The 105,818-nt window shown below is 62.5% G+C and carries 101 protein-coding genes, 1 tRNA gene and 1 pseudogene; 42 read left to right on the top strand and 61 right to left on the bottom strand.

Going from position 1 to position 105,818, the window contains the following annotated elements:
* The first annotated feature begins 393 nt into the window (after window positions 1-393).
* Window positions 394-2,865, top strand: coding sequence for an EAL domain-containing protein (locus QZ497_RS21540; protein WP_295479442.1), 2,472 nt, complete (start codon window positions 394-396; stop codon window positions 2,863-2,865).
* A 54-nt stretch (window positions 2,866-2,919) separates the two neighbouring features.
* Here the strand turns inward: QZ497_RS21540 and QZ497_RS21535 are convergent, their stop codons facing one another.
* Complete coding sequence (locus tag QZ497_RS21535; protein ID WP_295479439.1) at window positions 2,920-3,483, bottom strand: TetR/AcrR family transcriptional regulator; 564 nt, start codon at window positions 3,481-3,483, stop codon at window positions 2,920-2,922.
* Window positions 3,484-3,672: 189 nt separating this feature from the next.
* On the opposite strand from QZ497_RS21535, the gene QZ497_RS21530 reads away from it, so the two are divergent.
* A complete protein-coding gene (locus tag QZ497_RS21530; protein WP_295479437.1) occupies window positions 3,673-4,332 on the top strand; it encodes a glutathione S-transferase in 660 nt (219 codons plus the stop codon).
* Window positions 4,333-4,410: 78 nt separating this feature from the next.
* On the opposite strand, the gene QZ497_RS21525 is transcribed toward QZ497_RS21530, so the two are convergent.
* The 8 genes from QZ497_RS21525 to QZ497_RS21490 form a co-directional block, all read right to left on the bottom strand.
* A complete protein-coding gene (locus tag QZ497_RS21525; protein WP_295479434.1) occupies window positions 4,411-5,688 on the bottom strand; it encodes an OprD family porin in 1,278 nt (425 codons plus the stop codon).
* A gap of 56 nt (window positions 5,689-5,744) precedes the next feature.
* Window positions 5,745-6,947 carry a benzoate/H(+) symporter BenE family transporter gene (locus QZ497_RS21520; RefSeq protein ID WP_295479431.1) on the bottom strand — a complete coding sequence of 401 codons (1,203 nt, stop codon included), beginning with the start codon at window positions 6,945-6,947 and terminating at the stop codon, window positions 5,745-5,747.
* 105 nt (window positions 6,948-7,052) lie between these two features.
* Window positions 7,053-8,384 carry an MFS transporter gene (locus QZ497_RS21515; protein ID WP_295479428.1) on the bottom strand — a complete coding sequence of 444 codons (1,332 nt, stop codon included), beginning with the start codon at window positions 8,382-8,384 and terminating at the stop codon, window positions 7,053-7,055.
* A gap of 76 nt (window positions 8,385-8,460) precedes the next feature.
* Window positions 8,461-9,231: a 1,6-dihydroxycyclohexa-2,4-diene-1-carboxylate dehydrogenase gene (locus QZ497_RS21510; RefSeq protein ID WP_295479425.1), complete on the bottom strand. Its 771-nt coding sequence runs from the start codon at window positions 9,229-9,231 to the stop codon at window positions 8,461-8,463.
* Between the two features lie 15 nt (window positions 9,232-9,246).
* Window positions 9,247-10,257: a benzoate 1,2-dioxygenase electron transfer component BenC gene (gene benC / locus QZ497_RS21505; protein ID WP_295479422.1), complete on the bottom strand. Its 1,011-nt coding sequence runs from the start codon at window positions 10,255-10,257 to the stop codon at window positions 9,247-9,249.
* A gap of 50 nt (window positions 10,258-10,307) precedes the next feature.
* On the bottom strand, window positions 10,308-10,796 hold the full coding sequence (benB, locus tag QZ497_RS21500; RefSeq protein WP_295479419.1) for a benzoate 1,2-dioxygenase small subunit: 489 nt from the start codon (window positions 10,794-10,796) through the stop codon (window positions 10,308-10,310).
* Window positions 10,796-12,151 carry a benzoate 1,2-dioxygenase large subunit gene (benA, locus tag QZ497_RS21495; RefSeq protein ID WP_295479416.1) on the bottom strand — a complete coding sequence of 452 codons (1,356 nt, stop codon included), beginning with the start codon at window positions 12,149-12,151 and terminating at the stop codon, window positions 10,796-10,798. Before benA ends, benB begins: the two co-directional genes overlap by 1 nt.
* A 243-nt stretch (window positions 12,152-12,394) precedes the next feature.
* On the bottom strand, window positions 12,395-13,354 hold the full coding sequence (locus tag QZ497_RS21490) for an AraC family transcriptional regulator (RefSeq protein ID WP_295479411.1): 960 nt from the start codon (window positions 13,352-13,354) through the stop codon (window positions 12,395-12,397).
* A 301-nt stretch (window positions 13,355-13,655) separates the two neighbouring features.
* On the opposite strand from QZ497_RS21490, the gene QZ497_RS21485 reads away from it, so the two are divergent.
* Window positions 13,656-14,051: a hypothetical protein gene (locus tag QZ497_RS21485; RefSeq protein WP_295479407.1), complete on the top strand. Its 396-nt coding sequence runs from the start codon at window positions 13,656-13,658 to the stop codon at window positions 14,049-14,051.
* A gap of 77 nt (window positions 14,052-14,128) precedes the next feature.
* Here QZ497_RS21485 and QZ497_RS21480 read toward each other — a convergent pair whose 3' ends face one another.
* Complete coding sequence (locus tag QZ497_RS21480) at window positions 14,129-14,455, bottom strand: hypothetical protein (RefSeq protein WP_295479404.1); 327 nt, start codon at window positions 14,453-14,455, stop codon at window positions 14,129-14,131.
* A gap of 212 nt (window positions 14,456-14,667) precedes the next feature.
* Here QZ497_RS21480 and QZ497_RS21475 point away from each other — a divergent pair, with 212 nt between their 5' ends.
* Complete coding sequence (locus QZ497_RS21475; RefSeq protein WP_295479401.1) at window positions 14,668-14,910, top strand: hypothetical protein; 243 nt, start codon at window positions 14,668-14,670, stop codon at window positions 14,908-14,910.
* Between the two features lie 372 nt (window positions 14,911-15,282).
* Here the strand turns inward: QZ497_RS21475 and QZ497_RS21470 are convergent, their stop codons facing one another.
* From QZ497_RS21470 to QZ497_RS21460, 3 genes are all read right to left on the bottom strand, one after another.
* Window positions 15,283-17,205 carry a methyl-accepting chemotaxis protein gene (locus QZ497_RS21470; protein ID WP_295479398.1) on the bottom strand — a complete coding sequence of 641 codons (1,923 nt, stop codon included), beginning with the start codon at window positions 17,203-17,205 and terminating at the stop codon, window positions 15,283-15,285.
* 547 nt (window positions 17,206-17,752) lie between these two features.
* Window positions 17,753-18,010, bottom strand: coding sequence for a DUF1652 domain-containing protein (locus QZ497_RS21465; RefSeq protein WP_295479395.1), 258 nt, complete (start codon window positions 18,008-18,010; stop codon window positions 17,753-17,755).
* Between the two features lie 152 nt (window positions 18,011-18,162).
* Window positions 18,163-19,068 (bottom strand): LysR substrate-binding domain-containing protein, encoded by a 906-nt coding sequence (locus tag QZ497_RS21460; RefSeq protein WP_295479392.1) that lies wholly within the window; start codon window positions 19,066-19,068, stop codon window positions 18,163-18,165.
* A 261-nt stretch (window positions 19,069-19,329) separates the two neighbouring features.
* Between QZ497_RS21460 and QZ497_RS21455 the strand changes: the two genes are divergently transcribed.
* The 8 genes from QZ497_RS21455 to QZ497_RS21420 all read left to right on the top strand — a co-directional run bounded on the left by QZ497_RS21455 (window position 19,330) and on the right by QZ497_RS21420 (window position 27,028).
* Entirely contained in the window at window positions 19,330-20,292 is a 963-nt protein-coding gene (locus tag QZ497_RS21455; RefSeq protein ID WP_295479389.1) for a 2-oxoglutarate and iron-dependent oxygenase domain-containing protein, read from the top strand.
* 11 nt (window positions 20,293-20,303) lie between these two features.
* Window positions 20,304-20,825: a hypothetical protein gene (locus tag QZ497_RS21450; protein ID WP_295479386.1), complete on the top strand. Its 522-nt coding sequence runs from the start codon at window positions 20,304-20,306 to the stop codon at window positions 20,823-20,825.
* 468 nt (window positions 20,826-21,293) lie between these two features.
* On the top strand, window positions 21,294-22,376 hold the full coding sequence (locus QZ497_RS21445) for a fatty acid desaturase (protein WP_295479384.1): 1,083 nt from the start codon (window positions 21,294-21,296) through the stop codon (window positions 22,374-22,376).
* A 60-nt stretch (window positions 22,377-22,436) separates the two neighbouring features.
* Window positions 22,437-23,486 carry a TauD/TfdA family dioxygenase gene (locus QZ497_RS21440; protein WP_295479381.1) on the top strand — a complete coding sequence of 350 codons (1,050 nt, stop codon included), beginning with the start codon at window positions 22,437-22,439 and terminating at the stop codon, window positions 23,484-23,486.
* Window positions 23,487-24,665 (top strand): amidohydrolase family protein, encoded by a 1,179-nt coding sequence (locus tag QZ497_RS21435; RefSeq protein ID WP_295479378.1) that lies wholly within the window; start codon window positions 23,487-23,489, stop codon window positions 24,663-24,665.
* 41 nt (window positions 24,666-24,706) lie between these two features.
* Window positions 24,707-25,633 carry a hypothetical protein gene (locus tag QZ497_RS21430; protein ID WP_295479374.1) on the top strand — a complete coding sequence of 309 codons (927 nt, stop codon included), beginning with the start codon at window positions 24,707-24,709 and terminating at the stop codon, window positions 25,631-25,633.
* A gap of 901 nt (window positions 25,634-26,534) precedes the next feature.
* The gene (locus QZ497_RS21425) at window positions 26,535-26,747 is read left to right on the top strand and encodes a hypothetical protein (protein WP_295479372.1); all 213 of its coding nucleotides are present in this window, start codon (window positions 26,535-26,537) and stop codon (window positions 26,745-26,747) included.
* A complete protein-coding gene (locus QZ497_RS21420) occupies window positions 26,747-27,028 on the top strand; it encodes a hypothetical protein (RefSeq protein ID WP_295479369.1) in 282 nt (93 codons plus the stop codon). The genes QZ497_RS21425 and QZ497_RS21420 overlap by 1 nt, the downstream gene beginning before the upstream one ends.
* Before the next feature lie 81 nt (window positions 27,029-27,109).
* Here the strand turns inward: QZ497_RS21420 and QZ497_RS21415 are convergent.
* The 9 genes from QZ497_RS21415 to thrS form a co-directional block, all read right to left on the bottom strand.
* Window positions 27,110-27,186 (bottom strand) — tRNA-Pro (locus QZ497_RS21415).
* A gap of 92 nt (window positions 27,187-27,278) precedes the next feature.
* Complete coding sequence (locus QZ497_RS21410; protein ID WP_295479365.1) at window positions 27,279-27,635, bottom strand: MerR family transcriptional regulator; 357 nt, start codon at window positions 27,633-27,635, stop codon at window positions 27,279-27,281.
* Window positions 27,616-27,918, bottom strand: coding sequence for an integration host factor subunit alpha (gene ihfA, locus QZ497_RS21405; RefSeq protein ID WP_009394049.1), 303 nt, complete (start codon window positions 27,916-27,918; stop codon window positions 27,616-27,618). Before ihfA ends, QZ497_RS21410 begins: the two co-directional genes overlap by 20 nt.
* A gap of 3 nt (window positions 27,919-27,921) precedes the next feature.
* Window positions 27,922-30,300, bottom strand: a complete 2,379-nt coding sequence (gene pheT, locus QZ497_RS21400; protein WP_295479357.1) for a phenylalanine--tRNA ligase subunit beta — start codon at window positions 30,298-30,300, stop codon at window positions 27,922-27,924.
* 27 nt (window positions 30,301-30,327) lie between these two features.
* Window positions 30,328-31,344 carry a phenylalanine--tRNA ligase subunit alpha gene (gene pheS, locus QZ497_RS21395; RefSeq protein ID WP_295479354.1) on the bottom strand — a complete coding sequence of 339 codons (1,017 nt, stop codon included), beginning with the start codon at window positions 31,342-31,344 and terminating at the stop codon, window positions 30,328-30,330.
* 102 nt (window positions 31,345-31,446) lie between these two features.
* Window positions 31,447-31,803 (bottom strand): 50S ribosomal protein L20, encoded by a 357-nt coding sequence (gene rplT / locus QZ497_RS21390; protein WP_295479351.1) that lies wholly within the window; start codon window positions 31,801-31,803, stop codon window positions 31,447-31,449.
* A 29-nt stretch (window positions 31,804-31,832) separates the two neighbouring features.
* Window positions 31,833-32,027 (bottom strand): 50S ribosomal protein L35, encoded by a 195-nt coding sequence (gene rpmI / locus QZ497_RS21385; protein ID WP_045490380.1) that lies wholly within the window; start codon window positions 32,025-32,027, stop codon window positions 31,833-31,835.
* A 60-nt stretch (window positions 32,028-32,087) separates the two neighbouring features.
* Window positions 32,088-32,639, bottom strand: coding sequence for a translation initiation factor IF-3 (gene infC, locus QZ497_RS21380; protein ID WP_295479458.1), 552 nt, complete (start codon window positions 32,637-32,639; stop codon window positions 32,088-32,090).
* The gene (thrS, locus tag QZ497_RS21375; protein WP_295479346.1) at window positions 32,639-34,561 is read right to left on the bottom strand and encodes a threonine--tRNA ligase; all 1,923 of its coding nucleotides are present in this window, start codon (window positions 34,559-34,561) and stop codon (window positions 32,639-32,641) included. Before thrS ends, infC begins: the two co-directional genes overlap by 1 nt.
* A 333-nt stretch (window positions 34,562-34,894) precedes the next feature.
* On the opposite strand from thrS, the gene QZ497_RS21370 reads away from it, so the two are divergent.
* A complete protein-coding gene (locus tag QZ497_RS21370; RefSeq protein ID WP_295479343.1) occupies window positions 34,895-35,203 on the top strand; it encodes a hypothetical protein in 309 nt (102 codons plus the stop codon).
* Between the two features lie 155 nt (window positions 35,204-35,358).
* Window positions 35,359-35,571: a cold-shock protein gene (locus tag QZ497_RS21365; RefSeq protein ID WP_295479339.1), complete on the top strand. Its 213-nt coding sequence runs from the start codon at window positions 35,359-35,361 to the stop codon at window positions 35,569-35,571.
* 72 nt (window positions 35,572-35,643) lie between these two features.
* Here QZ497_RS21365 and QZ497_RS21360 read toward each other — a convergent pair whose 3' ends face one another.
* Together QZ497_RS21360 and QZ497_RS21355 are read right to left on the bottom strand one after the other, a co-directional pair.
* Entirely contained in the window at window positions 35,644-35,976 is a 333-nt protein-coding gene (locus QZ497_RS21360) for an I78 family peptidase inhibitor (protein ID WP_295479336.1), read from the bottom strand.
* A complete protein-coding gene (locus tag QZ497_RS21355; RefSeq protein ID WP_295479462.1) occupies window positions 35,891-36,127 on the bottom strand; it encodes a hypothetical protein in 237 nt (78 codons plus the stop codon). Before QZ497_RS21355 ends, QZ497_RS21360 begins: the two co-directional genes overlap by 86 nt.
* Window positions 36,128-36,296: 169 nt before the next feature.
* Here QZ497_RS21355 and QZ497_RS21350 point away from each other — a divergent pair, with 169 nt between their 5' ends.
* Window positions 36,297-36,491 (top strand): hypothetical protein, encoded by a 195-nt coding sequence (locus QZ497_RS21350; protein ID WP_295479333.1) that lies wholly within the window; start codon window positions 36,297-36,299, stop codon window positions 36,489-36,491.
* A gap of 9 nt (window positions 36,492-36,500) precedes the next feature.
* Here QZ497_RS21350 and QZ497_RS21345 read toward each other — a convergent pair whose 3' ends face one another.
* The 9 genes from QZ497_RS21345 to QZ497_RS21305 all read right to left on the bottom strand — a co-directional run bounded on the left by QZ497_RS21345 (window position 36,501) and on the right by QZ497_RS21305 (window position 44,308).
* Entirely contained in the window at window positions 36,501-37,526 is a 1,026-nt protein-coding gene (locus QZ497_RS21345) for a nucleoside hydrolase (protein ID WP_295479330.1), read from the bottom strand.
* Window positions 37,527-37,613: 87 nt separating this feature from the next.
* Complete coding sequence (rbsD, locus tag QZ497_RS21340; protein WP_295479327.1) at window positions 37,614-38,018, bottom strand: D-ribose pyranase; 405 nt, start codon at window positions 38,016-38,018, stop codon at window positions 37,614-37,616.
* Complete coding sequence (gene rbsK / locus QZ497_RS21335) at window positions 38,015-38,935, bottom strand: ribokinase (protein ID WP_295479322.1); 921 nt, start codon at window positions 38,933-38,935, stop codon at window positions 38,015-38,017. The genes rbsD and rbsK overlap by 4 nt, the downstream gene beginning before the upstream one ends.
* A 47-nt stretch (window positions 38,936-38,982) precedes the next feature.
* Entirely contained in the window at window positions 38,983-39,987 is a 1,005-nt protein-coding gene (locus tag QZ497_RS21330) for a LacI family DNA-binding transcriptional regulator (RefSeq protein ID WP_295479319.1), read from the bottom strand.
* A 1-nt stretch (window position 39,988) separates the two neighbouring features.
* A complete protein-coding gene (locus QZ497_RS21325) occupies window positions 39,989-40,984 on the bottom strand; it encodes an ABC transporter permease (protein WP_295479315.1) in 996 nt (331 codons plus the stop codon).
* Window positions 40,981-42,531 carry a sugar ABC transporter ATP-binding protein gene (locus tag QZ497_RS21320; RefSeq protein WP_295479311.1) on the bottom strand — a complete coding sequence of 517 codons (1,551 nt, stop codon included), beginning with the start codon at window positions 42,529-42,531 and terminating at the stop codon, window positions 40,981-40,983. The genes QZ497_RS21325 and QZ497_RS21320 overlap by 4 nt, the downstream gene beginning before the upstream one ends.
* Before the next feature lie 14 nt (window positions 42,532-42,545).
* Window positions 42,546-43,505 (bottom strand): sugar ABC transporter substrate-binding protein, encoded by a 960-nt coding sequence (locus QZ497_RS21315; RefSeq protein ID WP_295479307.1) that lies wholly within the window; start codon window positions 43,503-43,505, stop codon window positions 42,546-42,548.
* Between the two features lie 91 nt (window positions 43,506-43,596).
* The gene (locus QZ497_RS21310; protein WP_295479304.1) at window positions 43,597-43,998 is read right to left on the bottom strand and encodes a hypothetical protein; all 402 of its coding nucleotides are present in this window, start codon (window positions 43,996-43,998) and stop codon (window positions 43,597-43,599) included.
* Between the two features lie 85 nt (window positions 43,999-44,083).
* Entirely contained in the window at window positions 44,084-44,308 is a 225-nt protein-coding gene (locus tag QZ497_RS21305) for a YgdI/YgdR family lipoprotein (RefSeq protein ID WP_295479302.1), read from the bottom strand.
* A gap of 154 nt (window positions 44,309-44,462) precedes the next feature.
* Here QZ497_RS21305 and QZ497_RS21300 point away from each other — a divergent pair, with 154 nt between their 5' ends.
* Entirely contained in the window at window positions 44,463-44,714 is a 252-nt protein-coding gene (locus tag QZ497_RS21300; protein ID WP_295479299.1) for a DUF1654 domain-containing protein, read from the top strand.
* Window positions 44,715-44,787: 73 nt separating this feature from the next.
* Here QZ497_RS21300 and map read toward each other — a convergent pair whose 3' ends face one another.
* The 3 genes from map to QZ497_RS21285 form a co-directional block, all read right to left on the bottom strand.
* Window positions 44,788-45,579: a type I methionyl aminopeptidase gene (gene map / locus QZ497_RS21295; RefSeq protein ID WP_295479295.1), complete on the bottom strand. Its 792-nt coding sequence runs from the start codon at window positions 45,577-45,579 to the stop codon at window positions 44,788-44,790.
* Window positions 45,576-45,818 (bottom strand): ParD-like family protein, encoded by a 243-nt coding sequence (locus QZ497_RS21290; protein ID WP_295479292.1) that lies wholly within the window; start codon window positions 45,816-45,818, stop codon window positions 45,576-45,578. The genes map and QZ497_RS21290 overlap by 4 nt, the downstream gene beginning before the upstream one ends.
* A 114-nt stretch (window positions 45,819-45,932) precedes the next feature.
* A complete protein-coding gene (locus tag QZ497_RS21285) occupies window positions 45,933-46,145 on the bottom strand; it encodes a hypothetical protein (RefSeq protein WP_295479289.1) in 213 nt (70 codons plus the stop codon).
* Window positions 46,146-46,448: 303 nt separating this feature from the next.
* Here QZ497_RS21285 and QZ497_RS21280 point away from each other — a divergent pair, with 303 nt between their 5' ends.
* Entirely contained in the window at window positions 46,449-46,841 is a 393-nt protein-coding gene (locus tag QZ497_RS21280; protein WP_295479286.1) for a Fe2+/Zn2+ uptake regulation protein, read from the top strand.
* Window positions 46,842-46,859: 18 nt separating this feature from the next.
* Here the strand turns inward: QZ497_RS21280 and QZ497_RS21275 are convergent, their stop codons facing one another.
* On the bottom strand, window positions 46,860-47,048 hold the full coding sequence (locus tag QZ497_RS21275; protein WP_295479283.1) for a hypothetical protein: 189 nt from the start codon (window positions 47,046-47,048) through the stop codon (window positions 46,860-46,862).
* Between the two features lie 198 nt (window positions 47,049-47,246).
* On the opposite strand from QZ497_RS21275, the gene QZ497_RS21270 reads away from it, so the two are divergent.
* Complete coding sequence (locus QZ497_RS21270; RefSeq protein ID WP_295479280.1) at window positions 47,247-49,058, top strand: monovalent cation:proton antiporter-2 (CPA2) family protein; 1,812 nt, start codon at window positions 47,247-47,249, stop codon at window positions 49,056-49,058.
* A gap of 6 nt (window positions 49,059-49,064) precedes the next feature.
* On the opposite strand, the gene QZ497_RS21265 is transcribed toward QZ497_RS21270, so the two are convergent.
* The 6 genes from QZ497_RS21265 to moaB form a co-directional block, all read right to left on the bottom strand.
* Window positions 49,065-50,486, bottom strand: coding sequence for an efflux transporter outer membrane subunit (locus QZ497_RS21265; RefSeq protein WP_295479277.1), 1,422 nt, complete (start codon window positions 50,484-50,486; stop codon window positions 49,065-49,067).
* Window positions 50,483-51,538 (bottom strand): HlyD family secretion protein, encoded by a 1,056-nt coding sequence (locus tag QZ497_RS21260; protein WP_295479274.1) that lies wholly within the window; start codon window positions 51,536-51,538, stop codon window positions 50,483-50,485. The genes QZ497_RS21265 and QZ497_RS21260 overlap by 4 nt, the downstream gene beginning before the upstream one ends.
* 19 nt (window positions 51,539-51,557) lie before the next feature.
* A complete protein-coding gene (locus tag QZ497_RS21255; protein ID WP_295479271.1) occupies window positions 51,558-53,099 on the bottom strand; it encodes an MFS transporter in 1,542 nt (513 codons plus the stop codon).
* 147 nt (window positions 53,100-53,246) lie between these two features.
* Window positions 53,247-54,173 (bottom strand): glycosyltransferase family 2 protein, encoded by a 927-nt coding sequence (locus QZ497_RS21250; protein ID WP_295479268.1) that lies wholly within the window; start codon window positions 54,171-54,173, stop codon window positions 53,247-53,249.
* 85 nt (window positions 54,174-54,258) lie between these two features.
* A complete protein-coding gene (gene glp, locus QZ497_RS21245; RefSeq protein ID WP_295479265.1) occupies window positions 54,259-55,452 on the bottom strand; it encodes a gephyrin-like molybdotransferase Glp in 1,194 nt (397 codons plus the stop codon).
* 3 nt (window positions 55,453-55,455) lie between these two features.
* Window positions 55,456-55,995 carry a molybdenum cofactor biosynthesis protein B gene (moaB, locus tag QZ497_RS21240; protein ID WP_295479262.1) on the bottom strand — a complete coding sequence of 180 codons (540 nt, stop codon included), beginning with the start codon at window positions 55,993-55,995 and terminating at the stop codon, window positions 55,456-55,458.
* Window positions 55,996-56,074: 79 nt separating this feature from the next.
* Between moaB and mobA the strand changes: the two genes are divergently transcribed.
* Together mobA and QZ497_RS21230 are read left to right on the top strand one after the other, a co-directional pair.
* Window positions 56,075-56,692, top strand: a complete 618-nt coding sequence (gene mobA / locus QZ497_RS21235; RefSeq protein ID WP_295479259.1) for a molybdenum cofactor guanylyltransferase MobA — start codon at window positions 56,075-56,077, stop codon at window positions 56,690-56,692.
* Between the two features lie 73 nt (window positions 56,693-56,765).
* On the top strand, window positions 56,766-56,990 hold the full coding sequence (locus QZ497_RS21230; RefSeq protein ID WP_295479256.1) for a YgdI/YgdR family lipoprotein: 225 nt from the start codon (window positions 56,766-56,768) through the stop codon (window positions 56,988-56,990).
* A gap of 62 nt (window positions 56,991-57,052) precedes the next feature.
* Here the strand turns inward: QZ497_RS21230 and QZ497_RS21225 are convergent, their stop codons facing one another.
* Window positions 57,053-57,946, bottom strand: a complete 894-nt coding sequence (locus tag QZ497_RS21225) for a pseudouridine synthase (RefSeq protein WP_295479253.1) — start codon at window positions 57,944-57,946, stop codon at window positions 57,053-57,055.
* 236 nt (window positions 57,947-58,182) lie between these two features.
* Here QZ497_RS21225 and QZ497_RS21220 point away from each other — a divergent pair, with 236 nt between their 5' ends.
* Entirely contained in the window at window positions 58,183-59,034 is an 852-nt protein-coding gene (locus QZ497_RS21220) for a shikimate dehydrogenase (RefSeq protein ID WP_295479454.1), read from the top strand.
* A 46-nt stretch (window positions 59,035-59,080) separates the two neighbouring features.
* Here the strand turns inward: QZ497_RS21220 and QZ497_RS21215 are convergent, their stop codons facing one another.
* Window positions 59,081-59,749, bottom strand: coding sequence for a TetR/AcrR family transcriptional regulator (locus tag QZ497_RS21215; RefSeq protein WP_295479250.1), 669 nt, complete (start codon window positions 59,747-59,749; stop codon window positions 59,081-59,083).
* Between the two features lie 110 nt (window positions 59,750-59,859).
* Window positions 59,860-61,767 (bottom strand): 3-dehydroshikimate dehydratase QuiC, encoded by a 1,908-nt coding sequence (gene quiC / locus QZ497_RS21210; RefSeq protein ID WP_295479247.1) that lies wholly within the window; start codon window positions 61,765-61,767, stop codon window positions 59,860-59,862.
* Window positions 61,768-62,360: 593 nt separating this feature from the next.
* Here quiC and QZ497_RS21205 point away from each other — a divergent pair.
* Window positions 62,361-63,689, top strand: coding sequence for an MFS transporter (locus QZ497_RS21205; protein WP_295479244.1), 1,329 nt, complete (start codon window positions 62,361-62,363; stop codon window positions 63,687-63,689).
* 114 nt (window positions 63,690-63,803) lie between these two features.
* Here QZ497_RS21205 and QZ497_RS21200 read toward each other — a convergent pair whose 3' ends face one another.
* A complete protein-coding gene (locus QZ497_RS21200) occupies window positions 63,804-64,685 on the bottom strand; it encodes a DMT family transporter (protein WP_295479241.1) in 882 nt (293 codons plus the stop codon).
* 263 nt (window positions 64,686-64,948) lie between these two features.
* Here QZ497_RS21200 and QZ497_RS21195 point away from each other — a divergent pair, with 263 nt between their 5' ends.
* A complete protein-coding gene (locus QZ497_RS21195) occupies window positions 64,949-66,208 on the top strand; it encodes an OprD family porin (protein ID WP_295479238.1) in 1,260 nt (419 codons plus the stop codon).
* Window positions 66,209-66,311: 103 nt separating this feature from the next.
* Here QZ497_RS21195 and pcaC read toward each other — a convergent pair whose 3' ends face one another.
* The 9 genes from pcaC to QZ497_RS21150 form a co-directional block, all read right to left on the bottom strand.
* Window positions 66,312-66,701: a 4-carboxymuconolactone decarboxylase gene (pcaC, locus tag QZ497_RS21190; protein ID WP_295479235.1), complete on the bottom strand. Its 390-nt coding sequence runs from the start codon at window positions 66,699-66,701 to the stop codon at window positions 66,312-66,314.
* The gene (locus QZ497_RS21185) at window positions 66,698-68,074 is read right to left on the bottom strand and encodes a 3-carboxy-cis,cis-muconate cycloisomerase (RefSeq protein WP_295479232.1); all 1,377 of its coding nucleotides are present in this window, start codon (window positions 68,072-68,074) and stop codon (window positions 66,698-66,700) included. Before QZ497_RS21185 ends, pcaC begins: the two co-directional genes overlap by 4 nt.
* Window positions 68,075-68,118: 44 nt before the next feature.
* Window positions 68,119-69,468, bottom strand: coding sequence for an MFS transporter (locus QZ497_RS21180; RefSeq protein WP_295479230.1), 1,350 nt, complete (start codon window positions 69,466-69,468; stop codon window positions 68,119-68,121).
* Window positions 69,469-69,546: 78 nt separating this feature from the next.
* Window positions 69,547-70,149, bottom strand: a complete 603-nt coding sequence (pcaG, locus tag QZ497_RS21175; RefSeq protein ID WP_295479227.1) for a protocatechuate 3,4-dioxygenase subunit alpha — start codon at window positions 70,147-70,149, stop codon at window positions 69,547-69,549.
* A gap of 10 nt (window positions 70,150-70,159) precedes the next feature.
* Complete coding sequence (pcaH, locus tag QZ497_RS21170) at window positions 70,160-70,879, bottom strand: protocatechuate 3,4-dioxygenase subunit beta (protein ID WP_295479224.1); 720 nt, start codon at window positions 70,877-70,879, stop codon at window positions 70,160-70,162.
* Window positions 70,880-71,031: 152 nt separating this feature from the next.
* Window positions 71,032-71,961, bottom strand: coding sequence for a pca operon transcription factor PcaQ (gene pcaQ, locus QZ497_RS21165; protein ID WP_295479221.1), 930 nt, complete (start codon window positions 71,959-71,961; stop codon window positions 71,032-71,034).
* 16 nt (window positions 71,962-71,977) lie between these two features.
* Window positions 71,978-72,217: a glutaredoxin family protein gene (locus QZ497_RS21160; protein WP_295479451.1), complete on the bottom strand. Its 240-nt coding sequence runs from the start codon at window positions 72,215-72,217 to the stop codon at window positions 71,978-71,980.
* A gap of 84 nt (window positions 72,218-72,301) precedes the next feature.
* Window positions 72,302-73,387, bottom strand: coding sequence for an acyltransferase (locus tag QZ497_RS21155; protein WP_295479218.1), 1,086 nt, complete (start codon window positions 73,385-73,387; stop codon window positions 72,302-72,304).
* Between the two features lie 183 nt (window positions 73,388-73,570).
* Entirely contained in the window at window positions 73,571-74,779 is a 1,209-nt protein-coding gene (locus QZ497_RS21150) for an ammonium transporter (protein WP_295479215.1), read from the bottom strand.
* 339 nt (window positions 74,780-75,118) lie between these two features.
* Between QZ497_RS21150 and QZ497_RS21145 the strand changes: the two genes are divergently transcribed.
* The 10 genes from QZ497_RS21145 to dacB all read left to right on the top strand — a co-directional run bounded on the left by QZ497_RS21145 (window position 75,119) and on the right by dacB (window position 86,332).
* Complete coding sequence (locus QZ497_RS21145) at window positions 75,119-75,433, top strand: DUF883 family protein (RefSeq protein ID WP_295479212.1); 315 nt, start codon at window positions 75,119-75,121, stop codon at window positions 75,431-75,433.
* A gap of 4 nt (window positions 75,434-75,437) precedes the next feature.
* On the top strand, window positions 75,438-75,830 hold the full coding sequence (locus QZ497_RS21140) for a phage holin family protein (protein WP_295479209.1): 393 nt from the start codon (window positions 75,438-75,440) through the stop codon (window positions 75,828-75,830).
* On the top strand, window positions 75,827-76,183 hold the full coding sequence (locus QZ497_RS21135) for a hypothetical protein (RefSeq protein ID WP_295479206.1): 357 nt from the start codon (window positions 75,827-75,829) through the stop codon (window positions 76,181-76,183). Before QZ497_RS21140 ends, QZ497_RS21135 begins: the two co-directional genes overlap by 4 nt.
* A 92-nt stretch (window positions 76,184-76,275) precedes the next feature.
* Window positions 76,276-77,439: an EAL domain-containing protein gene (locus tag QZ497_RS21130; RefSeq protein WP_295479204.1), complete on the top strand. Its 1,164-nt coding sequence runs from the start codon at window positions 76,276-76,278 to the stop codon at window positions 77,437-77,439.
* A gap of 256 nt (window positions 77,440-77,695) precedes the next feature.
* Window positions 77,696-79,030 carry a deoxyguanosinetriphosphate triphosphohydrolase gene (locus QZ497_RS21125; RefSeq protein ID WP_295479201.1) on the top strand — a complete coding sequence of 445 codons (1,335 nt, stop codon included), beginning with the start codon at window positions 77,696-77,698 and terminating at the stop codon, window positions 79,028-79,030.
* 232 nt (window positions 79,031-79,262) lie between these two features.
* Window positions 79,263-79,664 carry a response regulator gene (locus QZ497_RS21120; RefSeq protein ID WP_295479198.1) on the top strand — a complete coding sequence of 134 codons (402 nt, stop codon included), beginning with the start codon at window positions 79,263-79,265 and terminating at the stop codon, window positions 79,662-79,664.
* A gap of 291 nt (window positions 79,665-79,955) precedes the next feature.
* Window positions 79,956-80,582 carry a response regulator transcription factor gene (locus tag QZ497_RS21115; RefSeq protein WP_295479195.1) on the top strand — a complete coding sequence of 209 codons (627 nt, stop codon included), beginning with the start codon at window positions 79,956-79,958 and terminating at the stop codon, window positions 80,580-80,582.
* Between the two features lie 134 nt (window positions 80,583-80,716).
* On the top strand, window positions 80,717-84,202 hold the full coding sequence (locus tag QZ497_RS21110; protein ID WP_295479448.1) for a transporter substrate-binding domain-containing protein: 3,486 nt from the start codon (window positions 80,717-80,719) through the stop codon (window positions 84,200-84,202).
* Between the two features lie 78 nt (window positions 84,203-84,280).
* Window positions 84,281-84,625 (top strand): YggL family protein, encoded by a 345-nt coding sequence (locus tag QZ497_RS21105; RefSeq protein WP_295479192.1) that lies wholly within the window; start codon window positions 84,281-84,283, stop codon window positions 84,623-84,625.
* Window positions 84,626-84,862: 237 nt separating this feature from the next.
* Window positions 84,863-86,332: a D-alanyl-D-alanine carboxypeptidase/D-alanyl-D-alanine-endopeptidase gene (dacB, locus tag QZ497_RS21100; protein WP_295479189.1), complete on the top strand. Its 1,470-nt coding sequence runs from the start codon at window positions 84,863-84,865 to the stop codon at window positions 86,330-86,332.
* 245 nt (window positions 86,333-86,577) lie between these two features.
* On the opposite strand, the gene QZ497_RS21095 is transcribed toward dacB, so the two are convergent.
* The 3 genes from QZ497_RS21095 to QZ497_RS21085 all read right to left on the bottom strand — a co-directional run bounded on the left by QZ497_RS21095 (window position 86,578) and on the right by QZ497_RS21085 (window position 91,643).
* Complete coding sequence (locus tag QZ497_RS21095) at window positions 86,578-88,992, bottom strand: diguanylate cyclase (RefSeq protein WP_295479186.1); 2,415 nt, start codon at window positions 88,990-88,992, stop codon at window positions 86,578-86,580.
* Between the two features lie 227 nt (window positions 88,993-89,219).
* Window positions 89,220-91,439, bottom strand: coding sequence for a bifunctional 23S rRNA (guanine(2069)-N(7))-methyltransferase RlmK/23S rRNA (guanine(2445)-N(2))-methyltransferase RlmL (gene rlmKL / locus QZ497_RS21090; RefSeq protein ID WP_295479183.1), 2,220 nt, complete (start codon window positions 91,437-91,439; stop codon window positions 89,220-89,222).
* A 54-nt stretch (window positions 91,440-91,493) separates the two neighbouring features.
* Complete coding sequence (locus QZ497_RS21085; protein ID WP_295479180.1) at window positions 91,494-91,643, bottom strand: hypothetical protein; 150 nt, start codon at window positions 91,641-91,643, stop codon at window positions 91,494-91,496.
* Window positions 91,644-92,000: 357 nt separating this feature from the next.
* Here QZ497_RS21085 and rmf point away from each other — a divergent pair, with 357 nt between their 5' ends.
* Window positions 92,001-92,216 carry a ribosome modulation factor gene (rmf, locus tag QZ497_RS21080; RefSeq protein ID WP_295479445.1) on the top strand — a complete coding sequence of 72 codons (216 nt, stop codon included), beginning with the start codon at window positions 92,001-92,003 and terminating at the stop codon, window positions 92,214-92,216.
* A 120-nt stretch (window positions 92,217-92,336) separates the two neighbouring features.
* Here the strand turns inward: rmf and QZ497_RS21075 are convergent, their stop codons facing one another.
* Window positions 92,337-93,362 carry a quinone-dependent dihydroorotate dehydrogenase gene (locus QZ497_RS21075; RefSeq protein WP_295479177.1) on the bottom strand — a complete coding sequence of 342 codons (1,026 nt, stop codon included), beginning with the start codon at window positions 93,360-93,362 and terminating at the stop codon, window positions 92,337-92,339.
* A 229-nt stretch (window positions 93,363-93,591) separates the two neighbouring features.
* Here QZ497_RS21075 and QZ497_RS21070 point away from each other — a divergent pair, with 229 nt between their 5' ends.
* Window positions 93,592-94,803, top strand: coding sequence for a CmpA/NrtA family ABC transporter substrate-binding protein (locus QZ497_RS21070; protein ID WP_295479174.1), 1,212 nt, complete (start codon window positions 93,592-93,594; stop codon window positions 94,801-94,803).
* 13 nt (window positions 94,804-94,816) lie between these two features.
* Window positions 94,817-95,392: an ANTAR domain-containing response regulator gene (locus QZ497_RS21065; protein WP_295479171.1), complete on the top strand. Its 576-nt coding sequence runs from the start codon at window positions 94,817-94,819 to the stop codon at window positions 95,390-95,392.
* A gap of 167 nt (window positions 95,393-95,559) precedes the next feature.
* Here QZ497_RS21065 and QZ497_RS21060 read toward each other — a convergent pair whose 3' ends face one another.
* On the bottom strand, window positions 95,560-96,168 hold the full coding sequence (locus QZ497_RS21060; protein WP_295479168.1) for a cysteine hydrolase family protein: 609 nt from the start codon (window positions 96,166-96,168) through the stop codon (window positions 95,560-95,562).
* A 120-nt stretch (window positions 96,169-96,288) separates the two neighbouring features.
* Between QZ497_RS21060 and QZ497_RS21055 the strand changes: the two genes are divergently transcribed.
* The 6 genes and pseudogenes from QZ497_RS21055 (at window position 96,289) to cobA (ending at window position 105,627) form a co-directional block, all read left to right on the top strand.
* Window positions 96,289-97,263: a helix-turn-helix domain-containing protein gene (locus tag QZ497_RS21055; protein WP_295479165.1), complete on the top strand. Its 975-nt coding sequence runs from the start codon at window positions 96,289-96,291 to the stop codon at window positions 97,261-97,263.
* 360 nt (window positions 97,264-97,623) lie between these two features.
* Window positions 97,624-98,835, top strand: coding sequence for a nitrate/nitrite transporter (locus QZ497_RS21050; RefSeq protein ID WP_295479162.1), 1,212 nt, complete (start codon window positions 97,624-97,626; stop codon window positions 98,833-98,835).
* A gap of 9 nt (window positions 98,836-98,844) precedes the next feature.
* The gene (locus tag QZ497_RS21045) at window positions 98,845-100,503 is read left to right on the top strand and encodes a bifunctional protein-serine/threonine kinase/phosphatase (protein WP_295479159.1); all 1,659 of its coding nucleotides are present in this window, start codon (window positions 98,845-98,847) and stop codon (window positions 100,501-100,503) included.
* Between the two features lie 432 nt (window positions 100,504-100,935).
* Window positions 100,936-102,144 (top strand): annotated as a pseudogene (locus tag QZ497_RS21040) (FAD-dependent oxidoreductase); the annotation flags it as partial.
* Window positions 102,145-102,149: 5 nt separating this feature from the next.
* Complete coding sequence (locus QZ497_RS21035) at window positions 102,150-104,870, top strand: nitrate reductase (RefSeq protein WP_295479156.1); 2,721 nt, start codon at window positions 102,150-102,152, stop codon at window positions 104,868-104,870.
* 10 nt (window positions 104,871-104,880) lie between these two features.
* Window positions 104,881-105,627 (top strand): uroporphyrinogen-III C-methyltransferase, encoded by a 747-nt coding sequence (gene cobA / locus QZ497_RS21030; RefSeq protein WP_295479153.1) that lies wholly within the window; start codon window positions 104,881-104,883, stop codon window positions 105,625-105,627.
* Window positions 105,628-105,818 lie beyond the last annotated feature (191 nt).

Here is a 105,818-nt window from a genome sequence, read left to right as displayed (position 1 = left end):
ATCAGCCAGATCCACGGCGATGCCCAGTTGGTGGTGGAGCTGGCGCAGTCGGCGCGGGGCGACTCGCAGAGCCTGGCGGCGCTGTCCAGCGAACTGGACGGTCTGGTGCGCAAGTTCCGCACCTGATATTGCCCCAAGGTGCCGTACTGCAATGGACGGCACCGCGACTTCGCTTCCTGCCTTCCGGCATCCGCCCCGCTCGGCGGGTGCTGCATTCCCCGCCCCTTGCACACGCGCGCACGCCATCGCCCGCGCGATAAAAGACCGACCTAGACGTGTCCAGCCGCGCCCACGCATGAAATAATGCCAAACGGCCATGGCCGGACCGAGGCTCGATTGCCTCCGGACCTGCGCCGAGAATCCGTGAGCCACCCACCAGGACGGTAGTGCCCGATGACATTGGTAGTCGAAAACCCGGATGTGATGTATCGCCTGCTGGTGCAGGGTGTAGTGGACTACGCCATCTACATGCTGACCCCGGAAGGCATTGTCGCCAACTGGAACAGCGGGGCCGAACGGGCCAAGCAATACCGGGCGCAGGAGATCGTCGGCAAGCACTTCTCGCTGTTCTACAGCGCCGAAGAACGCGCTCGCAACGTCCCCATGGCCGGCCTGGAAACGGCCCGGCGTACCGGCCGCTTCGAGGCCGAGGGCTGGCGGGTTCGCAAGGATGGCAGCACCTTCTGGGCCCACGTGGTCATCGATGCGATCCGTGGCGACCATGGCGAGCTGATCGGCTTCGCCAAGATCACCCGCGATTGCACCTTACAGCGCCAGGCGCTGCTGGCGCAGCGCGAGCAGGAACAGCGCTTCCGCCTGCTGGTGCAAGGGGCGACCGACTATGCCATCTACATGCTCGACCTCGACGGTCATGTGGTGAACTGGAACAGCGGTGCCGAACGCGCCAAGGGCTATCGGGCCGAAGAGATCGTCGGCCGGCATTTTTCCGTGTTCTATACCCCGGATGACCGTGCCCGCGGCTTGCCGCAGCATGGCCTGGACACCGCGCGCCGCGACGGACGCTTCGAGGCCGAAGGCGTGCGCCTGCGCAAGGATGGCACGCATTTCTGGACCCATGTGGTCATCACGCCGATGCATGACGACGACGGTCAGCCGATCGGCTTTTCTAAGATCACCCGCGATATCACCGAACGCCGCGAGGCTGAACTGCAGGTACTGGCGGCCAAGGACATGGCCGAGCGCTACAGCGAACAGATGGCCGCGCTGTCGCGTTTCCTGGACTCGGTGATCGGCAGCATCCCCGCCAGCGTGCTGGTTCAGGACGCACGTAGCCGCGAGATCCTGCTGGTCAACGAGCAGGCGCAACGCCTGTTCGGCGCCACCCGCCAGGGCATGCTCGGCAAGCAGGCACGAGATTGCCTGTCGGCGACCATGGCCGATTACGTTGAGGAACAGACCGAACACTGCCTGCACAGCGCCCACGTGCGTCAGTCCGAGCAGCGCCTGCGTACCGCCATCGGCCTGCGCGTGCTGCGCACCAAGACCCTGCTGCGCAGCGATGTCGAAGCCCAGTCGAACTACGTGCTGCTGATCGCCGAGGACGTCACCGACGAGATCGCCGCCCGCGAACAGATCCACCACATGGCGCACCACGATGCGCTGACCGGTCTGGCCAACCGCACCCTGTTGCACGAACAACTGCAGCAGGCCCTGGACACCTGTGCGCTGCAGCCGCGCCTGATCGCCACGCTGTGCCTGGACCTGGACAAGTTCAAGAATGTCAACGATGCATTTGGCCATGCCTTCGGCGATACGCTGTTGCGCGCCGTGGCCGAGCGCCTGCGCGGGGTGCTGGATGAGCACGATACCCTGGCGCGCCTGGGCGGTGACGAGTTCGCCATCGTGCTGTCACGCGTCGAGCGCCCGGAAGATGCCTACCGCATCGCGCAACGCATCACCGCGTGCATGGCCGCGCCGTTTCTGATGGAAGGCCATAACCTGCTGATCGGCGTCAGCATCGGTATCGCGTTCAACCAGACACCGGGCGAGTCGGGCGAATTGCTGCTCGGCCACGCCGACATGGCGCTCTATGAGGCCAAGCGCAACGGGCGCAATCGCTACGAGGTGTTCCACCCGGCCATGGCCGAAGCGGCCCAGCATCGCCGGCTGATGGAGATCGAACTGCGCAAGGCCTTGCACCAGGGGCACCTGCAGCTCTACTACCAGCCCATCATCGGCCTCGACGAGCCGCGCATCACCGGCTATGAGGCACTGATGCGCTGGCACCACCCGACCCGCGGGCTGATCATGCCCCTGGATTTCATCCCCATCGCCGAGGAAACCGGGCTGATCCACGAGGTCGGCGCCCGTGCGCTCAATCTTGCCTGCCAGGAAGCCTGCAACTGGAGTGGCGAACAGAGCGTGGCGGTGAACCTGTCACCGGTGCAGTTCAAGAACTGCGAGCTGGTCGACATCGTCAGGCTGGCCTTGACCGACTCGGGCCTGGCGCCCCATCGCCTGGAGCTGGAAATCACCGAATCGGTGCTACTGGAAAACGACGAGGAAAACCTTGCAACCCTGCGTGAGCTGAAGGCCCTGGGCGTCGCTATTGCCTTGGATGACTTCGGCACCGGCTACTCGTCACTGGGCTACCTGCGCTCATTCCCCTTCGACCGGATCAAGATCGACCGGTCGTTCGTCAACGAGATGGCCGAGAGTCGCGAAGCCATGGCCGTGATCCGCGCCATCACCGGCATCAGCACCAGCCTGCTGATCAAGACCACCGCCGAAGGCGTCGAGACCCAGGAACAGTACGAACTGCTCAAGGCCGAGGGCTGCTCGCACCTGCAGGGCTACCTGTTCGGCCGGCCGTCGCCGACTCATGAGCGCAAGGAGCGGATCTGAGGCGATACGCCCCTGAAGCGTCAGGTCCGGACTCAGCCACTCGGCAAGAGGAGGTCAGGCAGGAATCAGACCTGCTTGCTGATAGCTCAGCACCAGGTCGTCGAACAAGGCGATGTCCCCGCGAGTTCGCGCTATCAGTTGCGCCCCAGCGACGGCTGCATAGATAGCTCGCGCGCGTCGCTTGTAATCTTGCGTAGCGCCCCCGTCATCATCTGCCAGCACTTGGGCGAGCCAATCCACATTGACATCAGCGAATGCCCTGACCTCTTTGGCCACTTGATCGGGCAGATCTTCGCATTCGGCTGCCATAAAGCTGGACAGGCAGAGTCTGTTGTTGTCTTTCAACGATTTGCGAAAGATCGACGGGTATGACTGCAGGCACTGACGCGGATCAGCGTGGGTACCCCGTATGCCTTCGAGCGCAGCCAGCGTCTCCTGCCAGTAGCGCTGAGCAACGGCAGCGCCGAGATCCGCCTTGCTCGGGAAGTGGTAGTAGATGCTCGCGTTCTTGATCCCGACTTCCTCGGCAATACTGCGGAAATTGATGCCGCTGTAACCATGCAGTTGGGCAGCGGAGCGCGCTGCTGCCAGAATTTTCTCTCGAGCATTTTCGCTCACTTGATGACCCTCGAACGTTATTCAGCGGTGTATGAAAACAACTCTACTCCTCGCAAACTTACCTGCCAACTGACAGGTAGGGGTTGACGTAACAAAAAATCAGGACCACTCTTTACCTACCAACTGACAGGCAGGTAACTCCCCATGATCTCTATACATCCAACCCCTGAAGCCTCTACCTCATTGTCCATGACAATCTACGACTGGTTCGACGGCCCTTACCCCGCCCGCGTACGCATAGCCCTCGCCGAGAAAGGCTGGCTGCAGAACGTCAAGTTCGTTCCGGTGAACCTCTGGACGGGCGAGCATAAAGAGCCTGAATTTCTGGCTATCAACTACTCCGGCACCTTACCTGTGCTGGAACTCGAGGACGGCACTCGAATCGCGGAATGCACGGCGATCACGCAGTATCTGGACAGCCTGGAGGGTCACCCCACGCTGACCGGCGAAACGCCTCTGCAGAAGGGACTCATTCACATGATGACCAAACGCGCCGAGATCGAATTCCTCGACGCGGTCAGCGTTTACTTCCATCACGCCACCCCCGGCCTGGGGCCGAAGGTCGAGCTGTATCAGAATGCCGAGTGGGGGCGCAAAATGGGCGAGAAGGCAGTCCGAGGCATGCGCTACTTCGACAACCTTCTGCAAGGCCAGCCATTCGTTGCCGGTGACACATTTTCCATGGCCGATATCGCCGTCATAGGCGGCATGATCTTCGCCTCACTGGTGAAGCTGCCGGTCCCGGAAGAATGTGTCGCGCTACGTGCATGGCATGCCAGGATGCAGGAGCGTCCCAGCTACCGGACCTGGCGCGCCATGGTTGCACAAGGCGCCCCCGGGAGCCGCTGACCGCAGAGCCGGTATCGGCCATCGGCTTGCCGATGACCGATACCGATGAACATCCCAAGACAGCAGCGTCTGGCGGGCTCAGAGCAGTTTCCAGGTGTAGCTGAAGATCAGGCGGTTCTCATCGATGTCGCTGCGGTAGTTGGAGCGCGCGGCGACGTTGCGCACGCGCACGCCCAGCCCCTTCAGCGTTCCCTCCTGTACCACATAGCCGATGTCCAGATCGCGCTCGCGGTCCTTGCCCTCGAAGCCGGCGCCGGTGTCGACGTTGTCGCCGGTGATGTAGCGCAGCGTGGTGGTCAGGCCGGGCAGGCCCAGGGCGGCGAAGTCATAGTCGTAGCGCGCCTGCCAGGAGCGTTCATCGGTGTAGGCGAACTCATAGGTCGGCACTTCGTTGCCCAGTGGTGAGACGTTGGCGAAGACCCTGGGAAACGGGCTGTCGCCGTACATGGCCTGGTAACCCACGTAGAAGGTGTGCCCGCCGTGCTTGGCCGAGAGCAGGGAGAAGAATGCCTGGTTGTCGATGCGACCCAGCAGTTTGTCGCCGTCCTCACGGGCACTGTAGTAACCGAGGTTGGCGCCCAGCACCCAGTTCCCGAGCGGCTGGCTGTGCTTGAAGCCGACGAAGCCCTGCTGATAGATATCCTCCAGTTGCCCGTACCAGAGGCTCAACGAGGTGCGCTTGGCGTTGAAGGCGTAGTCGCCGCCCAGATAGTTGAAGGCATCGCTGCTGGCCTGGCGCTGCGGCACATGGCCGAGCATAGCCATCATCTTCTCGTCGCCGGCCTCGTTACGCAGGTGGGTGGAACTCAAATGCCCGGCCTGCAGGGTCAGGCCGGCGATCTCGCTGGAACTGACCGCCACGCCCTGGTAACTGGGCGGCAGCAGGCGAATGTCACTGAAGGTCAGCACCGGCAGGTTGGGCTGCAGCTCGCCGAGACGCAGCTCGGTGTTCGACAGGCGCGCCTTGAAGGTCGCGCCCAGGCGGCTGTATTCGTCCGCCGCACGGCCATCGCCGTGGGTCGGCAGCAGGCCAGTATTGACCCGGTCCGGGCTGCTGTCGAGCTTGATGCCCAGGATACCGCTGAGGTCCAGACCGAAGCCGACCACACCCGGGGTATAGCCAGACTTGAAGTTGAGGATGAAGCCCTGGGCCCACTCCTCCTGCTTCGACTGGCGGTTGCTGCCGACGATGTCGGAAAAGTCGCGGCTGAAGTAATAGTTGCGGGTCTGCAAGGTGGCACTGGCGCCTTCGATGAAGCCTTCCGGCGCCGGGCTGCCGGCCGCCAGGGCGGACAACGGCAGGCCGAGGCCGACCAGGCTGATGACGTGACGCTTGGCGATCTGATGCTGGCTCATGGTTGTTCTCTTGTTGTTATGAATGAAAGGCCCTCAGCACAGCGAGGGATGCAACTTCAGCTCTTGTCGCCCAAGGCACGCAGCGCAGGTGCCGGGCGCCTGGCGTTCATCGCCAGGTGCACGACCAGCCCCGCCAACAGCCCCCAGAACGCTGCCGACAAGCCCAGGAAAGACACACCTGAGGCAGTGACCAGAAAGGTGAACAGGCCGGCGTCGCGTTCCTCGACCTGCACGGTACTGCGGCCCAACGCCTCGCTGATGGCACCGAACAGCGCCAGCCCGGCCAGCGCGGCCACCAGTTCCCTGGGAAAGGCCGCAAACAGCGACACCAGGGTGGCGCCCGCGATGCCGAACACCAGGTACAGCAGGCTGCCCGACAGCGCAGCGATGTAGCGGCGCCGGGGATTGTCGTGCGCCTCGCGACCGGTGCAGAGGCTGGCGGTAACCGCCGCCAGGTTCAGGCCATGGCAACCGAACGGCGCCAGTACCGCGCTGCCCAGGGCGGTGGCGCCGATCAACGGGCTGGCAGGCGTCTGATAGCCGGCATTGCGCAATACGGCCATGCCCGGCATGAACTGCCCGGTCAGCGCCACCAGCACCAGTGGCAGGGCCAGGTTGAAGAAGCCCTGCAGGCTGAACTGCGGCTCGATCAGCGTCGGCGTGGCCAGACCCAGCACCAGCGCGTCGGCACGAAACTCGCCGCCCAGCCAGGTCACCAGCACGCCCACCAGCAGCACCGCCATCACCGCATAGCGCGGCAGCAGACGACGCATCAGCACATAGGTGGCGAACATCGCCAGCACCAGCCAGGGCCGGGCCGGCAGCGACTCGAACAGCGCCACACCAAAACTGAACAGAATGCCGGCCTGCATGCCGGCGGCGATGGACCCCGGCAGCCTGGCGATGAGGCGGTCGAAGGCGCCGCTGACGCCGACCAGCCAGAGCAGCAGGCTGGCCATCAGATAGGCCCCCACGGCCTGATCGAGGCCGATCTGTGGCAGCTGCGAGACCAGCAGCGCAGAACCGGGGATCGACCAGGCCACCACCACCGGCACCCGAAAACGCAGGCTCAACCAGGCCCCCAGCAGCGCGCTGCCGATGGAGATGGCCCAGATCCACGACGACAGCTGCGCATGCGACAACTGCGCCGAGTCGGCGGCCTGGAAGATGATCACCAGCGGACCGGCGTAAGAGATGAGCGTGGCAATACACCCGGCCACCACGGCGGACAGGGAGACATCCTTGAACAGGTCGTTCATGGGACCTCGCATGATTGTCTGGTTTACACGGCCGGCGTCGCCTGCAGTGGGGCTTTTCGCGAGTAAACTCGCCTGTGCCCCACGCGTGTGGCGCCCGAGCCCGGCTCAGGATTGCAGCAGGGGCGCACCGGCCACCCGGCGCTGGGCGCTGATGGCGAACACCGTCATGGCGATGGCGGCAATGGCACCAGGAATGGCAAAGGCCATGAAGTTCAGTTGCAGCGGCAGGTTGGCAGCCATCAGTGCGCCACCGAGCAGCGGGCCGACGATGGCGCCATTGCGACCGATGCCCGAAGCCCAGCCCAGGCCGGTGGAACGCATCGACAGGCCGTACAACTGGGCGGCACCGGCATACAGCAAAATCTGCGTGCCGATGGTGGTGGCTCCGGCGATGAAGATCAGCAGGTAGAGCAACGGCATCGGGCTGTTGAAGCCCAGCAGGCTGATGGCCACGGCACCGAGGATGAAGAAGCCCACGGTGACCTTGGTCAGGTTCAGGCGGTCGCCCAGCCAGCCACCGAAGATCGCGCCGAACATGCCGCCGAAGTTCAGCGCCAGCAGGAACGACAGGCTAGACCCCAGGCTGTAGCCGGCACCGGCCATGAGTTTCGGCAGCCAGGAGCTGAGCGCATAGACCATCAGCAGGCAGCAGAAGAACGCCACCCACAAGGCCAGGGTGCGAACCATACGGCCTTCGCGGAACAGCTCCAGCACCGCCACGCCCTGGCCCTTGGCATCACTGACCTGCAGGATTTCGTCACCGTCGAGCGCCTGGCTGGCGTCCAGGCGCTGCAACAGGCGCCGGGCCTCTTCGCTGCGCCCCTGGCGGACCAGGAAGCCGATGGACTCGGGCAAGTAGTAGAGAATCGCCGGCAACAGCAGCAACGGCAGCGCGGCGGCGAAGAACATCGACTCCCAGCCGAAGCGCGGCAGCATCACGATGCCCACCCCCGCCGAGAGCATGCCGCCCAGCGAGTAGCCGCTGAACATCACCGCCACCAGGGTGCTGCGCATGCGCTTGGGCGCGTATTCGTTCATCAACGCCACGGCATTGGGCATCAGGCCGCCGCAGCCCAGGCCGGCGATGAAGCGGCAGACGCCGAACTCGGTGGGGCTGCTGGCAAAGCCATTGACGATGGTCGCGCCGCTGAACAGCGCGAAGCAGATGGCGATGCCCTTCTTGCGCCCGATGCGGTCGGCCAGGCTGCCGAATACCAGGGCGCCGAACATCATGCCGAACAGCGCGTAGCTGCCCAGCGCACCGGCCTGCAAGGGAGTGAGCGACCACTCTTTCATGATCACCGGCAATACCACGCCGTAGATGAACAGGTCATAGCCGTCGAAGATCAGCAGCAGGGCGCACCAGCTCATGACCATCCAGTGGAAGCGCCCGAAGCGCGCGTTATCGACAATCGCGTGTACGTCTATGGTTCGCATGGCATGCATCTCTTGTTTTTGTTGTAGAAAGCACTGCTGTTGTATTGCCGCTCTTGTGCATCGTCGAACTGTGGGGTCAGCCCAGGTCGCCGCCGCCCACCGGCAGGGTCACGCCGGTGATGTAAGAGGCTTCGTCCGAAGCCAGGAACAGGATCGCCCCCACCTGCTCGTCGAGGGTGCCGTAGCGCTTCATCAGGCTGCTGTCGATGGTCTGGTCGACGATCTGCTGATACCAGCCCTGCTCCTGCTCGCTCTGTTCGGCGGCGTTGCGCGGGATGCGCCGCGGTGGCGCCTCGGTGCCGCCCGGTGCCGTGGCGTTGACGCGAATGCCGCGCCCGGCGTTCTCGAATGCCAGGCAGGCGGTCAACGCATTCACCCCGCCCTTGGCAGCGCCATAGGGCACGCGGTTCACGCTGCGGGTGGCGATGGACGAGACGTTGACGATGGCACCACTGCCCTGCTCCAGCATGTACGGCAGCGCCGCATGGCAGCACCACAGCGTGGGGAACAACGAACGGCGAATCTCCGCTTCGATCTCGTGCGGCTGGTAATGCTCGAACGGCTTGGCCCAGATGGTGCCGCCGACGTTGTTGATCAGCACGTCCAGACGCCCGAAGCGCTCCACGGCCGCCGCCATCGCACGGTGCGCTTCGTCGAAACCTTCCAGGTCGGCAGTCAGCGCCAGGCACTGTTCGCCAAGGCTTTGATGCAGTTCGAAAACCAGCTCCGAGCGGTCCACCGCCACCAGTTGCCCGCCCTCCTCGACCAGCCGTTCGGCGACCCTCCGCCCGATGCCCTGGGCAGCCCCGGTGACCAGCACCACTTTGTCTGCAAATCGCATGTGCATGACGACCTCCCTGGTTCAGGCCGCGCTGGCGGCGAATTTTTCGTAGTAGAAGTTCGCCGGGGTGATGCCCTGCTCGCGGATGTACTGGCTCACCGCCTCGACCATCGGCGGCGGGCCGCACAGGTAGACATCGACATCGCCGTCGTTGAGGTGCCCCGGTTCGATGTGATGGGTGACGAAACCTTTGTGCGGGTAGCTGCTGTCCGGGCTGGACACGCAGGCGCTGTAGGTGAAATGGGCGATGCGCTCGGCGAAGCCGGCCAGAACGTCCATTTCCACCAGGTCGCTGTCATGGGTGACGCCGTAGATCAGGTGCAACGGATGATCGCTGCCCTGCTCGGCGATTTTTTCCAGCATCGCGGTGAAGGGCGCCAACCCAGTACCACCGGCGAGCAGCAGCAAAGGCCGCTTGATCTCGCGCAGGTAGAAGCTGCCCAACGGGCCGGCCAGGGTCATGCTGTCGCCGGCCTTGGCCATGCCGGTGAGGAAGCTGCTCATCAGGCCGCCGGGCACGTGGCGGATCAGGAAGCTGACCTCGCCGTTCTTCTGCAGAGAACTGAACGAGTAGGCACGGCTCTGCTCACTGCCAGGCACCCGCAGGTTGACGTACTGGCCAGGCAGGAAGGCCAGCTGGCTGAGGGACTCGCCCTTGATCTTCAGGGCGATGGTGCTGTCCGAAAGTTTCTCGACCTGGCTGATGGTCGCTTCAAAGCTGGCCTGGCGGGTCTTGCAGACGTCCGACGAAGCCGGCACGCGGATCACGCAGTCGCTGGCGGCGCGCATCTGGCAGGTCAGCACGTAGCCTTGCGCGGCCTCCTCGTCAGTGAGGGCGTCGTCGATGTATTCCTGGCCCAAGTCATAGCGCCCCGCCTCGGCCAGGCACTTGCAGGTGCCGCAGGCGCCGTCGCGGCAGTCCAGCGGAATGTTGATACCTTGGCGGTAGGCCGCGTCGGCGACGGTCTCGGTGGCAGCGGCGTCGATGAAACGGGTCACGCCGTCTTCGAAATTCAGGGCGATCTTGTGCATGGCGCACCTCACGGCAGCAATCGGTACAGGCCCGCAGGCGGGCCGGGAAATCAGATGTGGTAGATGTCGATGACCTGGCGCACGTAATCGTTTTTCAGCACCACTTTCTTGGCCTTGATCAGCGGCTGCTCGCCGCGCAGGTCGAGGGTGTAGAAGCTGGTCCCGAAGTAGCTGTCGACGGTCTTGTAACGAAAGCTCAGGGTATGCCAGTTGAAACGCACCTGGCATTGCTCGTCGCTGTGCGCCAGCACTTCGAGGTTGCTGATGTTGTGCGAGGTACGGGTGTCGGGCACGGTGGCGCTGGAGCGCTCGGTCTTGATACGGAACACCCGGTCTTCCAGGCCACCGCGGTTGCCGTACCAGATCAGCGAAATTTCTTTCTGCGGGTCTTCGGTGAGTGCGTCGTTGTCATCCCAGGCCGGCATCCAGAAGGTCGCATCGCTGGCGTACAGCTCCAGCCAGTTGTCCCATTCGGCATCGTCGAGGTAGCGCGCTTCGCGGTACAGGAAGTCACGCACGGTTTCGTAAAGGGTGCTCATCACACGGCCTCCACGGGAATCAGTGGCTGTTCGGCGGCGGCCGCCTTGAGCATGGTTTCCTGCCAGTACTTGTGCTGCAGCACGAACAGACCCTCGTCTTCGGTGCGCACACCCGACAGCAGCGGCCGGAGTTCGATTTCCTGTGCGGCGGCATCGGCGCCCTCGATCCAGTGCGCGGCACCGCGCGACATGTCGTTCCAGCCGCGTGCCCCCTGATAGCCCATCTGGCAGGAGCGGAACTCTTCGAGGTCGTCTGGGGTGGCCATGCCACTGACGTTGAAGAAGTCTTCGTACTGGCGGATGCGCCGGGCGCGCGCCTCGGCACTCTCGCCCTTCGGCGCGATGCAGTAGATGGTGATCTCGGTCTTGTCCACGGCGATCGGCCGGGCGATGCGGATCTGTGAACTGAACTGGTCCATCAGGTACACGTTGGGGTACAGGCACAGGTTGCGCGAATGCTGGATCATCCAGTCGGCGCGGGCCTGGCCGAAGTCCCTGGCCAGTTCGTCGCGGCGCTCGAACAGGGGACGGTCTTCGGGGTTGGCCCAGCGTGTCCAGAGCAGCAGGTGGCCCTTGTCGAAGGAGTAGAAGCCACCACCGGTCTTGCCCCAGCTGCCGGCGCTCATGGTCTTGATCTCTTCGCCAGCCTCGCGCAGCTTGCGCTGGTTCTGGGTGGCGGCGTAGTTCCAGTGCACGGCACTGACGTGGTAGCCGTCGGCACCGTTCTCGGCAGTGAGTTTCCAGTTGCCTTCGTAGATGTAGCTGCTGGAGCCACGCAGCACTTCCAGGCCTTCGGGGGACTGGTCGACGATCATGTCGATGATCTTCGCCGACTCGCCCAGGTGCTCGACCAGCGGCAGCACGTCGGGGTTGAGGCTGCCGAATAGAAAGCCCCGGTACGACTCGAAACGCGCCACGCGGGTCAGATCGTGCGAGCCTTCGCAGTTGAAGCCCTCGGGGTAGCCGGCATCCACCGGGTCCTTGACCTTGAGCAGCTTGCCGTTGTTGTTGAAGGTCCAGCCATGGAAGGGGCAGGTGTACGAGGATTTGTTGCCCCGCTTGTGTCGGCACAGCATCGCACCGCGATGGCTGCAGGCGTTGAGGAAGGCGTTGAGCTGCCCATCCTTGTTACGCGCGATGAAAATCGGCTGGCGACCCATGCTGGTGGTGAGGAAGTCGTTCTTCTCGGGGATCTGGCTCTCATGGGCCAGATAGATCCAGTTGCCCTCGAAGATGTGCTTCATCTCCAGCTCGAACAGTCGCGGATCGGTGAACATCTCCCGCTTGCAGCGATAGATGCCCTGCTCCTTGTCTTCCTGGAGCAGTGAATTCAGGTAGTCGATACCCAGGGACATGACCGGGGCCTCCGTTGTTATTGTTCAGGCCGGGTCAGGTTAGGGTCGAGGGCGCGCGGGCAATAGCCGCTTTGTGCAGAGTGCTATCCGTTTCTTGCAAAGCGGCTGGCAGAGGAACGGGCGCTGTCTGGCTTGGCCGCGAGCGGCTGGATGGAAACGGCATGGGCCGTCAGCCGCGAAGAAACTGCGAAGAGGCAGTATTGACGAACAGGCGGCGACGTCGAGCGCGCGTGGCGCCGGCGATCAGCCATGACGGCGCTTGAGGGTCTCGGACGGCAGCTCGCCGAAGCGTTGCCGGTAATGCTCGGCGAAGCGTCCCAGGTGCAGGAAGCCATGGTCCATGGCCAGTTCGGTGAGGTTGCGCACCGTGCAGCCGGGATCCTTGAGGCAGGCATGGATGCGCTCGAGCTTGCGCTGACGCACATAGAGCTTGGGCGTCACGCCCAGGTGGCGCTCGAACAGCCCGTACAGGCTGCGCAGGCTGACCCCGGCCTGCACCGCCAGCGCCTCGATGTCGATATCGTGCTTGAGGTTGCGTTCGATGTAGTCCAGCACCCGCTCGAACATCGCCGGGTGGCCCCCCAGCTGTTCGCGGCTGACGTTGGTCTTCATCAGGGTCAGCATCTTGCTGGCGACGATCTGCGCGTAGTGCTCCTGCACTTTCAGCAGGCGTTCTTCCGCTTCGGCCTCCTGGCAGACCATCGCCAGCAGGTTGACGAAGCCATCGAGCCCACTCAGCTGGTAGCGGTTGGCGGTGAAGCGCACGCCTTCGCGAGGGGGCTGCCAGCGCTGCTCGGCGCACACCGACTCGATCAGGCTGACCGGCATCTTGAGGATGAATTTCTCGCAATCGTCCGAGTAGGTCAGGTCAACCGGGTCATCGGGGTTGATCAGCAGCAGCTCGCCGGGGGCGAAATAGTGTTCCTCACGATGCCCACGCCACAGGCAATGGCCGCTGAGCAGGATCTGCAGATGAAAGATGCTTTCCAGCGCCGGTGAGATGACCCGCACACTGCCGCCGTAGCTGATGCGGCACAGGTCAAGGTTGGCGAACTGTCGGTGGTTGAGGCTGGCCTGCGGGCGCCCCGCCGATGGCATGCGGATATTGTGCGTACCGACATGCTGATTGACGTACCCCGATACCAGATGGGGGTCGGCACGGTCGAACACCCGACTGCGCTCACTGAGCAGACGACTATCCATAGGGCAAGGCACTCTTGTAATTATTCTTGTGGTTCTGCCGACCTCATCGGCCGTGCAGCTCATCAGGCGGCGGCATCTCGGGCACTGCCGGAGCCACTCGTGAACCCGGCGCACGACCGGCTTCTGGCGGCCAGGGTAAGTTCGCCGCGCGAGAGGCGTCAATTGCCCCAAAGCGCGAAGTGGGCGGTGATCGAACACCTTGAATGAAAGGACATTGACAGCAAGGCTCTGGCCTGCGGCTAAGCCTTCAGTCGGCGCCAGCGGCTATTCACATCTGGAAACGAATGGTTATGCTGAGGCCATGAGTACGATCCCGATACGCCATCCCTGCCCGCCCGGCGCCTGCAACTGCGAGCGTGAACGCCTGCAGGTACCGGGCGCCGACCAGCGCATCCTGCTGCTGACCCGCGAGCAGGAACAGCGGCTGATCGAACGCCTGGAAAACGTCGAGAGTCTGGAGCAATTGCAGCACCTGCAGCGACGTATTTTCGAACAACTGGGCGTTGAGGTGCGCATCGCACCTGGACCCAATGAAGTACGCACCATGCGCGGCATCGGCATTCAACTCGAAGAAGTCCCCGGCCTGTGCCGCAAGACACGACAGGCAATTCCCGCGGCCATCCGCCGGGGATTGGAGCGGCGCCCGGAAATCGCCTGGGAACTGCTCAACGCTCACGACCTGTTGCGTGACGCCTGAGCCCTTCTTCAAACCTGCAACACCGGCTTCTGCCGCGAAAAGACTTTCTGGCTGATGCCGGCCCTGCAGGCAAACGCCTAGTCGCGGTTGAGCAGCCGCTTGAGCACCAGCCCGACGCCGACGGCAATCAGCACCGACTTTCCCGGGTGCGCCCGGACGAAAGCCTTGGCCTGTTCGACCTTGGAGGGCTCCACGCCTGGCACCAGGGGTTCGCGGGGTTTGAGCAAGGCATCGGCACGATCCAGCAGTTGCCCCAGCAGGTGGCGCGATTGCGGCCCGCGCTGGGCACCGATGGCGTTGCCACGCTCGATCAGCGCATTGGCCTGGTCGAGGAAGGTGTCGAGTTCGGAACGGGTCTTGACCTTGAGGTCGTCGGCGAGTTTGTCAGCGATGTCACGGGCCATGGGCTGTACCTGTTGCGGAGGATGGATACAGCGTTGACTGCATGCCGCAAAGCTTCGTTCCATCGCTGAACAGGCAGCCTCGATCACCGGCTTGTGGGGGCTATGGGCTGGCTGCGTGATAGCCTTGCGCCATGCTAGAGTGCGTTTTTTTCAGGGAGAAAAAGCATGCTTTTCAACGGGTTGTCATGGGGACAGGCGACAGGAGCCGGGACATGAACAAGGCTGCCAAGATCGGTATTGCCCTGGGCGTGGCTGCGGCAGCCATCGTTACGGCTGTGTTGCTGGTCGACGACTCGCCCCAGGCCAGGGTCAAGCAGCAGGCGCGCAGCGCCATCCAGCAGTGCCGCGACGAACTCAACCGTTTTACCGGCGCGGCAGGCCCGCGCAACGTCATCTCCGCCGCTTGCGTGAAGATGGAAAACGACTTCGTGGTCAAGTACGGCCACGCGCCGTGAAGACCAAGGTCAGCCACAATACCGACCGGTTAACCGGGTAAGGGGCTTCAGCTGCGAAGCGACCACATGTTCACAACAGATGCAGTGAATTTTCTGGCACTTTCGCGGCTAAAGCCGCTACCGAGCATATAACGACTACCTGAACTGTATTGCGGCTAAAGCCAATACAGGTCAGTTAGACCGTGGGAGCGAGCTTGCTCGCGAATTTGGCTTCACGTTCACAGCAAAATCAGAGACTTTGCCAGCTTTTCGCGAGCAAGCTCGCTCCCACAGAGCCGCAAAGCGCTTAATCGAACAGTATTGCGGCTAAAGCCAATACGGTTCAGTCAGACCACGTACTGCCGACCTTGGGCAGTACGCTGGCCGCCCCGGTTACACGTGAAAGCGCTGCACATGCCCCTGCAATGTATGCCCCAGCCTGGCCAGCTCCTGGCTTGCCTGGCTGGTCTGCTCACTGGCCGTGTAGGTCTGCTCGGTGATATTGCGCACATTCACCACGCTGCGGTTGATTTCCTCGGCCACCGCGCCCTGCTGCTCGGCAGCGGCGGCGATCTGCTGAGTCATGCCCTGGATAGCCACGATACTCGAGTTGATGCTCGACAGCGCCTGACCGGCCTCGCGGGCCAGCTCCACGCTGTCGGTGGTCAGGCTCAGGCTCGACTCCATGCGCTGTACCGCGTTGCTGGTGCCCTGCTGCAACGCAGCGATGAGCCCTTCGATTTCCTGAGTGGACTGCTGGGTGCGCTGGGCCAGACCGCGGACCTCGTCGGCCACCACGGCGAAACCGCGTCCCGCCTCGCCGGCGCGCGCCGCTTCGATGGCGGCGTTCAAGGCCAGCAGGTTGGTCTGCTCGGCGACTGACTTGATGACGTCGAGCATGCTGCCGATCCGGCCACTTTCTGCCGCCAGGGTGCCAATGGCCTGGCTGGTGCGCTGCACTTCCCCGGTGAGGCTCTCGATCTGGCCGATGGCCTTCATGACGATCTGCGCTCCGCCCCTGGCATCCTGCGCCGCATGATCCACGGCACTGGCCGTTTCGACCGCATTGCGTGCCACGTCTTGCACCGAAGTGGTCATCTCATGCATCGCCGTGGCCACCTGTTCGGTTTCGAGCTTCTGGTCGCTGGCACCGTTGCGGGTCTGCAGGGTGATGGCCGACAGCTCCTCGGTGGCGCTGGCGATCAAGGTCGCGCCGTCGCCAATATGGCTGACCAGTTGTCGCAAGTTGACGGTCATCTCCGCCAGACCTTGCTCCAGCTGGCCAATTTCGTCCTGGCGCGATGAGGTGGCCTGGACGGCGAGGTCGCCGCTGGCCACCCGGCGAACGCTATCGAGCGCTGCGCGCAGGGGCGGTACGATCTGCCGGGTAATCAGCAACGCGCCGAATAGGCCAAGAATCAAGGCCAGTGCCAGGCAACTGGTCATGGTCCAGGCCGCTGTGGCGGTGTCCTTGGCGCGCATCTGCATCTGGTTGTCGTAGAGCGCCTGGCTGGTCTGCAGCATGGTGTCGCCGTTCTTCTCGATTTCGGCGAGCTGGGTCTTGATCTGCAACAACGCCGCCTGATGCGTCTGCAGCGTCTCGCGATAGCCGGCAATCAACGTTTGCAGCTCAGAGAAGGCGGCCTGATCGCCGCCGGTCAGAGTCTGGCGCAGCACCTTCAGGCTGGCCAGGGTCTTGTCGACGGCGGCAGCAGCGGCATCGAAGTTTTTCGGGTTGTTGCTGTAGGTATAGGCTCGGGTTTCGAAACGGGCGAAGAGAAACTGCATCTGCAGGTCCTTGACCACTCGATAGACCCGGTATTGCTCGGCGACATCGGCATTGCTGTCGCTGACATACTTGTCCAGAGCATTGATCATCGTCAGCGACTTGTCACCTGTGGTGCGCCGCACTAGACGCGAGGCGTCGATCTGTTGGTAGCTACTCTTGAGCTTTTCGATACCGGCCTGGTAGGCGCCCAGCTCCTGGATCATCTCCGCCACTTTGGCCTGGTTCGCCGAGGTCTGAAAGAAGCCATTCAGCTCGTTCAAGGTCTGCCCGGTGGCCTCCATTTTCACCGCCAGCGCCTTGGCTTTTTCCTGATCGCCCTCGCTTTGCAGGTAGTCCGCTCGCGCCAGGCGCATGGTGGCCAGTTCGTTCATCAGTTCGTTCACGGCACTCATGCGGTCCATTCGGTAGGACAACCCGGAAATGGAACTCCATCCCGCCCAGAAAATCAGCAGGCTCATCAACAGCAACAGGCCGAAGCCCATTGCCAGCTTCCTGGCGACACTCAGGTTGGCAAGCCAGCGATACATAGCGGGTACTCCTTGAGGAACTGGCCGACGCGATAGCGCAGCAGTGAAAGCAGATTAGTTGTCGTCATAAGGCGGCGCAAAGCCGCCAGGCAGCAGTGTTTTCAGCCTACGGGACAAGGTCTGAAGAACAGCGTAGAGGGGATCAGGCAGATGAGTGCGGGCATGGAGAACATCTCGTTTTTCTTATTTATATATACAGCGATACCGGTCCGGCCCTGAATGCCTGCAACACCATGGTGGCAGCCATCGAATGAGTCATGCGGACACGCACAAACCGCGCCCCAGACACTGCGGGCATGTTCAGCCAGACTGACAGGGGCTTATAGATCGTTCAAATGCAAAGATTTACGATTTTATTGCTTTTCATGCATCAATCGTGACAAACAGCCACGCCCAGTGCCGATGTAGACACAGGCATCAACACGTGAATAGATGAGAAAAAGAGGAGCAGATGACATCGCCAGGAGAGCGGTGCCAAGAGAACAGGCATACGGAAAGCAGGCCAGATCAGACCTGGCGCGGGTACAGATGGATAGGCTTTGTACTGCTAACCAAGCCGACGCATGGAAAGATCCATTTGCGCCATGAGGTCCCTTTGCTCTCTGAGTGACAGAACCAGGCGCGCAATGGAGCGACTGTTGGCGAGTTCGGACAATGGCAGGCCCGTAACATACAGCTCCATGTCGCCTGACACGGCATGGAACAGCTTGATCGAGAAGCTGTCGTTGCTGCCCATGACACATTCGCACCGACTGGGGCGGAATGCCGTTTCGAGCACGCGTTGAAGATCCGCTTTTGACTGCATGGCTTGGCCTCTGCTGGTGAGGAATTGTCTTACATAGTAGACAAACTTCTGGCTGATCGGTTGCAGACGCGAGGATTTCGTTTACCGGTCATCGACAAAGGCTGCTGCCAGAAAGCCTTGGCGTTTTCCTTGGCATAGGCAAACCTTTGTTCTTACAGGGTTCGGAACTCTTCGGACTGTTCCTCAAGCCATTCTAAAAACTCCTTCAAGGGCGATGTTCGCTCCCGCCCCGGCACTGCAACGGCCGAGTATTTCAAGCCTTCGATCTTGATATCTGGCTTGATATCTACCAATAACCCCTTGGCTACGCTATCGGCGACCAACACGGTACTGGCAAGCACCAGGCCCTGCCCTGAAATGGCCGCCTGATGCGCAAAATGCTCATCGTCATACTCCCGATAAATGGCGTTATCGATCCATTGTTCCAGACCCGCCACCCGGCACCAGTTTTCCCAACTTATGGAGAACGGAAAGGGCGTGCCCCACCGCACGTTTATAAGACTCAGGTTTTGATTGCTCCCATTCACATTGGCCGCTTTCCAGCGCGGGCATGAAAATGCGCCAAACTCTTCCTGCATGAGAAACTTCTTGTATAACCCCGGGTAATCACCCGAACCACAACGAATCGCCACGTCAATGGATGAATCTCTCAGCAGGTCGACGATATCGTTACTGGTTTCGATACTGACTTGAACGTCGGGATACTTGGCGTAGAAATCAGACACTCGGGGAATCAACCACAGGGCCGCAAATGCCGGCGTGGTGGTGACACGAACTTTCCTTGGGCTGGAATCTCCGCTAAAGCCTTTAAAACTTCGGCAGATATCGGATAACGCGAGATGAATACTGGGATAGAGCAACTGGCCGCTCTCTGTCAACTTGACCCCTTGAGCCGTGCGCTCAAATAAAAGAGTACCCAGCTGACTTTCCAAGGACTTTATTTGATGAGAGATGGCCGCCGGCGTGACATATAATTCCTTCGCGGCAGACTTGAACCCGCCTAATCTGGCTGCAGACTCGAATGCTCTTAATGCGGTTAACGGCAATTTAGCAAACACATCCAGCTCCTTCCAGATCAAAAAATTTAGCCTGGCTAACTTTATCTGGTTTGCTCAAATTTTCATAGGCCGCGACCATCGTCAAGCACCCGCCGTCCGCCCCCGCCCTGCGCATGCCTTACATGCCCATCCCGGCTCTAGAATACGCAATTTCTCTGTACGAAACACAGTGATTGGCGGGGTAAAACCTGATCCATCGGACAGCTCAATACGCGTAAAACCTCAGACTGAAGAGGTGCGTTAGTCATCTTGCGAGGCCCTATGAAAGAAGAAGCTATCCCGCTCATCGACGCTGCAGCATTACGACCAGGCAGACCGATTCCACTTGAGTTGGTCGATGCGGTAGACAGCGCCTGCCGAGGAATGGGCTTCTTCACCGTTGTCAATCACGCTGTCGACACCGCTTTGATTTCTAATGTTTTTGCGCAACTGAAATCGTTATTTGATCTTCCATCTGCAGAAAAGCAGAAAATAGAAATCCATAAGTCACCGTTCATGCGGGGATATTTCAGCGAAGGCGCCGATAAATCGGACGGGGTTCTGGGCGATATCAAGGAAGGCTTTGACATGGCCACCGACCTCCCGGTAACCGATCCCTATGTAAGAGCAAAACTTCCGTTCTATGGCCCCAATGCCTGGCCCGCCGCCCTGCCAGACTTTCGACACGTAATGACCGACTATCACAAGCAGACCCTGGCATTCGGAAAGGACCTGCTGCGCGTTTTTGCATTGGCACTGGATGTACCAGCGTCCTATTTTGATGAGAAGTTCACCAAGCCTATGGCGCAGCTCAGGCTACTGAGGTACCCGTCAATTAAATACCGGCCAGGCATGCCCATCGGGGCAGGTGAGCATACCGATTTTGGCTGGATCACCATGATACTTCAGGATAACGCGGGAGGACTTGAAGTGCAAAGTACATCAGGCGCCTGGATCAAAGCGGCACCGATAGATAATGCATTCGTCGTGAACGTCGGCGACCTGATGCAGCGCTGGACCAATGACCGCTATAAAGCCACCTTGCATAGGGTTATAAATACCAGCGGCAGAGTTCGTCATTCGGCCGCCTTTTTCATGGATCCTGACTACACTGCAAAAGTAGAATGCCTGCACAGCTGTCAATCCGTCCGAGCCCCATCAAAATACCCGCCGATATTGGCCGGGGAATACATGGATAAAAGGTTCCTGGAGACCACTACATTCCGTGAAACCGAAGCCGTTTAGGAGACATTAAAATGCAAGAAAAAGAATATTTTATTTTCTACGCTTCAGCCCTTACAGCCATTCTCGGAACGGTCGGCTATCACCTGCTGATGAAGAAGATTCCGGAAAATGTGAACCCGCTGGTATCCATCTTAGGCATCTACGTCGCGATCGTTATCCTCTCGTCTCTGATGCTGCCATTTTTCATCGGCAATGGCACCCTACTGGCCAGCCTCAAGCAAATGAGCTGGATTCAGGTCGGTATCGCGGGGTGCATCCTGATGATGGAGATCGGCTTCCTGCTCATGTATCGAAGCGGCTGGGACCTCAGCACAGGTAATATCGTGACCGGTGTTGCCATCAATATCGCTCTGGGCTTCATCGGCGTGGTCTTTCTGAAAGAAGGCTTGTCGGTTTTGAACGTATGCGGCGTTCTCCTGTGCATCACAGGTGTCGCACTGATCGGCTACAAGGGCGAGGCTGGTAGCATTCAGCCCGTGGCGAGCAGCAGTTCGGAAATCGTGGAATCGACCCCGCTGGCCATGAAGAAGTAGAACCAACAGATGCGTTCGCTATGGCTACGCCTTCGCCTGGAAGCGTCCATAGCTGAACGCTACTTGTCACGCCCAGGTAGAAATGTATTCCCTCCTCTCTTGGCATTTCCCCGAAGCGCCTGTCTGCAAGCTCTGAAAATCATGCGTACAAATCCGGCGATAACATCTTAGAGCAGCCCTATAAAGCCAAATAAAAATCAAAATTATCTAACGCTAGATTAGATAAAGTAATTTGACAAATGCAGAAAGCATTTGCAACACTCGCCCTGCATAAAATTGCACATTGACATCAATCCTTGATTGTTGCTGCCTTTTATAAAAAGTGCAATGTCATCCGACCTATGCGAAACGTAAAAGCCCTTGCACACTATCGCAGCCATCAGCCGCCACGCGAAGAAGCAGGGTTCTGGCACCCGTAAAAACTCATTGAAAGAATATAAATTATAGAACCTTAAAGTAGGTAGTTCTATGTCGTCCGCCTATGCAGACCTGTATCTGAATGCTTTGAAAAACCCCGCACTCAGAAAAGACCTTATTGCCATTGCCAAGAAAAGAAACAAAACACTCTCGGTTTTAATGCCTTTACTCACTGCGCTACTGATCGTGGCAGGTATCTATTGCTCATCGGCATCCCTTGTATGGCTGCTAATAGGTATCCCACTGATCACGATGGGTAAGATCTGGGCTTGGTATTTAGGACACGAGTACGCTCATAACTGCGCTTTCAAGTCAAAGAAAACCAACGCCTTGCTGGGCGAGTTTGTCTCGTTCATCAACGGACTGAGCTTTTCATCCTTTGAGGAATACCAGCATCTCCACAACCGCCACCACGCCGACAAGGTCGACCTGGTAGGCTTCGACATCAGGCAGTTCAAAAGCGACCACCCTCGCGCCTACCAGGTCATGGAATACCTTGAGCGCATCTACGTTCCTGGCTTCTACTACCTCATCAAGTTGTATGGCATAGGCGCCACCCTAAAAAGCGGAACGCGACAGGAGAAAGGCCGTGCGGTAATCGCTACCCTCCTCTACGTCTCAGGCTACGCACTGGGCATTGTTTACTGCCTCCCGGCCCTCATTGCCTGGCAGATCGCCTCGCTCATCAGAATTCATGTAGTGCGTTTCGTCGACTGCTTTCAACACTCCTTCGAGCAAATACAACTGGATGAGCCGAGCGCCAACAAAAGCGACAAGCACTTTGAAATCCTCAATACCTTTTCCATCCCCGTCGCTCGAAAACACACCTATCTGAATCTATTGATCCTGAATTTTGGCTATCACAACGCTCATCATTCATTTCCCACATGCCCTTGGTACTTTCTGCCCGAGCTAGAGCGTCGCATTTTGCAAGAAATGAGTTCTCAAGTCAGTCAGTGCCATACCGCTTATCTACGCGAAAGCGCTTTGAACTTTCTCGATCTACTCAGACTTTACCGAAAACATCACCTGAAGCGTATCGCAAGCGATAAGGAGGGCAACCCGTATGACGTAGATGGAAACTTTAAATTAGAGGATTTCACTGGAGCCTATACAGACAAACTTCTTGGCTAATCCTCACTTTAACCACGCTGCACACAACGACAAAAGACAAAATAGAAAATGAACAGTATTATGGAAAATACTTATTCCTTTCGCTTGACTGCCGAAGAAGCAAAAATAGTAAAAACTCGATTTTCAAGAATCCCATACGACCCGAATGGCAGCAGTGAATATCTGTTAGAAATTCGCAGCGCAGCTTATCAAGCATTCCCCCAGAGGTTACTTTCCCGCCTAGAAAAGCTAAAGCATGACGACGCCTCATTTGCGTTATTTGAAAACCTGCCTATCGATGTAGTACATGGAAGCCCTTTGAACGATGCTGACAGCCTCCAATACAAAGATGGATATTTATCTGAAAATATAATAATGGGATTCGGCGCCGTCATAGCTGAGCCTTATTCAATTCATTTTGAAGGGCAAAAAATTGTAAACAATCTGGTACCCCACCCGGATACCAAGGCTGAATATACTGGCATAGGCTCAGAAGTAGAGCTGGACTTCCACATCGAGAACGCTGCCCTCGCGTATCATGAAAACGGCGACACGTCCCCATTAGGACTGCTGCTCCTAGGTGTTAGATCAGATCCGCAAATTGCAGGACCCAAGACATATGTTGCTGATGCTCGCGAAGCATTGAAGCTTCTCTCCGATGACGAAATAGCTACACTCTATTCCAATAGCTTTATCATTAGACAGCCTTACCGCTGGCGAAAAGATGAAGATCACAGAAGCAATATCAAATTACACCCCATTTTGACTGGCTCGCTGGACTACCCGAGAGTAACAGTGGCATTTTATCCGGACATGGTAATTCCGGTTGACCATGCTGCAAAACGAGCATACCGAGCGCTATATGAAAGTATCAGACAGGTATCAGTAGCGATCGATATTCAACCGGGCATGCTGATTTACATAAATAACCGCTTCACCCTGCATTCGCGACAGAGGTTTTCACCCTCTCATGATGAGAATGGGTCTCCCTACCGCTGGGTTCAACGAGTTTTTCTGACCAACAATCTATGGAATTTTAGAGATTTCTATAGACACGGCGACAGAATATACGACCCCAGTTCCACCCGCGAAAAAATAAACTCAAAATCTCATCGGGGACAGGGCTTCTAAATGACTACTCGCTACAAGTCTGTCATCACCAATATTCAAACGATTCTTTCTGGAAACCTGCAAGACCCTATTCTCGACGCAGACACTATAATCTGTCTCGACGGTTTAATAACACAGATAGGATACTCAAGGGACTTAGACATATCAGGTGCAGACTTACTCATTGATGCTAATCAATCCACAGTAATGCCCGGCCTGATAGACAACCATACTCACCCCACATTGGGCGAATACAGCCCCCGATCAGGAAACCACAACTGGATCTGGCACAGCCTCCAAGGTGGTGTCACCACAATGATATCTGCCGGCGAGGTTCATGTACCTGGACTTCCAACGGATCGACTTGGAGCGAAAGCTATGGCCTTGGTAGCCAAGCAATCCTTCACAGCTGTACGGCCGTCGGGCGTAAAAATGATCGCCGGCGCTCCATTGCTAAATGAAGAATTTACAGATAGCGATTTTCGTGAACTGGCTGAACAAGGCATCACACAACTAGGCGAAGTTGGAATCGGGCCAGTAAAGTCTGCAAGCAAAGCCGCAGAACTGGTAAAAATCGCTAAGAAGCATGGGCTTACCTCGATTACACACACTGGAGGCCCTTCTATTGCAGCTTCAAAAAGGATGGGTGCCGAGGAAGTTCTAGAGATCAATCCAGATATTATCGGCCATGTAAATGGCGGCTATACAGCACTGCCGCGCGATCAGATCCAATGCCTTTGCGAAGGGTGTTTAAGCGCTCTTGAAATTGTTCACAATGGAAATGAATTTGCAGCGATTTTGACTTTGAATTATGCAAGAGAGCTCAATCAACTAGACAGGATCGTCATTGGTACGGACGCTCCCGCCGGATGTGGTGTGCCCGCGATGGGAATGTTGCGAACGGTTGCTCTGCTCAGCAGCTTCGGAGACGTCTCACCAGAAAAAGCTATATGCTTTGCAACTGGAAATACTGCTAAAGTCCGTAATTTAAATTGTGGAATAATCGACATCGGCAAAGAAGCAGACTTAGTTGTCTGCTCTGCCCCACTCGGAGGCAGTGAGAGTACGGTTCTTAAGAGCTTAGCAATCGGGGACCTGCCAAGCATTACGGCAGTTCTTATAGACGGTCAGCTGGTGGTGCATCAATCAAGAAATTCCCCCCCACCCCTCACCACGCCGGAACTGACTTTTTCCCGATAAATACTATGCCTCCCTCCGGGAGGCATTTCAGGACTTATTAAATGTTAACCCTTTTGTATTGGATCACTAAGAAAGGCCCTACTGTTCTTGCGCTTGGCTGCTGTATGGGGATTTTTCTTCCTGGATTAGCCGTCTATTTGCGGCCGATGATGCCTATCATGGTTTTTATTTTTGTGCTAGGAACCCTGCTGCGGGTTGACAATAAAAAGATGATAGAAGCATCAAAAAATATTCATATATCCGTCGTGTTTCCTATCATTTTCGTTGTTGCATGCCCCTACATTCTGGGCTGGATCATCAAGTTATTGAGCGGTAACGAAGAGCTGGCGTTGGCCGTTGCTTTAGCCGTTGCAGCTCCTCCCGCAAGTGGTAACTCCGCAGTTGCGCGCATGTTAAAGCTTGATCCATCCGTCGCCTTAGTTTCGACACTGTGTTCGATGATGATAATCCCCATCACTGCCCCATTGATATTATATATATTCAAGGGTGACTCAGATATCATCATTGATCCCACCGAACTGGCACTTCGTTTGGCCATTCTAATAGGCACCGCAGAAGGCGCCGCTTTATTAATCAGGAAACTGGCATTGAACTTCGTCAGCCAACATGGATTGGCCATCGACGGAATTGTTATAACTGCGCTGTTCATTTTTGCAATTGGCACCATGGCGGGAATGCAGGCATTAATTATCGACAACCCAGAACACGTAATTTTTATCATCTTGCTAGTTTATGCTATAAATTTTTCCATGCAACTGGGCTGCGGCCTAATTTTCCCAGGCCCATTAAACATCAAAGCAACTATCGGACTGACAGCAGGCAATCGGAACGTGGGTCTTCTATGGTCAGTTTTAGGCATGTCGATTTCACCGACGCTATTGTTGGTTTTTGCTTGTTCTCAGTTACCCATACACACCATGCCTAAAATCTTGCAATATGCATTACCCAAGTTGAAAATCAATCAATAACAGTTTAAGATCCCAAGAACACTACACGCAGGGCAAACATCAAATTAAAATACGCAGCAATAGGTAAATAATCCGTAAACGGATTAATAACACAAACCGAACTCCAACTACCGAACAACAACTCTGCACCCACGGGCAGTTTAAGAGCTTAACATCGGAGAGACCATGTCTAAGTCAATGACCGCAGCCACAGTAAACTCGCCATCTTTAGCAGACGAAACTTTAACCCCAAGTGGTTTTTTAGACTTTCAGTGCCTTCGTAAGCTGGCTGCTCTTGCAAGTCTCATCACGCAAGACTGCTATTGCTCCCAAAAAAATCTTCAAGGTTGGTCAGCATGGCCATTAGGTTATCACGAGGAAGATTTTGAGCGACTAGGAACTTTAGCTCGTTATGCCTGTGAAGAGTCGACTCTAGAAGAGCACCACCCCGAAGATACCAATTACTGGTCAAGCTCAGCACCCATTGCTCCTCGCTTCTACCCTTATAATCAGAGTACTGTCTGGCGGTGCCGAACGTGCAAGCGTATCTACCTTCGTCACAACGACGACGGCGCCTATCATGTCTCTCCTAGAATCCGCCAACTGCATATAGACCTTATCGTAGACGCGGCGCACTCCGCCGATGGAAGATGCTCCACATTCTGAACGCTCCCGAAGCCTACTCCTAGGCCTAGTCAGAAACGGCGTAGGGCCGGACCTCCGGCCTTGATCAACAACACATACTCCCTCGCGCCCCTGAAGCGAAACTCTGCAGCTTGGGCGATCCGCTGGCACCGCCAACAAACCTGTCGACTTCCGTCTTATGACCGAGTAAATCGACCGCTGGGTGCCACGCCCAAGTCGCGCAAAGGGGGTGTAGGCCTACATACCTGACAGCGCTCATGTAACGCACCTGCTGGTCTTGCAGCAACTGTTCAACCGCTCCGACGAGCACATGGTCCACCTACTTGAGCGCCTGGGCGGCCAGCACTTTGCCGAGCTGAAAAGCAGGAAGTCGCGAACCATCGACCAGCGCTTGTCGAGTGAAAACCCGCCAAGGAGCGGCAAAGGATGTCGAGGCACGCTAGACGAAGAAGCCCAAAAGTCGTACTTCGGCTACAAGCTGTCGGGCTGATGATCTTGAACAGCGTTGTCCGGCGGCTCCAGGACCAGCTGCGCGGGATCAGCGAAGAATGGGTTTTCCCATACAACGCTCGGCGATCCACAGATCATCGGCTCAGGGTGGCAGGTACAAACGAAGAGGATCGAAAGGCGTTCTTGGGCCACAAGAACGGCATCGTGACCAGTCACTACTCGGGCGCCGAGATCGGCCAGCTGATCGAAGCGGCAAGCAAAGTCTCGGCCACGGATTCACGCGGGCCGGTGCTGACAATTTTGAAGAGGAGAATTGGGTGATGAAAAGGCGAAGTCACTCGAAAAGTCACTATGCCCGAAAATGAAAAAGCCACCCGAAGGTGGCTAAGTCATTGAAAATAATGGTCGGGACGGAGTGATTCGAACACTCGACCCCTTGCACCCCATGCAAGTGCGCTACCGGGCTGCGCTACGCCCCGACTCCGGTGGTGAAGCTCTTCCACTACTGCGGAAGTGGTGAGGAATATACCCTAAGCTTTTGAATTATGGAAGCATTTTATGATTTTCCTGCTCAGGACTTGAGCAAGACCAGCACGTCTTCCAGCTCGGCAATCATCTGCCGGATCATCTGCTTGTATTCCTGGGTATCGTCCTTGGGTTCGCCGCTGGTGAGGCGCAGGCGCGCCCCGCCAATGGTGAAGCCCTGATCGTATAGCAGACCACGAATCTGCCGGATCATCAGCACGTCCTGGCGCTGATAATACCGGCGATTGCCGCGCCGCTTGACGGGGTTGAGCTGAGGAAACTCCTGTTCCCAATAGCGCAGAACGTGCGGTTTTACCGCACAAAGCTCGCTGACTTCACCAATGGTGAAGTAGCGTTTGCCCGGAATGGGCGGCAGCTCATCGTTATGGCTTGGTTCCAGCATAAGCTTCAACTCGGGCTTTCAGTTTCTGCCCTGGACGAAAGGTGACTACACGGCGAGCCGTAATCGGGATTTCTTCCCCGGTTTTCGGGTTGCGGCCCGGTCTCTGGCGCTTGTCGCGCAAGTCGAAATTGCCGAAACCGGACAGTTTGACTTGCTCGTTGTCTTCCAGAGCGTGCCTGATTTCCTCGAAAAACAGCTCCACCAATTCCTTGGCTTCGCGTTTGTTCAGGCCTAGCTCTTCATAGAGACGTTCGGCCATCTCAGCTTTCGTCAGAGCCCCCATACGTCACTTCCTTAACGTGGTGTTTAACCTCTCCTCGAGCGAGGTGAGGATTGCAAGCGTCGTTGCGTTGACCTCATCGTCATTAAGAGTGCGCGATGGATGCTGCCAGGTCAAGCCGACGGCAAGGCTTTTTCTATGTGGATCAATGCCTTTACCTTGGTAGACATCGAACAGCCGAAGATCAGTGAGCCACTCGCCGGCATTTTCACGAATCACGTTCAGCACGTCGCTGGCAGGAACATCACGATCGGCCAGCAGGGCCAGGTCGCGGCGCACTTCAGGGAAGCGCGAGAGTTCGCTGAACTTCGGCAGACGGCCTTCGGCCACTTCAGCCAGGAGCAGCTCGAAGACGAACACCGGGCGGTCGAGGCCGAGGGTCTTGGCCAGTTCGGGATGCAGGGCGCCGAGGTAACCCACTTCGCGACCATCACGCTCGATCAGCGCGGTCTGGCCAGGATGCAGGGCCGGATGCCTGCCCGCCTTGAAGGTGAAGACCTCCAATGCGCCAGCGAAGCCCAGTACCGCTTCCACATCAGCCTTGACGTCGAAAAAGTCCACCGCGTCGCGACCTTGTGCCCAGCCTTCCGGCAGGCGGCTGCCGCACACCACGCCAGCGAGCATCGGCTCCTGCTTGAGGCCATCGAGCTGACCAAGGAAACGCAGGCCACTCTCGAACAGCCGTACGCGGTCCTGCTGACGGTTCAGGTTGTGCTGCAGTGCCTTGACCAGACCTGGCCACAGCGACGAGCGCATGGCCGCCATGTCGTTGGAGATCGGGTTGGCCAGCAGCAGCGGCTTGACGCCCGGACTGAACAGCTCGAACCATTTTGGATCGATGAAGCTGTAGGTGATCGCTTCCTGGAAGCCACGTGCGACCAGCAGGCGGCGCAGCTCAGGCAGGTCCCCGCGCGCTTCGGCCTTGGCCTGTGGCGCCAGGCGCGCTTGCGGGTAGCGGACCGGCAAGCGGTTGTAGCCATACAGGCGAGCCAGTTCTTCGATCAGGTCGATTTCCAGGCTGATATCGAAGCGATGGCTTGGCACTTCGACGCGCCATTGGCCTTCAGCTTCACGGCTTGGCGTCAGCCCCAGGCCGCCGAGCAGGCGCTCGACCTCGGAGGGCTCGATCGCCAGGCCCAGCATCTGCTCGATACGTGCAGCGCGCAAGGTAATGGGCGCGACCGCAGGCAAGTGCTGCTCGCTGGCCACTTCAACGATAGGCCCCGCCTCACCGCCGGTGATTTCCAGCAGCAGGCCGGTGGCGCGCTCCATGGCTTCACGAGCCAGTTGCGAGTCGACACCGCGCTCGTAACGGTGCGAGGCATCGGTATGCAGACCGTAGGATCGGGCCTTGCCAGCCACAGCGATGGTGTCGAAGAAAGCGCTTTCCAGGAAGATGTCCTGGGTCTTGGCGGTCACGCCACTGTGCTCACCGCCCATTACGCCAGCGATGGCCAGGGCGCGCTGGTGATCGGCGATGACCAGGGTATCGGCCCGCAGGGTGACTTCCTGGCCATCGAGCAGGACCAGCTTCTCGCCCTCCTCGGCCATGCGCACACGGATGCCGCCATTGATTACGGCCAGATCGAAGGCATGCAGCGGCTGACCCAGCTCGAGCATCACGTAGTTGGTGATGTCTACAGCCGCATCGATACTGCGAATATCCGAACGACGCAGACGCTCGACCATCCACAACGGGGTCGGACGCGACAGGTCGACGTTGCGGATCACTCGGCCCAGGTAGCGGGGGCAGGCATTGGGAGCCAGCACTTCGACCGGACGGACCTCATCGTGGCTGACGACAACCGCGGGCACCTGCACACGAGTGACCGGTACGTTGTACAGCGCACCGACTTCACGGGCCAGGCCGGCCACCGAGAGGCAGTCGCCGCGGTTGGGGGTCAGGTCGACTTCGATGCTGGCATCGTCCAGCTGCAGGTAGACGCGCAGGTCTTCACCTACCGGAGCGTCGGCAGCCAGTTCCAGCAGGCCGTCGTTACCCTCGCCCAGCTCCAGCTCGGCCGCCGAGCACAGCATGCCGTTGGACTCTACGCCGCGCAGCTTGGCCTTCTTGATCTTGAAATCGCCCGGCAGTTGAGCGCCGATCATGGCGAAAGGGATCTTCAGGCCGGGGCGCACGTTGGGCGCGCCACACACTACCTGAAAAGTCTCGCTGCCGCTGCTCACCTGGCAGACGCGCAGCTTGTCGGCATCGGGGTGCTGTTCGGTGCTCAACACCTCACCGACCATGACACCCGAGAAAACACCCGCGACCAGCGCCACGCTGTCGACTTCCAGACCGGCCATCGACAGACGGGCCACCAGCTCGTCACGGGAGACCTGCGGGCTTACCCAGCCACGCAGCCATTGTTCACTGAATTTCATCCTGCTCTCCTAATGATTCGTTGACGACTAGCGAAATTGCGCGAGGAAGCGCAGATCGTTGTCGAAGAACAGGCGCAGATCGTTGACGCCGTAACGCAGCATGGCCAGGCGCTCGACCCCCATGCCGAAGGCAAAGCCCTGGAACTCTTCGGGGTCGATACCGGACATGCGCAGCACGTTCGGGTGCACCATGCCGCAGCCCATCACTTCCAGCCAGCCGGTCTGCTTGCACACGCGGCAGCCCTTGCCGCTGCACATCACGCATTCCATGTCGACTTCAGCGGACGGCTCGGTGAACGGGAAGTAGGACGGACGGAAACGCACCGCCAGCTCTTTCTCGAAAAACACCCGCAGGAATTCCTCGATGGTGCCTTTCAGGTCGGCGAAATTGATGTCGCGGTCAACCAGCAGGCCTTCGATCTGGTGGAACATCGGCGAGTGGGTGATATCCGAGTCGCTGCGGTACACACGGCCCGGGCAGACAATACGGATGGGTGGACGCTGCGACTCCATGGTCCGCACCTGCACCGGCGAGGTGTGGGTGCGCAGCAACATGCTGGCGTCGAAATAGAAGGTGTCATGCATCGACCGGGCCGGGTGATGACCAGGGATGTTGAGCGCCTCGAAATTGTGGTAGTCGTCTTCGACTTCCGGGCCTTCGGCGATGCCGTAGCCAATGTGGGTAAAGAACTGCTCGATACGTTCCAGAGTGCGGGTGATCGGATGCAGACCACCAGTGGTCTGGCCGCGGCCCGGCAGGGTCACGTCAATGCATTCGGCGGCGAGCTTGGCAGACAGTTCCGCTTCCTCGAACGACGCCTTGCGGGCATTGAGAACCTCTGTGACACGTTCCTTGGCATCGTTGATCAGGGCGCCGACCTTGGGGCGCTCTTCTGCAGGCAGGTTGCCCAGGGTCTTCATCACCTGAGTCAGCTCGCCTTTCTTGCCGAGGTAGTGAACCCGGATTTGCTCCAGGGCATTGATGTCTTCGGCGCTTTGCACAGCTTCAAGAGCTTGGGAGACCAGCGCGTCCAGGTTTTCCATGTACAGACTCCAGATACGAAATAGGGGAAGAGCTCAGGCTCTTCCCCTATTTATGACGTTCAATACCGGCCCTGGAATCCAGGGCTGGTGACTGTCGGGGACTTAGGCCAAGGAGGCTTTAGCTTTCTCGACAATCGCAGCAAACGCCGCTTTTTCGTTCACTGCCAGATCAGCCAGCACCTTGCGGTCGATCTCGATGGAGGCCTTTTTCAGACCGGCGATCAGACGGCTGTAGGACAGACCGTTGTTACGAGCACCAGCGTTGATACGGGCGATCCACAGAGCGCGGAACTGACGCTTCTTCTGACGGCGGTCGCGGTAGGCGTATTGGCCTGCCTTGATAACCGCTTGCTTGGCGACGCGGAATACGCGCGAACGCGCACCGTAGTAGCCTTTAGCAAGTTTCAGAATCTTTTTGTGACGCTTACGGGCAATGACGCCACGCTTTACACGAGCCATGAGTTACTTCCTCTTAATCTTGATCAAAATTAACGCAGGCGCAGCATGCGCTCGACTTTCTGGACGTCAGACGGGTGCAGCAGGCTGGCACCGCGCAGTTGACGCTTACGCTTGGTCGACATTTTGGTCAGGATGTGGCTCTTGAAAGCGTGTTTGTGCTTGATGCCGTTGGCGGTTTTCAGAAACCGCTTGGCTGCACCGCTTTTGGTTTTCATCTTTGGCATGTTCGGATACTCCGCATTCAATTGATAAACATAACCGCAAGGCCTGCCGTGCCCTGGTGGTTACTTCTTCTTTTTCGGGGCGATGACCATGATAAGCTGGCGTCCTTCCATCTTCGGATGCTGTTCGACGGCACCGTATTCGGCAAGGTCGGCTTCGACCCGCTTCAACAGTTCCATACCCAGCTCCTGGTGAGCCATCTCACGGCCGCGGAATCGCAAGGAAACCTTGGCCCTGTCCCCGTCACTAAGGAAACGTACCAGGTTGCGTAGTTTTACCTGGTAATCCCCTTCCTCCGTCCCTGGACGAAACTTGATTTCTTTAACCTGGATCTGCTTCTGGTTCTTCTTCGCCGCAGCAATCTGCTTCTTCTTTTCGAAGAGCGATTTGCCGTAATCCATGATCCGGCAAACCGGTGGCACAGCGTCAGCAGAAATTTCTACCAGGTCCAGTTTCGCCTCATCGGCGATACGAAGCGCTTCATCAATAGAGACGATGCCAATCTGCTCGCCATCAGCGCCAATTAACCGAACCTCGCGCGCCGAGATATTCTCATTGATCGGGGCCTTTGGTGCAGTTCGTTTATCCTGTCTCATATCACGCTTAATAATAATTACTCCGAATCTTGGCGACCACGCCGGGAAACCGCTTGCGCAAGGAATTCAGCGAATTGGGCGACCGGCATCGAACCTAGGTCGGCGCCTTCGCGGGTGCGCACAGCGACAGTTTGCGTTTCGACTTCCCGATCTCCGATGACGAGGAGATAGGGAACCTTGAGCAAAGTATGCTCGCGGATTTTAAAGCCGATTTTCTCATTTCTCAAGTCGGACTTGGCACGGAATCCGCTTTCGAGCAGGGTTTTTTCCACCTGCTGGGCAAAATCGGCCTGCTTGTCGGTGATGTTCATGATCACCGCCTGGGTCGGCGCCAGCCAGGCCGGGAACGACCCTTCGTAGTGCTCGATCAGGATGCCGATGAAGCGCTCGAACGAGCCGAGGATCGCGCGGTGCAGCATCACCGGATGCTTGCGGCCGTTGTCTTCGGACACGTACTCGGCGCCCAGACGCACGGGCAGGTTGAAGTCCAGCTGCAGGGTCCCGCACTGCCAGACACGGCCCAGGCAGTCCTTCAGCGAGAACTCGATCTTCGGACCGTAGAAAGCGCCCTCGCCCGGCTGCAGTTGGTACGGCAGGCCGGCGCTGTCCAGCGCTGCGGCCAGCGCACCTTCGGCGCGATCCCACAGTTCGTCGGAACCTACGCGTTTTTCCGGACGAGTGGACAGCTTGAGTTCGATGTCCTTGAAGCCGAAGTCGGCATATACGTCGAGGGTCAGCTTGATGAAGTCGGCCGACTCGGACTGCATCTGCTCTTCGGTGCAGAAGATGTGCGCATCGTCCTGAGTGAAACCACGCACGCGCATGATGCCGTGCAGGGCGCCGGACGGCTCGTTACGGTGGCAGGCACCGAACTCGGCCAGGCGCATCGGCAGCTCGCGGTAGCTCTTCAGGCCCTGATTGAACACCTGCACGTGGCATGGGCAGTTCATCGGCTTGATGGCGTAGTCGCGGCTTTCCGACTCGGTGGTGAACATGTTGTCGGCGTAGTTGGCCCAGTGCCCGGATTTCTCCCAGAGCGAGCGATCGACGACCTGCGGAGTCTTGATCTCCAGGTAGCCGTGGTCACGCTGCACCTTGCGCATGTACTGCTCGAGGGCCTGATACAGGGTCCAGCCCTGCGGATGCCAGAACACCATGCCCGGAGCTTCTTCCTGGGTGTGGAACAGGCCCAGGCGCTTGCCGATCTTGCGATGGTCGCGCTTCTCGGCTTCCTCGATACGCTGGATGTAGGCGGCCAGTTGCTTCTTGTCAGCCCAGGCGGTGCCGTAGACACGCTGCAGCTGCTCGTTCTTGGCATCGCCGCGCCAGTAGGCGCCGGACAGCTTGGTCAGCTTGAATGCCTTGAGGAAACGAGTGTTCGGCACGTGCGGGCCACGGCACATGTCGACGTATTCTTCGTGGTAGTACAGACCCATGGCCTGCTCGTCCGGCATGTCTTCGACCAGACGCAGCTTGTAGTCTTCCTGGCGAGCCGAGAACACTTCGATGACTTCGGCGCGCGGCGTCACCTTCTTGATGACGTCATAGTCCTTGTCGATCAGCTGCTGCATGCGCTGCTCGATCGCGGCCAGGTCATCCGGGGTGAAAGGACGCTCGTAGGCGATGTCGTAGTAGAAACCTTCGTCGATGACCGGACCGATCACCATCTTGGCAGTCGGGTACAGTTGCTTGACCGCATGACCGACCAGGTGCGCGCAGGAATGGCGGATGATCTCCAGGCCTTCCTGATCCTTGGGGGTGATGATCTGCAGGCTGGCGTCGTGGCTGATCAGGTCGCAGGCGTCGACCAGCTTGCCGTCGACCTTGCCGGCCACGGTGGCCTTGGCCAGACCGGCGCCGATAGAAGCCGCGACGTCGGCAACCGACACCGGATTATCGAAAGAGCGTTGACTGCCGTCGGGAAGAGTGATGATGGGCATGGCGCCTCCTCTCCTAGTGGTGACCCCTACCAAAGGTCACGTGGGTTGGGATGAGCCAGTAGCGATTCGGTGGTGAGCCTGCCTCACAGTGGCAGGAGCCTTCTGGCCAACCTGGACCGAACCCGATAACTGGATGGTGAACAGCATCCGTCTGCGCCGTGCCTTTCAGGGCACCGGCCGCAACAGGACGTGCATCCTAGCACAGCCAACGCTGCACACACGCGAGGCAATTGAAAATAGAGCGTTTTTTGCCCGCCAGGCTGAACCGTCACGCAAGCAGACCGTCTGAAACTACTCCCAACCGTTAGAAATGCCTCGTTCAAGGAGAACACCATGAAGTTTCCAAGCCGGTCCGCCTTCCTTGCCTGTATCGCCTTGACCGCCCCGTTCGGTGCTCAGGCTGCCATGGACAACGCAACCCGCACCACCTTCACCCAGCAGTGCGTGGCTGCTGCCAAAGAGCAGAAGCTGGATGAAAAAGCGGCCAAGGCCCACTGCGATTGCGGCGCCCAGCAAGTGGACGGCAACTTCACCGACAAGGAGATTGCTGCCCTGAACAACGCGTCAGTGGCCCCAGACCCGGCATTGACCGAAAAGCTGCGCCAGCTCGTGGCACAGAACTGCGTCGCCAAGAAGCGCTGACTCGCCTCCCCCCCTCCTCTATCCCCGGTCATTCGGGGGTAGCGGAGGTGACGAACGAAATCACTTCCTTTTCACGCGTTTGGACTATCATGGGTTCGTGTGCCCAGTTGGCCTGAGCAGCACGTTATCGAAATTCATGTTCCTGGAGATTCACCATGTCCAATCGCCAAACCGGCACTGTCAAGTGGTTCAACGATGAGAAGGGCTACGGCTTCATCACCCCTCAAGGTGGCGGTGACGATCTGTTCGTACACTTCAAAGCGATCAAGGCAGAAGGCTTCAAGAGCCTGAAGGAAGGACAGACCGTATCGTTCGTTGCCGCACGCGGCCAGAAGGGCATGCAGGCAGAAGAAGTCACCCCTGTCTGACTCTGCTCAGGCATGAAAAACCCCGTGGCTCAACCACGGGGTTTTTTATTGGTGCGCCTGACGCAGCAACCATCAACCGCAGTTGACGCGAATCACCTTGCCGGTGGCGTCGGTATTGACGTTCACGCGGTCGGACCGGTACTCGAGGGTCACCATGTCATTGGGCCCGAGAATCCGCGCGTCCTGGGCGCCTGACTGGCTACGTACCTGGTTGAGCAGGTCCATGGATGCCTGCCTGCCGACTGCGGCCTGTGCACCACTGGCATCGCAACGGCCATCGCCTGCCGCAGAAGTGGCAGCCGAGGCGGAGCGCGAAGTATCAGCCGATGAGTCCGAGGTCGTGCTGCAGCCTGCCAGCAGGAATGTCACTGCGATGAAACCAAGTGTTGCGATTTTCCAGGGCATTACAGCCTCCTTTACCGATGAACAGGATCAGACCTTCTGCGACCGCGCGCACGCGCATTGGTTGCAGATTGACGCCTGCGGAGCGGGAGTCTGCCTCAGCGAACAGGCCGGGAGGGCCGCTAAATGGTGACAAAAGGTTTATCGCCAGCATTGACCGATGCCTAAGTCGAAGTGCCAAACAGCCCCGGCAGTGGTTTACTGCCCACTATGAAAAAGCACCGGACGCCAGGCGTACCGGGCAAACCGCCCACATGGGCAGGCTGAATCGCACGCCAACCGCGATTCACGCCCGATGACGCACAGCACAGGACACCACAGATATGGCAATCGTCTCCATCGAATCGGACATCAAGGCGCGCTGGTCCGAGGGGCACTCCGCCCACAGCCCCGGCACCGCAGAAGAGCTGGCGATCATCGCCATCGACCTGCTGATCAAGGAGCTGGGCACCGAGAATGCCCAGGCGTTCATCAGCCAGGTCCTGAGCCGCTACGCAGTGCCAGCCGTAGAGGCCTGACGCCGACTTTCACTTCAGGCGTGCCAGACGTTCGGTCAGCAGGTCAAAAAAACCTTGGGCGTCACCGTTCTCGACCCAGAAAACGTTTTCCGGCTGCTTGAGGGTGCCATACCAATCGGCGACGGTCTGCCCGAAACCCAGACCTTCACGACTGTCGATCGCCAGGTTGATGCTGCGGCCGGAAAACAGCTCAGGCTTGAGCAGCCAGGCCATCACACTGGCGTCATGCACCGGCCCGCCCGGCAGCCCGTAGTGTTCCATGTCGAGCTTGACGTACTCATCGAGAATATCCTTCACCAGCTTGCCGGCCCGATTGCCCAGGGCCGCCAGACGAGCGATGCGTTGCTCGCTGGTGAGAATCTTGTGCGTGACGTCCAGCGGGATATAGGTCAGCTTGACACCACTGGCCAACACCACCTGCGCAGCATGCGGGTCGGCGAACAGGTTGAATTCGGCCACCGGGGTGATGTTGCCGCCATTGAAGTGCGCACCACCCATGACCACCACTTCCTTGATGCCACGGGTGATTTCCGGGGCCTGGGTCAATGCCAGGGCCAGGTTGGTCTGCGGCCCGAGCATGGCGATGGTGATGCTGTGCGGCTCAGCCTTGCTCAGCGTACGAATCAGGTAGTCGACCGCGTTACCCTCGGCCAGGCCCTTGGCCGGCTCGTGCACCGGCACACCCGGCAAACCTTCCTGGCCGTGCACGTTCTCGGCATAGATTGGCGGGCGCACCAGCGGCCGCGGTGCACCGGCATACACCGGCACCTCCTCACGCCCGGCCCATTCGCGAGCCAGGCGAGCATTGCGTGAAGTCTTGTCGAGACGCACATTGCCAGCAACGGTGGTGATGGCCAGCACGTTGAGTTCTTCGGGTGACGCCAGCGCCAGCAGCAGCGCCACCACGTCGTCGGCGCCCGGGTCGGTATCGATGATCAGGTCGCGCCGTTCAGCGGCCTGCACGCTACCCGCGCCCAATAGACTCATCACCAGCACTCCCCCGATCAGCTTGCCGAACCACGATTTCCCTGCCATGTGAAACTCCCTCATCAGAACCAGACTTCATCCGAAGCGTGCCGATGCCAGGCACGATGCCCCACGCCAGCCCGCTTCATGCAACCGCTAGAAAACCACACCTGCCACCAGCGCCACATTGCTGTAGGGCTGGCATTCTCCGGTGCGCACGATGGCCTTGGCCCGCGCACTCAGTGTTTTCAATTCCTCGTGACTGACCCAGGACTGGCTGCCCAGATGACCGTCACCCTGCAAGGTTTCCAGCGCATGCAAGGCCGGGGGCTTGAAATCGATCATCTCGCGAGCCAGCACGTGGCTTTCAACCTGCATTTCGCTCAGCACCACATCCAGCACAGCGACGAAGTCCGGCACCCCACGCGTCAGCGCCAGGTCGATCAGCTCGACACCCGGCGGTATCGGCATGCCGGCATCTACGATCATCAATACATCGCCATGCCCCAGAGAGGCGATCACTCGCGACAGAGCGATGTTGAGCAAAGGGGTCTTCTTCATGGCGTCATCAACCTCTCGACGTCGGCAAGCATGGGAATCGAAGGCTGCGCGCCCTGACGGGTCACCGACAGCGCCGCAGCCGCCTGAGCCAGACGCAGCGCTTCACCAGGCGCCTGGCCACGCGCCAGCGCCGCAGCGAAGCCGCCCACCAGGGTGTCGCCGGCGGCCGTGGTATCCACGGCCTGCACCGCATAGGCCGGCCGATGCTCGACACCGTCCGGCCCCATCCACAGCACGCCCTGACTGCCCAGGGTCACGATGACGTTCTGCACGCCTGCCTCGCACAGTGCGCGGGCCGCAATCTGTGCCGTGCCGGGCGAGTCCACCGCCACCCCGGTCAGCGCCCGGGCTTCACTCTCGTTGGGAATCAGGTAGTCGACCAGCGCATACCAGTGCGCTGGCAAGGGCGCCTCGGCCGGGGCCGGATTGAGGATCACCGTGCAGCCCAGCTCGCGCGCACGTCGCAGGCTGTACTCGACGGTCGGCAACGGCACTTCAAGCTGGCAGACGACCACCTGCGCGTCCAGCAGCAGCGCATCCAGCGCTTGCACCGAAGCCGGCGAAAGCTGGCCGTTGGCGCCCGCCACGATGACGATGGCGTTCTGACTATGGTCGTCGACCAGAATCGATGCGATGCCGCTATTGATGCCCTTGACTGTCTGCACACCACTGCAGTCGATGGCCTCGTCCAACAGGCCGGCGCGCAACTGCTCGCCATAGGCATCGTCGCCAACACAACCGATCATCGCTACCGGACTGCCCAGGCGTGCCACCGCCACTGCCTGGTTGGCGCCCTTGCCACCAGGCACGGTCACCAAGGATTCACCCACCAGGGTTTCCCCAGGGCGCGGCAGACGCGGCGCGCGAATCACCAGGTCCATGTTCAGGCTGCCTATTACCACTACCTTTGCTTGCATGATCTACGGCCTGAGCCTCTTGTCTAATGTTGGAAAACCCGGCTGCCTCAGCCCTGCGGCGGCGGGGCCGTGGACTCACGGACTACAACGCTGGGACCAACCAGCAGTTTCTCGACCGGTGTCGCGGGGTTGGCAATGCGGCGCAGCAAGCGTTCGGCCGCCGCTTCGCCAAGTTGCGTGATCGACTGGCCCACGGTGGTGAGCGCCGGGTAGACGAAGCGGCTGAGCTGGATGTCGTCGAAACCGATCACCGACAGCTCACGCGGCACCTGAATACCCCGCTCGGCGGCAGCACGCAGGACACCGATGCCGATCATGTCGTTACCGCTGAACACCGCCGTCGGCCGCTCGCCTTCCAGCAAGGCCGTGGCCACCTGATAACCAGCCGGGCTGGTGAACTCGCAATGCAGCATCCATTCGGCCCGCGGGGCGATACCCGCTTCTTGCAAGGCCCGCTGGAAGCCGGCCAGACGCAGTTTCGAGACCAGTGTCCCTGAAGGCCCGGCGATGCAGGCGATGCGCTGGTGACCCAAGGCAAGCAAATGGCGGGTCGCCAGCCAGGCGCCCTGCTCGTGGTCGATACGTACCAGGTCGGCTTCGACGCCATCCAGCTCGCGGTCGACGATCACCGTGGGCGTGCGCACTCCGGCCAGCCCACCCGCGATTCCGGCATCGCCGTCCACGGACGAGACGATCATCCCGTCGACGCGCTTTTCCAGCAGCACCCGCAGGTAACCGCGCTGCTTCTGCGGGTCGTCATCGGAGTTGCAGAGGATCACGCAGAAGCCGTTGCGCTCGCAATGATCCTCGATACCCCGCGCCAGCTCGGCGAAATAAGGGTTCATGCCATTGGGAATCAGCAGGCCGATGGTCGATGTGGCCTTGGCCTTGAGCGAGCGGGCCACGGCGCTGGGCACATAGTCGAGCTGGGCGATCGCCGCCTCGACCTTGCGCCGCACCGCGTCACTGACCGGCCGCGTGTTGTTCAGTACATGGGAAACCGTGGTGTACGAAATACCCGCAAGCGCGGCCACGTCCTTGATGGTCGCCATATCAGCCCTGCTTACGCGCGCGATGGCTGCGATAAGTGTCCAGCACTACGGCGATGACGATAACCGCACCCGTGATGATGCGCTTGGTCGGCTCGCTGGCGCCGATCTGCGCCAGGCCGGCCGCCAGGACCGAAATGATCAGCACGCCGAAGAAGGTACTGATGATCGAACCACGCCCGCCCATCAGGCTGGTGCCGCCAATCACCACGGCGGCGATCACCTGCAGCTCCAGGCCGGCACCGGCGTTCGGATCGGCCGCTTCCAGGCGGGAAATCTGGAACAGCGCGGCGACCCCGGCAAGCAGGCCCATCAGTGCAAAGACCGCTACCTTGTACGGCTTGGGGTTGATCCCGGCCAGGCGCACGGCCTCTTCGTTGGTACCAATGCCGATCAGGTAGCGACCGAACACCGTGCGAGTCAGCACCGCCTGGGCGAAGAAGATCACCAACAGGGCGATCAGGAACGACGGCGCGATGCCAAAGGCGATAGGGTCGGACAGCCAGGCGAACGAGTCGCCAATGTAGGCGGTGCGCGAATTGGTCATCTGGTAGGCCAGGCCACGAGCCATTTCCAGCACGCCCAGCGAGACGATGAACGAAGGAATGCGCCAGGCCACGGTGATGGTCCCGGTCACCGCGCCGGCCAGGGTGGCGCAGGCCATGCCCAGCAAGGCGGCCGGCACCACGCTCCAGCCCCAGCCGAGAATCGCCACGCTGACCGCCGAGGCGGCAAGCGCAAGCACCGAGCCGACCGACAGGTCGATCCCGCCGATGATCAGCACCAGGGTCATGCCCACGGCCAGGACCATCAGGTCGGGAATCTGGTTGGCCAGGGTGCTGAAGGTCTGGTAGGAGAGAAAGTGATCGCTGAGCAGGGAGAACAGCACGATCATCGCCAGCAAGGCGCCGGCGAGCCCGAGGTAGGTACCCAGGCCGAAATACTGGCCACCGCGCCGGACGGGCTGCGGCAGGGCCTTGGAGTCAGTGGAAACGTTCATTGGGCATTCCCGGATGCGGCCTGGTCGGGCCGAACAGCCTGTTGTTGATAGCCGGCGAACGCAGCCGCCAGCAGTTGATCCTGGGTCCAGCTGTCACGCTCGAAGGTGTCGATCAGGCGACCGTCAGACAGCACTGCGATTCGGTCACAAAGCAGCATCAGCTCGCGCAGGTCGCTGGACACCACCACCAGCGCCCTGCCCTGACGGGCCAGTTCGCCGAACAGCGTATAGATGTCGAACTTGGCACCGATGTCGATGCCACGGGTCGGCTCATCGAAGAGCATCACCGGGCAGTTGCGCTCCAGCCAGCGGCCGATCACCACCTTCTGCTGGTTGCCACCGGACAGTTGACCGACTTCCTGGTCTGCATCGCTGCAGCGAATGCGCATCGCGTCTACCTGACGCTGCGCCAGCGCTCGTTCACGTTGCGGACTGATGACCTGCAAGCGAGCGATCTCGGGCATGTTGCCCAGGGCCACGTTGGCACTGATGCTCTGCGACAGCAGCAGGCCCTCGCCCTTGCGATCTTCGCTGATCAAGGCGATGCCATGCTGCACCGCGTCGCTGGGAGAGCGGATGTTCGCCCGCCGCAACGGCTGGCCGACCTCCACATGGCCGCTGTCGGCACGATCGGCGCCGTAGATCAGGCGCAGCAGCTCGGTGCGTCCAGAACCTACCAGGCCGGAGATGCCCAGAATTTCGCCACTGCGCACCTGCAGCGAGACATCCTCGACCTTGCCACGCCGACCAAGGCCCTTCACCGCCAGGGCCACTTCACCAATCGGCCGCACCCCCAGATCGAGATGCTCGCCCAGCTCACGACCGACCATCAGGGCCACCAGCTGCTGGCTGTTGTAGCGGCTCATCGGCTCGACGCAGACCAGACGCCCATCGCGCAGCACGGCAATACGCTGGGCCACGCGAGCCAATTCCTCCAGACGGTGAGAGATGTAGATGATCGACACGCCCCGCGCCCGCAACCGGGAGATCTGCTCGAACAGCAGCTCTACCTCACGGGCGGTGAGCATGGCGGTGGGCTCATCGAGAATCAGCACCCGGCAATCCCCGATCAGGTTGCGGGCGATCTCCACCATCTGCTGGTGACCGATGCCCAACTCACCGACCAGGGCATCCGGATCGATATTGTCGAGGCCGACCCGCGCCATGGCTTCGACCGCCTGGGCGCGCAGCCGCTTGCGGTCGATCCAGCCGGCCCGCCGTGGCAGGTTGTCGAGAAACAGGTTCTCGGCCACGGTCAGGGTCGGCAGCAGGTTCAACTCCTGCATGACCATCCGCACGCCGAGTTTCTCGGCGTCGGTGCGACTGGTCGGCGCATAGGCCTGCCCCATGTAGGTCATCTGCCCGGCGGAAGGCACCACCAGGCCACCGATGATCTTCGACAGCGTGCTCTTGCCCGCGCCATTCTCACCGGTCAGGGCCAGGACCTCGCCACGCAGCAGGCTCAGCTCGACATCCGCCAGCACCGGCTGGGCGTAGGTCTTGCCGACACCATGCACGGACAGCACGGTTTCAGGGGATGCCGACATGCGATGCTCCGGATTCACTTGGGCTGGGTAACCAGTTCGACCGGGGTCTGGATGACACCGTCGACAGCACCCAGCGGCTCACCCTTGAGCGACTTGAGGGCCGCTTCGATGCCGAACACCGCCTGCTTGGCGGCAAACTGGTCAGCAGTGGCCAGGACACGACCGTCCTTGAGCATCGGCTTGATCGCGTTGATGTTGTCGTAGCCGACGATCTTCACCTTGCCGGCCTTGCCAGCGGCGCGTACGGCGGACACCGCACCCAGGGCCATGCTGTCGTTGCCGGCCAGCAATGCCTTGAGGTTGGGGTACTCGTTCAGCATGGCCGAAGCCACCGCGTTGCCCTTGTCGATTTCCCAGTTGCCAGACTGCACGGAAACGATCTTCATTCCCGCGGCCTGCATGGCATCCTGGAAGCCAGCGGTGCGCTGCTGAGCATTGGTAGTCGTGGAAACGCCTTCGATGATGCCGACCTCGTCACCCTTCTGCAGTTGCGCGGCCAGGTATTCGCCGACCAGACGCGCACCCTTGCGGTTGTCAGGCCCTACGAAGGGCACGTCGAGGTTCTTGCTCTTGAGGACCGCAGGGTCGAGCTGGTTGTCGATGTTGATGACCTTGATACCAGCATCGGTGGCTTTCTTGATCACCGGCACCAGGGCCTTGGAGTCGGCGGGCGCGATGACCAGCGCATCGACGCGAGAAACGATCATCTGCTCGACGATACGGATCTGGCTGGCGGTGTCGGACTCGTCCTTGATGCCGTTGGAAATCAGGTCGAAATCGGCGGCGTGTTCTTTCTGGTAGGCTTTGGCGCCGTCTTCCATGGTCAGGAAGAACTCATTGGCCAGGGATTTCATGACCAGGGCGACCTTGGGTTTGTCGGCAGCCTGGGCAGGCAGGGAGGACAGCGAAGCGAGGGTGGTGGCAGAGGCGAACAGCGCGACAGCCAGCAGGCGTCCAGCGAAGGGCAGCTTCATGAACACATCTCCGATGTTGTGATTATTCTACGGGCGCAAACGTTTGCGATCGGCTCACTATCGGAAAGGTTTCAAATTTTGTCAACTACTCTCAGGCGGTGGCGCGCACGCCCGGCAGGGTCATCCTGCTCAACGTGCTGACCAACAGACCGGAAACCAGCTGGATATCACTGTTGGTCACCATGATCTGGCGTTGCAGGCTGAGGATCCGCGGGAGACGTACGATATCCGGCTGCGGCGAGCTGAGTGCAGCTTTCAGCTCCTGACGCAGACGCCGCAGTTGCTCATGCAGATCGGCGAGGCGGTCGACCATCGTGTCGACGGCCTTGCCCAGGCCGGAACCCTTCTTGCCACCCGAAGCCGATGTCTGCTGCACGGGCGTCAGCAAGGGTGATTCACGCTCCTGCTCGCCGGAAACAGCGGAGGCCCCGCCGCTCGATGCAACGGTCCCGACATTGACTACAGGCGCTGGCAGTCCGATTGACAGCGACATGTTCACTCTCCTGTACGACTCGAATCTCTGGAGAGGTCATCGGCCACCCAGCGCCTTTCTTCAGTACCGCCTGGCGCTCAGGCAATCAATCGGCAGGCCTGACGGTCGCCACGTCGGCAGCAGGCAGCCGCACACGCTTGCCTGAAATGTCCGTGAACTCATAGAAACCGTCCGCCGTACGGGTTTTCGGCGCGTCTTTACTGATGTACTGGGTGCCATCCTGCAACGTCACCACCGACGGCGTAGAACAGCCAGCCAGCATGAGGGCGGGAAGGACGAGCGTCAGCAAGGTGCGGGTACGGATATTCATGAGCACTCCTGGAACATTGACGGATCACAGGAACCTTTGAAGCCAAAAGCCTGATGAGGTTCAACAGGCTCCCGCCACCGAGCCATGATCAGGATTGCCAAAGCCAGACCATTCAAATACTGTATGTGCATACAGCAAAACAGGAAGCACTCACGTGGCACAACAGAACGCAGCGACCGCCGCCCTGCCCGGCTCGTATGAACGTCTCGGCATGCGCATCCAGAAGATCATCAACTCTCCGACTGCGCAGAAAGCACGCACCGCCCTGCTGCTGCGCCAGGCGGGCGATCTGGACGAAGACTGGGGGCGCTTGCTGGAAGAAATCGCCGAAAATGACAACGTGACCCTGGCCTGGCGAGATGATGGTGGCGTACAGCTGTTCTGGACGCTGCCAGCGGAAGACTGATCTGCCCCGCAGGCTTGCTGGGCCATAACGTCGCAAGACGCAAGACCCAGGCTATTGGGCTGAATCCCGACGGTCAGACGGCGGGATAGTCGCCAGTGCCATCCGGCCAGGGCGTCAGCAGCTCGTAGCCGGTCTCGGTCACCGCCACCATGTGCTCCCACTGCGCCGAGAGCGACAGGTCACGGGTCAGCACGGTCCAGCCATCATCGAGAGTGCGGGTACCGGGTTTGCCAGCATTGATCATTGGCTCGATGGTGAACACCATGCCCGGCTTGAGCCGCAATCCCTTGCCTGGCGAGCCGTAGTGCAGCACTTGGGGCTCTTCATGATAGACCCGACCAATACCATGACCACAGTACTCACGCACCACGCTGAAGCATTCCCGGTGCGCCACCGTCTGGATTGCATGACCGATATCCCCCAGGGTCGCGCCCGGGCGCACGGCACGAATACCGGCACAGGTCGCCTCGTAGGTGGTGTCTACCAAACGCTTGGCCAGAGGACTGACCTCCCCCACCAGGTACATGCGGCTGGTATCGCCGTACCAGCCATCCTTGATGACCGCTACGTCGATATTGACGATATCGCCATCCTTGAGTATGTCGGTCGCCGAGGGAATGCCATGACACACCACGGCGTTGGGCGAAATGCAGGTGGTCTTGGTGAAGCCGTGATAACCGACGTTGGCTGGGATCACTTTCAGTTCATTGACGATGTAGCGATTGCAGATGTCGTCCAGCGCCTGCGTGCTGACGCCTGCCTTGACGTGTGGCGCGATCATCGCCAGCACATCGGCCGCCAGACGACCGGAGATGCGCAGCGCAGCCAGATCCTGCTCGGTCTTGATGGAAATACCACGGCTCATGAGGCCGCCTTGACAGCAATAGCCGCATCCAGGACCTGCACGCCCGCCGCCATACCGCCGTTACCTTCGGCATTGAGCAGCAACTGACAGATATCGCTATAGGAAAGGGACGGATTGAGTTCAGCCAGCATGCCGACCCGCATCCAGTGCTCAGCCTGAGCATTGATCGAACGGCTGAATGCTGCGCTGGCACAACGCACATTGGCGTGCATGTGCTCGGAAATCTTGACGAGACCCATGGGGTGCTCCTGCCGGGAAATAAATGAATCATATACGTTTCATATATTTTCGAACAAGCAGGATTACAAAGCACGCAGGGTGCCAGCTCGGCACCCCGGCCCTACCTGGCCCCGTCAGGCGATGCGACGGACCTCTTCCAACTCTGGCAAAGGACGGGACTCACCCGGATGACCCAGCGCATCGGCCATGGCCAGCTGCGACTCGAAGAGATTGAAGCGCCGCATGGCCGCTGCAAGCGCCAGGAAGTCTTCACGCTGCATCTCTTCGAAAAGGCTGCTATACCGTGACTCGCTGGAAACAGACTGGGGAAGGAACTTGGCAGACATCATCGAAACCCTCGAATACTGTATACACATACAGTATTCGAGTTTTCCCTGATCGGCAAGCCAGCGAGCGACGAATGGTGCGTTCTCGGCTCGCACCCACTCTGGGGCAGGGTCGAATCATCGCTCGTACACATTCTGAATAATCTTTCATGAACGGCCACAGCCCCCCGCCACAAGGGAGGAGCGGGGGTTATTGGGGTTCAGGCGAATATTTTTTGCCTGGCGCCGATGTGGTTTTCGCGCACTCATTCGTCTTATTGAATGTGAACCGAAAAAGATACGCGCCTGAAAGGGAGTTTGTGCATGCTCAACCGCCAAGGAAACACCACCCGCGCCATGCTGAGGCAGACGACGAACGCCGCACGGCACACCGCTGCGGCGCCTGACCAGGAGCGCGGCAGCAATGACCAGATCAGGGCGCTGCTCAAGGCCTTCGGGCTGCGCACCAGCCTGGTCCGGCTCAAGGTGCTGGATACACTGCTGGCCGCCAGCACCCAAGGCCAGGCCCTCGGTGTGCGCGGCATTCACAGCCAGTTGGTACGCCTGGACGTGCCCCTGTCCTTCCTGAGCGTGCGTGAAGTGCTCAAGCGCCTGTGCGACGAGGGCGTGATCGTGCTGGGCGACGACAAGACCTACTCGCTGCACTCCCGCGCCCTGGACTGGCTGGACGTCGACCCTGGGTCGACAGTGCCTTGAGCACGGTTTGCGGCTGACTCAGCGCCGGACCTTGCGGCGCATGATGCCGTTGAGGACCACCACCAGCACGGCCACGCCGATGGCGATGTACTGGAAGGTTTTCTCGCTAATGACCCCAGCCGTCTGCAGATGGGTCAGGCCCAGCATAATGGCCAGTACGCCCAGGGCGATGAGGATCGAGTAGATCAGACGTTGTTTATTGCTCATGAGGATTTCCATCGGTTCGATACAGGCAGCGCAAGGCTACACCAAAGCCTGCCTATGTTACGCCGATAGGTCGCCGTCGGCACGACTCGCCGGCTCGGTGCGACGCCAACGGCGTTGCCCTGCTCCCGCCGCCTGTGTTTAATGCGCGCTCCATTCAGGCGCAAGGCCTGAGCCCGATGCCCAGCAAGGAGTTTCACCATGGCCCATGAAGGCAGCCTGCTCCAGGCCGCTGTCGTCTTTCTTCTAGCCGCCGTCCTGACCGTGCCCCTGGCCAAGCGCCTGCAACTGGGTTCCGTGCTCGGTTACCTGTTCGCCGGGGTCATCATCGGCCCCTCGGTGCTGGGGCTGATCGGAAATCCGGAAAGTGTCAGTCATATTTCCGAGCTTGGGGTGGTATTGCTGCTGTTCATCATCGGCCTGGAGCTGTCGCCTAAACGTCTTTGGGTGATGCGCAAGGCGGTGTTCGGCGTCGGCATGCTGCAGGTGCTGCTGTGTGGCGTGGTGATCGGCGGCGTCGCCCTGCTGGCCTTCGACCAGCCATTGAATACGGCCATCGTGCTGGGCCTGGGTCTGGCCCTTTCATCGACCGCCTTCGGGCTGCAGAGCCTGGCCGAACGCAAGGAGCTGGCCAGCCCGCACGGGCGGACCGCGTTCGCCATCCTGCTGTTCCAGGACATTGCCGCCATTCCACTGATTGCCCTGGTACCGGTGCTGGCCGGTGCCAGCCAGAACCTGGCCCCTGGGGAGAACCTCAACCATGCCGTGGAAGTGGTCGGCAGCATCGCCATCGTGGTGATCGGCGGCCGCTACCTGCTGCGCCCGGTTTTCCGCATCGTGGCACGCACCAAGATCCAGGAGGTGTCTACCGCCACGGCCCTGCTGGTGGTAATCGGCACCGCCTGGCTGATGGAGCTGGCAGGCGTGTCGATGGCCCTGGGCGCCTTTCTGGCCGGCCTGCTGCTGGCCGACTCCGAATACCGCCATGAACTGGAAGCACAGATCGAGCCCTTCAAGGGCCTGCTGCTGGGCCTGTTCTTCATCAGCGTGGGCATGGGCGCCAACCTCAGCCTGTTGCTGCGCGAACCGGTGATCGTACTGGGCCTGACCCTGCTGCTGGTCGCCATCAAGCTGCCGCTGCTGTTCTTCATCGGTCGTATGGCGGCCGGCCTGCAACGCCCCAGCGCCCTGCAACTGGGCCTGGTGCTGGCAGCCGGCGGAGAGTTCGCCTTCGTAGTGTTCAAGCTCGGCAGTGCCCAGGGCCTGTTCGAAAGCCGGGTGTACGACATTCTGGTACTGACCATCACCCTGTCGATGGCCATCACGCCCCTGCTGTTCATGGTCCTGGCCCGCTGGCTCAAGCCGCGCGCCAAGGCCACCCCGGTGCCGGAGGAATACCGCGACATCCATACCGACAGCCCGCGTGTGGTGATCGCCGGCATGGGCCGCATGGGGCAGATCGTGGCGCGGATCCTGCGCGCCCAGCACATCCCCTTCGTAGCGCTCGACACGGCGGTGGAAACCATCGAGTTCACCCGCAGCTTCGGCAATGTACCGGTGTTCTACGGCGACCCGCTGCGTCCGGAAATCCTCCGTGCGGCCAAGGCTCATGAAGCGGAGTTCTTCGTCATCGCCACCGATGACCCGGACACCAACATCAAGACCGCCGAACTGGTGCGCAAGCTCTACCCCCACATCAAGATCATCGCCCGGGCGCGCAACCGCCAGCACGTGCACAAGCTGATCGACGTCGGCGCCCACGCCGTGCGCGAGACCTTCCACTCCAGCCTGGAGATGGGTCGCCAGACCCTGCTCGGCCTGGGGCTGTCGCAGGCCCAGGCCGATGCCCGCATCGAGCGCTTCAAGCGCCACGACGAGGAGGTGCTGGCCGCGCAGCACGAGGTCTACGACGATGCGGCCAAGGTGCTGCAGACCGCCCTCGAGGCGCGCAAGGAACTGGAACAGCTGTTCGAGGCCGACCGCCTTGACGAACAGGCTGCCATCAAGCCCTGAGCCAGGCTACCAGCCACCGCCCAGCGCCGTGTACAGCGCCACCAGCGCCTGAGCCTGGGTGGTCGAGCTTTCGACCCACTGCTGCTGGGTACTGAGCAGCGCACGCTGCACCGACAGCACATTGAGAAAGTCCGCCGCGCCTGCGACATACTGCCGTCTGGCCGTCTGCAAGGCCGCCTGGTTGTGATTGACGGCCTCCTGCAGCTTGCGCTGCTGCAACTGGCTGGCGTTGTACAGGCTCATGCCGTCGTCGATCTCCTGCCAGGCGCGCAACACCGTCTGCTGGTAGGCCAGTGCCGCCTCCTGCTCCTGGGCTTCACGCATTTGCAACTGGCCGCGCAGACGCCCACCCTCAAAGATCGGCAGGCTGAGTTGCGGGCCGAAAGCGAACTGCCGGGCACCCCAACTGCCGAGGTCCGACAGCTGCAAGGCCTGCAAGCCGACATTGCCGGACAAGGTGATGCGCGGATAGAAATCCGCCTTGGCCACGCCGACGCTGGCCGTGGCGGCATGCAGGCGAGCCTCGGCGCGGCGAATGTCCGGGCGTCGCTCGGCCAACTCTGACGGCAGGCCCACGGGAATCTGCACCGGCACCGCCGCCATCTGTACCGGTTTCTGCAATTCGCTCTGCAAGGCGCGAGGCGCCTGGGCCAACAGCAACCCCAGCGCATTGATCAGTTGTGCCTGGCGCTGCTCCAGCACCGGCAGGCGCGACTCCATGCCGGAAACTTCCGCAGCCGCTTCGGCGACGTCCAGGTCGGTGGCCACGCCGTCCTGCAGGCGCACCTGAGACAACTTCAGGCTGTTGCGTGCCAGCTCCAGGTTCTCGCGAGTCACTGCCAGGCTGTTCTGCACGCCGCGCAGGGCCAGGTACTGGCGTGCCACCTCGGCCTGCAGCGCCAGTTGCGCGGCGCGGCGGTCGTGCTCGGCCATTTCTACCTGGGCGCCAGCGGCCTCGTTCTGGCGCCGCACACGCCCCCACATATCCAGCTCCCAACTGGCGGTCACGCCGGTATCCCACTGTTCGAACGGCGCCCGCCCCTGCTCGCCGGAGGGGTCATTCAAGCCCTTGGCGCTGTTGCGCTTACGCTGGTAGCCCAATTGGCCGTCGACCTTCGGCAGCCGCTCACCGGCGGTCACCCGGTACGCCGCGCGGCTCTGCTCCAAGCGCATGGCGGCCATGCGCAGGTCGAGGTTGGACGCCGTGGCGCGATCGATCAGCGAAGACAGCAGCGGGTCGTGGAAGACCTCCCACCAACGCGCATCGATCGGCGCGCTCACCGGACGGCTCACCGCCTGTTCACCCTGCTGCGGCAACCACTCCACGTACGATGCGGACGATGGGCGCTGGAAGTCCTCGCCCACCTGGCAGCCCGTGATCGTGGCGCAGACAAGCAGGGCCAGGCCGATACTCACCAGCGGCCTCATCGCGCCACCACCGGCTGGCCAGTGGGTGCGGCGGAGGTTTCGATGCTTGCCTCGACCGACATGCCGACGCGCAGCTTGCGCGCCAGGGGCTGGTCCGGCTCCAGAACGATCTTCACCGGAATACGCTGCACCACCTTGGTGAAATTACCCGTGGCGTTGTCTGGCCGAACGGCAGCGAAGGTCACGCCGGTGGCCGGGGCGATGCTGTCGACATGCGCCTTGAGCACTGCGCCGGGGTAGGTGTCGATGCGCAAGTCCACCGGCTGCCCGACGCTGACATCGGTCAATTGGGTTTCCTGGAAGTTGGCTAGCACATAGGCCTGCTGCAGCGGCACCACGGATAACAGCCGGGTGCCGGGCATCACGTAGTTGCCGACACGCAGCGCACGCTCGCCAACCATGCCGTCGACAGGCGCGACGATCTGCGTATAAGACAGCTGCAGGCGCGCCTGGTCGAGCGCTGCGCCGGCACGCTGCAAGGCAGCCTCGGCGCTGTGCAATTGTGCGGTGAGAATATCCACCTGCTTGCGCTCTGCCTCCAGGCTGGCCTGCGCACTGGTGCGCTGGGCATTGGCGGTCTCGATACGAGTGCGCGCCTGCTGGGCGTTCTGCAGCGTACCGGCCCCGGCACCGGCCAGGTGCTCGTAGCGCGTGCGCTCCTGTGCGGCGAAGGTCACGGCCGCCTGGCTGGCCTTGAGCGCCGCCTGGGCACGGGCGATCACCGAATCCTGGCGTTCCAGCAAGGCACGGATTTCATCACGCCGGGCCACGGCGGCCTGTTGCTCGGCCTCGGCAGCGGCCAGCGCCGCCTGCAGGTCACGGTCATCGATGCGTGCCAGCACTTGTCCGGCCTTGACCGCCTGGTTGTCCTCCACCAGCACCTGGCTGATGAAACCGGACACCTTGGGGGCCACCACCGAGTAGTCGGCGGCGATGAATGCATCGTTGGTGCTTTGTCGGTCACCCTGGCCGGCCAGGGCATACAGGCCAAGGCCAGTGACCAGGATGGCGCCTGCGCAGACCGTCAGGGTCTGCCGGGACGTCAGTTTCATGGGGTCTCTCCGAAAAAAGTCAGTTCGATGCCCGCGGCGGATATACGCGCCGGGTCATGACCGGAATCAGCAGGATCAGGGCGACAGCCAGCCAGCCCATGCAGTAATAGAGGTCGGCACTGGTCAGCACCACAGCCTGTTCGTGCAGGCGCCGCGCCAGGGCCTGGGTGTTTTCACCGGCGGCGAGCCAGGGGGCATTGCCGAGCCGGTCGACCAGGTGGGTCGAGTGGAAATGCTCGCGTCGCGTGGTCAGCACCTCCAGCAAGCCGGTGGCCAGCGCCGTGGACAGCCCGCGCACGGTATTGAACCAGGCCGACGCAAACGGCCCGTCGGGCGGCGCGATACCGCTGGTGGACTGGATCAGCAACGGCAGCACGGCCATCGGCTGGCCGAACACCTGCAGCACTTGCAGCAGGTAGAAGTTGTCGCGGATCCACGCCGAGGTCATCTGCATCGCCAGCGCGCAATGCAGCCCCAGCAGCAACAGACCCAGGCACAGCACCCAGCGGCAGTCCACCCGGCGGATGTTGCACAACGCGGCCACCAGCGGCAGCACCAGCAACTGCGGCAAGGCCACCAGCAGGGTCAGCGGCGCCGTCTGCAAGGGCCGGTAACCATGCACCTGGGCCAGGTAGGCTGACGGTATCGAGGCCACGGCACTGAGCACCACCAGCACCCCGGCGAGGGTCAGCAAGGCGTGCGAGAGGTTTCCCCCCGCCAGCAGGCGCAAGTTGAAGAACGGCACCTCGACGAAACATTCGCTGATCAGAAACAGCCCCATCAACACTAGGCCGCCGCCGAGCAGCCAGCTGATCAGCGACGACTCGAACCAGTCCAGACGGTTGCCCTGCAACAGCCCCAGCACGGTCATGACGATCGCCGGCAGGCCGAGCAGCAGGCCGCGCCAGTTGAAACGGCGCAAGCGTTCGAGACGCGGCGGATCCTGGACGATGCCATGGGAGATCGCGAGCATCGCCACCAGGCAGGGCGGGATGACCTGCCAGAACGTCCATTGCCAGTTGAAATACTCGACCCACAAGGCAGCCAGTGGCGTCCCCAGGCCCGGGCCGAAGGTGGCGGTCAGTGCGTAGCCGGCCAGGCCGAAGATCTTGATCGGTGGCGGCAGAAAGCGCAGTGCCACGGTCATCAGCATCGGCGGCAGGCAGCCGGCCGCCAGGCCCTGCAGCACGCGCAGCACCAGCAGGCTTTCCTGGTTCGGTGCCAACGGACACAGCAGCGCCAATGCCACGAAGACGCTGATCGCGCCCAAGGTGAAGCGCCGCAGCGAAAGCGTCACCGCGAACCAGGGCGCAAAGGCCATGGCCGCCACCGAACTGGCCGAATACCAGGCGATCAGCCAGCTGGCCTCGTCGGCGCCGATGAACATCGCGCCGCGGATATCGGCCATGGCGATCCGCGTGACACCCTCGTTGATGCCCGCCACCAGCACCGCGAGCAACACACCCAGCAGGCCGATCAGCCGCTCAAGACCGAACGCCGGGGCGGCGGGGGCAACGGGCCGTGTCGCTTCGGCGAGGGCAGGCGTGGCAAGGGAGGTCATGTACGGACAATCCGGGTCATTGGATACCCGGGCAGTCTAAAGAGCGCTGGCGTTCAGGAAAATTGACATTCTGGCAGTTTATAAGTGCACCAGACGCAAATGTGTCGAGGCCTGGATTGCTCTTCGAGCGTGCACTGCGGACGGCGGTCAGGCGTAGGGGCTGTCCCAGAAACGCTTGTACATGCCCAGGCGCTTCTTCCAGCGGCTGGGCAGGCGCCGTTCCTGGCGGCTCAGCTTGTAGGCGACCAGCTTCAGCGCGTTGCGCAGGATCGATGCCGGCCACCACCACCAGCGCCGCACGCCGATATACGCCAGCTCCGACTTCACATAGCGCATGCCCTCGCCGGCGATGCCACCGAAGTGCTCATAGATCCAGGCCTCTCGGCACTGGAACACGCCAATGTCGAAGTAGCGCCGGAACTCTTCGGCCAGGCTGTAGTTGTGCGAATGCCGGCACACCGCCGAGCCTTCATAGGCGACCTTCCAGCCGCCGAGCAGCATCTTCGCCGCCACGTACATGTCTTCCGAAAGAATCACGTGACGCGGAAATCCACCCACGGCCATCAGCGCATCACGGCGGTAGGCGGCGAAGGAATTGGACATGAAGGGGGTCTTGATCCCCAGTTGCGGGGCATCGTCGAGGGTCTTGATACGTGACACCGGCGGGTAGTTGAACAGCCGCGCATGCTGGGCCAGCAGGTTGGCATCCTTGTGCGGCAGCTGCCGGCCACAGACCGCGCCGACCCTGGGGTCGGCGAACGGCAGCAGGATGTTGGCGATGGCGTCCTGCTGCTCCAGGTAGGCGTCCTGGGTCATGTATACATACACGTCGTAATGCTCGAAGCGCTCGACCATCATCTGCCGCGTGCCGCCGTGATTGAACTCGCGGCTGTCGATGACCACCACGTTGGCGCAGCGTGACTGTGCCAGCTCGCGGCTGCCATCGCTGGAGCTGGAGTCGACGATCAGGGTGTCGAACGTCGCGCTCTGGCGCTGCAGCGAGTCCAGCAAGCGTTCGAGATCGCGACGTCCGTTATAGGTGGGAATGACACAGGCCACACGCAAAGACTGCATAACAATACTCCAGGGCATGCTCCAGGGCCCAACTTGTCAGCCAGTGTGAGGTTAGCTCATGCGTTCACGGCTCACCATGGCGCACTCAACCCAGCAGTTCGCTGAAGGGAATGAACGCCACCGGGTCGCCCTCCAGCAGCACCGCCCCCTCGCGCACCTCGATCAATCCATCGGCCCAGGCAGCGCTGCGCAGCACCCCGGAACTCTGGTTGCCGTAAGGCACCGCACGCCCCTGCTCAAGACGGCCGCGCAGGTATTCGCGCCGAGTGCCCGGCTTGTTCCAGGCAAATCCCGCTGGCACTTGGAACTGCAGCGGCGCAACCGCCTCGACGCCCTGGCGCCGCAGCAGGTAAGGCCGGGCCAGCAAACCGAAGGTCACCAGGGTCGAAGCCGGGTTACCAGGCAGGCCCAGCACCGGCACGCCCTTGTAATGGCCGAAGGTCAGCGGTTTGCCCGGCTTGATCGCCAGCTTCCACAGCGCCAGCTCGCCTTCCTCGCGCAAGACCTGGCCGAGAAAGTCCGCCTCGCCCACCGATACGCCGCCGGAAGACAGGATCAGGTCGACGTCGCCAAGACCGGCCAGCGCCTGGCGGGTCAGGTCCAGATCGTCCGGCAGGATCCCGGCATCCACTACCTCGCAGGCCAGCGCCCGCAGCCAACTGCACAGCACAGTGCGGTTACTGTTGTAGATCTGCCCCGGCCCCAGCGGCTGTCCCGGCTCGACCAACTCGTCGCCGGTCGACAGCACCGCCACCCGCGGGCGACGGATCACCGCCAGCTCGGCGATACCCAGCGAGGCCAGCAGGCCCAGCTCCACCGGCCCCAGGCGGGTACCGGCTGCCAGCACCCGGTCACCGACACGGGATTCCTGGCCCTGAGGGCGGATGTTCTGCCCGGGCTTGAGCGCCTGCAACAGGCGCACCCGACCGTCGTCGAGCAGCTCGGCGTTTTCCTGCATCTCGACGCAATCGGCGCCTTCAGGCAGCGGCGCACCGGTGAAGATGCGCGCGCAGGTGCCTGGCTGCAGCGGCTCAGGCGCCTGGCCGGCGAAGATGCGCTGGCTGACCACCAGCGGCGCACCGCCCGCGTCGGCAACCCGCAAGGCATAGCCATCCATGGCACTGTTCGGCCAGGGCGGCAGGTCCAGGCCGGCGATGACCTCATGCGCCAGCACGCGCCCCTGGGCTTGCGCCAAGGGCAGGGTTTCACAGCTTTCAATGGGCTTGGCGGCAGCGCTGGCCAGCAGGCTGGCGAGGGCCTGTTCGACAGGAATCAGCATCGCTCAGCCCCGCGTGCCGCAGGGCTCGGCTTTCTTCAGGTGGGCCACGAAGTTGCACGGGCGAAAGCGCGAATCCAGTTGCTGGGCGAGGATGCCGTCCCAACCGGTACGCACCGCGTTGGTCGAGCCCGGCAGGCAGCACACCAGGGTGCCATTGGCCAGGCCGGCCAGTGCGCGGGACTGAATGGTCGAGGTGCCGATATCCGGCACCGAGATCTGCCGGAACAGTTCGCCGAAACCATCGACCTGTTTGTCGAGCAGGCAGGCCACCGCTTCAGGGGTGCTGTCGCGACCGGTGAAGCCGGTCCCCCCCGTGATCAGTACCACCTGTACGTCATCGTCGGCGATCCAGGTGGCGACCTGGGCGCGGATCTTGTACAGATCGTCCTTGAGCAGCACGCGGGCGATCAGCCCGTGGCCGGCGGCGCTCAGGCGGTCGACGAACATCTGCCCGGAGCTGTCGGTTTCCAGGGTGCGGGTATCGCTGACGGTGAGCACGGCGATGTTGAGAGGGACAAAAGGCGTATCGGGCTTGACGCTCATGAACACGAGATCCGGTTGTGGAGTGGGCAGGCCGGTGTTATACCACAGCGCTGCTCACCACCGCCGAACCGGACGCTCCATGCCGCCCAGCACGACACCTGCCCGCCCCCTGCCACCCTGCTCGATCCTTCTGCTGGCCGGCGGCCAGGGCCAACGCATGGGCGGCCAGGACAAGGGCCTGCTGAGCTGGCGCGGCAAGCCGCTGGTGGAGACCTTGCACGCCCTGGTGCGCCCGTTGACCGACGACCTGATCATCTCCTGCAACCGCAACCAGGCGCGCTACCAGCCTTACGCCGACCGCCTGGTGGGCGATGCCGAGCCGGGCTTCCATGGCCCGCTGGCAGGCATTCGTGCCGCCCTGCCGATGGCCCGTCACGACTTCCTGCTGGTGCTGCCCTGCGACGTACCACAGCTCGACCGCCAACTGTGCGACGAGCTGCGCCGCCAGGCGGCAGAACATCCCGGACAACCGGTGATGGTCCGTGAGGGCGAGCACTGGCAGCCCCTGCTGTGCATCATTCCCACCTGCCATGCGGCGCTGCTGGAGGCTGCCTGGCAACGTGGCGAGCGCAGTCCGCGTCGCGCGCTGCAACCCCTGCGGCCAGTGGCGCTGCAATGTGCCGAAGGCGACCCACGGCTGGCCAATCTCAATACGCCCGAGCTGCTGCGCCAGGCCGACCCTGCGCCGGACCATTGACCAACCCCGGGAACTTGCGACTAAGCTGCACGTCTTAGTCGTCTGTAACCAGCATCCATCCGGAGATACAGCCATGAAACACAAGACCCTTCCTGCCGCCTTCCTGCTTGCTCTGGGGCTTGCCTCGCTGGCCGGCTGTGCCTCGCCAACCGTGATCACCCTCAATGACGGGCGCGAGATCCAGACTGTCGACACGCCCAAGTTCGACGAAGATTCCGGTTTCTACGAGTTTCAGCAACTCGATGGCAAGAAGACCCGCGTGAACAAGGATCAGGTGCGTACCGTCAAGGACCTGTAAGCCTTACCTGCCGGGCGAAGTGTGCTTCGAACGCTTCGCCCTCCCCGCCTCGCCCGCCTCGCCTACTGAAATTCCAGCCGCAAACGGCTCTCGAACACCCTGTCCTCGCCACTGAGCGGATCCTTGAAGCGCAGCCCGCGTGCCAGCAACTGCAAGGGCCGCTGGAAGTCTTCTGCGAGCACCTTGTCGACCTGCGGATAGAACGCGTCATGCCGGATCGGCGCCCCCAGTTCCGCCATGTGCACACGCAACTGATGCTTCTTGCCGGTGACCGGGAACAGCCCGTAGCGCCACCAGGCATCCTGACGTTCCAGGACCTCCAGGCGAGTCAGGGTATTGGGCGCGCCGTCAGCCTCCTGCATGCGAAAGAACGGCTCGCCATCCACCAGGCGACTGGCGTGCTCGCGAGGAAAGTCCAGGTGCGGCAAGGCAGGTGCAATGGCTTCGTAGTACTTGTCGATGTTCCGGGTACGAAACAGCGCCTGGTAGGCCGAGCGACTGCCCGGGTGGGCGGAGAACAGCACGATGCCCGCCGTGTGTCGATCGATGCGATGCAGCGGCACCAGGTGCGGATTGTCCAGGCGCTTGATCAGGCGCCGCAGAAGGGTCTGCTCGACGTACTCGCCCGACGGAATGACTGGCAGAAAATGCGGTTTGTCGGCGACCACCAGATGCTCATCGACATGCACGACGGTCTCCTGCACCGGAATCGGCATCTCGTTGGCCACTTCGCGAAAGTAATGCACCTTCATCCCCTCGCGATAGCCCAGCGCGACGCTGATCGGCTGACCGTCGGCATCCAGCACCCGCCCCCTGGCAAAGCGATCCAGCCACTGCGCCCGGTCGATCGCCGGAAAGCGTGCGCACAGGCAGTCGAGCACGGTGTGCCATGGGCCAGGAGGCAGGCACAGGGTGCTGGCCTGATGCCGGGCGGGGTTGAACGGCGAATCGGTCATGCGTGGGCTCGGTATGCTCGAAAAGCGCCGATTATCCCTGAAGCCTGCGCGCCAGGCGACTGCCGTCGGCCAAACGCAGACTGGGCGATCAGCGAACAGATTCCGCGGCAGGCTCTGGAACGCCCCATGCGCGCCTATTAACCATCTGGTACATTCCTCGACACGCATCCTGCACCCACGCGGGCGCTCAGCCCGAACGGTGCTGTACAACAACAAGAGAGTTTCCCATGAGCCAGATTCAACGACCTTCCGTGCTCGTCGGCCTGATCGGTGCCGGCATCCAGGCTTCGCGCACCCCGGCGCTGCATGAGCATGAGGGCGACGCACAAGGCCTGCGCTACCTGTACCGGCTGATCGACATCGATGCGCTGGGCCTGGACAGCCACGCCCTGCCCAACCTGCTCGAAGGCGCACGCACCAGCGGCTTCACTGGTCTGAACATCACCTTCCCCTGCAAGCAGGCGGTAATTCCGCTGCTCGATGAGCTATCGGCCGAGGCCCGTGGCATCGGCGCAGTCAACACCGTGGTGTTCAAGGATGGCAAGCGCATCGGCCACAACACCGATTGCCTGGGCTTCGGCGAGGGCTTCAAGCGCGGACTGGACGGCGCTGCGCGTCGCCTGGTGGTGCAGATGGGTGCCGGAGGTGCCGGCGCGGCTGTGGCCCACGCACTGCTGAGCGAAGGCGTCGAACGCCTGAGTATCTTCGAAGTGGACAGCGAGCGCGCCCGCGCCCTGGTCGACAACCTCAACGCGCATTTCGGCAGCGGCCGTGCCCAGGTGGGTCATGACCTGGCCAGCACCCTGGCTGCCGCCGACGGCCTGGTCAACACCACGCCAGTGGGCATGGCCAAGCTGCCCGGCATGCCCCTGCCCGGCGAACTGCTGCACGGCGGACTCTGGGTCGCGGACATCATCTACTTCCCGCTGGAAACCGAGTTGCTGCGCCAGGCCCGTCAGTTGGGCTGCCGCACCCTCGATGGCACCACCATGGCGGTGTTCCAGGCGGTGAAGGCATTCGAACTGTTCACCGGCCAGGCCGCTGACGCCGAACGGATGATGGCGCACTTCCATTCCATGCCGGCCTGAACCGCCCCGGTCGCGCCCCGGCAAGCTGCGGGGCACGGCCTTGTACTCAACGCTGCAGGTAACGCAGCACCGAGTCGCAGATCATGGTCTTGTGGCGCTGCTTGACCTGTTCGTCAGCCAGTTCGATCTTGAAGATCGCCCCCAGGGTGTGACGATTGGACACGCGATGAAAGCAGAACGAAGTCATCAGCATGTGCAGGTCCACCGCATCCACGCCTTCGCGGAATACCCCACTGGCTTCGCCGCGCCGCAGGATGGCGTCCAGGGTGCGGATGATGTTCAGGCTCTGCGCATGGATGGCCTCGGACTGCTTGACGTTCTCGCCATTGAGGATGTTCTCGTTGCACACGATGCGCACGAAATCGACGTTGCGGTCATGGTGATCGAAAGTGAACTCCACCAGGCGACGGATCGCCGCGTGGGGCTCCAGGTCGTCGAGGTGCAGGTGCCCTTCGGTGGTACGGATGTCGCCGTAGAGCTTCTCCAGCACCTGGACGTAGAGTTCTTCCTTGCTGCCGAAGTAGTAGTAGATCATCCGCTTGGATGTGCGGGTGCGCTCGGCGATGGCATCGACCCGCGCCCCGGACAGGCCACGGGCGACGAATTCGGCGACGGCCGCCTGAAGGATGTCTTCGCGGGTCTTTTCCGGGTTGTTCTTGCGGCTCTTGCGCAGCGTGTCGGCAGGCGGCGCGGCGGAGTCGGTCATTGTATTCATTATTGGCTCACGAGCACGGTTTAGCCGGCGATTATGAAGCCCTGCGCCGGTGCGTGGAAGCCCACCGCCAACGCCCGGTACGTGCCGGGCGGCGGGGGCAGACAAGCGCCCTAAAGGCGGGCCTTGGGCGCGGCGCCGCTGCGGGCCTTGGCCATGGCGGCCAGGCGCACCGGTACGTTGGCCGCGCCATAGCCAGCGTAGCCGTTCTTGCGCTGGATGATTTCGAAGAAGAAGCGCCCATCGAACGCCTCGGTGTACACGTGAAACAGCTCGCCACCCTGGCTGTCGCGGTCATAAAGGACGTTGTAGTAGGCCAGTTCGCTGAGGAACTCATCGTCGAAATCCAGGCGCGCCGCCAGGTCGTCATAGTAGTTCAGCGGAATCTCCAGCAGCGGCACACCGGCCTCCTTGGCACGCCGCACCTCGGCGAAAATGTCCTCGCACGAGAAGGCGATGTGATGCACGCCAGAGCCGCGATAGGTGGACAGCGCGTGGGAGATGGCCGTGTTGCGGTTCTCCGAGATGTTCAGCGGCAGACGCACGCTGCTGCAGCGGCTGCGCAGTGCGCGGCTCTTCACCAACCCATAGGGGTCGGGGAGCACCACTTCATCGTCGGCCTCGAAGTCCAGTAGCCCTTTGTAGAACAGCACCCAGCTGTCCAGGCTGTCGGCCGGCAGGGCCATGGCCATGTGGTCGATACGCTGCAGGCTGCCCTGGGGCACGGCGGCGCTGTCGATGACGAAGTCGCTGTCGTAGATCGACTGCCCCGGCTCGGCGCGGTCCACCAGGTAGATGAGGCTGCCGTCCGGCGCTCGCACCGCTGGCACCTCGCGCTCGTTGGGACCGACCAGGCCGCGATACGGCTGGCCCTTGAAGGCCCGCGCCCGCTCCAGGGCCTGCGGTGCATCCGCGACGCGCAAGGCCGTGGCGCACAGCGACGGGCCATGGGCTTCGAAGAAACCGTGGGCAAAGGAATAGGGTTCGGCGTTGAGCACGATACGGATATCGCCCTGCCCCATGAGCTTCACCGCCTTCGAGCGGTGCTTACCCAACCGGGCGAAACCCAGGCGTTCCAGCCAGCCCTGCAGGCGTGCGCTGTGGTCTTCGTCGACCGCGAATTCGAGAAACTCGATACCGTCCAGCGGGCTGGCCGGCGGCGGATTGAACAGCAGTTGCGGCTCGACCGCCGCATCCTGCTCGGCCAGCAGTTGACGGGTCTTCTCTTCCAGATAAAGCAGCGAGCGAAAGCCATCGGCGGCATTGGCGCGGGTCGGTGCGGCGCGGAAACCGTCGTTGAATACCTCCAGCGACAGCGGGCCGGTGTAGCCACTGCGCAGGATCGGTGCGAGGAAGCCCGCCAGGTCGAACTCGCCCTGCCCGGGGAAGCAACGGAAGTGCCGGCTCCACTCCAGCACATCCATGGCCAGCAGCGGTGCATCGGCCATCTGCACGAAGAAGATCTTGTCACCGGGAATCTGCGCGATGGCGCTGGGGTCGCCCTTCAGCGACAGGGTGTGGAAGCTGTCGAGCAAGACGCCCAGTGCCGGATGGTCAACGGCCTGCACCAGGTCCCAGACCTGCTGCCAGGTATTCACGTGCCGTCCCCAGGCCAGTGCCTCATAGCCGATGCGCAGGCGCCGGGCATCGGCGCGTTCGGCCAGCAGGTGCAAGTCATCGAGCAGCACGCTGCGCTCGCCCAGGGAGTCAGCGGCGACGTTGCTGCACACCAGCACCAGGTCGGTACCCAGCTCCTGCATCAGGTCGAACTTGCGCTCGGCACGGTCGAGGTTGCGCTGCAGGCGGTCGCGGCGGCAGCCCTCGAAATCGCGGAACGGCTGGAACAGGGTAATGGCCAGGCCCAGGTCGGCGCACATCTGCCGCACGTTACGCGGGCTGCCGTCGTAGTACAGAAGGTCGTTTTCGAAAATCTCGACACCGTCGAAACCGGCCGCGGCGATGGCTTCGAGCTTTTCAGGCAAGGTACCGCTCAGGCAAACGGTGGCAATGGAACGCTGCATATTATTGTACTCCTGGACGAGCGCGGCTCAGGGGCCGCCACTGGATCGCGCCGCCTGCCAGGCCAAGGGCCTGGACGCAGAACGGGCAAGTTTTCAGTATTCGCATGCCGCCTGTCACAGGCAACCTGTTATGTACGAACCGGTTAGTTTTTCGTTCGTTTATCGAACAAAACCCAAAATGCTTGATTGACGGCGATTTGCGCAACGCACAACATCTGTTTCGCAGTGTGACGAATCAGCCTGACCCTTTCGTCTCGTTCTGCCTTGTTTGTCGCTGTGCCCGATGAACCTCCATAACAATTTCAAGAACAGGATACTGCTCATGCGCGCCCTCCCCGACTCTCCCGCACGCACGCTTCCACCCACTGAGACTTCCAACAGACGAACCTGTTCGACCATTTAACTGGTCAACGCGGATCGCCTGCAGCATTCTTGCGCGCTCGCTCCTCGCGTCAGCCCCTGCGCCACGCCCCTGGGTCCAAGGCCCCGATGGCGACGACACAGAACCGGCCTGACGGTCTGCAGTACAGCGAGTTGTTTCTCAGTCCGGCTGGCGCCCATGGCGCAGTCCTGGAACGGATGATCGAACCATCATGCTCAACACACAGACCAACCCCCTGGCCAGCGCTGCACGCGCCGGCATCGGCGACAAGATCCGCGGCGCCATGGCCGTGGGCAAGACCCGCTGGGGCATGCTCGCCCTGGTGTTTCTCGCCACCACCCTGAACTACATCGACCGCGCCGCCCTGGGTGTCATGCAGCCTATCCTGGCCAAGGAAATGAGCTGGACGACCATGGACTACGCCAACATCAACTTCTGGTTCCAGGTCGGCTATGCCGTCGGCTTCCTGCTGCAGGGTCGCTTTATCGACAAGGTCGGCGTCAAGCGCGCCTTCTTCCTCGCCGTGCTGCTATGGAGCGTCGCCACCGGCGCCCACGGCCTGGCCACCTCGGCAGTCGGTTTCATGGTCTGCCGCTTCATCCTCGGCCTGACCGAAGCGGCCAACTACCCGGCCTGCGTGAAGACCACCCGGCTGTGGTTCCCGGCCGGCGAGCGTGCGGTCGCCACCGGCATCTTCAACGCCGGCACCAACGTCGGTGCGATGATCACCCCCGCCCTGCTGCCCATCATCCTCAGCGTCTGGGGCTGGCAAGCGGCATTCCTGGCCATGGGTTTCCTGGGCCTGTTCTGGGTCGTGGCCTGGCGCCTGAAGTACTACAACCCTGAAGAGCACCCGACCGTCAGCAAGGCCGAACTGGACTACATCAACCAGGCGAAAGAGCCCGAGCCGGTCAAGGTGCCGTTCTCGCACATTCTCAAGATGCGCGGCACCTGGGCCTTCGCCCTGGCCTACTCGATCACCGCGCCGGTGTTCTGGTTCTACCTGTACTGGCTGCCGCCGTTTCTCAACCAGCAATACAGCCTGGGCATCAGCGTGACGCAAATGGGCATCCCGCTGATTCTCATCTGGCTGACCGCCGACTTCGGCAGCATCGGCGGCGGCGTGCTGTCGTCCTGGCTGATCGGTCGCGGCATGAAGCCCAGCAAGGCGCGCCTGGTGTCGATGCTGACCTTCGCCCTGACCATCTGCAGCGTGGTGTTCGCCGCCAACGCCAGCGGCCTGTGGGTCGCGGTACTGGCCATCGCCCTGGCGGTCGGCGCGCACCAGGCCTGGACCGCGAACATCTGGAGCCTGGTGATGGACTACACGCCCAAGCACCTGATGAGCACGGTGTTCGGCTTCGGCGGAATGTGCGCGGCGATCGGTGGCATGTTCATGACCCAGATCGTGGGGGCGGTCCTCACCGCCACCAACAACAACTACAGCATTCTGTTCATGCTGATTCCGTCGATGTACTTCATCGCCCTGACCTGGATGTACTTCATGGCACCGCGGGAAGTGCCGGACCTGAAAGACTGATCAACCCGGCAGGCAAGGCAAAGGCCCGGTGGCGAACGTCACCGGGCCTTTGTTTTTGCAGGGCTGCTTGCTGGCCGTAACGCCAATCGAGAATGGGCCGCTCCGATCAGCGCCTCAACGCTTGCGTTGCTGCCAGGCAGCGGCCAGGCCGCTGAGACAGATGATGGCGATGCCGACCTGCGCATCGAGGGGCGGCATGTGGGAGAACACCAGCCAGCCCAGCAGCCCGGCAAATACGATCTGGCAGTAGCTGAACGGTGCCAGCATCGCCGGCGCGGCGTAGCGGAATGCCTGGGTCAGCAGCAGGTGGGCAGCCATGCCACAACCGCCCAGGGCGAGCAGGAACGGCCAGTGCTTGAGTTCCGGGGTCACCCAGAAGAACGGCACCAGTGCGCTCATCACCAGGGTGTTGAACAGCCCGGCGAAGAAGTTGCTGGTGGTGGGGCTGTCATAGGGGCTGACCAGCCGGGTCAGCAGCTGGTACAGGGCAAAGCACAGCGCCGAGGACAACGGCAGCAGGATCGCCGGGGTGAACAGCTCGCCACCGGGGTGGATGATGATCAGCACCCCGGAAAAGCCGACGATCACCGCGATCCACTGGCCCCGGGTGACCTGCTCGCGCAGCAGCGGCACCGACAGCGCAGTCACCAGCAAGGGCGCCAGGAAGTTGACCGCCGTAGCCTCGGCCTGGGGAATGAACAGCAGGCTGCTGGTGAACAGCAGGCTGGTGCCGAGCAGCGCCAGGGCGCGCAATATCTGGAACAGCGGACGCTTGGTACGCAGCACCCGCAGGCCGGACGACGGCATGAAAATGCAGCTCATCAGCAGGGTATGCACCAGGTAGCGCGCCCAGACCACCAGCATCACCGGGTAGAACCCGGACAGGTACTTGGAAAGGGTGTCGTGGCTGGCGAACAGAAAGGTCGCCAGGAGAATGAAGCTGATTCCCTTGAGAGGATGGTTGACGCCGGACAATGGCGTGCTGGTCGTGCTCATCGGTCTTCCTTAGGCAGGCATGAAACGGCAGCAGATGAAAAAAGCGGCGGGCCTGAACATTGGATGCAGCCCCCGTCGGACAAGCGTCTCAGCCCACAGGCGCGGCGTCTCGCCCATTATGTTCTAACCAGTTAATTAACGTGCGATAATCGCCCAAAACCGTTTTCGATCAATTGCAGGCCAGACCCATGCCCCGCAGTATTTCCCCGAGTGACACCCTTCGCGATTCACTTCACCTATAACTACAAAAAAGGCTCAAGCCAATGCGCTTTCTCCAACCCCGCAAAACCCAGGGCAGCCTCTGCGCGCTGTTCGCCGCCACCACCCTGTTTCCACTGGCCAGCCAGGCCGCCGGCTTCGTCGACGACGCCAAGGTCGGTCTGAACCTACGCAACTTCTTCTTCAACCGCAACTTCGTCGACCCGGCCAACGCGCAGAATGGCGCCCAGGAATGGACCCAGAGTTTCATCCTCGATGCGCGCTCCGGGTTCACTCAGGGCACGGTCGGCTTCGGTGTCGATGTCCTGGGCATGTACTCGCTCAAGCTCGACGGCGGCAAGGGGTCGGGCGGCACCCAGCTGCTGCCGATCCACGACGATGGCCGCCCGGCCGACGACTTCGGGCGCCTGGCCGTCGCCGGCAAGATGCGTTTTTCCAAGACCGAATTGAAAGTCGGTGAATGGATGCCGGTGCTGCCGATCCTGCGTTCCGACGATGGCCGCTCGCTGCCCCAGACCTTCCAGGGCGCGCAGATCACCTCTCGGGAAATCGACGGCGTGACCCTGTACGGCGGCCAGTTCCGCGACAACAGCCCGCGCAACGATGCCAGCATGCAGGCGATGTTCATGAACGGCCGGGCCGGCTTCACCTCCGACCGCTTCAACTTCGCCGGGGGCGAATACACCTTCAACGAAAAACGCACCCAGGTCGGCGCCTGGTACGCACAGCTGGAAGACATCTACCACCAGCAATACTACAACCTGGTGCACAGCCAGCCGCTGGGCGACTGGACCCTTGGCGCCAACCTCGGCTACTTCATCGGCAAGGACGATGGTCAGTCGCTGGCCGGCAGCCTGGACAACAAGACCTGGTCGGCCATGCTCTCGGCTCGCTACGGTTTCAGCACCTTTTATGTCGGTCTGCAGAAAGTCAGCGGCGACAGCCTGTGGATGCGCGTGAACGGCACCAGCGGCGGCACCCTGGCCAACGACAGCTACAACTCCAGCTTCGATAACGCCAAGGAGCACTCCTGGCAGGTGCGTAACGACCTGGACTTCGGCGCCCTGGGCGTGCCTGGCCTGACCCTGATGAACCGCTATATCAAGGGTGACAACGTGCATACCGGCGCCATCACCGACGGCAAGGAGTGGGCGCGGGAGACCGAGCTGGCCTATGTGTTCCAGCAAGGCAGCCTGAAGAACCTGAGCGTCAAATGGCGCAACTCGACCATGCGCCGCGACTTCAGCACCAACCAGTTCGACGAGAACCGCGTGATCATCAGCTACCCGCTGTCGATCCTCTGACCGCTGTCGATACGAAAAAGCCTGCCAGTGATCCTGGCAGGCTTTTTTCATGCCTGTGCGCTGGCTGCCTCACCCCGCTCGGGCGCGGCGGCAGCCACGAGACTCAGAGCGATTCCACGCCCAACTCGTCCCACACCTCCTCGGCCATATGGAAGGTCGCGTTGGCGGCCGGAATGCCGCAATAGATGGCGCTCTGCATCAGCACTTCCTTGATTTCGTCACGGGTCACGCCATTGTTCTTTGCCGCCCGCAGGTGCAGGCGCAACTCGCCTTCGCGGTTCATACCGATCAGCATGGCAATGGTCACCAGGCTGCGGGTGTGCCGCGGCAGGCCCGGGCGGGTCCAGATGTCGCCCCAGGCATGCCGGGTGATCATTTCCTGGAACTCTTCGTTGAATGGCGTGAGTTTCTTCAGGCTGTTGTCGACATGGGTATCGCCCAGTACCGCGCGGCGTACCTGCATGCCGGCTTCATAGCGTTCCTTTTCGTTCATGCGGATGTCCTCGAAGCATTGAAATGTTGGTGTTCGGCCACGGCACGCGCGACCCAGCGGCGCGCCTGGCCCAAGTAGTGGGCCGGGTCGAGCAGGCGGTCCAGCTCGTCGGCGGACAACTGCGCGGCGACTTCGGCATCGGCGCCCAGCACCTGGCGTAGATGCGTGCCCTGCTGCACGGCGCGTCGGCAGTTCTGCTCGACCAGATGGTGGGCGGCATCGCGGCCAATGCGTTGGGCCAGGGCGATGCTCACCGCCTCGGCGAGCACCAGCCCCTGGGTGGACTCCAGGTTGGTGCGCATGCGTGCCGCGTCGACCTCCAGCCCGGGCACCACCAGCAATGCCTGCTGCAATGCGCCGGATACCAGGCAGCAGAGTTCCGGCAAGGTCTCCCATTCGGCATGCCACAGCCCCAGGCTGCGCTCGTGCTCCTGGGGCATGGCCGCAAGCATGGTCGCGACCAACCCTGGCGCGCGCGTCGCGGCGCCGATCAGCACCGCTGCGGCCACCGGGTTGCGCTTGTGCGGCATGGTCGATGACCCTCCCTTGCCCGGCGCGGCCGGCTCGAACACCTCGCCCACTTCAGTCTGCATCAGCAGGCTGAGGTCGCGGCCCAGCTTGCCCAGGCTGCCGGCAATCAGGCCCAACAGGCTGGCGAACTCCACCAGCCGGTCACGCTGGGTGTGCCAGGGCTGTTCGGGCAGTTGCAGTTGCAGCTCCTCGGCCAGTGCCTGGGCGACTTCGAACGCCGACTCGCCGAGCGCCGCCAGGCTGCCGGAGGCGCCGCCGAACTGCAGGCTGAGCAGGCGCGGGCGCAGCTCGGCGAGGCGCTGCCGGTGGCGGGTGACCGCTCCCAGCCAGCCAGCGATCTTCATGCCCAGGGTCACCGGCGTCGCCTGCTGCAACCAGGTACGTCCGGCCAAGGGGGTATCCGCATGGCGCTGCGCCTGGGTCGCCAGGGCCTCGGCGAGGCGCTCCAGGTCCTGATCGAGCAGGCCGATGGCCTGGCGCAGCTGCAGCACCAGCCCGGTGTCCATCGCATCCTGGCTGGTGGCGCCCATGTGCACGTAGCGCTCGGCTTCAGGGTTGTGCGCGGCGATGCGCTTGCCCAAGGCCTTGACCAGCGGAATCGCCGAATTGCCGGCACTGCCGATGGCCACGGCCAGGGCCTGGAAGTCGTAAAGCTCGGCCTTGCACTGCGCCTCGATGTCCGCCACCAGCGCCTGGGGGATCAACCCGGTGCGCGCCTCGGCACGCGCCAGCGCGGCCTCGAAGTCCAGCATGCCCTGCAGCCGCCCGGCATCGCAGAAGATCCGACGCATCGGCGCCTGGGTGAAATAGGCGTCGAATAGTTGATTGCTCGGTGTGCTCAAATCATGGCTCCCGTTGAAGACTGTTCATGGTGCGCGCTGCACGCTCAAGTGGCATCCGCATGGCTGAAGCGGCCCTTGAGCAAAACGGCCAGCGCCGCCAGCGAGGCCGGTACGATCAGCGCGGTCAGCACCTGTTCGAAATTCCAGCCCAGACCCAGCAGGGTCGCCCCGGCCCAGGCACCGAGAATCGCACCGAAACGGCCGATGCCGAGCATCCAGGAAACCCCGGTGGCGCGCCCCTGGGTCGGGTAGAAACGCGCCGCCAGCGAAGGCATCGCCGACTGCGCACCGTTGACGCACATGCCGGCCACCAGCACCAGGCTGGCCAGCAGCAGCACGCTGTCCAGGCTCTTGCCCACCAACCAGGCGAATACGCCGGCCAAGGCATAGGCAATGCCGATCACCTTGTGCGGGTTGTAACGATCCATCGCCCAGCCCACACCCACCGCACTGAGCACCCCGCCGAGCTGGAACAGCGCGCCGATCATCGCCGACTGCTCCATGCTTGCGCCACTGTCGCGCATCAGGGTCGGCAACCAGCTGGTCAGCAGGTAGACGATCACCAGGCCCATGAAATAGGTCAGCCACAACAGCACGGTACCGACGCTGTAAGTACCGGAAAACACCACCTTGAGCACATTGCGACTCGACACGCTGGCCTGCTCGGGCACGCTGAACGCCGTGACCCCGGCCATGGCCTGCGGGGCGATGGGCGCCAGAACCCGGCGTACCCTGTCGGCACCGCGATTGCTGACCACCAGAAAGCGCGCCGACTCCGGCAGCCACAACGCCAGGGCCAGCACCAGGACCAGCGGCAGGATGCCGCCGAGCAGCAACAGACTGTGCCAGCCCATGGCCGGAATCAGCTTGGCCGAGACGAACCCGCCACTGGCCATACCGAGGTTGAAGCCGCAGAACATGCTGGTGACCAGCAACGACTTGAGACGCTCAGGGGTGTATTCGGACAGCAGTGTCGTCGCATTGGGCATCGCCGCACCCAGACCGACACCGGTGAGCAGGCGCAGCACGAGCAACTGGTCGAGGCTGGTGCTGTACGCCGACAGCAGGCTGAACAGGCCGAACAGAAACACCGCACCGACCAGCACCAGCTTGCGTCCGAAGCGGTCAGCCAGGGGGCCGGAGCCCAAGGCACCGAAGACCATGCCGATCAGTGCGGCACTCATCACCGGGCCGAGGCTGGAACGTGGAATGCCCCAGTCCTGGCTCAGCGCCGGGGCGATGAAGCCCATGGCAGCGGTGTCCAGGCCGTCGAGAAAGACGATCAGAAAGCACAGCACCACGACTCGCCACTGATAGGCAGACAGCGGCTGTTCGTTGATGAAGCGCTGCACATCCAGGGTCACGCCCCCGGACTCGTTCTTGGCAAGCGTCATGGGATTTCCTTTTGTTCTTATATGACGGAAAGGCACCTGCCGCGTTCGACAGGTGCCTGGGGGTGCACGCGCAATGGCTCAGAAGTCGAAGAACACCGTCTCCCCTTCTCCCTGCACACGAATGTCGAAACGGTAGGCCAGTTGGCCGTCCACCGTGCAACGCCGCGCGACCAGGGTTTCCCGACGCTGGGCCTGTTCCACCAGGTTGATCACCGGGTCGGCGGCGTTGGCAGCGGCCTCGTCGTCGAAATACAGGCGGGTATGCAGGTGGATGTTGATACCGCGGGCAAACAGCGACACGTTCAGGTGCGGTGCCATCGGCACGCCAGCGGCGTTGCGTACCACGCCCGGCTTGACGGTGTGCAGGCGCCAGACGCCGTCGTCATCGGTGGCGGTGCGCCCGAAGCCGTTGAACGGCCGCGCCGGGTCGTAGGTGGGGTCATAGTTGCCCTGATGATCGGCTTGCCAAAACTCCAGGTAGGCATCGCGGATCAGTTGGCCATTGCCATCGAACACGTTGCCCAGCAACAGGATGTGTTCGCCCGGCGCACCGGGTTTGGCCAGCTGGTTCCAGATCTCCAGTTCACGAGTCGGGTTGCCGGCCACTTCCAGGGCCAGGCCGATGTGCACATAGGGGCCGGCGGTCTGCGACGGCGTTTCCGGCAGCAATTGAACAGGCATGGCGGGCTCCTCAGCGATTCTCGAAGTGGGTCTGGCGCTGGCCACGCAGCACGATGTCGAAGCGGTAGGCCAGGCAATCCATCGGGTTGGCCATGCCCATGTCCAGGCGGGCGATGAGGCTCTGCACGGCGTCAGGGTCGGCAATCGACTTGACGATCGGGCACAGCGGAATCAGCGGGTCACCTTCGAAATACAGCTGGGTGATCAACCGGGTGGCAATGGCCGGACCACTCACCGACACATGGATGTGCGCCGGGCGCCAGTCGTTGGGGCCGTTGCGCCATGGGTACGGGCCCGGCTTGACGGTGCGGAAGCTGTAATTGCCGTCGCGGTCGGTCAGGGTGCGACCCACGCCGCCGAAGTTCGGGTCGATGGGCGCCAGGTAGCTGTCGCGCTTGTGGCGATAGCGGCCACCGGCGTTGGCTTGCCAGATCTCTACCAGGGTATTGGGCACCGGCTTGCCATACTGGTCCACCACCCGCCCGGCAACCAGAATGCGCTCACCGATGGGCAGGCCACCGTGATCGAAGTTCAGCAGCAGGTCGTTGTCGTGGCGGCCGAAGACCAGGTGCGAGAAGTCCGGGCCGGTGGTTTCGGAAATCGATTGGGGAATGCTGACCAGCGCCTGGCGCGGCGAGCGCAGCACGGAGGTCTTGTAGTCAGGCGTCAGGGCTTTGGGGTGCCAGTTCCGGTCACGAATGACGAAACGGCTGTTGTCGGCAACAGACATGGCGGGTGTCCTTGGCGTTGTTGTTATGGAATCGCTGGCGTGCCCTACGGCGACAGAGGGCGACGCTTCACGGTGGACGCAGTGTCCCGTGTGGCCAAGGTTGCGAAAACTGAAAAAACAGCGCCAATCCATAACCATTTGGTTATGGATAATCAGGCGTACGCGCCCTCGCGATAAGCGCCACCCACCTCGCGCAGTTGCTCCACGCACCACAGCGCTGCGCGCGACAGCGGCACTGCGGGGTTGCTGCACAGGCCGATGGAGCCGCCCGGTTCACGCATGCCCATGTCCAGCTCACACATGGCGCCCTCCTGAAGCTCTTGCAGCACGGCATCGCGCGGCGCGATCCAGATGGCGTCGCTGCGCTCCACGTAGCGGCGGCTCAGGGTCAGCGACAGGGTCTCCAGGCGTTGGCGCGGGGGCTGGATGGCATGCTGCACGAACAGGCTGTCGGCGAAGGCGCGAATGGTGGTGCCTGCCAGCGGCAGCACCCAGGGGTAGTCCTGCAGACATTCGCGGCGTAATGGCGTAGCCAGCAACGGGTGGCCGGGACGTACCACGAGGGTCATGGATTCGTTGTACAGGTGTTCGAAACTCAGCCCCTGGATCTGCGGGCTGTCGGTCATGCGCCCGATCACCAGGTCCAGCTCGCCGACGCGCAGCTGCGAAAGCAGGTAGGCGCTGGGCCCGGTCATCACGCTGATGACCAGCGCCGGGTGACGCGCATGCAGGCGGGTCAGCACCTCGGGCATCAGCAGGCTTTCGGCGGTGGACAGCACACCGAGGCGCACCGTGGCGGTCTCATGCTCTCCGGAGCGCAGGCTGTTGACGCCCTCACGCAGGGCCTGGACACTGGGTCCGGCAAAGCGCATGAACGCCACCCCGGCCTCGGACAATTGCGCGCCCTGCTTACCCCGCAGAAACAGCGTGGCACCGAGCAGCCCTTCCAGCTCCTTGAGCGCCTTGGACAACGCCGGCTGGCTGATTGCCAACTGGTCAGCCGCCCTGGCCAGACTGCCCTGGCGGGCCACTTCGAGAAAGCACACCAGATGGCGGTACTTGATGCGGGTATCGATATTCAAGGCGGGCCTGTCCGGCTCAAGAAGTCAAAAAGCCGGCCACCTGTTCAGTGTCGAACGGCCAGTCCAATTCTGCGCCGTTATCGACGCGGCGCAATACCGGGATACGTAAACCATAGGCTTCGGCCAGATGCTCGTCTTCGGCGATATCCACCAGTTCGACCAGCAGGCCATGTTCGACCAGCGGCATCAACACCGACTCGGCCACCTCGCAAAGATGACAACCCACGGTGCCGAACAACCGGCATTCAGGAGGCATGGGGGACACCTTGACCACCAGAGCAGACATGAACGAGTGCTCATTCTAGGTCCTGCCCGGCGCCTGGGCGAGCTGAAACTCGCATCAGGACTGCGCCAGCGCCCGACGCTGCCCGAAGTACCGCTTGCTGAAAGCGTTGGCGCGATCCAGTACCGGCTTTTCGAAGCAACGGTAGCCAACCCAGCCGTAGCACAGGACCGCCGCGAGCATCAGCAGCGTAAAGAGGAAATTGTCCAGCAGGCTCAGCGGCGAGCCGCCCCACCACAGCCACACACGGCCGATCACACCGAGCACCAGCAAGTGCGAAAGGTAGACCGTGTAAGACATGTCGCCGACGACGACCAGTGCTGGCGTAGGGCTCAGCAGGCCACGGCGCTCCAGCAGTGCCGTGGCCAGGACCAGGGTGCCGAACACCACGCCCACCACCAGCATGCGCGCCAGGCCATGCCCCTCGAACAGCTGCAGGTAGCCGATCAGCGGCACGCCCAGCAGCGCTGCCAGCCCCAGCAGCGCCCGCACCAGGCGGTCGGGCAGCCTGGCGCTGGCCGGGCTGTAGAAGAACAGCGCCAACGCCGCCCCAGCGATGAACTCCAGCGCATAGGGGTGCAGGATGATCTGCACCACCGGTGAATAGTCCTGCCAGTCCTGCATGGCGTTGAACGCCACCAGCACCACCGCCCACAGCGCCAGGAACATCGGCAGGCGGCGCTCCTGCCAGGGCAGCAAGGCGCTGAACACCAGGTAGAACCACAATTCGAAGACCAATGACCAGGCCACCATCACCAGCAGCACCTTGTCACTGGGCAACAGCAGGAAAGAAGCCAGCAGGTTGGACTCGCCATGGCCGCTGTTGACCATGCCCGGCTGCACCAGGTACACCGCCAGGGTGATGAAGTAGTAGAGCCAGTAGGTGGGGTAGATCCGCGACACCCGGTTATACAGGAAGCGCTGCGCCTCGCGGCCATCCTGAAAGCGCCCGCGGCTGACGATCACCATGACGAAACCGCTGATCACGAAGAACAGGTCGACGCCCAGCTGGAAGAACTCCAGCCACTGCGGCAGGAGCCGGTCGCCGCCGGAATACTTGGCCTCTACCGAGGTCATGTGGAACAGCACCACGCCCAACACTGCAACGCCCCTGAGCCCTTGCAGGGAAAACAGCCGCTCCATGCCCACTCCATCGCACCCGACCCTTGGCCGGTGTTGCCTGTCACCGGGGAAGCATTCCCCCTCGTCATGGCGCTAGAGCATAGCCAAGGGCCAGGATTATGGAAGCCCCCACGGTGACTTGCGCTGCTCAGCCCGGAACCGGCGGCGAACCCTACGACGGCTCAGGTGAGCGTAGGACCGGAATCAATCCTGGCTGACCGCACCGATCTTGTGGATCGACAGGTCGGCGCCGTAGTACTCCTGCTCCTGGGTCAAGCGCAGGCCCACGGTCAGCCTGAGCAGTCCATACACCGCAAAACCGCCGGCCAACGCCACCAGCACGCCCAGCAGGCTGCCGATCAGCTGGCTGGTCAGGCTGACCCCGCCCAGCCCACCCAGCGCCTCCTGACCGAAGATCCCGCAGGCGATGCCGCCCCAGACGCCACACAGGCCATGCAGCGGCCAGACACCCAGCACGTCGTCGATCTTCCAGCGCACCTGGGCGGCGGTGAAGCACCAGACGAACAAAGCACCAGCCAGTGCGCCGGTGACCATCGCACCGACCGGGTGCATCAGGTCGGAGCCGGCACATACGGCAACCAGCCCGGCCAGCGGGCCGTTGTGCAGGAAGCCCGGGTCATTGCGCCCGACCACCAGGGCCGCCACAGTGCCGCCAACCATGGCCATCAGCGAGTTGACCGCCACCAGGCCACTGACCGCCGGCAGGGTCTGGGCACTCATGACGTTGAAGCCGAACCAGCCGACGATAAGGATCCATGAGCCCAGGGCCAGGAAAGGAATGCTCGACGGCGGATAAGCCACCAGTCGGCCCTCCCGATAACGGCCATGGCGCGAACCCAGCAGCAGCACGGCGGCCAGGGCCAGCCAGCCGCCCATGGCGTGCACCACCACGGAGCCGGCGAAGTCATGGAAGCTGGCGCCGAAACGCGCTTGCAGCCAGGCTTGCAGACCGAAGTTGCCGTTCCAGATCAGGCCCTCGAAGAACGGATAGACGAAGGCTACGATCAGCGCCGTCGCACACAGCTGCGGCACGAAGCGTGCGCGTTCGGCGATTCCCCCCGAGATGATCGCTGGAATCGCCGCCGCGAAGGTCAGCAGGAAAAAGAACTTCACCAGTGCATAGCCGTGGTCGGCGTTGATCACCGCTGCGGGCTGCATGAAATTCACGCCGTAAGCGACCCAGTAGCCGATGAAGAAATACACCACCGTCGACACGGCGAAGTCGCTGAGGATCTTCGACAGGGCGTTGACCTGATTCTTCTGCCGGACAGTGCCGACCTCAAGAAAGGCGAAGCCGGCGTGCATGGCCAGGACCATGACCGCGCCAAGCAGCAGAAACAGGGTATTGGAGCTATGGACCAGGGTGTCCACAGCGCTGTGCACATTTTCCATTGCGAAGGCAGACCTGCAAGTTCTGGAAAGTACCAAAGCGAAACACTCTTCAACCAGAGCGCACCGAACTGGAGCGCAGAACTGGCATGCCGATCCCTAGGCGATGCCCCGACGCGGGGCATGAAGTGAAAAAAGCTCAGGACATTTCCCGGTTATTGGAGTTTTGACGTAAGGTGGCCCGGCTTCAGCGCGCTGGTTTGGCGCAGCGGGAACACCCGACGCACCACGGCGAAGCAATTCCTGTACCAGCCCTTGCGAGAGAGCCTGACGGCAATTGGAGTGAACCTTCCGTGCCAGCGTCTACTCTCACCCCAGACACGCCATTGCATGGAGAACACCATGGCCCGACGCACCGCACAGACCGCCCAGGAAGTCCTGCTGGCTGACTTCCAGACCCTGGTGGCCGATACCGAGAAACTGCTCGAACACACCGCCTCGCTCGCCGGTGAGCAGGCGGACCAGTTGCGCGACCAGATCCACGAAAGCCTGTTGCGTGCCCGCGAGACGCTCAAGCTGACCGAAGACTCCCTGCGCCAACGCGGCGAAGCTGCCGTGCAGGCCACCGAAGACTATGTGCAGAGCAACCCCTGGCAGTCGGTGGGCATCGCCGCAGGCGTAGGTTTCCTGATCGGTTTGCTGGCCTCGAGGCGCTGAGCCCATGAAACCCGACAGCGAATCCCCCACCGGCGAAGCGCCAGGCGGCTCATCGCCGAAAAGACTGGGGGCGGCCTTCCTGGGGCTGCTGCACAGCCACGTCGAACTGTTCGGCATCGAGCTGCAGGAACAGAAAGCGCGCAGCGTCAGCCTGCTGCTGTTCGCCGGCCTGACCCTGGTGTTCGCCCTGTTGCTGCTCACCGGGCTCTCGGCACTGTTGCTGATCGTACTGTGGGACAGCTATCGCCTGGTCGGCATCATCGGCCTGTGCGTGTTCTATTTCCTGGCTGCGTTGTTCTTCGGCCTGCGTCTGAAAGCCGCGATCTTCGATGAATCGTCGCCATTCAGCGCTACCCTCGAAGAGCTGGCCAACGACCGCGAGCGACTGCTGCCATGAGTGAACCGAAGTCCCACCAAGGCAATACGCGGCGTGAACTGCGCAAGGCACTCGTGCGTCTGCGCATGGAAATGCATCGCCAGGAAATCCGTCACGAATCGACGCAATTGCTGCAGCCTTTACGGCGCGTGCGCGGCATGGCGCAGGGTCTGCCAGGCTCGCTGGGCATCCGTCATGCGCCATTGTGGGGCGTGGGCGCGGTGGCCCTGCTGGGCTTTCTCGGCGGGCGCGGCGCCGGCAAGGGCGAGCGAGCCAGAACGTCCAGTGGCCTGGCACGCATAGTCCGGCTAGGGGTTGCCCTGATGCCACTGATTCGAATGGCCATCCAAAGCCGGAGGGCTGGCAAACCCTGATGGCATTTTGGCTGTAATCTTGCTATGCATATCAGCCGCGCTTCGGTCGCCTCCGTCGCGCGGCTTTTTTGTGGACTTTCAAGGAGCACCATGTGATCCATGGGCAACCCATCGCCTGCTTCCAGCCGTTCATCGATACCGCGACCGGCCGGATTGCAGGTATCGAAGCGCTAGGCCGCCTGCGCGACGGGACTGGCCAGCTGCATTCGGTGGGCCCGCTGTTCAATGACCCGGACTTGCCGGCCGACGCCCTGCTGCAGCTCGACAGGCAACTGCGTGACGACGCTCTGGCGCGCCTTCATGAAGCGCCGCAAGACTGGTTCCTGAGTCTGAACATGTCGCCGCGCTGGATCAGCAGCCTGGAGCCTGGCGCGCCCCTGCCCAGCCTCGAACAGCTTCGCCAGCACGACGTGCCGCCGCAACGCGTGGTGTTCGAGATCACCGAGTTGAGTGGCGACAGCCAACGTCTGAACGAGGTGGTCGACCGCTACCGGCAGGCCGGCGCGCGTATCGCCATCGACGATTTCGGCGCCGGCTATTCGCAACTCGACCGGGTCCTGGCCCTGCAGCCGGACATTCTCAAGCTCGACATGCGCCTGTTCCAGTCCGCGGCCCGTGGCGGCCCGAGCAGCGAGGTGGTGCGGGCACTGGCACTGATGGCGGAAAAGACCGGCTGCTGGATCATCGCCGAAGGCGTGGAGACCGAAGCCGAACTGCACTTCGCCCTGGAATGCGGGGCGCGCTACGTGCAGGGGTATCTGTTCGCCCGCGCCGAACCGCAGTTCTTCGGTGCCGAGCGCTTCATCCAGGATTTCGCCGAACTGCGTGACCGTTATGTGCTGCACAAGGTGGCCGAACGCGCGCGGTTGATGAACCTGCGCCGCCAGTTGGCGCAATTGATGAGCCTGTTGCGCCGCTGGGCGCTGAACCAGGCCCCGCTCAACGAACTACCGCAACCGCGCGACTATCCCTGGCTGCTGCGCTTCTACCAGTGCGACCGCCACGGCACGCAGATGACCCCCAACCTGGAGTGGCGCAACGGAGCCTGGCACAGCGACGCGCGTTACGTGGGCCACAACTGGTCGTGGCGCCCGTACTTCTACCACTTGCTGGCCGAGGGCTGGGAAGAGCGCCGGCTGATCCTGTCCAACACCTACCGCGACGCGACCACCAACCAGTATTGCCTGACCGCCGGCCAGTTCTTCGGTGCCGACCAGCGGCTGCTGCTGATCGATGTGGACGCCGCCGGTCTTTAGCTTTGTACGAAAAGCCGGCGAGCGAAGGTCAGGCAAGGCGCAACGAGCACAGCGAGTAACGGCCGCAGGCTGGCCCGCAGGGCGAGCGTCAGCGAGTCGAAACAGGCGATTAACGCCGCATGGCCGAGCGCAGACACTTTTGCTACGAAACCTGGCGCACGAAACCCGACAGGCCGCCTGAGATCAGATTGAAACCCTTGCAGGCCGGGCGTCGAACCCGGAAGCTAGGGTTTCTCGTACTGACGGAGCGACGGCCTTGGACTGGCAGACCCTGCTTAACCGCGAACGACTCGGCAAACCGCTGCACAGCTCCGAAGAGCTGGGCCGCAGCCCATTCCACAAGGACCACGACCGGATCATCTTCTCTGGCGCCTTCCGCCGCCTGGGGCGCAAGACCCAGGTCCACCCGATGTCCAGCAATGACCACATCCACACCCGCCTGACCCACTCGCTGGAAGTCAGCTGCGTGGGCCGCTCGCTGGGCATGCGTGTCGGCGAAACCCTGCGCGACAGCCTGCCCGACTGGTGCGAGCCGAGCGACCTGGGAATGATCGTGCAGTCGGCCTGCCTGGCCCACGACATCGGTAACCCGCCCTTCGGCCATTCCGGCGAAGACGCGATCCGCAACTGGTTCAAGCAGGCTGCAGGACGCGGCTGGCTCGACGGCATGAGCGAAGCGGAGCGCCAGGATTTCCTGAGCTTCGAAGGCAATGCGCAAGGCCTGCGGGTGCTCAGCCAGCTCGAGTATCACCAGTTCGACGGTGGCATGCGCCTCACCTACGCGACCCTGGGCACCTACCTCAAGTACCCCTGGACCGCCCGCCACGCCGACGCCCAAGGCTACAAGAAACACAAGTTCGGCTGTTACCAGAGCGAGCTGCCGATTCTCGAACAGACCGCCCATAAACTCGGCATTCCTCAGGTCGAGGACCAGCGCTGGGCGCGCCATCCGCTGGTGTACCTGATGGAGGCCGCCGATGACATTTGCTACGCCCTCATCGACCTGGAAGATGGCCTGGAAATGGACCTGTTGCAGTACGCCGAGGTCGAGGCACTGTTGCTCGACCTGGTCGGTGACGACCTGCCGCACACCTATCGCCAGCTGGGCGCGGACGACTCGCGACGGCGCAAGCTGGCGATCCTGCGCGGCAAGGCCATCGAGCACCTGACCAACGCCGCTGCCCGGGCTTTCGTCGAACAACAGGACGCGCTGCTGGCCGGCCACCTGGAAGGCGACCTGGTCGAACACATGCATGGCCCGGCCAAGCGCTGCGTGCTGAATGCCAAGGACATGGCACGCAAGAAGATCTTCCAGGACAAGCGCAAGACCCTGCATGAGATCGGCGCCTACACTACGCTGGAGGTCCTGCTCAACGCCTTCTGCGGCGCCGCCGTGGAACAGTGCGGGGGTCGTACGCCGTCGTTCAAGCACCGACGCATTCTCGACCTGCTGGGCAAGAGCGCGCCGGCACCGGATGCCTCACTGCACAGCGCCTTCCTGCGCATGATCGACTTCATCGCCGGCATGACCGACAGTTACGCCAGTGAAATGGCCCTGGAAATGACCGGCGGCGCCGGCCCGCATCGCTGACCCCTGGCCGGCAACGGCGGAGCGGCCCATGGCCGCCCTGCCCCTTTATCTTCAGACAATTCCTACAGACCAGTCGGAAATACCTTATCGCCCTGCCGGCAAAGCTTTCTGAATAATCCCGCCACTCGACACCACCCCTCATCGCCCGCCGGCCTGGCTTACCGAGCATCGGCCAGGCATTTGCTCCACACAGGCCAGCGGTCGGTTTGCCTCCAAGCCTCCCGGAACCCCGATGCCCAGACAAAACCTGCGGATCCTGCTCGTGGAAGACCACCCCTTCCAGCTGATCTCCATTCAGGTCCTGCTCAACAACCAGGGCCATTTCCTGCTGACCCCAGCCTTGAACGCCGCGGAAGCCTTCAGCGCGATGCAGCGCAGCGAAGAGCCTTTCGACCTTCTGCTGTGCGACCAGGGGCTGCCAGACCTGCCCGGCCTGGAACTCATCGACCAGGCCTGGCGCAAGGCAATGGTCAGACAGGCAATCCTGCTCAGCGGCCTGGACGAAGAAGCCTTGCAGGCCCTGGGCGCCAACGCCCGGCAACGCGGCATCCCGCTGCTGGGTTGTCTGAGCAAGCCATTGCATGGCCCCGACCTGGCCAGACTGCTCGCCAACCTGCCCGAGACCGACACCTGAAGCAACCCACCAGGCTCCGTCGGCACCTCTACATGCCCAGGCCGTCACCTTACCGAACTTTCCGGACAGCCGAAAAGGATCCTTAAATAGAAAAATCTCGTCCGAAAACAGGCAATAACGATTAAAACATTTAAACCAGATTTGTATAAGCAGGCGGTATCTCGTACGCCGATACGCCAATTAATGTAGGAACTTTCCTATATATATCCACACCGCCCTTTCATTCATGTGACTTGTTGAACATCTGAGCTAATGTGCGCGCTTTCTTCGTTGCCTTGTATGGATTGACTTATGAACTCTGTGTTTATCATCGACGATCATCCGGTCATTCGGCTGGCCGTTCGCATGTTGCTCGAGAACGAAAACTACCAAGTGGTCGGCGAGACCGATAACGGCGTGGACGCCATGCAGATGGTGCGCGAATGCACGCCGGACCTGATCATCCTCGACATCAGCATCCCCAAGCTCGACGGCCTGGAAGTGCTGGCCCGCTTCAATGCCATGGGCCTGCCGTCCAAGATTCTGGTGCTGACCTCGCAGACACCCGCACTGTTCGCCATCCGCTGCATGCAGTCCGGCGCGGCCGGTTATGTCTGCAAGCAGGAAGACCTCAGCGAACTGCTCAGTTCGGTCAAGGCGGTATTGTCCGGCTACAATTATTTTCCCAGCCAGGCATTGAATCCGCCCCCTCGGGAAGATGGCCAACCCAGCGAGATCGAACTGTTCAAACTGGTCAATGATCGCGAATTGATGGTACTGCAGTTATTTGCCCAGGGACGATCGAACAAGGAAATCGCCAAGGGGATGTTCCTCAGCAACAAGACTGTCAGCACTTACAAGACCCGCCTCATGCAGAAATTGAAAACCCGCACGCTGGTGGAACTCATCGACATGGCAAAACGCAACTCACTGGTGTGAGCACATTCATGTCCAGGCATTTAGACGCCATCATCAAACTTGCCGTGTGCCTGCTGCTCGCCATGGGCCTGCCGCCCAGCGCCGCCGCCCTCGACAGCTACAAACTGCTGGGCCGCGCCAGCATCGATGCAGCCATGCCGCCTCTCGATGCCCGCCAGCGGCAATGGCTGGACAGTCGTCCGGAGTTGCTCCTGGGGACCTCGGCGCCCGACTACCCGCCATTCGATATCACCCTGTCCGGCGAAGATTACGAAGGCATCACCGCCGACTACGCCGGCCTTCTGTCCCAGGCACTGCACCTGCCGGTCAGGGTGATCCGCTTCGACAGCCGCAATGCGGCCATCGAGGCCCTGAAGCAGGGCCGCATCGACCTGCTGGGCAGCGCCAACCGCTTCGAGGCGGTCGACAGCAGCATCAGCCTGTCACGCCCCTACGCGCCCGACCAGCCGGTGCTGGTCACCCACAGCGGCGACACCCGCATGCCGGACGAGACGCTGGCCGGCATGCGCCTGAGCATGGCCTATCACTACCTGCCACCGGAGCAGGTCCGCAGCCAGTATCCGGGTGCCGAGCTGCACACCTACCCCTCGTTCCAGAGTGCGATCAACGCCGTGGCCTTCGGCCAGGCCGACGTATTCCTGGGCGACGCCATCTCCACCCGCTACCTCATCAACAATGGCTACCTGAACAACATCCGCATCGCCAGCCTGGGCCGCCATGAGGCCGATGGCTTTGGTTTTGCGGTACGCAGCGATGCCCCGCGCCTGCTGGAAATCGTCAACCGCGTACTGCAGGACATTCCTGCCGAGACCCGCAACGAGATCGCCAGACGCTGGAGTGCGGGCAGCGACCCTGGGCTGGGCGACCGCCAATTGCAGTTCACCGCCCGCGAACAGGCCTGGATCACCGCCCACCGCCAGGTACGCGTGGTGGTCGATGAACATGACGCACCGCTGAGCTTCTTCGACAGCGCTGGCAATCTGCGCGGCGTGACCGCCGACCTGCTGGACATGATCCGCCTGCGCACCGGCCTGCAGTTCGTCATTCAGCGCAGCAGCAGCCGGGAAGACATGCTACGTCGTGTCGAGCAGGGCCAGGCCGACCTGATCGGCGCCGTGCTGCCCAGTCAGACGCTCGCCGAGCGCCTGGCCTTCAGCCGCCCCTACCTGGAAAACTCCTTCGTCCTGGTCACCCGCCAGGGCGAACGACAGCCGCGTCTGCCTCAACAGCTCGACGGTCGGCAGGTGGCCGTGGCCCGCAGCGGGATGTTGCGCACCTGGCTGAGCAGGCAGCACCCACGCATCGTCCAGGTGCCGTTCGACAGTGCGACGCAGGCCCTGCAAGCCTTGTTACGCGAACAGGTCGATGCCGCCGTCCTGCCGCTGCTCAGCGCCAACTACCTGCTGTCTTCACCCGAGTTCGAACAGCACCTGCACATTACCGCCACTGCCGGGGAAGCCCCGGCACTGATCACCCTGGCCAGTCGCCGTGACACTCCGGAGCTGGCATCGATCCTCGACAAGGCGCTGCTCGCCATCGCCCCCCAGGAATTGGCCGCCGTCCACGATCGCTGGCGCACCTGGACCAACAGCTCCGCCAGCGGCCACGACTACCGCCCGTGGGTCTACCGGGTGCTCGCCGGCGCCGGTCTGCTGCTGCTCGTCCTGCTCGCCTGGAACGCCTGGATGCGCCGGCAGATCCACCAGCGCAAGCTCGCCGAACGCGCGCTGAGCGACCAGCTCGAATTCATGAGCGCGCTGGTCAACGGCACGCCCCACCCGATCTACGTCCGCGACCGCGAGGGTCGCCTGCGCCTGTGCAACGACAGCTATCTGGAAACCTTCGGCGCCCGGCGCGATCAGGTGATCGGCCACACCGTCACCGACGGCGTGCTGAGCGACCCCAGTGAAGCGCGGGCCTATGCCCAGGACTATCGTCGGGTGATGGCCAGCGGCACCCCCCTGGTGCTCGATCGCCCGCTGCACATTGCCGGGCGCTGCCTGACCATCTACCACTGGATACTGCCGTTTCGCGACTCGCTCGGCGAGGTGCAGGGCATCATCGGCGGCTGGATCGACATCAGCGAACGCCGCCGCCTGATCGAAGACCTGCAGGCCGCCAAGGACCGCGCCGACAACGCCAGCCGCGCCAAGAGCACCTTCCTGGCCACCATGAGCCACGAGATCCGTACGCCGATGAACGCCGTGATCGGCATGCTCGAGCTGGCCCTGCGGCGCGCCGAACAGGGTCAGCTCGACCGCCCTGCCCTGGAGGTCGCCTACAGTTCAGCCAGGGGCATGCTCGAGTTGATCGGCGACATCCTCGACATTGCCCGCATCGAAGCCGGCCACCTGACCTTGACCCCGGAACGGGCCAGCCTGCGCCAGCTCGTCGAATCGGTAGTGCGCATGTTCGACGGCCTGGCGCGCCAGAAGCATCTGGAGCTGCGCCTGGACTTCGACGCGCAGCTCGACACCGACGTGCACATCGACCCGCTGCGCTTCAAGCAGATCCTCTCCAACCTGATCGGCAATGCCATCAAGTTCACCCCGGCTGGCCAGGTGCGCGTCGGCGCGAGCCTGGCGCCCGGCGATTCGCCCTGTCTGCACCTGACCGTGCAGGACACCGGCATCGGCATCAGTGCGGCAGATCGTGCACGGCTCTTCGAGCCCTTCGCACAGGCCGACAACACCGGACAGATGGCCCGCAGCGGCGCCGGGTTGGGGCTGGTGATCTGCCGCAGCCTGTGCCAGATGATGGGTGGCACGCTGACCCTGGACAGCGAACCGGGCCAGGGCACCTGCGTGACCCTGACGCTGCCCCTGGCGCTCCTGCATGCCGAACGCGTGCCGTCTCCCGCCGCGTTGCCGGCCATGCCCAGCGTCCGGGTGCTGAGCATACTGGTGGTCGACGACCATCCGGCCAACCGTCTGCTGCTCAGCCAGCAACTGAGCTACCTCGGGCATCGCTGCGCAACCGCCGAGCAAGGTGAGCAGGGCTTGGAGTTCTGGCAGCAGGGTCGCTTCGACCTGTTGATGGTCGACTGCAACATGCCGGTAATGAACGGCTACGAACTGACCCGGGCGATACGCGTGCGGGAACAGGCCGAACAACGTGAGCCCTGCATCATCTGGGGCTTCACCGCCAATGCGCAGCCTGAAGAGATGCAGCGCTGTCGCGCTGCCGGCATGGACGACTGCCTGTTCAAACCCATCAGCCTGGGCACTCTCAACGCCCGGCTGGCCGAGCTGGGCTCGGCCACCGAAGCGCCTGCCGCACTGTTCGACGCGGCCAGCCTCGAACAACTCAGCGCCGGACGCCCCGAACTGAACCGCCGCCTGCTGGAACAACTGCTGAACAGCAACCGTGAAGACCACCAGGCCCTGGCCCGCCTGGACGCCCACAGGCACAAGGCAGCGCTGCGCGACAAGGCCCATCACATCAAGGGCGCGGCACGAATCGTCAGCGCGGCGGCACTGGTACAGGCCTGCGAAGCGCTGGAACTGGCCTGCGACCAGGATGCGCCGGACGCCGAGGTGCAACGCTGCCAGCAGCAACTGCTCGACGCCCTGGCCGCCCTGGAGCAGGCCCTGGCCGACACCCTGCAGCGTACGCAGTGAGCCGGCCCGCAACCAGGCAAGCGTCGCGCTGGCTTAGCTGATAGACTGCGCCACGAAATTACTCAAGAGGATCGCTTCATGGCCACAAACCGCTCCCGTCGTCTGCGCAAGAAACTTTGTGTGGATGAGTTCCAGGAACTGGGTTTCGAGCTCAACCTGGAATTCAAGGAAGACCTGTCCGAAGAAGCAATCGACGCTTTCCTCGACGCCTTCCTGACCGAAGCCATGGATGCCAACGGCCTGGATTATGTCGGTGGCGATGACTACGGTCTGGTATGCCTGGCCAAGCGCGGCTCGGTGAGCGAAGAACAGCGCGCTGCCGTAGAAGCCTGGCTGAAAGCCCGTCCTGAACCGACCAAGGTCGAAGTCAGCCCCCTGCTCGACGCCTGGTATCCGGACAAGCCGATCAACCCGGCCGCCTGAGCCGCCTGGCGTTGACCGAGAAGCCACCCCACGGGGTGGCTTTTTGTTGCGCGGCGTCCAGCATCCGCCAGGCCATCTGCACATGAAAAAAACCGCCCCCGCGCCCGAAGCGCCCTCTACTTGGGGCATAATGCGGCGTTCTTGTCGCGCATGCTCATGTCCTCTGCGCCATCTATAGTCATCGAGGGATATCTTCACCCTCATCTGGTTTTTCATCTTGCAGTAGGGTTTTACCTGATGATCAGATCTTTGCGCCCCTTGCTATTGGCCACTTTTCTCCTACCTCTGGCGCTGCAGGCCCAGGCTGCCACGATCAACACCACCCTCCCCCCCAAAGTCCAGCAGGCCCTGAAGGCCAGCAAGCTCAACGACGACGCGCTCTCGCTGGTGGCCGTACCGCTTAATGGTCCCGGTACGCCCACCGTGTTCAATGCCGATGTCTCGGTCAATCCGGCCTCGACCATGAAGCTGGTGACCACCTTCGCGGCCCTGGAAATTCTCGGCCCTACCCATCAGTGGAAAACCGAATTCTTCACCGACGGCACCCTGAGCAACGGCGTGTTGCGCGGCAACCTGTACCTCAAGGGTGGCGGCGACCCCAAGCTCAACATGGAAAAACTCTGGCTGCTGATGCGCGATCTGCGCGCCAACGGTGTGCAGCAGGTAACCGGCGACCTGATCCTGGACCGCAGCCACTTCGTACAACCGCAGCTGCCCGCCTTCGATGACGATGGCGGCGATCACAGCAAGCCCTTCCTGGTGCGCCCGGACTCCCTGCTGATCAACCTCAAGGCCTTGCGCTTCGTGACCCGTAACGACGACGGCCGCATCACGGTGGCCGTCGAGCCCCCCATCGCCACGATCCGCATCGACAACCAGGTCAAGAACGTCGCCAGCAAACAATGCAGCGACGACGTACGCTACAACCCCGTATCCCAGGCCGACGGCAGTCTGCTGGTGCAGGTCACCGGGCAACTGGCCAAGGGCTGCAACTCGCAGACCTACCTGTCGCTGCTCGACCACCAGGCCTACGCGGCCGGCACCGTGCGGGCCATCTGGCAGGAGCTGGGCGGCACTATCCAGGGCAGCGACAAGGTCGGCACCGTGCCTTCCGGCGCCAAGCTGCTGGCCCGGGCGTTCTCGCCCGACCTGGTCGAGGTGATCCGCGACATCAACAAGTACAGCAACAACACCATGGCCCAGCAGCTGTTCCTGAGCCTGGGTGAAGAATTCCGCACCAGTGCCGACGGCGACGATGCCAAGGCCGCGCAGCGAGTGATCCGCCAGTGGCTGGCGAAGAAAGGCATGACCGCGCCGCACCTGGTCATGGAAAACGGTTCAGGTCTGTCGCGTGCCGAGCGGGTCAGCGCCCGCGAGATGGCCATGCTGCTGCAGGCCGCCTGGCGCAGTCCCTACGCCGCCGAGTTCATGAGTTCGCTGCCGCTGGCGGGCATGGACGGCACCATGCGCAAGCGCCTCAAGCGCACCGCACTGCTTGGCGAAGCGCATATCAAGACCGGCACCTTGAATACCGTGCGCGCAATTGCCGGGTACAGCCGTGACAGCAACGGCAACACCTGGGCGGTGGTCGCCATCCTCAACGACCCACGGCCATTCGGCGCCTCTTCGATCCTCGACGAAGTGCTGGTCGACCTGTATCGCCAGCCCAAGCTGAACAACGGCACCGCGTCGATCCTGCAGCCCTGAAACGGCTTGCAGGAGCGGCTTTACATCCAACACTGTTCAGTCAGGCCGGGTAGGAGCGGCTTCAGCCGCGAAGCGACCGCCTGTTTACAACAGATGCGGTGAATTTCCTGGTGCTTTCGCGGCTAAAGTCGCTCCCACCGGCCACATAACGACTAGCTGAACTGTGTTGGCTTTACATCCAACACGGGTCATCGGCTTTTGTTGGAGCAAGCTCGCTCCAACGGTCTGACTGAAGAGTACCGGCTTCAGACCCGGTCCGGCTCGGCCCGGTAGGGTTCGAGCCGCTCGAGGGCGACGCGGTCGCGCCCGGCCTGCTTGGCCGCATAGACACCCGAGTCGGCGCGCAGCAGCAGCGCGTCGGCGCCCTCACCGGGGCGCCAGCAGGCGATGCCGAAACTCGCGGTCACCCGCCCTACGCCATCCATGGCCTGGCTGCGCAGGTTCTGCCACAGGCTGGTCGCCAACTGGCTGGCCTGCACGGCATCGGTCGCCGGGCAAAGGATGATGAACTCCTCACCGCCCAGGCGGCAGAACACGTCTTCAGTGCGCAGCCGCTGGCCGATGGTACGTGACACTTCCTGCAGGACGCAGTCGCCGACGCCATGCCCATACTGGTCGTTGATGCGCTTGAAGTGGTCGATGTCCAGCATGATCACTGCCAACTGCCCACCATAGCGTTCGACACGGCGCAACTCGGCCTGCAAGCGCTCCTGGAAGTAGCGCCGGTTGTAGGCCCCCGTGAGCACATCCGTGATGGACAAGGCACGCAGCTCGTCCTCGACACGCTTCATGTCGGTGATGTCGCTGAGAAAGCCATGCCAGAGGATGCCGCCATCCGGCAGGCGTTCCGGGGTGGCCTCGCCGCGGATCCAGCGTACGCCACGCTTGGGCAGGTCGATACGGAACTCGTCACGCCAGGGCTTGCACTGCTCGGTACTGGCCAGCATCAGGCGCACGGTGCTCGGTCGGTCGTCGACATGGATACGGTCGAACACCGTCGAGGCGTCGGCGACGATCTGTTCTTCGGTGAGTTCATACAGCTGGCACATGCCGACGCTGATGTAGTTGAAGCGCGGCTCGCCGTCGGCGGAACGCTGGAACTGATAGATCCCACCCGGTACCTGCCTGCCCAGGCGCTGCAACAGCAGGTCACGGGCTGCCAGGGCTTCGTGGACCCGCTTGCGTTCGGTAACGTCGATGCACACCGCCAGGTAGCCCACCCACTGCTCCTGATCGTCACGCACCGCCGTGACCAGCATGTTGACGGTCAGGGTGGAGCCGTCGCGACGCCGGAAGGTCCACTCGCGCGCCGCGTGATGGCCCGGTTCGGCAGCCTCGACCAGCATGGCCTGCCCGGCCGAAACCCGTGCCTGGCCGCTACTGTGCAAGCGTTGCGCGTGGGCCTGCAGTTCGGCGGGGTCATGCAGGTCCTCGAGGGCGAACAGGCCGAGCACCTCCTCCTCGCGATAGTCGAGCATCTTCTGTGCCCCGACGTTGAAGGTGGTGATCACCCCGTTCAGGTCGGTGGCGATGATCGCCACTTCGGTGGCGGCATCCAGTACGTTGCACAACTGCCCATGGGTGACGCGCAGCTGCTGTTCACGCTGGCGCAGCTCGGAGGTACGTTGCTCGACCAGTGCCAAGGCCCGCTGACGCTGGCCGATCAGGCTGAACAGCAAGGCCGCGAGCATCAGGCTCAGCAGCGCGCCGAGCACGCCCACGCTGCCGGCCATGGACTGGTTGGTGCGCAGGAACGCCTCGGTCGGGCGGACTTCCAGCAAGTAGTCACGGTCGCCGAGATTCAGCAAGGTGCTGACACGCAGGTCACCTTCGCCGGCCTGCACATGCGACTGGTAGAGCAGCTGTGGCTCGGCGGGCGAACCGAGGTCGAGCATGGTCACCGCCAGATTGTCCTGGGTGGGCAGCCCTTCGTTCATCACATCGCCCAGGCTGATCACCGCCATGACATAGCCGCGCAGCTCCGCGCTCGACTCTTGGCGTTCGAACAGCGGCGCCACCAGCAGCACCCCGTAGGCGTATTCCTTATCCAACCCCACCAGCTCGATCCTCGGCGTCGCAGCGACGGAGCCCAGCATGCGCGCCCTCTCGAGGGTTTCCCGCCGCAAGGATTCAGAGGCGACATCGAACCCGTATGGCAGCGGCAGGACGCTCTGCGACTGGGTGTAGAGCACCGGGTAATATTCAGCACGCCGCGCCGCCACCTCCAGGCGCCCATCCGCCCCCCGCTCACGAATGACGAACCCGGCCAGCCCCTCGGCACGGGCCTTGGCCTCGAAATCCGCACGCTCGGCGTCGCTCACCCTGGGGCTCCAGGAATAGGCCTGGGTACCGTCGAGCAACGGGGCGGCGAAACCGTTGTATTCGTCGCGTGAGACCACATCCGAATAGACGAAGAAGCGCCGCAGGCTGTCCAGCCGACTGACCTGGCTGTCGAGGCGTTCCTGGATGCGGATGAAACGCTCGCTGGCCAGCAGGTCGAAACGCTGGCTCAGCTGGCGCTGATAGAGTTGATAATTGTCCAGTGCGAGAAAGGCAGTCAGCCCCAGCCCGGCGATCAGAACCGCCAAGGCGACCGACCAGGCCGAAGCCTGCTGGTTGAGGCTCCCGAATACTCGGGATCGGGTTGTTTTAGCAGCCATACTCACGACCCATGACGCCAACGAAGATCTGACGTCCGGCTGGCCGTGCTTCCCTTATAGCTATTCGCCATTAATTTGCCTAGCCCATCCAAAGACATAACCTCGGCGAATCCGGCATTCTCGCCTCGACGGCAGCGAGAATGCCCGAGCCTCCTGCTCTTGACCGTTGAATATGCCAGATTCAAGGCATGGCGGGCCTGACCTGCGACAGTTCTGGAAAGCCGCACTCAACCCCGGGCGGTGATTCTCCAGGCTCGGTGGATGCGCTCGTTACGGGCGAAATCCGGGTCGATGGTTTGCCCAGTGATTTCCTCCACCGCATAACGCTGCATCACATGCTCGTCCAGCGCGAAGCGCCGGAAGTTGTTGGAGAAATACAGCACGCCGCCGGGTGCCAGACGCGCCATCGCCAGGTCGAGCAGCTCGACCTGGTCACGCTGCACGTCGAACACCCCTTCCATACGCTTGGAGTTGGAGAAGGTCGGCGGGTCGATGAAGATCAGTTCGTACTCGTCGCGGCACTCGCGCAGCCAGCTCATCACGTCGCCCTGCTCCAACCGGTTCTTGTCGGAAAAACCATTGAGCGACAGGTTACGCCGCGCCCAATCCAGGTAGGTGCGCGAGAGGTCGACACTGGTGGTGCTGCGCGCACCGCCCTTGGCCGCATGCACACTGGCCGTGGCGGTGTAGCAGAACAGGTTGAGGAAGCGCTTGCCGGCCGCCTCGCGCTGGATGCGCATGCGCATCGGCCGATGGTCGAGGAACAGGCCGGTGTCCAGGTAATCGGTCAGGTTGACCAGCAGGCGTACGCCGCCCTCGTTGACTTCGAGGAACTGCCCCTGGGCCGCCTGGCGCTCGTACTGGCGAGTGCCGGTCTGGCGTTCGCGACGCTTGACTACCACATGGCTCTTGTCGATGCCCAGGGTCTGCGGAATCGCTGCCAGGGCGTCGAACAGGCGCGCCGAGGCTTTCTGCGGGTCGACCGAGCGCGGCGCCGCATACTCCTGCACATGCACCCAATCGCGGTACAGGTCGACCGCCAGGGCATACTCGGGCATGTCGGCGTCATACACGCGGTAGCATTCCACGCCTTCACGACGTACCCACTTGCCCAACTGCTTGAGATTCTTCTGCAGGCGGTTGGCGAACATCTGCCCGCCTTCGCTGAGGCGTGCCTGCTCCACGGGCGCAGCGGCCGTCGCCGGCTGGCGAGGCTCGTGGTCTGCACCGGGCTCGGTCTGCCGATGGTCGCCCTGGCGCCGCTCGCCCGTGACGAACTGGTCGGGCTGTACCTTGAGCAACAGCAGCTTGCAGGGCAAGGCGCCGTTCCAGAACGCATACTGCTTGTGGCTGCGAATGCCCATGCGCTTGCCCAGGTCCGGAGCACCAGTGAACACCGCCGCCTCCCAGCCGAAGCAGGCCTGGCGCAGCCGCTCACCGAGGTTCTGGTAGAGGTACAACAGGCTGGCTTCGTCGCCCAGGCGCTCGCCGTACGGCGGGTTGCAGATCACCAGGCCCTTCTGGTTCTGGTCGGTGCGTGGCTCGAAGGTGCCGACCTCGCCCTGGTAGATCTTGATCCAGTCACTCAGCCCGGCGCGTTCGATGTTGTTGCGCCCCGGCTGGATCAGCCGCGGATCGGCCTCGTAGCCGCGAATCCACAGCGGTGGCCTGGCCAGGCCGGCCTCGGCGCGCGCCAGGGCTTCGTCGTGCAGCTTGCGCCACAACGCCGGCACATGCCCCAGCCAGGCCGAGAACCCCCAGCGCTCGCGCTTGAGGTTCGGAGCGATATCGGCGGCGATCATCCCCGCTTCGACCAGGAAGGTGCCGACCCCGCACATCGGGTCGGCCAGTGCGCCGCCCTCGGCGGCGATGCGCGGCCAGCCGGCACGGATCAGCACGGCGGCGGCGAGGTTCTCCTTGAGCGGCGCCGCGCCTTGCTGCAGGCGGTAACCGCGCTGGTGCAGGCTGTGCCCGGAAAGATCCAGCGAAAGGATTGCCTGACCACGGTCCAGACGCAGGTGTACGCGCAGGTCCGGGTTGATCTTGTCCACCGAGGGGCGCAGACCATCGGCGGTGCGCAGCTTGTCGACGATGGCGTCCTTGACCTTCAAGGCACCGAAGTGACTGTTGTCGATCCCCGAACCATGGCCGCTGAACTCCACGGCAATGCTGCCATCAGGCTCCAGGTGGTCCTGCCAATCGACGTCCAGCACACCCTGGTAGAGGTCGTCGGCATTGCTCATCGGGAAGCGTTTGAGCACCAGCAGCACCCGGTTGGCGAGCCGCGACCACAGGCACAGCCGGTAGGCGGTCTCCATGTCGGCCTGGCCACGAATGGCGCTGGTGTGTTCCCGGGTGTCTTCCAGGCCCAGCCCGGTAGCCTCCTCGGCCAGCAGTCCTTCCAGGCCCTTGGGGCAGGTGAGATAAAGTTCGTAGCGATCCGACATGTAGATTCCAGGGCCTGGGCCGTCTGTGGCGGGCAACGCATCGCCCGACCTGATTCAAGACAGGTGCTGTTCGGTCAGCACCTGCATGGCACACACATTGTGCCGGTCCATCGCGTGAAAATGTTGCATCACGGCGACAGTCGTTTCATGGATTGTTGCACTTTGCGGATAGCCTTGCGCCATAACGCTGCGAACGAGCGACAAGACACATCCTGTTGCGACCCTTCGTCGAATAACAACTAAAAGCATTCAGCCATCACCGACCTCCGCCGTTTCGGCGCCGGAGAAACGCAACTCCTTGGGGGCGCAGGATTATTGACTGATTCAGTGATGAAACACAGTGTTTCTTATGGCTGGTCAGTTCTAAATGTGACGTGCTTATGACAAATCGATCATTCACAGCCATTCGCGCTTTGGTTAGAAATCGTCTCAGGTCGTCACCGCAACGGTGGCGGCACCTCGCCCGTGACGCCGGCAGCGGGCAGACAAGGCAGAAGATTTCTGCCTGACCTCGACATGAGGTCCATGGACATTACAGTCAACAAACGAGGGCAACACCCTATGAGAAGACTCAAGCGTGATCCGTTGGAAAGAGCATTTTTGCGCGGCTATCAGTACGGTGTTAATGGCAAGTCCCGCGAGCTTTGCCCATTTACCCTGCCGTCGGTACGTCAAGCCTGGATCAATGGCTGGCGGGAGGGCCGCGGCGACCACTGGGATGGCATGACCGGCACTGCGGGCATCCACAGACTCAACGAACTTCACGCGGTCGGCTGAGGTAGCTTCCGACCAGTCCATCACATTTTTGTTTGACTTCATTACTACTTGATCACCGCCCAACCAGGCGGCAGGCCACAGGCCCAGGGGCTCCTTTTCAGGAGCCCCTTTTTGCTGGCGTCAGGAGCGCGGCAGCGCGGCGATCGCGTCCACCGACTCGCGGATCAGCGCCGGACCTTTGTAGATGAATCCCGAATAGACCTGCACCAGGCTCGCGCCCGCCTGGATCTTCTCGGCAGCATGCCGCCCCTCGGTGATACCACCTGCAGCGATGATCGGCAGGCGCCCGGCCAGTTCACCCGCCAGAACCTTCACCGTGTGGGTGCTCTTCTCACGCACCGGCGCACCGGACAGGCCGCCCGCCTCGTTGGCATGCGCCAGGCCTTCGACACCTTCGCGGCTGAGGGTGGTATTGGTGGCGATGACCGCGTCCATGCCGGTTTCCAGCAGCGCGCTGGCCACCAGCACGGTTTCTTCGTCGGTCATGTCCGGCGCGATCTTGATCGCCAGGGGTACCCGCTTGCCGTACTGCTGGGTCAGCGCCTCCTGGCGCAAGCGCAGGGCTTCAAGCAGCTGCTTGAGCGAGTCGCCGAACTGCAGGCTGCGCAGGCCTGGGGTATTCGGCGAGCTGACGTTCACGGTCACATAGCTGGCATGGTCGTAGACCTTGTCCAGGCAGATCAGGTAGTCATCTACCGCACGCTCGACCGGCGTATCGAAATTCTTGCCGATATTGATGCCCAGCACGCCACGGTACTTGGCCGCCTTGACCCGCTGCAGCAGGTGATCCACGCCCAGGTTGTTGAAGCCCATGCGGTTGATGATGCCTTCGGCCTCGGGCAGGCGGAACAGCCGGGGCTTGGGGTTGCCCGGCTGCGGGCGAGGCGTCACGGTACCGATCTCGACGAAGCCGAAGCCCAGCTGCGCGAAGCCGTCGATGGCCGCACCGTTCTTGTCCAGGCCCGCTGCCAGCCCCACAGGGTTGGGGAAGCGCAGGCCCATCACGGTCACCGGCAACTGCAGCGGCGCGCGGCACAGCAAGCCGTTGAGGCCCAGACGGCCACCGGCGCCGATCAGGTCCAGCGACAGGTCATGGGACGTTTCCGGGGAGAGTTTGAAGAGTAGCTGGCGGGCCAGGTTGTACATGGGCGGGCAAGGCTCGTTAGGCGGCTGGAGTCAGCCGGCGATTATAGACGCCGCTACCCTCGCTAGGCGAGCCATGACTGCGTCTGGAGCACTGGCACAGGCCTTGCTAAATCTCTTCAATAGCTCCGGCAAAGGCGCCGGTGCGAGATCGACAATGGCGTCGTCAGGGTTCATTGCCTGCAATGAAGCCTGACGACGTTTTTTTTGAATGTGTGGACAGGCAAGGCTTATGACCCTTCGAGCAAGCAATGCCCTGGACTGGGTGGCGGGCAGCGATGCCCCGGAAATGAACAGCATCGACATCGGCTTCATGCCCCTGACCGACTGCGCGTCCCTGGTGGTGGCCGCCACTCAGGGATTCGCCCAGCCCTACGGCCTGACCTTGAACCTCCGGCGCCAAAGCTCCTGGGCCAACCTGCGCGACCGACTGATCAGCGGTCAGCTGCAGGCCGCCCACAGCCTGTACGGCCTGGTGTATGCCATGCAACTGGGCATCAGCGGCACCGCGAGTACCGAAATGGCGGTGCTCATGGGCCTGAACCAGAACGGCCAGTGCATCCACCTGTCCCATGCCTTGCAACGCGCGGGCGTGACCAACCCTGCAGCACTGGAGCGCTACGCGCACCACAATAGTGCAAAGCTGACCTTTGCGCAGACCTTTCCCACCGGCAACCATGCCATGTGGCTGTATTACTGGCTGGCCAGCCAGGGCATCCATCCACTCAAGGACGTCAACAGCGTCGTAGTACCGCCGCCGCTGATGGTCGCGCACCTGCAGGCCGGGCGTATCGACGGCTGCTGCGTGGGCGAGCCCTGGGGGGCCAGTGCGGTCAACCAGCAACTGGGCTTTACCCTGGCCACCAGTCAGTCGATATGGCCCGACCATCCCGGCAAGGTGCTGGGCTGCACCCGCGAGTTCGTCGAGCAGAACCCCAACACCGCTCGCGCCCTGACCATGGCGGTACTGGAAGCCAGTCGCTTCATCGAACAGAGCGTGGAAAACCGCCGCAGCACCGCACAATTGCTCAGCGGCAGCGATTACCTCGACACACCGGTGGACTGCATCGAACCGCGCCTGCTGGGCCAATACGACGACGGCCTCGGCAACCACTGGCAGGATCCGCATGCGCTGCGCCTGTTCGGCGACGGCCAGGTGACCTTTCCCTGGCTGTCCGACGGTATGTGGTTCATGACCCAGTTCCGTCGCTGGGGCCTGTTGCGCGAGGACCCGGACTACCTGGCAGTGGCCAGCCGCGTGCATCAGCTTGACCTCTACGACCAAGCGGCCCGCGCCCTGGACATCGCGATACCCGACAGCACGCTGCGCAGCAGCCAGCTGATCGATGGCCGGGTCTGGGATGGCAGCGACCCGGTCGGCTACGCACGCAGTTTCACCCTGCATTCACGTAGCGATGGCGCACCTGCCATCGCCACCCGGTGAGGAGGTCGCAAGCATGCTGCGTATCCTGCTGATCGACGACACCCCCAAGAAGGTTGGCCGCCTCAAGGCGGCACTGAGCCAGGCCGGTTTCGAGGTCATTGACGAGTCGGGCCTGAGCATCGACCTGCCCGCCCGCGTGGAAGCCTTGCGCCCCGACGTGATTCTCATCGACACCGAATCGCCGGGCCGCGACGTAATGGAACAGGTGGTACTGGTCAGCCGCGACCAGCCCAGGCCGATCGTGATGTTCACTGACGAGCACGATCCCGGCGTGATGCGCCAGGCCATCCGCTCCGGAGTCAGTGCCTACATCGTCGAAGGCATCCAGACCCAGCGTCTGCAGCCGATCCTCGATGTCGCCATGGCCCGCTTCGAGAGCGACCAGGCCCTGCGCGCACAACTGCTGGCCCGAGACCAGCAGTTGGCTGAGCGCAAGCGCATCGAACTGGCCAAAGGCTTGTTGATGAAGATGAAGCACTGCAATGAGGAAGAGGCCTATACCCTGATGCGCCGCCAGGCCATGAGCCGCCAGCAGAAGCTGATCCAGGTGGCCGAGCAGATCATCGCCATGAGCGAGATGCTCGGCTAGGCGCAAGACTGGTCAGTTAGGCGCTCTTTGGCTTTTGTTGGAGCTTGCTCGCGAACAGGTCAACAAACTACCTGCATCTGCCGGGCATGTGACGCGGCCATCGCGAGCAAGCTCGCCAACGGTCCAATCGACCCGTATGGCGACCAACGCCGCCCGGGCTGAAGGACCTAAAGGCGCGTCGAGCTGTAGATGTTGTCGCGTGGTAGCGCCTCGCCCGCCTCCACCGCCGCGATCCAGGCATCGGTACTGGCCACCGCCGCGAAGGCTGCCTGCAAGGTCACGGTCACCACGCGATGGATTTCCTCGGCCGTAGCCTGACCGGCGCGATTGGCATAGGACGGCGAACCGCTGGCATCGCTGAGCAGCTCCGCCCCCAGACCCAGGGTCACGGCATGCTTGATGGTCGCGTCGTCACAGTTCTGGGTCATGTAGCCGACCACCGTCAGGGTATCGATCTGCTGCTCTCGCACCCATTCGCCCAGCCCGGTGCCGACGAAGGCGCTGGCCTGCCCTTTCTCGACCAGCAGCGCATGTCGGCGCCCGACCACCGCCGGGTGCAGCGCCGCACCCTCGCTACCCCGGGCGAACAACGGCGAGTCGGCCGCCGCGAGGTGCTGTACCAGCACCACCGGAATGCCATGGGCCTCGGCGGTGTCGATCGCCCGACCGATGTTGGCCAGCGACACCTGCGGGTCCGGGTACTCGATGGGCAGCCCACCGCTGAAATATTCGTTCTGCACGTCGATGACGATCAATGCGCGTCTTGGATTGGCCATGTCATGGATTCCCTGATTGCTGAAGACCGGTCCAGTTTCGGTGATCCTCGACAAGGCCACCATTGACCCGAATGCCATATTTCATCAGGATCGGGCCATTCTCACAGAATCGGAACACCCATGCCTTCATCCATCAAGGTCGCCGTGGTGGCCTTCGACCAGATCAGCCCTTTCCACCTCTCGGTGCCCTGCCTGGTACTGGGTGAGAACCGCGTGCACCAAGGCCCCTGGTTCGATGTGCGAGTGTGCGCCGCAGAGCCGGGCCCGCTGCGCTCCACCGCCGGCTTCAGCGTGGCCTGCGATCATGACCTGCAAGGCCTCGACTGGGCGGACATCGTCATCGTACCCAGCTGGCGAACCAGCGGGGATGCACCGCCGCAGGCCCTGCTCGATGGCCTGCGGCAAGCGCATGCCCGCGGCGCCAGGGTGGTCGGCCTGTGCCTGGGCGCCTACGTGCTGGCCGAGGCCGGACTGCTGACGGGTTGTTCGGCCACCACGCACTGGGCCTGGGCAGCGGATTTCGAACGCCGTTTCCCGGACGTGCAACTGGACCCCAATGTGCTCTACGTGCAATCCGCCAGCGTGATGACCTCGGCAGGCGTCGCCGCCGGTATCGATTGCTGCCTGCATATCGTGCGTGAGCACTATGGACACGACGCCGCCAACCAGGTGGCCCGGCGTCTGGTGGTCCCGCCCCATCGCGAAGGTAACCAGGCGCAGTTCATCGAACAGCCGGTGCCGCGCCGCCTGGCCGACCGACGCATGGCCGAGCTATTGGACTGGTTGCGCGCGCATTTGCACCAGTCGCACCCCATCGATGCCGTTGCCGAGCGCCTGGCCTTGAGCCGCCGCACCTTCACCCGCCAGTTCAAGCGCCTCACCGGGCACAGCTTCGGCGACTGGCTGCGCCACGAGCGCATCGCCCTGGCCCGTCAGCGCCTGGAAAGCAGCGCCCACTCCATCGAACAGATCGCCGATGAATGCGGCTTCGGCAGCAGTGCGTCGCTGCGCCAGCATTTTCTCCAGGCCCTGCAGATCTCGCCCTCGGCCTACCGCCGGCTGTTTCGCAATGGCGCGCCCGCCCCGGCGGCCTGAGCCTGACTGACCCGAAACCTTTCACAATGGCCCACCGGTGCGCCCAAATGGCGCAAGCGCGACGCGCTCCGCGGCTTCGCGCCCGGCGCAACGCCTGGCTGGGTCAGCGTCACGAACAACTGGCCCAGCTCTTGCAAATGCCTGCCCACAGGTAGCCAACGGCGGTTGCCCCACCGATCACGACAAAGACGTCGCCCTCTCTTCGGCCCCCCAGGCTGTTCGAGATGCGGCGTCTTTTACGTTTCAGGCCCCGGCGACGGGGCCGGGTGAGCCGCCAATGCCGCGTGAGCTCATCTCCTGACGACTTCCACGCCGTGGCGATGCCCGGCGAACTCTTTCTGGCAGATGACGAGGTGTGCAATGGATACAAGCTTCTGGAAGGCCGGGCATAAACCGACCCTGTTTGCAGCCTTTCTGTATTTCGACCTGAGCTTCATGGTCTGGTACCTGCTCGGACCGTTGGCGGTACAGATCGCCAGCGACCTGCAACTGACCACCCAGCAACGCGGGTTGATGGTGGCCACGCCGATTCTGGCCGGTGCCGTGCTGCGTTTCCTGATGGGCATGCTCGCCGATCAGCTGTCGCCGAAGACCGCCGGCGTCATCGGCCAGGTCATCGTCATCGTCGCACTGTTCTGCGCCTGGCAGCTGGGCATTCATAGCTACGAGCACGCGCTGTTGCTCGGCCTGTTTCTCGGTATGGCGGGTGCATCCTTCGCCGTGGCCCTGCCGCTGGCCTCGCAGTGGTACCCACCACAGCATCAGGGCAAGGCCATGGGCATCGCCGGCGCCGGTAACTCGGGCACCGTACTGGCCGCGCTGATCGCCCCGGTGCTGGCTGTCAGCTTCGGCTGGGGCAACGTGTTCGGCCTGGCGCTGATCCCACTGGTGCTGACCCTCGTCGCCTTCTGCCTGCTGGCCCGCAATGCTCCGCAGCGTGCCAAGGCCAAGTCCATGGCCGACTACTTCAAGGCCCTGGGCGACCGTGACAGCTGGTGGTTCATGTTCTTCTACAGCGTGACCTTCGGCGGCTTCATCGGCCTGGCCAGTGCCCTGCCCGGCTACTTCAACGACCAGTACGGCCTGAGCCCGGTAACCGCCGGCTACTACACCGCCGCCTGCGTGTTCGGTGGCAGCTTGATGCGTCCACTGGGTGGCGCGCTGGCCGACCGCTTCGGTGGCATCCGCACCCTGGCGGCGATGTACATGGTTGCGGCCATCGGCATCGCTGCAGTGGGCTTCAACCTGCCCAGTTCGGTGGCCGCCCTGGTACTGTTCGTCACCGCCATGCTCGGCCTGGGGGCCGGCAACGGTGCGGTGTTCCAGTTGGTGCCACAGCGCTTTCGCAAAGAAATCGGCGTGATGACCGGGCTGATCGGCATGGCCGGCGGCATCGGCGGCTTCCTGCTCGCAGCCGGCCTGGGCAGCATCAAGCAGCACACCGGCGACTACCAGCTGGGCCTGTGGCTGTTCGCCGGCCTGGCGGTGCTGGCCTGGTTCGGCCTGCTCAACGTCAAGCGCCGCTGGCGCACCACCTGGGGCTCGGCGGCCGTCACCGCCGCGCGCGTGTAAGCCTGCGGTATGACCTTGCAACTGAGTTGTGCGCAGTTCAGCGCCAGCGGCCCACGCAGCGAGAACCAGGACGCCCTGCGCCTGGTCACGCCGGTGCCGGCGCTGGCGGCCAGCAAGGGCCATCTGTTTGCCCTGGCCGATGGCGTCAGCCAGTGCAGCGACGGTGCCCTGGCCGCGCAATCGACCCTCCAGGCCCTGGCTCTGGATTACTACGCCACCCCGGAAACCTGGGGCATCACCCAGGCGCTGGACAAGCTGTTACTGGCGCAGAATCGCTGGCTGCTGGCCAACGGTCTGATGACCACGTTGAGTGCGCTGGTGCTGCGCGGGCGGCGCTTCACCCTGGCGCACGTCGGCGACTGCCGGGTGTACCGCTGGCAGGCCGGACAGCTGCAGCGCCTCAGCGAGGAGCATGTCTGGGAACAGCCAGACATGAACCACGTGCTCAAACGTGCCCTGGGCCTGGACCAGTATGTGGTGCTGGATTACCGGGAAGGCGAACTGCAGGAAGGCGAACACCTGCTGCTGGTCAGCGACGGTGTCTGGGCGACGCTGGGCGACCGGGGCATCGCCTCGATCCTTAACGACCAGACAGACCTGGACGACTGTGCCAGGGCACTGGTCAACACCGCGCACCTGGCCGGCAGCCAGGACAACGCCAGCGCGCTGCTGATCCGTGTCGACGCGCTGGGGCACGACGACCTGGGCGACACTTTGCGCCAGTTGCAGCAATGGCCGCTGCCTCCGGCACTCAAGGCGGGCCAGCGCTTCGAAGGCTGGCAGGTACGCAGCGTCGTCGCCCGCTCGCAACAGTCACTGCTCTACCGGGTCGAGGACCACAGCGGCCAGCCCTGGCTGCTCAAGACTCTGCCACCCAGCCGTGCCGACGAAGCAGGCGCCGGCCAGGCGCTGCTGCTGGAAGAGTGGTTCCTGCGCCGGGTGGCGGGCCGCCACGTCCCCGAAGTGGCGCCATTGCCCGAACGCCAGCACCTGTACTACCTGATGCGCCTGTACCCCGGCCGCACCCTGGCCCAGCTGTTCGCCCTCAGCGGCCCGTTGCCACTGACACAGTGGCAGGACATCGCGGTACGTCTGCTGCGTGCCAGCGGACTGCTGCACCGGCGCAACATCATCCATCGCGACATCAAGCCGGAGAACCTGTTGCTGGATGAAGACGGCGAGTTGCGCCTGCTGGATTTCGGCCTGGCCTTCTGTCCCGGGCTGTCGACCCAGGCCCCCGGCGAGTTGCCCGGCACGCCCAGCTTCCTGGCGCCGGAGGCCTTCCAGGGCGCAACGCCAGCACCGTCACAGGACCTGTATGCCGTGGGGGTGACGCTGTATTACCTGCTGACCGGGCAGTACCCATATGGCGAGGTGGAGGCCTTCCAGCAACCGCGCTTCGCCAGCCTGGTGCCGGCCAGCCGATATCGACCGGATGTACCGGACTGGCTGGAGCGCAACCTGGCCAAGGCGCTGGTAGCCGACCCCGCGCAGCGCTACGAAACGGCGGAACAATGGCTGTTGGAACTGGAACAGGGCGAGCGACAGGTGACGCAGGTCAGGCCCCGGCCCTGGCTGGAACGCGAGCCGCTGAAGGTCTGGCGCACCCTGGCGCTGCTGTCGCTACTGGGCAATCTGTTGGCAGCCGTAGCGCTGCTGCACCTCTAGTCCCAATAAGGATCCGTTGGACCGGTAGGAGCAGCTTCAGCTGCGAAGCGACTGCATGTTCACAACAGATGCACTGAATTTCCTGACCCTTTCGCGGCTAAAGCCGCTCCCACCGGGCCACATGACGTCTAACCGAACTTTACTGGCTATAGCCGGAGCTGACGCCCCGCGACCGTGCATCGCGCCTCAAGCCGGTGCATGAACAGGCCTTGCCAAGCGCCGCCGCTCCCGATTTCACGCACAGCGGCAAAATGGCACAACCTCTGCATCAGGAAAACCCAACACACACATCAGGTGCCGCTTTCAATGGCGAAGGCGGCATTTCCCGGATGACGGGAACGGACAAAGGCGTCCTCGTCAGGTAACTGGCGGGGGCGCCTTTTTGTTTGCAGTGAATTTTTCCAGCGCCCAGGCGCCCGGCGGGAGGCCCCGATGAACAAACTCAGACTGGTGATGATCGGCAACGGCATGGCCGGGGTCCGCACCCTCGAAGAACTGCTCAAGCTCAGTGCCGACCTCTACGACATCACGGTATTCGGCGCCGAGCCACATCCCAACTACAACCGCATCATGCTCTCCCCGGTGCTGGCCGGGGAACAGGGCTTCGACGACATCGTCCTCAACGACCTGGACTGGTACCGCGGGCATGGCATCGACCTGCGTCTGGGTCGGCGCGTGGTGAACATCGATCGCGTCAAGCGCCGGGTCATCGCCGATGACGGCAGCGAGGCCCACTACGATCGCCTGCTGATCGCCACCGGCTCGCGACCGTTCATTCTGCCGGTGCCCGGCAACGACCTTGAGGGGGTAATCGGCTACCGTGACATCGCCGATACCCAACAGATGATCGACACCGCCGCGACCCACCGCCGCGCGGTAGTGATCGGCGGTGGCTTGCTGGGCCTGGAGGCGGCCAATGGCCTGGCCCAGCGCGGCATGCAGGTCACCGTGGTGCACCACGGACAGAGCCTGCTGGAGCGCCAGCTGGACAAGACCAGCGGGCAACTGCTGCAGCAGGCCCTGGAACAGCGCAACCTGAGCTTTCGCCTGGAAGCCCACACCACCGCACTGCTGGGCGACGAGCAGGGCCGGGTCAGCGAGGTGTGCTTCAGGGACGGCAGCCGCATCCCTGCCGACCTGGTGGTGATGGCCGCCGGCATTCGCCCGGAAACCCGCCTAGCCGAACAAGCCGGGCTGCCCTGTGATCGCGGCATTCTGGTCAACGACACCCTGCAGACCTTCGATCCGCGCATCTACGCCATCGGCGAGTGCGTCAGCCACCGGGGCATCGCCTACGGCCTGGTCGCGCCGCTGTTCGAACAGGCCCGGGTGTGCGCCAACCACCTGGCGCAACTGGGCTTCGCCCGTTACGCCGGCTCGGTGACCTCGGCCAAGCTCAAGGTTACCGGTATCGACCTGTTTTCCGTCGGCGACTTCATGGGCGGCGAAGGCACCGAAAGCATTACCTACTCCGACCCGATCAGCGGCGTGTACAAGAAACTGGTGATCAAGGACGACCTGCTGGTCGGCGCCTGCCTGTACGGCGACACCGCGGACGGCGGCTGGTACACCGAGCAAATCCGCGCCAATGCGCGCATCGACAGCATCCGCCAGCACCTGATGTTCGGCGAACAGGCGTTGCAAGCATGACCGACCTGAACCTGCCTGCACTGCAAACCACGGCTTCCACCTGCTGCTACTGCGGGGTCGGTTGCGGGGTACTGATCGAGCACGATGGCACTCGCATCCATGGTGTCAGCGGCGACCCCCAGCACCCGGCCAACTTCGGTCGTCTGTGCAGCAAGGGCTCCAGCCTGCACCTCACCGGTGACCTGAGCAGCCGCGCACTGCAGCCGGAACTGCGCCTGGGCAAGCAACTGCCACGCGCCGCCACCGACTGGGACACCGCACTGGAGCACGCCGCCGAGGTGTTCGCGCACAGCATCGCCGAACACGGCCCCGACAGCGTGGCGTTCTACATCTCCGGGCAGTTGCTGACCGAGGATTACTACGCGTTCAACAAGCTGGCCAGGGCGCTGATAGGGACCAACAACATCGACAGCAACTCGCGGCTGTGCATGTCTTCGGCAGTGGTTGGCTACAAGCGCAGCCTGGGCGCCGATGCGCCGCCCTGTAACTACGAAGACATCGAACTGGCCGATACCCTGCTGATCGTCGGCAGCAACATGGCCTACGCCCACCCGGTGCTGTTCCGCCGCCTGGAGGCCGCCAAGAGCCAGCGCCCGGACATGAAAATCATCGTCGTCGACCCACGCCGCACCGACACTTGCGAACTGGCCGACCTGCACCTGGCGATCCAGGGCGGCACCGACGTAGCGCTGTTCCACGGCCTCCTGCACCTGCTGATCGGCAACGGCTGGACCGATCGGCGCTACATCGACGAGCACACCGAAGGCTTCGCCGAACTCCAGGACCTGGTCAGCGACTACACCCCCGAGTACGTGGCGCAGCTATGCGACATCAGCCTCGATGACTTGCACCGCTGCGCGCGGCTGATCGGCGAGGCGCCGGCGTTCCTGTCGTTTTGGTGCATGGGGCTGAACCAGTCCACCGCCGGTAGCGCCAAAAACAGCGCGCTGATCAACCTGCACCTGGCCACCGGGCAGATCGGCCGCCCTGGCGCCGGTCCGTTCTCACTCACCGGCCAGCCGAATGCCATGGGCGGCCGCGAAACCGGCAGCCTGTCCAACCTGCTGCCCGGCCATCGCGAGGCCGGCAACGCCGAGCACCGCCGGGAAGTGGCTGAGTACTGGCAGGTCGACGCGCTGCCGGCAACGCCCGGACTGTCCGCCATCGAGCTGTTCGAACAGATGCGCAACGGCAAGATCAAGGCGCTGTGGATCGCCTGCACCAACCCGGCACAATCGCTGCCCGACCAGACCGCAGTCGCTGAGGCGCTCAACACCTGTCCTTTCGTGGTCCTGCAGGAGGCCTTCCGAACCACCGAAACGGCCAAGCATGCCGACCTGCTGCTGCCAGCGGCCAGCTGGGGCGAGAAAGAAGGCACGGTGACCAACTCCGAACGCCGCCTGTCCAACGTGCGCAAGGCGGTGCCCGCCCCTGGACAGGCCCGGCCAGACTGGGCCATTACCGTGGATTTCGCCCGGCGCCTGCAGGCACGCCTGCGCCCCGGCAGTGCGCCGCTGTTCGAGTTCACTGACCCGCAAGGGCTATTCGACGAATACAAGGGCCTGACCCAAGGTCGCGACCTGGACCTGTCGGGCCTGGACCGTGCGCTGATCGACCGCCTCGGCCCGCAGCAGTGGCCGTTCCCGCAAGGTGCCAGCAGCGGTACGCCACGCTTGTACACCGATGGCCGGTTCCCCACCGACTCGGGGCGCGCCCGCTTCATCAGCGAAGCCTATCGCGCGCCGAAGGAAATTCGCGACGCGCGCTTTGCGCTGACCTTGAACACCGGCCGGCTGCGTGACCACTGGCATGGCATGAGCCGTACCGGCACTGCCGCTCGGCTGTTCGGGCATGTCAGCGAAGCACGGCTGAGTCTCAGTCCCGCCGACATGCAGCATCAGCGCCTGGAAGACGGTGAACTGGTGCAGGTGCACAGCCGGCGTGGCAGCCTGGTGGTGCCCGTCGTCAGCGACGATGCGCTGCGTCCCGGACACGCTTACCTGCCCATGCATTGGGGCGACCGCTTCCTCAAGGGCGGCGTCAACTGCCTGACCCTGTCGGCCTTCGATCCGCTGTCACGGCAACCGGAGCTCAAGCACGCCGGCGTGCGCGTCGAGAAGGCCCACCTGCCCTGGCATTTTTTCGCGCTGATCGAAGGTGACGTGCAGCAGCACCTGGAGGCCCTGCGCCCGCTGTGCGAAGCCTTCGATTACCTGAGCCTGAGCCTGACCGGCCGCGAGCGACCGGCGCTGGTGATCCGTGCTGCCCACGCCAACGCCGCAGCGGCCGAGCTGCTGGCGCAGATCGACCGCCTGCTGGGGCTGGACCAGGGTCCGGTGATGGCCTACGACGACCCGGCCCACGGCGTCGGCAAGCGGGTGCGCATCGAGGCGCAGCGCATCACCGCCCTGCGTCTGGCCGGTGAAACCCTGGCCCAGGACTGGCTGCAAAGCCTGTGGCTGGAAGGCCGGGTCGACGACTCGCTGCGCCGCTGGCTACTGGCCCCGCTGTCGCGTGAGCCGGGGCGAACCGCCAGCCAGGCCCGCGACAGGATCCTGTGCAACTGCAAGAACGTCAGCCAGAGCGCCATCGAAGCCGCCATCGGTCGTGGCCTGGACCTGGCAGAGCTGAAGAACCAGCTGGGCTGCGGGAGCCAATGTGGCTCCTGCGTTCCGGAAATCAAGCGCCTGATCAATCGGGTCGCCGTCCCTGAGTGAGGAAATCGTCATGCATGCAAAAGTCTGGCTGGTAGGTGCGGGTCCTGGCGACCCTGAGCTGTTGACCCTCAAGGCGGTGCGCGCCCTGAACAGCGCGCAGGTGGTGATGATCGATGACCTGGTCAACCCGGTCGTGCTGCAACATTGTCCCCAGGCACGGGTGATCGGCGTCGGCAAGCGCGGCGGCTGCCGCTCCACGCCGCAAGCCTTCATCCATCGCCTGATGCTGCGCTACGCGCGGCAGGGCAAGTGCGTGGTGCGCCTCAAGGGTGGCGATCCGTGCATCTTCGGCCGTGGCGGTGAAGAAGCCGAGTGGTTACGGGGCCACGGTATCGAGGTGGAACTGGTCAACGGCATCACCGCCGGCCTGGCCGGCGCGACCCAGTGCGGTATTTCCCTGACCCTGCGAGGCATCAGCCGTGGCGTGACCCTGGTGACCGCACATACCCAGGACGACACTGAGCTGAACTGGCCAGCCCTGGCCCAGGGCGGCACCACCCTGGTGGTGTACATGGGCGTGGCACGTCTCGAAGCCATACACAATGGCCTGCTCGCCGGGGGCATGCCGCCCGGCATGCCGGTGGCAATGATCGAGAACGCCTCCCTGCCCAACCAGCGCGAATGCCGCAGCACCCTGCAGGCCATGCAGGCGGATGCACAGGCGTTCGCGCTGAAAAGCCCGGCGGTGCTGGTGATCGGAGAGGTGGTGGGTGCCGTGTCAGGCGCCACCCTGCTGCCATTGCTGGCTGTCGGCTGACGCCGCGAAGACAGTTCACTTTGTGGGAGCGAGCTTGCTCGCGAATGGCAGGCTATCTGGACCGGGTACACCCGCCGCAGCATTAGTGCCCTTTAGTCACCTTTCCGCCTTTACGGCGGGTTACTTTTGGTTTCCAGGTGCCCTGCGCGCCAAAAGTAACCAAAAGCCATTGCTCCTGGCTTGGGTCTGCC

Source organism: uncultured Pseudomonas sp. (assembly GCF_913777995.1).
In the GTDB taxonomy this organism is placed as follows: domain Bacteria; phylum Pseudomonadota; class Gammaproteobacteria; order Pseudomonadales; family Pseudomonadaceae; genus Aquipseudomonas.
Note: the sequence above shows the minus strand (reverse complement) of the source record. Positions and strands in the feature narration are given on the sequence as shown.

Excerpts from the sequence above, each read along its gene's own strand:
- QZ497_RS21060 (WP_295479168.1), bottom strand. The coding sequence starts at position 96,168 with ATGGCCAATCCAAGACGCGCATTGATCGTCATCGACGTGCAGAACGAA.
- QZ497_RS21230 (WP_295479256.1), top strand. The coding sequence starts at position 56,766 with ATGAAACACAAGACCCTTCCTGCCGCCTTCCTGCTTGCTCTGGGGCTT.
- QZ497_RS21470 (WP_295479398.1), bottom strand. The coding sequence starts at position 17,205 with ATGTATCGCTGGCTTGCCAACCTGAGTGTCGCCAGGAAGCTGGCAATG.
- QZ497_RS21225 (WP_295479253.1), bottom strand. The coding sequence starts at position 57,946 with ATGACCGATTCGCCGTTCAACCCCGCCCGGCATCAGGCCAGCACCCTG.
- pheT (WP_295479357.1), bottom strand. The coding sequence starts at position 30,300 with ATGAAATTCAGTGAACAATGGCTGCGTGGCTGGGTAAGCCCGCAGGTC.
- QZ497_RS21105 (WP_295479192.1), top strand. The coding sequence starts at position 84,281 with ATGGCCACAAACCGCTCCCGTCGTCTGCGCAAGAAACTTTGTGTGGAT.
- QZ497_RS21140 (WP_295479209.1), top strand. The coding sequence starts at position 75,438 with ATGAAACCCGACAGCGAATCCCCCACCGGCGAAGCGCCAGGCGGCTCA.
- pcaH (WP_295479224.1), bottom strand. The coding sequence starts at position 70,879 with ATGTCTGTTGCCGACAACAGCCGTTTCGTCATTCGTGACCGGAACTGG.
- QZ497_RS21430 (WP_295479374.1), top strand. The coding sequence starts at position 24,707 with ATGTTAACCCTTTTGTATTGGATCACTAAGAAAGGCCCTACTGTTCTT.
- QZ497_RS21055 (WP_295479165.1), top strand. The coding sequence starts at position 96,289 with ATGCCTTCATCCATCAAGGTCGCCGTGGTGGCCTTCGACCAGATCAGC.
- QZ497_RS21195 (WP_295479238.1), top strand. The coding sequence starts at position 64,949 with ATGCGCTTTCTCCAACCCCGCAAAACCCAGGGCAGCCTCTGCGCGCTG.
- QZ497_RS21520 (WP_295479431.1), bottom strand. The coding sequence starts at position 6,947 with ATGAACGACCTGTTCAAGGATGTCTCCCTGTCCGCCGTGGTGGCCGGG.
- QZ497_RS21135 (WP_295479206.1), top strand. The coding sequence starts at position 75,827 with ATGAGTGAACCGAAGTCCCACCAAGGCAATACGCGGCGTGAACTGCGC.
- glp (WP_295479265.1), bottom strand. The coding sequence starts at position 55,452 with ATGCTGATTCCTGTCGAACAGGCCCTCGCCAGCCTGCTGGCCAGCGCT.
- QZ497_RS21350 (WP_295479333.1), top strand. The coding sequence starts at position 36,297 with ATGGCAATCGTCTCCATCGAATCGGACATCAAGGCGCGCTGGTCCGAG.
- rbsD (WP_295479327.1), bottom strand. The coding sequence starts at position 38,018 with ATGAAGAAGACCCCTTTGCTCAACATCGCTCTGTCGCGAGTGATCGCC.
- rmf (WP_295479445.1), top strand. The coding sequence starts at position 92,001 with ATGAGAAGACTCAAGCGTGATCCGTTGGAAAGAGCATTTTTGCGCGGC.
- QZ497_RS21215 (WP_295479250.1), bottom strand. The coding sequence starts at position 59,749 with ATGAATACAATGACCGACTCCGCCGCGCCGCCTGCCGACACGCTGCGC.
- QZ497_RS21435 (WP_295479378.1), top strand. The coding sequence starts at position 23,487 with ATGACTACTCGCTACAAGTCTGTCATCACCAATATTCAAACGATTCTT.
- pheS (WP_295479354.1), bottom strand. The coding sequence starts at position 31,344 with ATGGAAAACCTGGACGCGCTGGTCTCCCAAGCTCTTGAAGCTGTGCAA.
- QZ497_RS21525 (WP_295479434.1), bottom strand. The coding sequence starts at position 5,688 with ATGAGCCAGCATCAGATCGCCAAGCGTCACGTCATCAGCCTGGTCGGC.
- benB (WP_295479419.1), bottom strand. The coding sequence starts at position 10,796 with ATGAGCACCCTTTACGAAACCGTGCGTGACTTCCTGTACCGCGAAGCG.
- QZ497_RS21475 (WP_295479401.1), top strand. The coding sequence starts at position 14,668 with ATGAACAAGGCTGCCAAGATCGGTATTGCCCTGGGCGTGGCTGCGGCA.
- rbsK (WP_295479322.1), bottom strand. The coding sequence starts at position 38,935 with ATGCAAGCAAAGGTAGTGGTAATAGGCAGCCTGAACATGGACCTGGTG.
- QZ497_RS21370 (WP_295479343.1), top strand. The coding sequence starts at position 34,895 with ATGAAGTTTCCAAGCCGGTCCGCCTTCCTTGCCTGTATCGCCTTGACC.
- pcaG (WP_295479227.1), bottom strand. The coding sequence starts at position 70,149 with ATGCCTGTTCAATTGCTGCCGGAAACGCCGTCGCAGACCGCCGGCCCC.
- QZ497_RS21510 (WP_295479425.1), bottom strand. The coding sequence starts at position 9,231 with ATGCACATGCGATTTGCAGACAAAGTGGTGCTGGTCACCGGGGCTGCC.
- QZ497_RS21290 (WP_295479292.1), bottom strand. The coding sequence starts at position 45,818 with ATGGGTCTCGTCAAGATTTCCGAGCACATGCACGCCAATGTGCGTTGT.
- QZ497_RS21455 (WP_295479389.1), top strand. The coding sequence starts at position 19,330 with ATGAAAGAAGAAGCTATCCCGCTCATCGACGCTGCAGCATTACGACCA.
- QZ497_RS21265 (WP_295479277.1), bottom strand. The coding sequence starts at position 50,486 with ATGAGGCCGCTGGTGAGTATCGGCCTGGCCCTGCTTGTCTGCGCCACG.
- quiC (WP_295479247.1), bottom strand. The coding sequence starts at position 61,767 with ATGCAGCGTTCCATTGCCACCGTTTGCCTGAGCGGTACCTTGCCTGAA.
- QZ497_RS21050 (WP_295479162.1), top strand. The coding sequence starts at position 97,624 with ATGGATACAAGCTTCTGGAAGGCCGGGCATAAACCGACCCTGTTTGCA.
- QZ497_RS21450 (WP_295479386.1), top strand. The coding sequence starts at position 20,304 with ATGCAAGAAAAAGAATATTTTATTTTCTACGCTTCAGCCCTTACAGCC.
- QZ497_RS21285 (WP_295479289.1), bottom strand. The coding sequence starts at position 46,145 with ATGTCTGCCAAGTTCCTTCCCCAGTCTGTTTCCAGCGAGTCACGGTAT.
- QZ497_RS21530 (WP_295479437.1), top strand. The coding sequence starts at position 3,673 with ATGACAATCTACGACTGGTTCGACGGCCCTTACCCCGCCCGCGTACGC.
- QZ497_RS21305 (WP_295479302.1), bottom strand. The coding sequence starts at position 44,308 with ATGAATATCCGTACCCGCACCTTGCTGACGCTCGTCCTTCCCGCCCTC.
- QZ497_RS21420 (WP_295479369.1), top strand. The coding sequence starts at position 26,747 with ATGATCTTGAACAGCGTTGTCCGGCGGCTCCAGGACCAGCTGCGCGGG.
- QZ497_RS21115 (WP_295479195.1), top strand. The coding sequence starts at position 79,956 with ATGAACTCTGTGTTTATCATCGACGATCATCCGGTCATTCGGCTGGCC.
- QZ497_RS21485 (WP_295479407.1), top strand. The coding sequence starts at position 13,656 with ATGAGTACGATCCCGATACGCCATCCCTGCCCGCCCGGCGCCTGCAAC.
- QZ497_RS21255 (WP_295479271.1), bottom strand. The coding sequence starts at position 53,099 with ATGACCTCCCTTGCCACGCCTGCCCTCGCCGAAGCGACACGGCCCGTT.
- dacB (WP_295479189.1), top strand. The coding sequence starts at position 84,863 with ATGATCAGATCTTTGCGCCCCTTGCTATTGGCCACTTTTCTCCTACCT.
- QZ497_RS21075 (WP_295479177.1), bottom strand. The coding sequence starts at position 93,362 with ATGTACAACCTGGCCCGCCAGCTACTCTTCAAACTCTCCCCGGAAACG.
- QZ497_RS21045 (WP_295479159.1), top strand. The coding sequence starts at position 98,845 with ATGACCTTGCAACTGAGTTGTGCGCAGTTCAGCGCCAGCGGCCCACGC.
- ihfA (WP_009394049.1), bottom strand. The coding sequence starts at position 27,918 with ATGGGGGCTCTGACGAAAGCTGAGATGGCCGAACGTCTCTATGAAGAG.
- QZ497_RS21110 (WP_295479448.1), top strand. The coding sequence starts at position 80,717 with ATGCCGCCTCTCGATGCCCGCCAGCGGCAATGGCTGGACAGTCGTCCG.
- thrS (WP_295479346.1), bottom strand. The coding sequence starts at position 34,561 with ATGCCCATCATCACTCTTCCCGACGGCAGTCAACGCTCTTTCGATAAT.
- QZ497_RS21465 (WP_295479395.1), bottom strand. The coding sequence starts at position 18,010 with ATGCAGTCAAAAGCGGATCTTCAACGCGTGCTCGAAACGGCATTCCGC.
- QZ497_RS21250 (WP_295479268.1), bottom strand. The coding sequence starts at position 54,173 with ATGCAGTCTTTGCGTGTGGCCTGTGTCATTCCCACCTATAACGGACGT.
- QZ497_RS21180 (WP_295479230.1), bottom strand. The coding sequence starts at position 69,468 with ATGACGCTTGCCAAGAACGAGTCCGGGGGCGTGACCCTGGATGTGCAG.
- QZ497_RS21275 (WP_295479283.1), bottom strand. The coding sequence starts at position 47,048 with ATGAGCAATAAACAACGTCTGATCTACTCGATCCTCATCGCCCTGGGC.
- QZ497_RS21325 (WP_295479315.1), bottom strand. The coding sequence starts at position 40,984 with ATGAACGTTTCCACTGACTCCAAGGCCCTGCCGCAGCCCGTCCGGCGC.
- QZ497_RS21260 (WP_295479274.1), bottom strand. The coding sequence starts at position 51,538 with ATGAAACTGACGTCCCGGCAGACCCTGACGGTCTGCGCAGGCGCCATC.
- benC (WP_295479422.1), bottom strand. The coding sequence starts at position 10,257 with ATGCACAAGATCGCCCTGAATTTCGAAGACGGCGTGACCCGTTTCATC.
- QZ497_RS21480 (WP_295479404.1), bottom strand. The coding sequence starts at position 14,455 with ATGGCCCGTGACATCGCTGACAAACTCGCCGACGACCTCAAGGTCAAG.
- QZ497_RS21070 (WP_295479174.1), top strand. The coding sequence starts at position 93,592 with ATGACCCTTCGAGCAAGCAATGCCCTGGACTGGGTGGCGGGCAGCGAT.
- QZ497_RS21155 (WP_295479218.1), bottom strand. The coding sequence starts at position 73,387 with ATGGAGCGGCTGTTTTCCCTGCAAGGGCTCAGGGGCGTTGCAGTGTTG.
- QZ497_RS21035 (WP_295479156.1), top strand. The coding sequence starts at position 102,150 with ATGACCGACCTGAACCTGCCTGCACTGCAAACCACGGCTTCCACCTGC.
- QZ497_RS21280 (WP_295479286.1), top strand. The coding sequence starts at position 46,449 with ATGCTCAACCGCCAAGGAAACACCACCCGCGCCATGCTGAGGCAGACG.
- QZ497_RS21360 (WP_295479336.1), bottom strand. The coding sequence starts at position 35,976 with ATGCCCTGGAAAATCGCAACACTTGGTTTCATCGCAGTGACATTCCTG.
- benA (WP_295479416.1), bottom strand. The coding sequence starts at position 12,151 with ATGTCCCTGGGTATCGACTACCTGAATTCACTGCTCCAGGAAGACAAG.
- QZ497_RS21150 (WP_295479215.1), bottom strand. The coding sequence starts at position 74,779 with ATGGAAAATGTGCACAGCGCTGTGGACACCCTGGTCCATAGCTCCAAT.
- QZ497_RS21445 (WP_295479384.1), top strand. The coding sequence starts at position 21,294 with ATGTCGTCCGCCTATGCAGACCTGTATCTGAATGCTTTGAAAAACCCC.
- QZ497_RS21490 (WP_295479411.1), bottom strand. The coding sequence starts at position 13,354 with ATGGATAGTCGTCTGCTCAGTGAGCGCAGTCGGGTGTTCGACCGTGCC.
- moaB (WP_295479262.1), bottom strand. The coding sequence starts at position 55,995 with ATGAGCGTCAAGCCCGATACGCCTTTTGTCCCTCTCAACATCGCCGTG.
- QZ497_RS21310 (WP_295479304.1), bottom strand. The coding sequence starts at position 43,998 with ATGTCGCTGTCAATCGGACTGCCAGCGCCTGTAGTCAATGTCGGGACC.
- QZ497_RS21315 (WP_295479307.1), bottom strand. The coding sequence starts at position 43,505 with ATGAAGCTGCCCTTCGCTGGACGCCTGCTGGCTGTCGCGCTGTTCGCC.
- mobA (WP_295479259.1), top strand. The coding sequence starts at position 56,075 with ATGCCGCCCAGCACGACACCTGCCCGCCCCCTGCCACCCTGCTCGATC.
- QZ497_RS21410 (WP_295479365.1), bottom strand. The coding sequence starts at position 27,635 with ATGCTGGAACCAAGCCATAACGATGAGCTGCCGCCCATTCCGGGCAAA.
- rlmKL (WP_295479183.1), bottom strand. The coding sequence starts at position 91,439 with ATGTCGGATCGCTACGAACTTTATCTCACCTGCCCCAAGGGCCTGGAA.
- rplT (WP_295479351.1), bottom strand. The coding sequence starts at position 31,803 with ATGGCTCGTGTAAAGCGTGGCGTCATTGCCCGTAAGCGTCACAAAAAG.
- QZ497_RS21095 (WP_295479186.1), bottom strand. The coding sequence starts at position 88,992 with ATGGCTGCTAAAACAACCCGATCCCGAGTATTCGGGAGCCTCAACCAG.
- QZ497_RS21120 (WP_295479198.1), top strand. The coding sequence starts at position 79,263 with ATGCCCAGACAAAACCTGCGGATCCTGCTCGTGGAAGACCACCCCTTC.
- QZ497_RS21205 (WP_295479244.1), top strand. The coding sequence starts at position 62,361 with ATGCTCAACACACAGACCAACCCCCTGGCCAGCGCTGCACGCGCCGGC.
- QZ497_RS21330 (WP_295479319.1), bottom strand. The coding sequence starts at position 39,987 with ATGGCGACCATCAAGGACGTGGCCGCGCTTGCGGGTATTTCGTACACC.
- QZ497_RS21145 (WP_295479212.1), top strand. The coding sequence starts at position 75,119 with ATGGCCCGACGCACCGCACAGACCGCCCAGGAAGTCCTGCTGGCTGAC.
- QZ497_RS21365 (WP_295479339.1), top strand. The coding sequence starts at position 35,359 with ATGTCCAATCGCCAAACCGGCACTGTCAAGTGGTTCAACGATGAGAAG.
- QZ497_RS21200 (WP_295479241.1), bottom strand. The coding sequence starts at position 64,685 with ATGAGCACGACCAGCACGCCATTGTCCGGCGTCAACCATCCTCTCAAG.
- QZ497_RS21440 (WP_295479381.1), top strand. The coding sequence starts at position 22,437 with ATGGAAAATACTTATTCCTTTCGCTTGACTGCCGAAGAAGCAAAAATA.
- QZ497_RS21540 (WP_295479442.1), top strand. The coding sequence starts at position 394 with ATGACATTGGTAGTCGAAAACCCGGATGTGATGTATCGCCTGCTGGTG.
- cobA (WP_295479153.1), top strand. The coding sequence starts at position 104,881 with ATGCATGCAAAAGTCTGGCTGGTAGGTGCGGGTCCTGGCGACCCTGAG.
- QZ497_RS21345 (WP_295479330.1), bottom strand. The coding sequence starts at position 37,526 with ATGGCAGGGAAATCGTGGTTCGGCAAGCTGATCGGGGGAGTGCTGGTG.
- QZ497_RS21355 (WP_295479462.1), bottom strand. The coding sequence starts at position 36,127 with ATGCTGGCGATAAACCTTTTGTCACCATTTAGCGGCCCTCCCGGCCTG.
- pcaC (WP_295479235.1), bottom strand. The coding sequence starts at position 66,701 with ATGAACGAAAAGGAACGCTATGAAGCCGGCATGCAGGTACGCCGCGCG.
- QZ497_RS21515 (WP_295479428.1), bottom strand. The coding sequence starts at position 8,384 with ATGCGAACCATAGACGTACACGCGATTGTCGATAACGCGCGCTTCGGG.
- QZ497_RS21160 (WP_295479451.1), bottom strand. The coding sequence starts at position 72,217 with ATGCCTCCTGAATGCCGGTTGTTCGGCACCGTGGGTTGTCATCTTTGC.
- QZ497_RS21065 (WP_295479171.1), top strand. The coding sequence starts at position 94,817 with ATGCTGCGTATCCTGCTGATCGACGACACCCCCAAGAAGGTTGGCCGC.
- QZ497_RS21270 (WP_295479280.1), top strand. The coding sequence starts at position 47,247 with ATGGCCCATGAAGGCAGCCTGCTCCAGGCCGCTGTCGTCTTTCTTCTA.
- rpmI (WP_045490380.1), bottom strand. The coding sequence starts at position 32,027 with ATGCCAAAGATGAAAACCAAAAGCGGTGCAGCCAAGCGGTTTCTGAAA.
- QZ497_RS21320 (WP_295479311.1), bottom strand. The coding sequence starts at position 42,531 with ATGTCGGCATCCCCTGAAACCGTGCTGTCCGTGCATGGTGTCGGCAAG.
- map (WP_295479295.1), bottom strand. The coding sequence starts at position 45,579 with ATGAGCCGTGGTATTTCCATCAAGACCGAGCAGGATCTGGCTGCGCTG.